The organism is Ruegeria sp. CF1, from assembly GCF_056537445.1.
Window position 1 is genome coordinate 1 of sequence record NZ_JBQFRN010000008.1, and the last position, 111609, is coordinate 111609.

116 protein-coding genes (1 of these 116 only partly in view) are annotated in these 111609 nt (G+C 57.4%); 74 read left to right on the plus strand and 42 right to left on the minus strand.

The features are described from left to right. Positions 1-350 precede the first annotated feature (350 nt). The 3 genes from ACRZ96_RS14305 to ACRZ96_RS14315 all read left to right on the plus strand — a co-directional run bounded on the left by ACRZ96_RS14305 (position 351) and on the right by ACRZ96_RS14315 (position 4012). Complete coding sequence (locus tag ACRZ96_RS14305) at positions 351-1505, plus strand: phosphoserine transaminase (protein WP_480771722.1); 1155 nt, start codon at positions 351-353, stop codon at positions 1503-1505. Between the two features lie 58 nt (positions 1506-1563). Then, a complete protein-coding gene (gene serA, locus ACRZ96_RS14310; protein WP_480814770.1) occupies positions 1564-3159 on the plus strand; it encodes a phosphoglycerate dehydrogenase in 1596 nt (531 codons plus the stop codon). A 124-nt stretch (positions 3160-3283) separates the two neighbouring features. Next, a complete protein-coding gene (locus ACRZ96_RS14315) occupies positions 3284-4012 on the plus strand; it encodes a metallophosphoesterase family protein (RefSeq protein WP_480771721.1) in 729 nt (242 codons plus the stop codon). A 3-nt stretch (positions 4013-4015) separates the two neighbouring features. On the opposite strand, the gene ACRZ96_RS14320 is transcribed toward ACRZ96_RS14315, so the two are convergent. From ACRZ96_RS14320 to ACRZ96_RS14330, 3 genes are all read right to left on the minus strand, one after another. Continuing rightward, a complete protein-coding gene (locus ACRZ96_RS14320) occupies positions 4016-5533 on the minus strand; it encodes a malonate--CoA ligase (RefSeq protein WP_480814771.1) in 1518 nt (505 codons plus the stop codon). 78 nt (positions 5534-5611) lie between these two features. Beyond that, positions 5612-6316 carry a GntR family transcriptional regulator gene (locus tag ACRZ96_RS14325; RefSeq protein ID WP_170399103.1) on the minus strand — a complete coding sequence of 235 codons (705 nt, stop codon included), beginning with the start codon at positions 6314-6316 and terminating at the stop codon, positions 5612-5614. 6 nt (positions 6317-6322) lie between these two features. Continuing rightward, positions 6323-7678, minus strand: coding sequence for a formimidoylglutamate deiminase (locus ACRZ96_RS14330; RefSeq protein ID WP_480814772.1), 1356 nt, complete (start codon positions 7676-7678; stop codon positions 6323-6325). An 81-nt stretch (positions 7679-7759) separates the two neighbouring features. On the opposite strand from ACRZ96_RS14330, the gene hutI reads away from it, so the two are divergent. From hutI to ACRZ96_RS14370, 8 genes are all read left to right on the plus strand, one after another. Next, a complete protein-coding gene (hutI, locus tag ACRZ96_RS14335) occupies positions 7760-8965 on the plus strand; it encodes an imidazolonepropionase (protein ID WP_480762952.1) in 1206 nt (401 codons plus the stop codon). After that, entirely contained in the window at positions 8962-10497 is a 1536-nt protein-coding gene (gene hutH / locus ACRZ96_RS14340) for a histidine ammonia-lyase (RefSeq protein ID WP_480705925.1), read from the plus strand. The genes hutI and hutH overlap by 4 nt, the downstream gene beginning before the upstream one ends. Then, positions 10497-11288 carry an N-formylglutamate deformylase gene (gene hutG, locus ACRZ96_RS14345; RefSeq protein WP_480705923.1) on the plus strand — a complete coding sequence of 264 codons (792 nt, stop codon included), beginning with the start codon at positions 10497-10499 and terminating at the stop codon, positions 11286-11288. Before hutH ends, hutG begins: the two co-directional genes overlap by 1 nt. Position 11289: 1 nt before the next feature. Continuing rightward, a complete protein-coding gene (gene hutU / locus ACRZ96_RS14350) occupies positions 11290-12972 on the plus strand; it encodes a urocanate hydratase (RefSeq protein ID WP_480814773.1) in 1683 nt (560 codons plus the stop codon). Between the two features lie 68 nt (positions 12973-13040). Next, positions 13041-13919: a phosphoserine phosphatase SerB gene (gene serB, locus ACRZ96_RS14355; RefSeq protein ID WP_170399090.1), complete on the plus strand. Its 879-nt coding sequence runs from the start codon at positions 13041-13043 to the stop codon at positions 13917-13919. Between the two features lie 39 nt (positions 13920-13958). Continuing rightward, complete coding sequence (locus ACRZ96_RS14360) at positions 13959-14288, plus strand: metalloregulator ArsR/SmtB family transcription factor (protein ID WP_170399088.1); 330 nt, start codon at positions 13959-13961, stop codon at positions 14286-14288. After that, positions 14276-14704 (plus strand): SRPBCC family protein, encoded by a 429-nt coding sequence (locus tag ACRZ96_RS14365; RefSeq protein ID WP_170399086.1) that lies wholly within the window; start codon positions 14276-14278, stop codon positions 14702-14704. The genes ACRZ96_RS14360 and ACRZ96_RS14365 overlap by 13 nt, the downstream gene beginning before the upstream one ends. A 22-nt stretch (positions 14705-14726) precedes the next feature. Beyond that, positions 14727-15047, plus strand: coding sequence for a YciI family protein (locus tag ACRZ96_RS14370; RefSeq protein WP_170399083.1), 321 nt, complete (start codon positions 14727-14729; stop codon positions 15045-15047). A 3-nt stretch (positions 15048-15050) separates the two neighbouring features. Here the strand turns inward: ACRZ96_RS14370 and ACRZ96_RS14375 are convergent, their stop codons facing one another. After that, complete coding sequence (locus ACRZ96_RS14375) at positions 15051-16049, minus strand: asparaginase (protein WP_480814774.1); 999 nt, start codon at positions 16047-16049, stop codon at positions 15051-15053. A gap of 179 nt (positions 16050-16228) precedes the next feature. On the opposite strand from ACRZ96_RS14375, the gene ACRZ96_RS14380 reads away from it, so the two are divergent. The 5 genes from ACRZ96_RS14380 (at position 16229) to ACRZ96_RS14400 (ending at position 19701) form a co-directional block, all read left to right on the plus strand. Beyond that, positions 16229-16762, plus strand: coding sequence for an invasion associated locus B family protein (locus ACRZ96_RS14380; protein WP_170399079.1), 534 nt, complete (start codon positions 16229-16231; stop codon positions 16760-16762). A gap of 176 nt (positions 16763-16938) precedes the next feature. Continuing rightward, the gene (locus ACRZ96_RS14385) at positions 16939-17109 is read left to right on the plus strand and encodes a hypothetical protein (protein WP_170399076.1); all 171 of its coding nucleotides are present in this window, start codon (positions 16939-16941) and stop codon (positions 17107-17109) included. A 157-nt stretch (positions 17110-17266) separates the two neighbouring features. Continuing rightward, entirely contained in the window at positions 17267-17587 is a 321-nt protein-coding gene (locus tag ACRZ96_RS14390) for a lysozyme inhibitor LprI family protein (RefSeq protein ID WP_170406843.1), read from the plus strand. A 77-nt stretch (positions 17588-17664) separates the two neighbouring features. Further along, positions 17665-18852 (plus strand): dual-specificity RNA methyltransferase RlmN, encoded by a 1188-nt coding sequence (gene rlmN, locus ACRZ96_RS14395; protein WP_480814775.1) that lies wholly within the window; start codon positions 17665-17667, stop codon positions 18850-18852. Positions 18853-19077: 225 nt separating this feature from the next. After that, complete coding sequence (locus ACRZ96_RS14400) at positions 19078-19701, plus strand: cytochrome P460 family protein (protein WP_170425939.1); 624 nt, start codon at positions 19078-19080, stop codon at positions 19699-19701. A gap of 3 nt (positions 19702-19704) precedes the next feature. On the opposite strand, the gene ACRZ96_RS14405 is transcribed toward ACRZ96_RS14400, so the two are convergent. The 3 genes from ACRZ96_RS14405 to ACRZ96_RS14415 form a co-directional block, all read right to left on the minus strand. Further along, the gene (locus tag ACRZ96_RS14405) at positions 19705-21363 is read right to left on the minus strand and encodes a U32 family peptidase (RefSeq protein ID WP_170646781.1); all 1659 of its coding nucleotides are present in this window, start codon (positions 21361-21363) and stop codon (positions 19705-19707) included. A 63-nt stretch (positions 21364-21426) separates the two neighbouring features. Continuing rightward, positions 21427-21771, minus strand: coding sequence for a hypothetical protein (locus ACRZ96_RS14410; RefSeq protein WP_170406831.1), 345 nt, complete (start codon positions 21769-21771; stop codon positions 21427-21429). Then, positions 21768-22685: a J domain-containing protein gene (locus ACRZ96_RS14415; protein WP_170646780.1), complete on the minus strand. Its 918-nt coding sequence runs from the start codon at positions 22683-22685 to the stop codon at positions 21768-21770. Before ACRZ96_RS14415 ends, ACRZ96_RS14410 begins: the two co-directional genes overlap by 4 nt. 157 nt (positions 22686-22842) lie before the next feature. Here ACRZ96_RS14415 and ACRZ96_RS14420 point away from each other — a divergent pair, with 157 nt between their 5' ends. After that, positions 22843-23226 (plus strand): hypothetical protein, encoded by a 384-nt coding sequence (locus ACRZ96_RS14420; RefSeq protein ID WP_170399056.1) that lies wholly within the window; start codon positions 22843-22845, stop codon positions 23224-23226. On the opposite strand, the gene ACRZ96_RS14425 is transcribed toward ACRZ96_RS14420, so the two are convergent. After that, entirely contained in the window at positions 23227-24324 is a 1098-nt protein-coding gene (locus ACRZ96_RS14425; protein ID WP_480814776.1) for a cystathionine gamma-lyase, read from the minus strand. It abuts the gene before it with no gap. Between the two features lie 3 nt (positions 24325-24327). Beyond that, the gene (locus ACRZ96_RS14430; RefSeq protein ID WP_170399048.1) at positions 24328-25170 is read right to left on the minus strand and encodes an LOG family protein; all 843 of its coding nucleotides are present in this window, start codon (positions 25168-25170) and stop codon (positions 24328-24330) included. Positions 25171-25248: 78 nt separating this feature from the next. On the opposite strand from ACRZ96_RS14430, the gene ACRZ96_RS14435 reads away from it, so the two are divergent. From ACRZ96_RS14435 to dapD, 5 genes are all read left to right on the plus strand, one after another. Further along, the gene (locus ACRZ96_RS14435) at positions 25249-26160 is read left to right on the plus strand and encodes a threonine/serine dehydratase (protein ID WP_480705909.1); all 912 of its coding nucleotides are present in this window, start codon (positions 25249-25251) and stop codon (positions 26158-26160) included. 44 nt (positions 26161-26204) lie between these two features. Further along, a complete protein-coding gene (locus tag ACRZ96_RS14440) occupies positions 26205-26804 on the plus strand; it encodes a GntR family transcriptional regulator (RefSeq protein ID WP_480771713.1) in 600 nt (199 codons plus the stop codon). 121 nt (positions 26805-26925) lie between these two features. Next, on the plus strand, positions 26926-27513 hold the full coding sequence (locus ACRZ96_RS14445; protein ID WP_480771712.1) for a biotin transporter BioY: 588 nt from the start codon (positions 26926-26928) through the stop codon (positions 27511-27513). Then, a complete protein-coding gene (bioB, locus tag ACRZ96_RS14450; protein ID WP_480735063.1) occupies positions 27506-28471 on the plus strand; it encodes a biotin synthase BioB in 966 nt (321 codons plus the stop codon). Before ACRZ96_RS14445 ends, bioB begins: the two co-directional genes overlap by 8 nt. Positions 28472-28563: 92 nt before the next feature. Beyond that, on the plus strand, positions 28564-29391 hold the full coding sequence (gene dapD, locus ACRZ96_RS14455) for a 2,3,4,5-tetrahydropyridine-2,6-dicarboxylate N-succinyltransferase (RefSeq protein ID WP_480616185.1): 828 nt from the start codon (positions 28564-28566) through the stop codon (positions 29389-29391). A 52-nt stretch (positions 29392-29443) separates the two neighbouring features. Here the strand turns inward: dapD and ACRZ96_RS14460 are convergent, their stop codons facing one another. After that, a complete protein-coding gene (locus ACRZ96_RS14460) occupies positions 29444-30625 on the minus strand; it encodes an aromatic ring-hydroxylating oxygenase subunit alpha (RefSeq protein WP_170646776.1) in 1182 nt (393 codons plus the stop codon). 142 nt (positions 30626-30767) lie between these two features. On the opposite strand from ACRZ96_RS14460, the gene ACRZ96_RS14465 reads away from it, so the two are divergent. Genes ACRZ96_RS14465 through ACRZ96_RS14475 form a run of 3 tightly spaced genes read left to right on the plus strand, consistent with a single transcriptional unit; the run spans position 30768 to position 31985 of the window. Then, positions 30768-31010 (plus strand): hypothetical protein, encoded by a 243-nt coding sequence (locus ACRZ96_RS14465; protein WP_255611946.1) that lies wholly within the window; start codon positions 30768-30770, stop codon positions 31008-31010. Beyond that, the gene (locus ACRZ96_RS14470; protein WP_170514906.1) at positions 31010-31603 is read left to right on the plus strand and encodes a TetR/AcrR family transcriptional regulator; all 594 of its coding nucleotides are present in this window, start codon (positions 31010-31012) and stop codon (positions 31601-31603) included. The genes ACRZ96_RS14465 and ACRZ96_RS14470 overlap by 1 nt, the downstream gene beginning before the upstream one ends. A gap of 37 nt (positions 31604-31640) precedes the next feature. Next, positions 31641-31985, plus strand: coding sequence for a hypothetical protein (locus ACRZ96_RS14475; RefSeq protein ID WP_170399025.1), 345 nt, complete (start codon positions 31641-31643; stop codon positions 31983-31985). Here ACRZ96_RS14475 and ACRZ96_RS14480 read toward each other — a convergent pair. Further along, positions 31982-33040 carry a transporter substrate-binding domain-containing protein gene (locus ACRZ96_RS14480; RefSeq protein WP_170425922.1) on the minus strand — a complete coding sequence of 353 codons (1059 nt, stop codon included), beginning with the start codon at positions 33038-33040 and terminating at the stop codon, positions 31982-31984. The genes ACRZ96_RS14475 and ACRZ96_RS14480 overlap by 4 nt on opposite strands. 207 nt (positions 33041-33247) lie before the next feature. On the opposite strand from ACRZ96_RS14480, the gene dapE reads away from it, so the two are divergent. The 3 genes from dapE to rnr are packed head-to-tail and all read left to right on the plus strand — an operon-like array spanning position 33248 to position 37282. After that, positions 33248-34387, plus strand: a complete 1140-nt coding sequence (gene dapE / locus ACRZ96_RS14485) for a succinyl-diaminopimelate desuccinylase (RefSeq protein ID WP_480814777.1) — start codon at positions 33248-33250, stop codon at positions 34385-34387. Between the two features lie 3 nt (positions 34388-34390). After that, positions 34391-34966, plus strand: a complete 576-nt coding sequence (locus ACRZ96_RS14490; protein ID WP_170425918.1) for a TIGR04282 family arsenosugar biosynthesis glycosyltransferase — start codon at positions 34391-34393, stop codon at positions 34964-34966. Positions 34967-35023: 57 nt separating this feature from the next. Beyond that, positions 35024-37282: a ribonuclease R gene (rnr, locus tag ACRZ96_RS14495; RefSeq protein ID WP_480814778.1), complete on the plus strand. Its 2259-nt coding sequence runs from the start codon at positions 35024-35026 to the stop codon at positions 37280-37282. On the opposite strand, the gene ACRZ96_RS14500 is transcribed toward rnr, so the two are convergent. Both ACRZ96_RS14500 and ACRZ96_RS14505 read right to left on the minus strand, forming a co-directional pair. Next, complete coding sequence (locus ACRZ96_RS14500) at positions 37273-37659, minus strand: DUF1801 domain-containing protein (protein WP_170508952.1); 387 nt, start codon at positions 37657-37659, stop codon at positions 37273-37275. The two genes, rnr and ACRZ96_RS14500, sit on opposite strands and share 10 nt — an antisense overlap. Then, positions 37656-38354 carry a glutathione S-transferase family protein gene (locus tag ACRZ96_RS14505; protein WP_480562283.1) on the minus strand — a complete coding sequence of 233 codons (699 nt, stop codon included), beginning with the start codon at positions 38352-38354 and terminating at the stop codon, positions 37656-37658. The genes ACRZ96_RS14500 and ACRZ96_RS14505 overlap by 4 nt, the downstream gene beginning before the upstream one ends. Before the next feature lie 82 nt (positions 38355-38436). Here ACRZ96_RS14505 and ACRZ96_RS14510 point away from each other — a divergent pair, with 82 nt between their 5' ends. Together ACRZ96_RS14510 and ACRZ96_RS14515 are read left to right on the plus strand one after the other, a co-directional pair. Beyond that, positions 38437-39144 carry a helix-turn-helix transcriptional regulator gene (locus ACRZ96_RS14510; protein WP_480814779.1) on the plus strand — a complete coding sequence of 236 codons (708 nt, stop codon included), beginning with the start codon at positions 38437-38439 and terminating at the stop codon, positions 39142-39144. Positions 39145-39214: 70 nt separating this feature from the next. Next, positions 39215-40531 carry a lytic murein transglycosylase gene (locus tag ACRZ96_RS14515; RefSeq protein ID WP_480771708.1) on the plus strand — a complete coding sequence of 439 codons (1317 nt, stop codon included), beginning with the start codon at positions 39215-39217 and terminating at the stop codon, positions 40529-40531. Between the two features lie 41 nt (positions 40532-40572). Here ACRZ96_RS14515 and ACRZ96_RS14520 read toward each other — a convergent pair whose 3' ends face one another. Next, entirely contained in the window at positions 40573-41970 is a 1398-nt protein-coding gene (locus tag ACRZ96_RS14520; protein WP_480705896.1) for an aspartate aminotransferase family protein, read from the minus strand. Between the two features lie 75 nt (positions 41971-42045). Further along, entirely contained in the window at positions 42046-42729 is a 684-nt protein-coding gene (locus ACRZ96_RS14525) for a GntR family transcriptional regulator (RefSeq protein ID WP_170406782.1), read from the minus strand. Positions 42730-42869: 140 nt separating this feature from the next. Between ACRZ96_RS14525 and ACRZ96_RS14530 the strand changes: the two genes are divergently transcribed. From ACRZ96_RS14530 to ACRZ96_RS14550, 5 genes are all read left to right on the plus strand, one after another. After that, the gene (locus ACRZ96_RS14530; protein ID WP_170398992.1) at positions 42870-43955 is read left to right on the plus strand and encodes a polyamine ABC transporter substrate-binding protein; all 1086 of its coding nucleotides are present in this window, start codon (positions 42870-42872) and stop codon (positions 43953-43955) included. 70 nt (positions 43956-44025) lie between these two features. After that, positions 44026-45153 (plus strand): ABC transporter ATP-binding protein, encoded by a 1128-nt coding sequence (locus ACRZ96_RS14535; RefSeq protein WP_170425908.1) that lies wholly within the window; start codon positions 44026-44028, stop codon positions 45151-45153. After that, positions 45153-46043 carry an ABC transporter permease subunit gene (locus ACRZ96_RS14540; RefSeq protein WP_170508943.1) on the plus strand — a complete coding sequence of 297 codons (891 nt, stop codon included), beginning with the start codon at positions 45153-45155 and terminating at the stop codon, positions 46041-46043. Before ACRZ96_RS14535 ends, ACRZ96_RS14540 begins: the two co-directional genes overlap by 1 nt. Then, entirely contained in the window at positions 46040-46858 is an 819-nt protein-coding gene (locus ACRZ96_RS14545) for an ABC transporter permease (protein WP_170398984.1), read from the plus strand. Before ACRZ96_RS14540 ends, ACRZ96_RS14545 begins: the two co-directional genes overlap by 4 nt. Continuing rightward, on the plus strand, positions 46855-48156 hold the full coding sequence (locus ACRZ96_RS14550) for an NAD(P)/FAD-dependent oxidoreductase (RefSeq protein WP_480705892.1): 1302 nt from the start codon (positions 46855-46857) through the stop codon (positions 48154-48156). Before ACRZ96_RS14545 ends, ACRZ96_RS14550 begins: the two co-directional genes overlap by 4 nt. On the opposite strand, the gene ACRZ96_RS14555 is transcribed toward ACRZ96_RS14550, so the two are convergent. The 3 genes from ACRZ96_RS14555 to ACRZ96_RS14565 are packed head-to-tail and all read right to left on the minus strand — an operon-like array spanning position 48151 to position 50980. Beyond that, positions 48151-49122 (minus strand): phosphotransferase family protein, encoded by a 972-nt coding sequence (locus ACRZ96_RS14555; protein ID WP_480814780.1) that lies wholly within the window; start codon positions 49120-49122, stop codon positions 48151-48153. The genes ACRZ96_RS14550 and ACRZ96_RS14555 overlap by 6 nt on opposite strands. After that, complete coding sequence (locus ACRZ96_RS14560) at positions 49073-49729, minus strand: flagellar hook capping FlgD N-terminal domain-containing protein (protein WP_480791466.1); 657 nt, start codon at positions 49727-49729, stop codon at positions 49073-49075. The genes ACRZ96_RS14555 and ACRZ96_RS14560 overlap by 50 nt, the downstream gene beginning before the upstream one ends. Before the next feature lie 24 nt (positions 49730-49753). Further along, positions 49754-50980: a flagellar hook-length control protein FliK gene (locus ACRZ96_RS14565; protein WP_480705888.1), complete on the minus strand. Its 1227-nt coding sequence runs from the start codon at positions 50978-50980 to the stop codon at positions 49754-49756. A 115-nt stretch (positions 50981-51095) separates the two neighbouring features. On the opposite strand from ACRZ96_RS14565, the gene ACRZ96_RS14570 reads away from it, so the two are divergent. The 6 genes from ACRZ96_RS14570 (at position 51096) to ACRZ96_RS14595 (ending at position 54783) form a co-directional block, all read left to right on the plus strand. Then, on the plus strand, positions 51096-51368 hold the full coding sequence (locus ACRZ96_RS14570; protein ID WP_170732842.1) for a rod-binding protein: 273 nt from the start codon (positions 51096-51098) through the stop codon (positions 51366-51368). Continuing rightward, the gene (locus tag ACRZ96_RS14575; protein ID WP_480705886.1) at positions 51361-51708 is read left to right on the plus strand and encodes a flagellar biosynthesis protein FlgN; all 348 of its coding nucleotides are present in this window, start codon (positions 51361-51363) and stop codon (positions 51706-51708) included. The genes ACRZ96_RS14570 and ACRZ96_RS14575 overlap by 8 nt, the downstream gene beginning before the upstream one ends. 210 nt (positions 51709-51918) lie before the next feature. Continuing rightward, positions 51919-53136: a flagellin N-terminal helical domain-containing protein gene (locus tag ACRZ96_RS14580; RefSeq protein WP_170406757.1), complete on the plus strand. Its 1218-nt coding sequence runs from the start codon at positions 51919-51921 to the stop codon at positions 53134-53136. A 77-nt stretch (positions 53137-53213) separates the two neighbouring features. Then, on the plus strand, positions 53214-53588 hold the full coding sequence (flaF, locus tag ACRZ96_RS14585) for a flagellar biosynthesis regulator FlaF (protein WP_480705884.1): 375 nt from the start codon (positions 53214-53216) through the stop codon (positions 53586-53588). Beyond that, entirely contained in the window at positions 53588-53989 is a 402-nt protein-coding gene (gene flbT, locus ACRZ96_RS14590; RefSeq protein ID WP_170398959.1) for a flagellar biosynthesis repressor FlbT, read from the plus strand. The genes flaF and flbT overlap by 1 nt, the downstream gene beginning before the upstream one ends. After that, complete coding sequence (locus ACRZ96_RS14595) at positions 53986-54783, plus strand: DUF1217 domain-containing protein (RefSeq protein ID WP_480705882.1); 798 nt, start codon at positions 53986-53988, stop codon at positions 54781-54783. The genes flbT and ACRZ96_RS14595 overlap by 4 nt, the downstream gene beginning before the upstream one ends. A 119-nt stretch (positions 54784-54902) precedes the next feature. Here the strand turns inward: ACRZ96_RS14595 and ACRZ96_RS14600 are convergent, their stop codons facing one another. The 3 genes from ACRZ96_RS14600 to ACRZ96_RS14610 all read right to left on the minus strand — a co-directional run bounded on the left by ACRZ96_RS14600 (position 54903) and on the right by ACRZ96_RS14610 (position 57513). Continuing rightward, on the minus strand, positions 54903-56462 hold the full coding sequence (locus ACRZ96_RS14600; RefSeq protein ID WP_480705880.1) for a DUF427 domain-containing protein: 1560 nt from the start codon (positions 56460-56462) through the stop codon (positions 54903-54905). 90 nt (positions 56463-56552) lie between these two features. After that, positions 56553-57254 carry a winged helix-turn-helix domain-containing protein gene (locus ACRZ96_RS14605; RefSeq protein WP_170398951.1) on the minus strand — a complete coding sequence of 234 codons (702 nt, stop codon included), beginning with the start codon at positions 57252-57254 and terminating at the stop codon, positions 56553-56555. Continuing rightward, positions 57226-57513 (minus strand): hypothetical protein, encoded by a 288-nt coding sequence (locus ACRZ96_RS14610; RefSeq protein WP_170398948.1) that lies wholly within the window; start codon positions 57511-57513, stop codon positions 57226-57228. Before ACRZ96_RS14610 ends, ACRZ96_RS14605 begins: the two co-directional genes overlap by 29 nt. 175 nt (positions 57514-57688) lie before the next feature. Here ACRZ96_RS14610 and ACRZ96_RS14615 point away from each other — a divergent pair, with 175 nt between their 5' ends. The 4 genes from ACRZ96_RS14615 (at position 57689) to ACRZ96_RS14630 (ending at position 61619) form a co-directional block, all read left to right on the plus strand. Further along, positions 57689-58168 (plus strand): hypothetical protein, encoded by a 480-nt coding sequence (locus ACRZ96_RS14615; protein ID WP_480814781.1) that lies wholly within the window; start codon positions 57689-57691, stop codon positions 58166-58168. 109 nt (positions 58169-58277) lie between these two features. Beyond that, positions 58278-58895 carry a ribonuclease HII gene (locus ACRZ96_RS14620; RefSeq protein ID WP_170465546.1) on the plus strand — a complete coding sequence of 206 codons (618 nt, stop codon included), beginning with the start codon at positions 58278-58280 and terminating at the stop codon, positions 58893-58895. Positions 58896-59000: 105 nt separating this feature from the next. Then, positions 59001-60104, plus strand: coding sequence for a site-specific DNA-methyltransferase (locus ACRZ96_RS14625; RefSeq protein ID WP_170398940.1), 1104 nt, complete (start codon positions 59001-59003; stop codon positions 60102-60104). Between the two features lie 132 nt (positions 60105-60236). Further along, positions 60237-61619 carry an adenylate/guanylate cyclase domain-containing protein gene (locus tag ACRZ96_RS14630; protein ID WP_170398937.1) on the plus strand — a complete coding sequence of 461 codons (1383 nt, stop codon included), beginning with the start codon at positions 60237-60239 and terminating at the stop codon, positions 61617-61619. Between the two features lie 84 nt (positions 61620-61703). Here ACRZ96_RS14630 and ACRZ96_RS14635 read toward each other — a convergent pair whose 3' ends face one another. Next, on the minus strand, positions 61704-62840 hold the full coding sequence (locus tag ACRZ96_RS14635; protein ID WP_170646760.1) for an alkane 1-monooxygenase: 1137 nt from the start codon (positions 62838-62840) through the stop codon (positions 61704-61706). Between the two features lie 59 nt (positions 62841-62899). Continuing rightward, positions 62900-63955, minus strand: coding sequence for an A/G-specific adenine glycosylase (gene mutY, locus ACRZ96_RS14640; RefSeq protein ID WP_480438894.1), 1056 nt, complete (start codon positions 63953-63955; stop codon positions 62900-62902). Between the two features lie 81 nt (positions 63956-64036). Here mutY and ACRZ96_RS14645 point away from each other — a divergent pair, with 81 nt between their 5' ends. Both ACRZ96_RS14645 and ACRZ96_RS14650 read left to right on the plus strand, forming a co-directional pair. After that, a complete protein-coding gene (locus tag ACRZ96_RS14645) occupies positions 64037-64543 on the plus strand; it encodes a DUF721 domain-containing protein (protein ID WP_480562296.1) in 507 nt (168 codons plus the stop codon). 14 nt (positions 64544-64557) lie between these two features. Continuing rightward, positions 64558-65223 (plus strand): DsbA family protein, encoded by a 666-nt coding sequence (locus ACRZ96_RS14650; RefSeq protein WP_170398926.1) that lies wholly within the window; start codon positions 64558-64560, stop codon positions 65221-65223. A 38-nt stretch (positions 65224-65261) separates the two neighbouring features. Here the strand turns inward: ACRZ96_RS14650 and lpxK are convergent, their stop codons facing one another. The 5 genes from lpxK to ACRZ96_RS14675 all read right to left on the minus strand — a co-directional run bounded on the left by lpxK (position 65262) and on the right by ACRZ96_RS14675 (position 71261). After that, complete coding sequence (gene lpxK / locus ACRZ96_RS14655) at positions 65262-66260, minus strand: tetraacyldisaccharide 4'-kinase (protein ID WP_480790442.1); 999 nt, start codon at positions 66258-66260, stop codon at positions 65262-65264. Continuing rightward, entirely contained in the window at positions 66247-67482 is a 1236-nt protein-coding gene (locus ACRZ96_RS14660; protein ID WP_480814782.1) for a 3-deoxy-D-manno-octulosonic acid transferase, read from the minus strand. Before ACRZ96_RS14660 ends, lpxK begins: the two co-directional genes overlap by 14 nt. Next, on the minus strand, positions 67479-68279 hold the full coding sequence (locus tag ACRZ96_RS14665; protein WP_480814783.1) for a 3'(2'),5'-bisphosphate nucleotidase CysQ: 801 nt from the start codon (positions 68277-68279) through the stop codon (positions 67479-67481). The genes ACRZ96_RS14660 and ACRZ96_RS14665 overlap by 4 nt, the downstream gene beginning before the upstream one ends. Further along, entirely contained in the window at positions 68266-69612 is a 1347-nt protein-coding gene (locus tag ACRZ96_RS14670) for a TldD/PmbA family protein (protein ID WP_480814784.1), read from the minus strand. Before ACRZ96_RS14670 ends, ACRZ96_RS14665 begins: the two co-directional genes overlap by 14 nt. A gap of 125 nt (positions 69613-69737) precedes the next feature. Further along, entirely contained in the window at positions 69738-71261 is a 1524-nt protein-coding gene (locus ACRZ96_RS14675) for a DUF2125 domain-containing protein (RefSeq protein WP_480705872.1), read from the minus strand. Positions 71262-71393: 132 nt separating this feature from the next. Between ACRZ96_RS14675 and ACRZ96_RS14680 the strand changes: the two genes are divergently transcribed. The 3 genes from ACRZ96_RS14680 to ACRZ96_RS14690 are packed head-to-tail and all read left to right on the plus strand — an operon-like array spanning position 71394 to position 73482. Further along, positions 71394-72143 (plus strand): SDR family oxidoreductase, encoded by a 750-nt coding sequence (locus tag ACRZ96_RS14680; RefSeq protein WP_170611320.1) that lies wholly within the window; start codon positions 71394-71396, stop codon positions 72141-72143. Beyond that, positions 72140-72748 carry an enoyl-CoA hydratase/isomerase family protein gene (locus ACRZ96_RS14685; RefSeq protein WP_480705870.1) on the plus strand — a complete coding sequence of 203 codons (609 nt, stop codon included), beginning with the start codon at positions 72140-72142 and terminating at the stop codon, positions 72746-72748. Before ACRZ96_RS14680 ends, ACRZ96_RS14685 begins: the two co-directional genes overlap by 4 nt. Further along, entirely contained in the window at positions 72745-73482 is a 738-nt protein-coding gene (locus ACRZ96_RS14690; protein WP_480705868.1) for a VOC family protein, read from the plus strand. Before ACRZ96_RS14685 ends, ACRZ96_RS14690 begins: the two co-directional genes overlap by 4 nt. Here ACRZ96_RS14690 and ACRZ96_RS14695 read toward each other — a convergent pair whose 3' ends face one another. Continuing rightward, positions 73483-73779 (minus strand): HNH endonuclease, encoded by a 297-nt coding sequence (locus tag ACRZ96_RS14695; RefSeq protein WP_480705866.1) that lies wholly within the window; start codon positions 73777-73779, stop codon positions 73483-73485. A 44-nt stretch (positions 73780-73823) separates the two neighbouring features. On the opposite strand from ACRZ96_RS14695, the gene ACRZ96_RS14700 reads away from it, so the two are divergent. After that, the gene (locus ACRZ96_RS14700) at positions 73824-75002 is read left to right on the plus strand and encodes a TIGR03862 family flavoprotein (RefSeq protein WP_480814785.1); all 1179 of its coding nucleotides are present in this window, start codon (positions 73824-73826) and stop codon (positions 75000-75002) included. 3 nt (positions 75003-75005) lie between these two features. On the opposite strand, the gene holA is transcribed toward ACRZ96_RS14700, so the two are convergent. From holA to ACRZ96_RS14720, 4 genes are all read right to left on the minus strand, one after another. Continuing rightward, positions 75006-76034 (minus strand): DNA polymerase III subunit delta, encoded by a 1029-nt coding sequence (gene holA, locus ACRZ96_RS14705; RefSeq protein ID WP_480567918.1) that lies wholly within the window; start codon positions 76032-76034, stop codon positions 75006-75008. Beyond that, positions 76031-76522: an LPS assembly lipoprotein LptE gene (gene lptE / locus ACRZ96_RS14710; protein ID WP_170398890.1), complete on the minus strand. Its 492-nt coding sequence runs from the start codon at positions 76520-76522 to the stop codon at positions 76031-76033. The genes holA and lptE overlap by 4 nt, the downstream gene beginning before the upstream one ends. Then, positions 76509-79061, minus strand: a complete 2553-nt coding sequence (leuS, locus tag ACRZ96_RS14715) for a leucine--tRNA ligase (RefSeq protein WP_480562303.1) — start codon at positions 79059-79061, stop codon at positions 76509-76511. The genes lptE and leuS overlap by 14 nt, the downstream gene beginning before the upstream one ends. Before the next feature lie 72 nt (positions 79062-79133). Continuing rightward, positions 79134-79616, minus strand: coding sequence for a DUF3576 domain-containing protein (locus tag ACRZ96_RS14720; protein WP_170398884.1), 483 nt, complete (start codon positions 79614-79616; stop codon positions 79134-79136). A 278-nt stretch (positions 79617-79894) separates the two neighbouring features. Here ACRZ96_RS14720 and ACRZ96_RS14725 point away from each other — a divergent pair, with 278 nt between their 5' ends. Continuing rightward, positions 79895-80902, plus strand: a complete 1008-nt coding sequence (locus tag ACRZ96_RS14725) for a porin (RefSeq protein WP_170398881.1) — start codon at positions 79895-79897, stop codon at positions 80900-80902. Between the two features lie 101 nt (positions 80903-81003). After that, positions 81004-81663 carry a YggS family pyridoxal phosphate-dependent enzyme gene (locus tag ACRZ96_RS14730; protein ID WP_480705857.1) on the plus strand — a complete coding sequence of 220 codons (660 nt, stop codon included), beginning with the start codon at positions 81004-81006 and terminating at the stop codon, positions 81661-81663. Here ACRZ96_RS14730 and ACRZ96_RS14735 read toward each other — a convergent pair. Together ACRZ96_RS14735 and ribA are read right to left on the minus strand one after the other, a co-directional pair. Continuing rightward, positions 81647-82147, minus strand: coding sequence for a L,D-transpeptidase family protein (locus ACRZ96_RS14735; protein WP_480705855.1), 501 nt, complete (start codon positions 82145-82147; stop codon positions 81647-81649). The two genes, ACRZ96_RS14730 and ACRZ96_RS14735, sit on opposite strands and share 17 nt — an antisense overlap. Beyond that, positions 82144-83238: a GTP cyclohydrolase II gene (gene ribA / locus ACRZ96_RS14740; protein WP_480705853.1), complete on the minus strand. Its 1095-nt coding sequence runs from the start codon at positions 83236-83238 to the stop codon at positions 82144-82146. The genes ACRZ96_RS14735 and ribA overlap by 4 nt, the downstream gene beginning before the upstream one ends. 161 nt (positions 83239-83399) lie before the next feature. Between ribA and ACRZ96_RS14745 the strand changes: the two genes are divergently transcribed. The 5 genes from ACRZ96_RS14745 to ACRZ96_RS14765 all read left to right on the plus strand — a co-directional run bounded on the left by ACRZ96_RS14745 (position 83400) and on the right by ACRZ96_RS14765 (position 87049). Beyond that, positions 83400-84086, plus strand: coding sequence for a response regulator transcription factor (locus ACRZ96_RS14745; protein ID WP_170398869.1), 687 nt, complete (start codon positions 83400-83402; stop codon positions 84084-84086). A 318-nt stretch (positions 84087-84404) separates the two neighbouring features. Continuing rightward, entirely contained in the window at positions 84405-85193 is a 789-nt protein-coding gene (locus ACRZ96_RS14750; protein ID WP_480705851.1) for an exodeoxyribonuclease III, read from the plus strand. Positions 85194-85280: 87 nt separating this feature from the next. Further along, on the plus strand, positions 85281-86198 hold the full coding sequence (locus tag ACRZ96_RS14755) for a thioredoxin family protein (protein WP_170398864.1): 918 nt from the start codon (positions 85281-85283) through the stop codon (positions 86196-86198). 27 nt (positions 86199-86225) lie between these two features. Then, on the plus strand, positions 86226-86867 hold the full coding sequence (locus ACRZ96_RS14760; protein WP_170398861.1) for an LON peptidase substrate-binding domain-containing protein: 642 nt from the start codon (positions 86226-86228) through the stop codon (positions 86865-86867). Beyond that, complete coding sequence (locus ACRZ96_RS14765; RefSeq protein WP_170398842.1) at positions 86864-87049, plus strand: Trm112 family protein; 186 nt, start codon at positions 86864-86866, stop codon at positions 87047-87049. The genes ACRZ96_RS14760 and ACRZ96_RS14765 overlap by 4 nt, the downstream gene beginning before the upstream one ends. On the opposite strand, the gene ACRZ96_RS14770 is transcribed toward ACRZ96_RS14765, so the two are convergent. Beyond that, complete coding sequence (locus ACRZ96_RS14770) at positions 87046-88272, minus strand: FAD-dependent monooxygenase (protein WP_480705848.1); 1227 nt, start codon at positions 88270-88272, stop codon at positions 87046-87048. The two genes, ACRZ96_RS14765 and ACRZ96_RS14770, sit on opposite strands and share 4 nt — an antisense overlap. A gap of 88 nt (positions 88273-88360) precedes the next feature. Between ACRZ96_RS14770 and ACRZ96_RS14775 the strand changes: the two genes are divergently transcribed. The 4 genes from ACRZ96_RS14775 (at position 88361) to ACRZ96_RS14790 (ending at position 94548) form a co-directional block, all read left to right on the plus strand. Further along, the gene (locus tag ACRZ96_RS14775; RefSeq protein ID WP_480705846.1) at positions 88361-89689 is read left to right on the plus strand and encodes an amidase; all 1329 of its coding nucleotides are present in this window, start codon (positions 88361-88363) and stop codon (positions 89687-89689) included. Positions 89690-89797: 108 nt separating this feature from the next. Then, positions 89798-90979 (plus strand): aminotransferase class I/II-fold pyridoxal phosphate-dependent enzyme, encoded by a 1182-nt coding sequence (locus ACRZ96_RS14780; protein ID WP_170663235.1) that lies wholly within the window; start codon positions 89798-89800, stop codon positions 90977-90979. 14 nt (positions 90980-90993) lie between these two features. After that, complete coding sequence (locus tag ACRZ96_RS14785) at positions 90994-93912, plus strand: DNA translocase FtsK (RefSeq protein WP_170663233.1); 2919 nt, start codon at positions 90994-90996, stop codon at positions 93910-93912. Between the two features lie 39 nt (positions 93913-93951). Beyond that, complete coding sequence (locus tag ACRZ96_RS14790) at positions 93952-94548, plus strand: LolA family protein (RefSeq protein WP_170398828.1); 597 nt, start codon at positions 93952-93954, stop codon at positions 94546-94548. A 15-nt stretch (positions 94549-94563) separates the two neighbouring features. Here the strand turns inward: ACRZ96_RS14790 and ACRZ96_RS14795 are convergent, their stop codons facing one another. Both ACRZ96_RS14795 and ACRZ96_RS14800 read right to left on the minus strand, forming a co-directional pair. Continuing rightward, a complete protein-coding gene (locus tag ACRZ96_RS14795) occupies positions 94564-95145 on the minus strand; it encodes a transglycosylase SLT domain-containing protein (RefSeq protein ID WP_170425842.1) in 582 nt (193 codons plus the stop codon). 60 nt (positions 95146-95205) lie between these two features. After that, the gene (locus tag ACRZ96_RS14800) at positions 95206-96087 is read right to left on the minus strand and encodes an AEC family transporter (protein WP_170646737.1); all 882 of its coding nucleotides are present in this window, start codon (positions 96085-96087) and stop codon (positions 95206-95208) included. An 80-nt stretch (positions 96088-96167) separates the two neighbouring features. On the opposite strand from ACRZ96_RS14800, the gene hspQ reads away from it, so the two are divergent. Continuing rightward, positions 96168-96494, plus strand: a complete 327-nt coding sequence (hspQ, locus tag ACRZ96_RS14805; protein WP_170398818.1) for a heat shock protein HspQ — start codon at positions 96168-96170, stop codon at positions 96492-96494. Between the two features lie 24 nt (positions 96495-96518). On the opposite strand, the gene ggt is transcribed toward hspQ, so the two are convergent. The 3 genes from ggt to ACRZ96_RS14820 form a co-directional block, all read right to left on the minus strand. Next, entirely contained in the window at positions 96519-98096 is a 1578-nt protein-coding gene (gene ggt, locus ACRZ96_RS14810) for a gamma-glutamyltransferase (RefSeq protein ID WP_480814786.1), read from the minus strand. 212 nt (positions 98097-98308) lie between these two features. Next, positions 98309-98725: an ATP-binding protein gene (locus ACRZ96_RS14815; protein ID WP_480814787.1), complete on the minus strand. Its 417-nt coding sequence runs from the start codon at positions 98723-98725 to the stop codon at positions 98309-98311. 55 nt (positions 98726-98780) lie between these two features. Further along, positions 98781-99119 carry an STAS domain-containing protein gene (locus ACRZ96_RS14820; RefSeq protein ID WP_480590898.1) on the minus strand — a complete coding sequence of 113 codons (339 nt, stop codon included), beginning with the start codon at positions 99117-99119 and terminating at the stop codon, positions 98781-98783. A gap of 101 nt (positions 99120-99220) precedes the next feature. On the opposite strand from ACRZ96_RS14820, the gene ACRZ96_RS14825 reads away from it, so the two are divergent. Continuing rightward, positions 99221-100393 (plus strand): acetyl-CoA C-acyltransferase, encoded by a 1173-nt coding sequence (locus tag ACRZ96_RS14825; RefSeq protein WP_170508881.1) that lies wholly within the window; start codon positions 99221-99223, stop codon positions 100391-100393. Positions 100394-100467: 74 nt separating this feature from the next. Beyond that, complete coding sequence (locus ACRZ96_RS14830; protein ID WP_480567892.1) at positions 100468-100920, plus strand: GAF domain-containing protein; 453 nt, start codon at positions 100468-100470, stop codon at positions 100918-100920. Between the two features lie 11 nt (positions 100921-100931). Here the strand turns inward: ACRZ96_RS14830 and ACRZ96_RS14835 are convergent, their stop codons facing one another. Then, a complete protein-coding gene (locus tag ACRZ96_RS14835) occupies positions 100932-101216 on the minus strand; it encodes a DUF1294 domain-containing protein (RefSeq protein ID WP_480705836.1) in 285 nt (94 codons plus the stop codon). Between the two features lie 117 nt (positions 101217-101333). On the opposite strand from ACRZ96_RS14835, the gene ACRZ96_RS14840 reads away from it, so the two are divergent. The 9 genes from ACRZ96_RS14840 to rarD all read left to right on the plus strand — a co-directional run. Further along, a complete protein-coding gene (locus ACRZ96_RS14840) occupies positions 101334-101903 on the plus strand; it encodes an XRE family transcriptional regulator (protein ID WP_170425828.1) in 570 nt (189 codons plus the stop codon). Further along, positions 101903-102526: a LysE family translocator gene (locus ACRZ96_RS14845; RefSeq protein ID WP_480454449.1), complete on the plus strand. Its 624-nt coding sequence runs from the start codon at positions 101903-101905 to the stop codon at positions 102524-102526. The genes ACRZ96_RS14840 and ACRZ96_RS14845 overlap by 1 nt, the downstream gene beginning before the upstream one ends. 4 nt (positions 102527-102530) lie before the next feature. Then, positions 102531-102911: a GFA family protein gene (locus ACRZ96_RS14850; RefSeq protein WP_170406643.1), complete on the plus strand. Its 381-nt coding sequence runs from the start codon at positions 102531-102533 to the stop codon at positions 102909-102911. Between the two features lie 15 nt (positions 102912-102926). Continuing rightward, positions 102927-105377, plus strand: a complete 2451-nt coding sequence (locus ACRZ96_RS14855; RefSeq protein ID WP_170508875.1) for a GcvT family protein — start codon at positions 102927-102929, stop codon at positions 105375-105377. Between the two features lie 24 nt (positions 105378-105401). After that, complete coding sequence (locus tag ACRZ96_RS14860) at positions 105402-106448, plus strand: alcohol dehydrogenase family protein (RefSeq protein ID WP_480771698.1); 1047 nt, start codon at positions 105402-105404, stop codon at positions 106446-106448. Between the two features lie 11 nt (positions 106449-106459). Next, positions 106460-107353, plus strand: a complete 894-nt coding sequence (locus ACRZ96_RS14865) for a homocysteine S-methyltransferase family protein (RefSeq protein WP_480705831.1) — start codon at positions 106460-106462, stop codon at positions 107351-107353. A 9-nt stretch (positions 107354-107362) separates the two neighbouring features. Beyond that, positions 107363-108343: a GlxA family transcriptional regulator gene (locus ACRZ96_RS14870; RefSeq protein WP_480814788.1), complete on the plus strand. Its 981-nt coding sequence runs from the start codon at positions 107363-107365 to the stop codon at positions 108341-108343. An 89-nt stretch (positions 108344-108432) separates the two neighbouring features. After that, the gene (locus ACRZ96_RS14875; RefSeq protein ID WP_480705828.1) at positions 108433-110886 is read left to right on the plus strand and encodes a GcvT family protein; all 2454 of its coding nucleotides are present in this window, start codon (positions 108433-108435) and stop codon (positions 110884-110886) included. Positions 110887-111144: 258 nt separating this feature from the next. Further along, a protein-coding gene (rarD, locus tag ACRZ96_RS14880; protein WP_170406626.1) for an EamA family transporter RarD crosses the window boundary here: on the plus strand, positions 111145-111609 show its 5' portion. The gene runs 441 nt beyond the window's last position; the window shows 465 of its 906 coding nt (coding positions 1-465); it begins with the start codon at positions 111145-111147; the stop codon falls past the right edge of the window.

Consider the following 111609-nt stretch of genomic DNA (forward strand, 5'->3'; position numbering starts at 1 on the left):
CCTACACCCGTGAACAGGCCTGCTTCCCCCCAGGCTCCATGGGCGTCGACAAATACTGGTCCCCCGTCAACCGCGTCGACAACGCATACGGCGACAGAAACCTCATCTGCACATGCCCGCCAATGACCGAATACATGGACGCAGCTGAATAAACCTCAATCAATAAACCCCCGCCAACTGGCGGGGGTTTTCGCCCATCGGAAACCTGTGTTCCGATCTGAGCCTATTTCCAGTGTCGTTTTCCGCTGATGAAGCGTCTTTTACGCTTGCTGCAGGTGCAAACGACCCATACCTCTGTGCGTGGGACACCCCTCCCCAACGAGGGGCGTGTATCTGGAAGGGTAATACACATGACTATCGAACAACCGGCGACGCGGCCGGCCAACCCGCGTTTTTCCTCGGGCCCCTGTGCCAAGCCCCCCACATTTGATCTGACCAAACTGGCGGATGCCGCCTTGGGCCGCTCGCATCGGGCTGCTGTCGGCAAGGACAAGCTGAAGGCGGCCATTGAAGGCACGCGAGAGATTCTAGGCATACCGGCGGATTATCGCATCGGCATTGTACCAGCCTCGGACACCGGTGCAGTTGAGATGGCGCTTTGGTCTTTGCTGGGTGAGCGTAAAGTTGAAATGCTGGCCTGGGAAAGCTTTGGCGCGGGTTGGGTGACTGATGTGGTCAAGCAACTGAAAATCGACGCTGAAGTGAAAACCGCCGAGTACGGGCAGATCATTGATCTCGCGTCCGTCGATTTCGCCAACGATGTGGTGTTCACATGGAACGGAACGACTTCGGGTGTGCGGGTCCCAGATGGCGACTGGATTGCCGATGATCGTCAGGGTCTGACGATCTGTGACGCGACATCCGCTGCGTTCGCGATGGACTTGCCATGGGACAAGTTGGATGTGACAACGTTCAGCTGGCAGAAGGTACTAGGCGGAGAGGCGGCTCATGGGATGCTTATCCTGTCTCCGCGCGCGGTCGAGCGCTTGGAGAGTTACACCCCGTCATGGCCATTGCCGAAGATCTTCCGCCTGACCAAAGGTGGCAAGCTGATTGATGGGATATTCACCGGCGCGACGATCAACACACCCTCAATGCTTGCGGTTGAGGATTACCTTTTCGCGTTGGATTGGGCGCGTTCAGTCGGAGGCTTGCAGGGGCTGATTGCTCGTGCGAATGCCAATGCTGGCGCGGTTCATGCGTTCTGCGACCAAAATGACTGGATCGCCAATCTGGCCGAAGACTCGACAACTCAATCAAATACGTCGGTCTGTCTGAAGTTCACCGATACGCGCATTCAAGATGGTGCCGTTTTTGCCAAAGCCGTCGCCAGACGGCTTGAGGCCGAAAACATTGCGCTTGATATCGGTGCCTATCGCGACGCCCCTGCGGGTCTGCGCATCTGGTGCGGCGGCACGGTTGAGACATCAGATATCGAGGCGATGCTGCCCTGGCTTGCATGGGCTTTTGAAGCCGAGATTGCAGCGCAAACCGAAGCTGCCTGACCTTTTCTACCGGGCCGCATCCGGCCCGGACCTTCCACAATGTTCAAGGACCAAAAATATGGCTCCCAAAGTACTCGTCTCTGACAAGCTGAGCGAAACCGCCGTACAAATCTTCCGCGACCGTGGCATCGACGTGGATTTCATGCCCGATCTGGGAAAGGACAAAGACAAGCTGGCCGAGGTGATCGGTCAGTATGACGGCCTCGCCATCCGTTCTGCCACCAAAGTCACGCCAACCATTCTGGAGAAAGCAGACAAGTTAAAAGTCATTGGTCGTGCCGGGATCGGCACCGACAATATCGACAAGGATGCGGCCTCGAAAAAAGGCGTGATCGTGATGAACACACCGTTCGGCAACATGATCACCACCGCCGAGCATGCCATCGCGATGATGTTTGCCGTGGCGCGGCAGATCCCCGAAGCCAGCACCTCGACCCATGCGGGTAAGTGGGAAAAGTCCAAGTTCATGGGGATTGAGCTGACCAACAAGACCCTGGGCGTGATCGGCGCGGGCAACATTGGTGGCATCGTATGCGAGCGTGCTTTGGGTCTGAAGATGAAGGTCGTCGCCTATGATCCCTACCTTGGCGAAGAGAAAGCCGCGCAGATGGGTGTGGAAAAGGTCGAACTGGACGAGCTTCTGGCCCGCGCTGACTTTATCACTCTGCACGTGCCGCTGACCGATCAGACGCGCAATATCCTCAGCCGTGAGAATCTGGCCAAGACCAAGAAAGGCGTGCGCATTGTCAACTGCGCCCGTGGCGGTCTGGTCGACGAGGACGCGCTGGCCGAGGCGTTGCAATCGGGTCATGTCGCCGGTGCGGCCTTTGACGTGTTCAGTGAGGAACCGGCCAAGGAGAACGCCCTGTTCAACCTACCCAATGTGGTTTGCACACCGCACTTGGGTGCGGCCACGACTGAGGCGCAGGAGAACGTGGCGCTGCAAGTGGCCGAGCAGATCTCGAATTACCTGCTGACCGGAGCGGTCGAGAACGCACTGAACATGCCCAGTGTGACGGCAGAGGAGGCCAAGGTCATGGGGCCGTGGATCAAGCTGGCCGGGCATCTGGGCAGCTTCATTGGTCAGATGACGGATGAGCCGATCAAGGCAATCAACATCCTCTATGACGGTGTCGCTGCGAACATGAACCTGGCTGCGTTGAATTGTTCGGTCGTTGCCGGAATCATGAAGAAATTCAATCCCGAGGTGAACATGGTCTCGGCCCCGGTTGTCGCGCGAGAGCGTGGCATCCAGATATCGACGACCAATCAGGACAAATCCGGTGCGTTCGAAGGCTATATCAAGGTCACTGTGGTGACGGAAAAGCGTGAACGCTCAATCGGTGGCACGGTGTTCAGTGACGGCAAGCCGCGGTTTATTCAGATCAAGGGCATCAATATCGATGCCGAGATCGGGGCGCATATGCTCTATACGACTAACGAAGACGTGCCGGGCATCATTGGTGCTTTAGGACAGGCCATGGGCGAGAACGATGTGAACATCGCGAACTTTACTCTTGGACGATCCGAAGCCGGCGGTGAGGCGATTGCGTTGCTTTATGTTGATGAACCGGTACCAGCCGAGGCGCGCGCCAAACTCGCCGAGACAGGTCTGTTTACTCAGATCAAACCGTTGGAGTTTGACGTGGCCTGACGGTCGCTGTTGAACTTCTGTGACAGATTGATGCCCGCGCTTGTCCAAAGCGTGGGCATCGCCTTTTCAAAGTGCTGATTTTGCGCCAGAAGTGCGGCAATCACCATTGCCCGAGGGGAAGCTGATGACCAATCCGATCTACGCAATTGGAGATTTGCACGGCCGCGTGGATGAGTTCGAGCGCTCCTTGGCGCTGATCGAACGCGATGGCGGCCCCGATGCCGAGATCGTGTATCTGGGCGATTACGTTGATCGGGGCCCCGACAGCCGGGGCGTTCTGGATCGGCTGATCGCTGGTCGCGATGCGGGCAAGCGCTGGATCACTCTGCTGGGCAACCATGACCGGATGTTTTCATGGTTCCTCGAAGATGTCCCGCGTCACGATCCGCATATGTTGGTCGGATATCATTGGCTGCACGAGCGGTTGGGTGGTGTAGAAACACTACAAAGCTATGGCGTGTTATTCGATCAGCAGACTCGGCTCGAGGATCTGCATGCAACAGCGCGGGGTGCGGTTCCCGATGCGCATCGGATATTTCTACAAGGGCTCATCTCCATGCATCAAACGCGCGAGATTGCTTTTGTCCATGCGGGCATTCGGCCCGGTATTCCGCTGAGCGAACAACGGGAAAATGATCTGGTCTGGATCAGGCAAACCTTTCACAACCACCGAGATCCGCATCCGAAACTGATCGTCCATGGGCATACACCGGTGGATCAATCAACGCATTACGGCAATCGCATCAACCTGGATAGCGGCGCAGGGTATGGCCGCCCGGTTGGCGTTGCGGTGTTCGAAGGACAGGATTGCTGGTTGTTGACGGACAAGGGTCGCGTTGCGCTTTTGCCTTGAATATCAGGTCTTGGTGAAAAGGTCTTTGCAGCGGTCACGCAGGATGTTCTTTTGCACCTTGCCCATTGTGTTGCGGGGGAGCTCGTCCAGCAAGATCAACTGGCGGGGATGTTTGAACCTGGCGAGCGCGTCCCGAACCGCACCCATGATGGCCTCGATATCTGGCGTGTGACAGGGGGCAGGAACCAGAATGCCAACCGGGGTTTCTCCGAAATCCGGATGCGGGACGCCAATTACCGCGCTTTCCAGCACGCCGGGTTGCTCGTCTAGCAGCAGCTCGATCTCTTTGGGGTAGATATTATACCCGCCCGAGATGATCAGGTCTTTCTCGCGCCCGACGATATGGACATAGCCGTCCTCGTCGATCCGACCCAGATCGCCAGTGATGAAGAACCCGTCTTCACGCAGTTCTGCGGCGGTTTTGTCGGGCATTTGCCAGTAGCCCCGAAACACATTGGGACCGCGCACCTCGATGATGCCGATCTCACCATCTGCTAGGGTTTGACCTGTTTTGGGGTCTGTGACCTTCAGTTCAACATCCGGCAGGGGAAATCCGACCGTTCCCGCTCGGCGTTCGCCGTCGTAGGGGTTAGAAGTGTTCATGTTCGTCTCGGTCATGCCATAGCGTTCCAGAATGCGATGACCTGTACGGTCTTCAAATTGAACGTGGGTATCTGCCAGCAAAGGCGCTGAACCTGAGATGAACAGCCGCATATCCTGAGTCAGATCTTGGGCGAAGCGGTCGTCGCTTAGCAGGCGGGTGTAAAACGTCGGCACCCCCATCATCGCCGTTGCCTGTGGCATCAGGCGTAACATATCTTCCAGGTCGAACTTCGGCAGAAATATCATCGACCCGCCCGATGCGAGGACGACATTTGTCGCAACAAACAGTCCATGCGTGTGAAAGATCGGCAGCGCGTGCAACAGCACGTCATCATCTGTGAATCGCCATTCCTGCACAAGGGTCTCCGCGTTCGACAGCAGATTCGCCTGCGTCAGCATTGCCCCTTTCGAACGCCCCGTCGTGCCTGAAGTATATAGAAACGCAGCCAGATCATCTTCGGATCGGTGGGCCGGCTGAAAGGCCGGAAGCATCCCAAGTGCACGCCGCATCAGGCTACCTGAACCGTCGGCGTTCAGTGTTTCAAGCCGGGCATTGTTCTTTTGCGCGATCTCGGCAAGCCCTGCCTCGTTTGCCTCATCGCACACCACTAGTGAGGCTCCGCTGTTTTCGATGAAATAGCTTAGCTCTTGCGTCGTATAGCCCGTATTGAGAGGTAGAAAGATCAGCCCCGATTGGACACAGGCGGCATAAAGCGCCAGTGCCTCAACGGATTTCTCCACCTGCACCGCCACGCGGTCGCCCGGTTCCATTTCCAGTCCTGTCATGGTGTTGGCCAGACGGGCCGCCGTGTCCAGAAACGTGGCATGGGTCAAAGTCTGACCATCCGGAAGGTGCAAAAATGGCGTATCCTTGCCTGCATGGATGCCCAGCAAACGATCATAAAGCGGGTTGCCCATCCCGATATCCTTTCCAGCAGACGCGCACATTCTGCAGCAAATCTGTCGTGGAATTGGGGAAGCGTAAAGCCCGGACAATCAGAACTCGGTTGTCATCCGATATCCGGCTGCAAAATACATCTTGGCAAACGTTACCGGCTGACCCTGCAGCCATGTGATACGCTCGGCAGTAAAAACGGGTTCACCCTCGGGAACGTCCAGAAAACCGGCCAAAGTGGTATCGGCGCGGCTGGCCAGAAAGGTCAACTCGACATTGGTGAACGGGACAGTTTGCACCAGCCAGTCATTGGGTCCGACGCTAGAGAAATCTGCCTGCGTGACCTGAGGTACGCTGTCTATCACGATCCAGCGGTCTTCGAACTGAAAAGGTGAATTGCCGGAGAAATGCATGCATCGCACGTGCATCACACTTTGATCAGCACGTAGGGCCAACCGGGCCGCCAGCCAGTCTGGGGCGATCTGCGTTTCACATGACACAAGAGCGTAGCGATAGGTTCCGCCCGCCGCTTCGATTTCATCTCGGACCAGAGGAATTGTGAAGCGCGCCTGTCGCTGCGGTGCGCTAAGGACCCGGGTGCCTGCCTTTCGGCGCCGTTCAAGAAACCCTTCATCCGCCAGTTCCCGCAGTGCTCTGTTGACTGTGGTGCGGGTGCACGAAAACTCGACCGCTAATTCTTGCTCATTGGGAAGCAGAGCGTCGGGCTGCAATTCGCCCGAGCGGATTCGGCGCAGGACGGTTTGCTTAATGTCTTTGTAGCTGGTTGTGTCGCTGGTTTGGGTCATATCAGTTCAGATGTCTTCCAAAAGGTCATTCATCGCGGCACGATAATTGTTCAGGATCGCACCGCGGGCGATATGCCGCCCGCCGCGCACCTGATGTCGCCCGGCAGACCAAAGGTCGGTCACTGTTCCGTCAGGCGCGGCAAAGCTCAGGCCGTCAATCAATTGATCGTCGCGCAAAGTACACAGGGTGGGGTGACTTCGATCGATCGCAACCAGATCGGCCAGATGACCTATTGCGATCTCTCCGGCGTCGCGCCCCAGCGCCTGTGCGCCACCGCGGGCGGCTCCGGTATACAGCGTTTGACCGACCGAGCCTTCGCCACGTACCAGCACAGTGCGGGCCTTGTCGCGCAGACGTTGAGAATACTCCAGCGTACGCAATTCCTCGGGCAGTGAAATACGCACATTCGAGTCTGAACCGACACCAAAGGCACCGCCCTGCTCGATGTAGACGGCACCATTGAAAATACCATCCCCCAGATTGGCCTCTGTGATCGGGCACAGACCGGCCACAGCCCCGGATCGGGCAAGAGCGCGGGTTTCATCGTCTGTCATATGAGTTGCATGGATCAGGCACCATCGTTCGTTCACATCCACGTTGCTCAGCAGCCAATCTACCGGTCGTTGACCCAGAGCGGCTTCTACATCCGTGACCTCCTTCTCTTGTTCAGAGATGTGGATGTGCACAGGGCCACGCGGGGTAGCGTTCAGCACTTGCCGTAGGTCATCAGGCGAGGTCGCACGCAGAGAGTGCGGTGCGATGCCGATCTGGCTGTCTGCATAAGGCATCAGCGGCTTACAGTCCTCGACAAGCTGCAGGAACCTTTCCACCTCATTGCCGAACCGCAATTGACCGCCGGTTAGAGGCTCTTGCGCGACGCCGCCATAGGTGTAGAGCACCGGTAGATGTGTCAATCCAATCCCGGTTTGGCTGGCCGCCGAGAAGATGCGCTGACTCAGCTCAGACAACTGCGCATAAGGCGTGCCGCCGGGTTGGTGGTGGACGTAGTGGAATTCCCCGACCGCAGCATACCCGGCCTCCTGCATCTCCATATAGACCAATGCGGCAATGGACTCGATCTGTGCAGGAGTGAGGCGGTCCAGAAATCGGTACATCAAGGTACGCCAGGTCCAGAAGCTTTCGCGCCCTGCTACGCGCGTTTCGGTCATGCCCGCCATGGCGCGTTGAAAGGCATGGCTGTGCAGGTTCGCCAAAGCGGGCAGCAACACGTCGACCCGAGTGTCTTCGGGATTTGGCTCGGTCCCTGATTTCAGCGCAGCGATCCGACCGTCTTCGATTTCGACTCGTAGGTTGTGCACCCACTCAGAGCCTAACAGGGCCGTTTTGGCATGAACCGTCATCGTAATTCCATTTTGTGTAGACTTTATATTTTTAGCCGTATACGAAAAAATCAAGCGCAGGGGGAGCCCAAAAGAATCGCCATGACGAAAAAAACTGTTCTTCGTAGCAAACATGTAGCCACCATGGGGGGCGACCAACCTTATGGGATGATCGAGGATGGTGCGATTGCCATCGATGGGTCGGAAATCGTTTGGGTTGGCGCTCGGTCGGCAATGCCGCCGTCATATGCCGAGTGGCCGCAGAACGACTATGGTGACCGCTTGATCACGCCTGCTCTGATTGACGCTCATACTCATGTTGTGTTTGGCGGCAACCGCGCGGTTGAGTTCGAAATGCGCCTGAAGGGCGCGACCTACGAAGAAATTGCCCGCGCGGGTGGAGGCATCCTGTCGACCGTACACGGCACGCGGGCAGCAACAGAAGAAGAGCTGCTTGCAGGCGCGCTTTCGCGCGTGGACGCATTGCTGGCCGAAGGTGTGTCCTGCATCGAGGTGAAGTCGGGTTATGGGCTCGATGCCGAAACCGAACTGCGTATGTTGCGCGCGGCGCGCCGTATTGCGCGGGAGCGCCCTATTCGGGTCAATACCAGTTTTCTTGGCGCACATGCCGTTCCGCCAGAATATGCGGGTCGGGATGACGCCTATATTGACGAGGTCTGCATTCCGACACTGCGCGCGGCCCATGCCGAAGGGCTGGTGGACGCGGTGGATGGGTTCTGCGAAGGCATTGCATTTGATCCCACACAGATCGAACGGGTTTTTGTTGTCGCGCAAGAGCTTGGCCTACCGGTGAAGCTGCATGCTGAGCAACTTTCGAATCTAGGTGGGGCTAAGCTGGCGGCAGCTTACGGAGCGCTATCCGCTGATCATATCGAATATTTGGACGCCGACGGCGTTACCGCCATGGCTGGGGCCGGAACGGTCGCGGTCCTGCTGCCCGGCGCGTTTTATACGCTGCATGAAACGCAAGCTCCGCCGATTGAATTGTTGCGCCAGAAGAATGTTCCCATGGCACTGGCGACCGATTGCAATCCGGGGTCCTCACCCCTGACTTCTCTGCTGCTAACAATGAACATGGGGTGCACTTTGTTTCGCATGACGCCTGAAGAAGCATTGGCAGGTGTTACCCACGTCGCGGCCCGCGCTTTGGGTCTGGATGATACCGGCGTGATCGCGCCCGGATTGCGCGCTGATCTGGCCGTCTGGGATGCTACTCACCCTGCAGAACTGTCCTATCGCATCGGTTTCAACCCTCTGCATAAACGTATTTTTGGAGGTCTGGAATGACACCTCTGTTGCTTGTCCCCGGTCAGGTTTCGCTGGATCAGCTTGCCCAGATCTACTGGACCGAAGCCGCCATTTCGCTTGACGCCACCTGCCAACCCAAGGTTGAGGTCGCTGCTGCCCGCATTGCGCAGGCTGCCGAAGGGACCGAGCCCGTCTATGGCGTCAACACCGGCTTTGGCAAACTGGCGAGTCACAAGATTGCGGCCAAAGATACCTCAACCCTGCAGCGCAACCTGATCCTCAGCCATTGTTGCGGGGTGGGTCCGGCAGTGCCGCGTCGTCTGGCGCGGCTGATGATGTCACTGAAGTTGCTGTCATTCGGCCGAGGTGCTTCGGGTGTCCGCTGGGAACTTGTCGAATTGCTGCAACAGATGCTGGCGTGTGGTGTGACACCTGTGATCCCGGCACAGGGTTCGGTCGGCGCGTCTGGCGATCTTGCGCCACTGGCCCATATGACCGCTGTGGTGATCGGTGAGGGCGAGGCAGAGGTGAACGGTGTTGTTATGCCGGGTGCAGAGGCTCTGAAAACAGCTGGGCTAGAGCCGATTCAACTTGGTCCAAAGGAGGGCCTTGCGTTCATCAACGGGACGCAATTTTCGACTGCCTTTGCTCTGGCCGGATTGTTCGAAGGTTGGCGTTCAGCACAAAATGCGCTGGTGATTTCGGCGGCTTCAACTGATGCGATCATGGGATCCACCGCCCCTCTGCAACCCGAGATTCACACGCTGCGCGGGCATCGTGGGCAGATTGAAGCGGCGGCGGCGATGCGGGCCACTCTGGAGGGCTCTGAGATCCGCGAAAGTCACCGTGATGGGGATACGCGAGTGCAGGATCCATATTGCATCCGCTGCCAACCACAGGTGACCGGCGCAGCGATGGATGTGATCCGGCAGGCGTCCGCAACTCTTGTAACTGAGGCCAACGCGGCCACTGATAATCCGCTGGTTCTGACCGATCCGGATGCAATTGTTTCGGGCGGGAATTTCCACGCCGAGCCGGTAGGCTTTGCCGCCGATATGATTGCTTTGGCCCTGTCAGAGATCGGGGCGATCGCACAGCGTCGGATCGCATTAATGGTCGACCCGGCGCTTAGCTTTGATCTGCCGCCCTTCCTGACGCCCGAGCCGGGGCTGAACTCGGGTCTGATGATCGCCGAGGTCACGACGGCTGCGTTGATGAGCGAGAACAAACATCTGGCCAACCCATGTGTGACCGACAGCACACCTACATCGGCCAATCAGGAAGACCACGTCTCGATGGCGGCGCACGGGGCGCGGCGTTTAGGCCGGATGGTTGATAATTTGAACTATATTCTGGGGATCGAACTGCTCTGCGCCGCGCAAGGCATCGAGTTCCGCGCACCTCTTGCGACCAGCAAAGCGCTGACCAGCGTGGTTGGGCGTTTGCGCGACGATATCCCGTCGCTTGGCGATGATCGCTATCTGGCGCCTGAATTGGAAACCGCGAAGTCCCTAGTCGAAAGCGGAACTATTTTGCAGGCAGCTGCAATGCCCATGCCGGAGCTGTCGTGATGCAGGTTTTCAGTGTTCAGCGTGGCGATGGGCCCATCGTGCTGGGACAGCCGCATGGCGGCACGTATGTGCCCGACGACATTGCTGCGCGACTGAATGCGAATGGGCAGGTTCTGGCGGATACGGATTGGCATATCAATCAGCTCTACGATGGGCTCATTGCCAACGCGACGGTCGTGCAATCCCATATCCACCGCTATGTCATTGACGCTAATCGAGACCCTGCGGGTGTATCATTGTATCCTGGGCAGAACACAACAACTCTGGTGCCGTTGACCGATTTCGACGGTCAGCCGATCTGGGCCGAGGGGCAGGAGCCCTCAATCGATGAGATCGAGGTACGTCGAACCGCCTACCACGCGCCCTACCACAACGCGCTTGAGCAAGAGCTTGAAAGGGTGCGGGCAATACACGGGGTTGCGATCCTGTTTGACTGCCACTCGATCCGCAGCAAGATTCCGTTCCTCTTTGAAGGCACCCTGCCGGATATGAACATCGGCACGGATGGTGGCGCGACCTGTGCCCCCGGCATTGAGGCCGCGGCCTATGAATTTTCGCATTCCTCCCCTTACAGCACCGTCCTGAACGGGCGATTCCGAGGGGGTTGGACGACCCGCCACTATGGCCGTCCTGATGAAGGCCAACACGCGATCCAGATGGAGCTGGCGCAATCTACCTATCTGTCCGCCGAAACCCCTCCGTGGGCGTTTGACGAGGCGAAAGCCAAGCGCCTGCGTCGCTGGTTGGTGGATATTCTCGACGCCATCCAAGACACTGCATTGGAGCTTTGACATGACCGATCCTCGCAAGAATACCCGCGATATCTATCCGCCCACCGGCCCCGAACTGAACGCAAAAAGCTGGGTGACCGAGGCGCCCTTGCGGATGATGATGAACAACCTGCACCCGGACGTGGCCGAAAACCCGCACGAACTGGTGGTTTATGGCGGCATCGGTCGCGCGGCGCGGACATGGAACGATTTCGACCGGATCGTCGCAGGGCTGAAAGATCTGGAAGAGGATGAAACCCTGATCGTCCAGTCGGGCAAACCGGTGGCGATCATCCGCACCCATAAGGATGCGCCTCGAGTTCTGATCGCCAACTCAAACATCGTGCCTCATTGGGCCAATTGGGATCACTTCAACGAGCTCGATAAGAAGGGGCTGATGATGTACGGCCAGATGACGGCCGGTTCGTGGATCTATATCGGTACGCAGGGCATCGTACAGGGCACCTATGAAACCTTTGCCGAGGCTGGCCGTCAGCACTATGGCGGCGACTTGACTGGCAAGTGGATTCTGACTGGCGGTCTGGGCGGCATGGGTGGCGCACAGCCTTTGGCGGCAGTGTTCGCCGGGGCCAGTTGTTTGGCGGTCGAGTGCAATCCGGATTCTATCGATTTCCGCCTGCGCACCAAGTATCTGGACGAAAAAGCCGAGACTCTCGAAGAAGCGCTTGAGATGATCGACCGCTGGACCAAGGCGGGCGAGGCGAAATCTGTGGGTCTGCTAGGCAATGCGGCTGAGGTGTTCCCCGAAATTTATGCGCGGATGCAGGCCGGTGGCATGCGCCCCGATATCGTCACTGACCAAACCAGCGCCCATGACCCGATCAATGGGTATCTGCCGATTGGCTGGAGCATGGCGCAGTGGAAGGACAAGCGCGAAACTGATCCTAAAGCGGTTGAAAAGGCCGCCCGTGCCTCGATGAAACAGCATGTCGCTGCAATGGTCGATTTCTGGAACGCGGGCGTTCCGACGCTGGATTACGGCAACAACATCCGTCAGGTGGCGCAGGATGAAGGCTTGGAGAATGCCTTTGCCTTCCCCGGCTTTGTGCCCGCCTATATCCGGCCGCTGTTCTGCAAGGGCATCGGCCCGTTCCGCTGGTGTGCATTGTCGGGTGACCCCGAGGATATCTACAAGACCGACGCCAAGATGAAGGAGCTGTTCCCCGAGAACGAGCATCTGCATCGTTGGCTGGATATGGCGCAGGAACGCATTGCGTTTCAGGGTCTGCCCGCACGTATATGCTGGATCGGCCTTGGAGATCGCCACCGCGCGGGGTTGGCCTTCAACGAAATGGTTGCCAATGGCGAGTTGAAAGCGCCTGTTGTCATTGGGCGTGATCATTTGGACTCGGGCTCGGTCGCCAGCCCGAACCGCGAGACCGAGGCGATGCTGGACGGCTCGGACGCGGTGTCGGATTGGCCGCTGTTGAACGCTCTGATCAATACGGCCAGCGGTGCGACCTGGGTCTCGCTGCATCACGGCGGCGGCGTTGGTATGGGCTTCAGCCAGCACGCGGGTGTGGTGATCTGTGCAGATGGTACCGAAGATGCCGCACGGCGATTGGAGCGTGTTCTGTGGAACGATCCCGCCTCGGGGGTCTGGCGCCACGCGGATGCGGGGTATGAGATCGCCAAGGACTGCGCCCGCGAACATGGGCTGCGCCTGCCTGGTATTCTCGGTTAGATCAATCTGCCTCTGGTGAAAATGCTGCACCTGCGATATCCCGCAGGTGCGCTAATCGGAGGCCTGATATGTATGTAGCTACTCTGCTGACCAACCCTGCGGCCCCTTCTTTAGAGGCGACGTTGGTTGAGTCGTTGCGGAATGCATGGGGCGGGGGTGATGCGAACTGGCTGAGCCTCGATGAGGCGGCCGAGTTTTCCCTGCCAGAAATTCCCGACAATCGCTGGGACGTTTGGGGCGAGTTGCAAGAGATGGGCGTGGACCTGGTCGTGCAAAAAGCTGACGGTCGCCGGAAAAAGATGCTGCTGGCCGATATGGACAGCACTATGATCCAACAGGAATGCATCGATGAACTGGCGGATGAGGCTGGTGTCGGTGATCGGGTCAAGGACATCACCGCGCGAGCAATGAACGGCGAGCTGGATTTCGAAGGTGCGCTGACTGAGCGTGTGGGCTTATTGAAAGGGCTGGATGAAAGCGTGATCGGCAAGGTTCTGAATGAACGGATCACGCTGATGCCCGGCGGCAAGGCGTTACTTGCCACGATGCGCGCGAATGGGGTCTATGCAGCGCTGGTCTCGGGTGGGTTCACGGCTTTTACGGCTAAGGTCGCCGAAGAGCTTGGGTTTGATGAGAACCGGGCGAATACATTGCTGGCTGAGGATGGCAAGCTTACCGGTGACGTGAAGCGGCCCATTCTTGGGCGACAGGCCAAAATAGAGGCTTTGGAGCAGATCACAACACGCCTAGGTATCTCCGAGGTTGACGTGATTGCCGTTGGCGATGGAGCGAATGATCTGGGAATGTTGGGTCGGGCGGGGACGGGTGTCGCGTTGCACGCCAAGCCTTCGGTCGCTGCCGAATGTGATGTCCGCATAAATCACGGCGATCTGACAGCGTTGTTGTATCTGCAGGGCTATGGCAGGTCAGAATTTCAAGGCCTCTAAGGGGCTTCCTTTAATTTAACTATTGTGTTAAATAAAGCCATGAATACGCTTCTGGTCACATTCTCCGCTTTGTCTGATGCCACTCGGTTCTCGATTGTCGAGCAACTGATGGACGAAGGCGAACTGCCCGTCGGTAATTTGATAGAAGGCAAGGGCATGTCAGGGGCCGCGATCTCGCGCCATTTGAAGGTTTTGCGCGAGGCCGGGTTGGTGCAGCAGCGGGTACACGGCACGCAACGGATGTACTCGGTGCAGCCCGAGGGTCTGCGCGCGATAGCCGAATGGACGATTTCGAAACGACATTTCTGGGAAAGCAGCCTCGACCGTTTGGAAGAGCTTATTGAAAGGGAAAATTCATGGCCGACCTGAAACTGGAACGAGATTTTCCCGTTAGTCCCGAGGTCCTGTTCGCATGGGTCAGCGATGGTGCGAAGCTTCTGCAGTGGTGGGGGCCCGAAGGGTTGCATGTACCGGAACATGATCTCGACTTTTCGCGCATTGGTCCGTGGTATTCGGTTATGCAGAATGGCGAGGGTCAGCAGTTCAAAGTCTCGGGTCACGTTACCCATATCGATCGACCAAAATCTGTTGGATTTACGTGGGCTTGGCATGACGATCAGGACCAGCGCGGTGCGGAAAGCCATGTGACCTTTTCGGTTACCGCGACCAACAGCGGATCACGGCTGGTGGTTGATCACCGTGAACTTGTCGATGCCGAGTCGGCCACGAACCACAACGAAGGCTGGACATCTTCGCTGCGCAAACTCGAAGCACTTTGCAAATAGGTTTTCATCAGGGAGGAGCGATATGCCCCAATATTTGTTTGTTTATCACGGGGGTCACACCCCAACCGATCCCGCCGAGATCGAGGCGACCATGGCCGCTTGGGGCGCTTGGTTTCAGGAAATCGGCGGCTCATTAGAGATTCCGGGAAATCCTGTAGGCCAGTCCTACACGGTCAGCAGTGGTGGGATCGAAGACAATGGTGGTGCAAACCCGGCCTCGGGTTTCACGGTGGTCAAGGCTGATAGCATTGACGCCGCAACCGAGATGGCCAAGGGTTGCCCGATGGTTGTGAACGGCTCGGGTTCGGTCGAGGTGGCCGAGGTCCACGAGATCGAGATGTAATCCTCAGCCGGGGAAGCCCGGTGCAGGTTTGATAGCGCCGCATTCCAGCCCACGACGGCTGTATTGCGTGGCGTTCATGAATTTGCGAGTGGCCGGGTGATCGGCCTCTAGCACATCTAAATGCACTAGAATCGCGGCGATGGCGCATTCGCTGGCGCGGGTAGTGCCGTCAGTGATTTTTAGCGCAACGCCCATGCGCTTTTCAGGGATGATGGCAACAAAGACGGCCTCGGCCCCTGTCTTGATTGCAACGCGCCCGTTCATCGCTCGCATCAACTCGGTACAAGCGCGGGTTTCACCTGCGACAAGTTCGGGATGTTTCACCATCGCTTCTGTGAGCTGCACCGCTGCTTCGCTGGAGCGGTCCGAACGGTCTGCGGCAGAGGCAAACCAGGCCATCGATCGCGCAAGCCCTACCAGTGATGTCGCAAAATTTGGGGCGGAGCAACCATCGATCCCATAGGTTGGGCTGGTCTCGCCAGTGGTTTCCTCGATGGCAGACAGGCAGGCCTGCTGAACTGGATGGTCGATTTCCAAGTATTCCGGCCCGGCCCCCATATGCTGCGTCAAAGTCAGGAAACCGCAATGCTTGCCTGAGCAATTGTTGTGAATCTGGCAGGGTGTATCGTCCGCAAGAATCAACCCGTCGCGGGCCGCCATGTCGGCAGGTTCCTGTGGACCGCAGCGCAGATCGGGCTCGGACAGACCGAGATGATCGAGCCATGCGGACACGCGGTCAGTATGGATATGCGCCCCGTTATGTGAAGCACAGGCCAAGGCCAGATGCTCGCCGTTCAAACCGTATTTTGCAGCCGCACCCGAGGTAATCAGCGGCAGGGCCTGGATCATTTTGGCCGAGGAACGGGGATAGATCACCGCGTTTGGATCACCCCAGCTGCGCACGATCTGACCACTATCGTCACAGACCACTGCATGGCCCATATGCAGGCTTTCCAACAGTGACCCGCGCCAGAGTTCTGTCATTGGTACGGCTTGTGTCATGTCCACCCCATCAATCATGCGCAAAAATCTGCCAATCGCCCTTTCGCCTGTGGCGAAACCTGCGTTAGTGTGTGTATGTCGACAATCATCGGAATACGCAACTGAACAGACGAACCGGCAGAGTTCGCACGTATTTCCGATGGGTATGAGGTAATAGGTCGGGCTAGGAGGCTGAACCGATGGGATTAAAGCTCGTCCGCGTGATCGCGGGCCTGTGCATGGCAGGAATGGCGACAACGGCAATTGCGCAGCAGGCGACTAGTACCAATCGCGTCGCTGCAAAAACGGACTGGAGCGTGTTTGTCGAGGACGACCCAACCGAATGCTGGAGCGTTTCTGCCCCGAAAGAGACCGTGAACACACGCGGTGGCCGGGTCGTTTCCGTTCGGCGCAGCGATATCCTGCTGTTTGTGTTCTATCGCCCGAATGCCGAGGTTAAAGGGCAGGTGACCTTTACCGGCGGCTATCCGTTTGCGTCTGGTTCTACTGTCAATCTGGTTGTCGATGGCAGCGAGTTCGAGCTGTTCACCGATGGTGAGTGGGCATGGCCTGCGACCGCCTCGGACGATGCCAAGATCGTCACAGCGATGAAGCGCGGAAGTGAGGCGGTGCTGACCGCCCGTTCGGAACGTGGTACGCAGACCAAAGACACCTTCTCGTTGCTGGGCTTTACGGCCGCGATTGAAGACGCGGAAACGCGCTGCACGAACTAAGCCACAAGCAGATCAAATTCCGAAACCCCGCTTTCCGGCGGGGTTTTATTTGTTTGGTCCGATCCAGTGTGTTTTCAGAAATTTACGCCACGTAGAGCGGTGTTTCTTGATCCGTGTCAAAGCCTGCTTCCCCGTTTTCTGAACTAATTAGTTCAGAATTTGTTGAGGAGTCGGCAATGAACTTAAGCAAAAACCTGGCAGTGCTCTTGATGGCGTCTGCGGTGATCCTTGCAGGTTGTGAGAAAGGATCGGAAACCTATCCGATAACGGGTGAGCAATGTGGTCCGGAAGATCCCGTAAAGACCCTGGATGCAGAAGATTGCTACATCCCGCCAGCAGTAAACTAACAACAATGGGCCGCTTAAGTTTCTGCTTTAGTGGCCCATCTTGATTGGGCGCGCATCTTGATCTGTGATAGACAGATATCTCTGTCTGGAGGATTGATGGATGCGATGGGCGTTAGTTTTTTTGATGTTTCCGATATCCGCAATTGCGGATCCAACTATGGAGTGTATTGACGCCGGTTCGCAGGTGGAAATTGGATCTTGTGTTTCGAATATGGAATTGCGGGTAAACACAGCGATAGACTCCAGCTATTCGCTGGCGCTCGGCTCCGCACAAGAACTGGACGAGGTCACCGGACGGGTCGTCGCTGTGCCTGCGCTGGAGGCCTCGCAAAACGCGTGGGTGGCCTATCGCGATGCGCAGTGCGAAGCGGTAGGTGCTTCGTTCGGCGGAGGATCGGGTACGGGGATCGCCATCACAGCCTGTCGGGTTGACCTTGGCCGGGCGCGGGTTGACGAATTGTTGCGTTACGCAAATTGAAGCACGAATTCTTTTGATCTTTACGTGTGTTCCTATATAGAGGCGCATCCCAAGCCAGAATCCACCGAGATACGCCAATGTCGCCCAAAGCGCCGATCACTCAAGACGTCATGTCCATCCCCCGCAAACTGCCCGAGGGGAAGATGAACCTTGTCGGTTTGACCCGCGATCGATTGCGTGAGGCGCTAATTGAACACGGCACGCCCGAAAAGCAGGCGAAGATGCGCACGGGGCAGATTTGGCAATGGATCTACCAATGGGGTGTGCGTGATTTTGGTGAGATGACCAATCTGGCCAAGGCCTATCGCACGCAACTGGCCGAGCAGTTCGTAATCGAAATCCCCGAAGTCGTGACCCGCCAGGTTTCAGAGGACGGCACCCGCAAGTATCTGTGCCGCATCGCGGGCGGGCATGAGGTTGAGGTTGTCTATATCCCTGAAGATGATCGCGGAACGCTATGCATCTCATCTCAGGTGGGCTGTACGCTGACTTGTTCCTTCTGCCACACGGGCACGCAGAAATTGGTGCGCAACCTGACAGCGGCCGAAATTGTCGGGCAGGTCATGATGGCGCGTGACGATCTTGAGGAATGGCCAACACCGGGTGCGCCCAAAGATGAAACACGCCTGCTGTCAAATATCGTGCTGATGGGTATGGGCGAGCCGCTTTACAACTTTGAAAACGTCCGTGACGCAATGAAGATCGCGATGGACCCCGAGGGGATTTCTCTGTCCCGTCGCCGCATCACGCTGTCGACCTCGGGTGTGGTACCCGAGATCGCGCGCACGGCTGAAGAAATTGGATGCCTGTTGGCGATCTCGTTCCACGCCACCACTGATGAAACTCGCGACATACTTGTTCCGATCAACAAGCGCTGGAATATCGAGGAACTGCTGCAGGCGTTGGCCAGCTATCCCAACGCGTCGAATTCTGAACGGATCACGTTCGAATACGTGATGCTGGATGGCGTGAACGACAGCGACGAAGACGCGCATCGTCTGATCGCTCATATCAAGCGCCATAACATCCCGGCCAAGATCAACCTGATCCCGTTCAACGAATGGCCGGGCGCGCCCTACAAGCGCAGCTCGAACAATCGCATCCGGGCCTTTGCCAACATCATCTATCAGGCGGGCTATGCCTCACCCATCCGCAAAACGCGGGGTGAGGATATCATGGCGGCCTGCGGCCAGTTAAAATCGGCCACCGAACGGGCCCGGAAATCGCGAAAGCAGATCGAGGCTGAAGCCGGGCTAAACCGCTAAGGGCATGCGCCGTGGCTTCACGCGAAAAACTTAATGAATTGAGTGCTGTTTCCTTGTTCAAAATTTGGTATCTTCGGCGCAGACCCGCTCTGGATGGGGAACTCACCGACAGACACAAGGTGGTGAGATTGCCGGGGCGGTGCTGGTAACACCAATTAAGGCCGCTACCATTATTCTGAAGCAAAGCGGCATTTAGGCGAACTGATCAGTCAGGGAGGCCACAATATGATTGTAAGTCACCGGCAAGTCTTGGGTATCGCGGCTGTTCTGGCGATCTCGGGATTTGTTCTCCACGCGGCATCTGCTCAGACCAAAGATCAGGATGCGCATTTGGCGATTGAAAACCCAGCTGATCTGACCAAGGAGCAAGCGCAGAAACACTATCAGTCATTGATACGACGCATGTCGCGGGGTTATGCGGCGGCACAGATGGACTTGATCCGAAACTATCAGAACTGGCCTTTGTTCAACGATGCGCCCTACATCTCGGCCACGCATGGGCAGCGCTATGTCAACAGCTATGCGAACCGCATGGCCCACAACTACGGCACATTGCAAGAAGGCGAAGAGCTACCTGCAGGCTCGGTCCTGGCCAAAGACAGTATGACTGTCACAGATGAGGGCAATATCCATCCCGGTGCCCTGTTCGTGATGGAGAAACTGCCAGAAGGCACCAACCCGGAAACAGCCGACTGGCGTTATATCATGGTGATGCCGGACGGTTCGCTGTTCGGTGATACGATGGGCTTTCGCGCGTCAGAGGTCGATTATTGCCATGTCTGCCACGAGGCCGTCGCGGACCGGGACTATACGTTTTACGTACCCGAAGAGTATCGTGTCGCAGAGTGATCTTCAGGCCGCAGGATCAGGCAGCTTCAGCTCGGTCGCTTCCTGACGACTGAGTTGCTCACCCTGTTTGCGTTTGGATAGGACCTCGCGGGCGAGCGCGTATTTCTCATCCTGCCAGAAGATCAAACAGCCGTTGCAGCCTTTGCCGCAACAACCCTCGGTTCCGATACGATTGGTTTTGAAGCGGCGCTCATTGCCGTCTTCGCCGATTTTCTCGACCAGCTCGTCACGACGGCGGGTATAGGCCTTAGGGTTGTCGCGACCTGAGGTTTCCAGCCCCTGCACCAGCTTGTCAAACCGAATGCGACTCCAGTGTTCGTCGGTCAGGGCACGTTCTTTGCGCAGGACGGAGTAGACCGGGAAACGGGTGCGCAGATCGTCGATATCCTCGTGATCGAACAGGGTGAAAGGAAGGCGGATGATGGTTTTGGTACTGCCATGCACAACGTCCAGCCGCGCCCCATCATGAGCGCGTTCAAAGTCATAGACCCGCAGCAGAACCGTCTCGCGCGAAATCGGAGAGACGAAATCCAATACATCCCCCGGTTCCAGCTTGTTTTTTACCTCGACCAGAAAGGCATCCTCGGTCACCTCGGTGACGATCCCGGCATATTCCCACTGCGCGATCGAGGCTGTGTGTTCGTAGTCATGTGCATAATTGGTCAGGCGGCCTTCGTGGAAAGCCAGCGTGTAGCCGCGGTTCCCGACTGTTTCGAGTTCACGCATATAGGGCTTCGGGTCCCAGTTCTCGGGGTCGGCGTGATAGTCGTCGATGGCCATACGATAGGCGCGCGCGACGATGGCGGCATAATACTCCGATTTGCCGCGCCCTTCGACTTTCAGACTGTCGACACCGATCTTCAAGTATTCATCCAGCTTGGGCATGATACACAGGTCGCGGGAATTGAGGATGTAGGATCCCCGATCATCCTCTTCGATGGGCATCAAATCACCGGGGCGACAGCCTTCTTCCAGCAGGAATTCGAATAGGTCGGCGTTTTCATCGGTGATGCGCAGCTCCTGATGCGTGCCATCTTTGAGGCGCAGTTTCAGGCCATAGTTCCAGCGGCAGGAATTGGCGCAGTTGCCCTGATTGGCCCCGCGTTCGGCCATGAAGTTCGACAGTAGGCAGCGGCCCGAATAGGTCATGCACATGGCCCCGTGCACAAACGCCTCAAGCTTGATATCGGGGCATTTCTCGCGAATCTCGACCAATTCGGGGTATGAGACTTCGCGGGCCAGAACCACAAGCTCGGCCCCCTGATCCTGCCAGAACTTCACCGACAACCACGAACAGATATTGGCTTGCGTCGAGATATGCAGCGGCAGTTCCGGCGCGCGTTCGCGGACGTATTGGAACACTCCGGGGTCGGCGATGATCAGCCCGTCAGGTTTCACCGTGCGGACAGTGTCGATGTATTCGTCCAGCTTCGGAATGTCCTTATTGTGCGAGAACAGGTTCAGCGTCAGGTACGCGCGCCGGCCATGGTTGTGGCAGAACTCGACTCCCTCTATCACCTCTTCCAGCGAGAACTCGGACTTTGTCCGCAGCGACATATCCGGTGTGCCCAGATAGACCGCATCCGCGCCATAGAGGATGGCGAGTTTCAACTTACGCAGATTGCCCGCAGGCATCAGCAATTCGGATCTGAACTGGGTCATGGGGATACCGGGCTAAGGATCAAGGGCGCCTTCTACGCCAAAATCCCGGCTCCCAAAACCCCGTTAACTGCGACGGAATCGCGCTGTTCCGATCACTTCGATCAGTTGTTGGCGAACCGGTTCCGGTTGCGCCTCGACCGCGTTCAAAACCTCGCGCAGTTCGGCGCGCAGCCCATGCATCTGGTCGATCAGAGAGATCATCATCGATAGTGCATCGGCCTCCATGTCGTACTGGTCATGCAGTTCGCATGCCAGTTCCAGACGAGCAACGTCGATACGCTGATATCGCAGCCCTTGCTCCGATTGCTCGGGGATCACGATCTCAGCGGCCAGATATTCGGTCAGGCGATCCGAAGTCAGGCGGGCGATGGCGTCGATCAGTTCGGCTTCGGTCAATGTGCGGCTCATGACGGCATTCCTTTGCGCGGATCATAGCCGTGGGTTTCGCGCCATGTCTCCATGAAGTGCTTCAATTCATCGTCTACCTTGTCTGGCATTGCGACGGTCAGTTCAATGAACTGATCGCCCCGCTCGGACGAGCCGCGTTTCTTGACCCCTTTGCCACGCAGGCGCAGGGTTTTGCCGCTGCTGGTCCCCGCTGGGACACTGACATTGACGCCACCGTCGATGGTGGGGGCGGGAACCTTGCCACCCAGAACGGCCTCATCAATGGTGATGGGCAGCGTGATGTGGATGTCATCGCCCTGACGGTCGAACACCGGGTGATCCGCAACCGAGATCGTCACAAGCGCATCGCCGGGAGGCCCATCGCCGTACCCCGGGGCCCCTTTGCCACGCAGGCGGATGGTTTGCCCGGTCGTGATACCCGCAGGTATCTTCACTTCAATCCGGTTCCCATCTGGCAGGGTCAATTTCTGACTGGCTCCAAAAACGGCGTCAAGAAAGCTGATCTGCAGCGAGTAGTTCAGGTTGTGGCCCGGTGCATGGAACTCCTGCGCGCGCTGTCCATATCCACCCCGCCCGCGCATGAATTCGGCAAAGATGTCGGACATATCGTCCTGTTCAGCCGCGTGACCGCGATAAGGGTTGCCAGCAGCCTCGGCATATTCGCGATAATACTGCTGCTGCGGACGTTCCTGACCCGACGCATCAATTTCGCCATTGTCGTAGCGTTTGCGCGTCTCGGGGTCTTTCAGCAGGTCATAAGCAGCAGCAGCGGCTTTGAACTTGGCCTCTGCCTCGGCATCGCCCGGCTTGAGGTCCGGGTGGCATTCTTTGGCGATCTTCCGATAGGCTTTCTTGATCTCGGCATCGCTGGCGTCTTTGGCGACGCCAAGTACGGAATAGGGATCGTCGCTCATCTTGCCTCTCGTCGATGTGGGGTTTGGCCTTGATGAAGGTATTTTATCAATTGATTTCAACAGGTCAAAAAGAAGAGGCGGCTAAATTGTCTCGTAAATCTGTCAAGCTCTGCTAATATTAAGATGTTTCAGATTGATCATTGACGGAGATCACCCCATGACGCGCAGGCTCAAATCGGTGCTGGCATTGCTGGCTGGGAACGCCATCGGGCTGTTGTTGGCCAGTTTGCTGCTGTCAGAGTTTGCGATCCGACCGATTTCCTTCATCGTGGTGGTAGTCGTGTTCACCCTGGTCCAGGTGATAGCCGAACCGCTGATCCTGAAGCTGGGGGAAAAGAAGGCACCGGCGCTGAAGGGCGGAATTGCCTTGATCGTGACCTTTGTTGGCCTTCTGGTCACCGATCTGATCACATCCGGTCTGACCATTGGCGGTATCTCAAATCTGTTGGCCGCAACCTTGCTGGTATGGTTGGGCGCTCTGATCGGCAGTATTGTGCTGCCGATCTACGTGTTTCCCGAACTGCGCGACCCTAAGAAATAGTCATATCGCGTCTAAACTGGCCTCGATGGCCTGCCACAACTCGTCCACCGGTTCGCACCCCACGGACAGGCGGATGAAAGCAGGATCGACAGCATCCCCCCAACGGGCGCGCCGCTCGGCCGAACTGTGGACGCCGCCGAAGGATGTAGCCGGACGCAGCAGTGGGCAGCTGTTGATGAACTGTTCGGCTTTGGTCTCGGTCTCAAGCGTGATGCTTAGCAGAAACCCGAAGCGCGTGGTTTGAGCCGTCGCCAATGTGTGCGCCGGATCATCGGTCAGTCCGGGATAGCGGATCTGTTTCACGGCCGGGTGCGCCGCCAGCCGCTCAGCCAGTATTTGTGCTGAGCTACACATCCGATCAAACCGCACATCCAGAGTCTCCAAACCCCGATGTAGCAACCACGCTTCATGTGGCCCCGGGATCGCACCGGAGACGCGGCGCCATTCCTCAACTCGCTCCATGATTTGCGGATTGCGGCTGGCTAAATGACCCATCAACAGGTCCGAATGCCCACCCATCGCTTTGGTATCTGAACTCACAACCACATCAACGCCAAGGTCCAGTGGGCGCTGGCCCAATGGGGTCATCGTTGTGTTGTCGGCGATGGTGATGCCGCCGGCCTCGCGCACGGCCTTGGCGATTACTGGCAGCTCAAGCATGTCCAGACCGGGGTTCGAGGGGCTTTCTAGAAACACCACATCGAATTCATCAAAGCCACCTTCGGCAAAGTCGGTGGTTGGGCGTTCGATAACCGAGACGCCCAGATTTGACAGGAACCGATCAGCCAAAAGGCGCGTCACATAATACCCGTCGGACGGGATCAGCAGCCGCGACCCGGCTTGGACCGTCGCAAACAAGGCCGCCGAAATCGCACCCATACCCGAAGGAAAGCTGAGGCAGGGTGCATCTTCGAGATGCGACAGAACGTGTTCCAGATGCAACCAGGTCGGGTTGTCGACCCGGCCATAGCTGGCATGCCCATCCGGCGCACCGGGCAGATGGTACATGCTGCTTTGGGTCAGCGGCAGGGCCACAGGCTCGCCCTTGTTCAGGGCATTCCCGCGCAAGTGCAACATTTCGCCGGTCTTCGGGCTCATGGCTCAGCGCCCCGGTATTTCATCGCGTGGGGGCGCGGGTTCCCAATTCTCGATGATCTCGACCGCCTCTTGCGCGGTGTCGACAAAGCGGAACAGGTCAAGATCTTCGTCCGAGATGGTGCCCGCATCAGCCAGAGCCTCCCAGTTGATAACCTTTTCCCAGAACTCACGCCCGAACAGCAGGAAAGGGACGCGATCCATGCGGCCGGTCTGGATCAAGGTCAGGGATTCGAACAGCTCATCCATGGTGCCGAAGCCGCCGGGGAAGATGGTGATGGCGCGAGCGCGCATAAGGAAGTGCATCTTGCGGATGGCGAAGTAGTGGAAATTGAAGCTGAGATCAGGCGTCACGTATAGGTTCGGAGCCTGCTCGTGCGGAAGCACGATGTTCAGGCCGATCGAACACCCGCCTGCATCCTGTGCACCACGGTTACCCGCCTCCATCACGCCGGGGCCGCCACCGGTGACGATCACATTTTCGCGGCAGCCCGTCTGATTTGATTTCTCTGTCATCAGACGCGCAAACTCGCGCGCCTCATCGTAGTATTTCGACAGCCCGGCCAAGGTCTCGGTCCGCGCTGTGTGTTTCTGAGCGGGTTCCGGAATGCGCGCGCCACCGAACATGACGATGGTCGAGGTGATCTCACGCTCGGTCATGATCATCTCGGGCTTCAGCAGCTCCAGTTGCAGCCGCACGGGGCGCAGCTCATCCCGGCACAGGAAGTCATCATCAGCGAAGGCAAGGCGATAGGCCGAAGACCGCGTCTGCGGGGTATCCGGTACCTCGCTTGCGGTCGAGCGGTCGGTCTGTGCGTCGCGAAAGGGGCTGAGGCGATCTTCTCTCATAAACGGGGTTCCCTGCTTGCGTGTTTCCAAAACAGCTATAGGGTTCGCGGGCAGAGTGCCAGTCACGGAAAGACAAGAATGGATTGGAAAAGTGAAATATTGGCAGCGCGGGATCGCATTGCCGGACACGCGCAGGTCACGCCAGTGATGGAAAGCCAAATTCCGGGCTATCCGGTTGAAATGAAACTTGAACATATGCAGCACACCGGCAGCTTCAAAGCGCGCGGGGCGTTCAATACCCTGCTCAGCATGGATGTGCCTGCGGCAGGCGTCGTGGCGGCTTCCGGTGGCAACCACGGTGCGGCAGCGGCTTATGCCGCGCAATCACTGAGCTACCCAGCGAAGATTTTTGTGCCCGAACTTGCAGGTCCCTCCAAGATTGCGCTGATCAAGCGGATCGGGGCTGATCTGAGTGTTGTTTCGGGTGAATATGCCAATGCACTGACCATGGCGCAGGCGCATGAGGAAAGCACCGGCGCCATGCAAATCCACGCCTATGATGCGCCAGCGACGGTGGCAGGGCAGGGGACATGTTTTGCTGAATGGGACGCGCAGGGCTTGCAGGCGGACACAGTATTGGTGGCCGTGGGAGGCGGCGGGCTGATTGCCGGAGCTTTGGCATGGTTTCAGGGTGCGCGCAAAGTCGTGGCGGTCGAACCGGAAACCTCTTGCGCGCTGAATGCGGCGTTGGCTGCGGGCGAACCGGTTGATGTTTCCGTTTCGGGCATCGCAGCGAACGCACTGGGCGCACGGAGAATTGGTGAGATTTGCTTTCGGCTGGCCCAAGGTATGAGTTCGGTTCTGGTTTCTGACGATGCGATAGCGCAAGCCCAGAATGCTCTGTGGCAGACGCATCGAATACTGGTTGAACCAGCAGGGGCTGCTGCGCTTGCCGCACTGATTTCGGGCGCTTACCAGCCGGAGCCGGGTGAGCGTGTCGCAGTGCTGATTTGCGGCGGGAACATCGCGCCAGATCCGCTAACAGGTTGAGAATACGGCTTGTAGATGTTGTTCATGGATTTTATCTATAATTCATGACCGCAACCATTGCCGACACAATCTATAATGCCCTGAGCCAGAAAATCATCACCGGCGATCTTCCTGCCGGTGAAAAGCTGCGTCAGGACCATATCGCGCGCGACTTTGAGACCAGCCATGTGCCGGTGCGCGAAGCACTGCTGCGGCTTGAGGCGCATGGATTGGCCAAAAGCGAACCGCGAAAGGGCATGCGCGTCACCGCGTTGGACCCTGCCGAAGTGCGTGAAGTGATCGAAATGCGTGTCGCGCTGGAAACGCTGGCGATGCAGCATTCCGTGCAAAATATGACGCCAGCTGCTCTGAAAGTGGCTGATGATGCGCGAAAGGCATGTGATCAGGCTGAAAACATGCCTCAATGGGAGGCGCGGAACAGGGTCTTTCATCGTGCCATCCTGACACCTTGCGGGTTGCCCCGCCTTTTGCATTCTGTCGATGACCTGCACATCGCCAGTGCCAGGCACCTGTTTGCACATTGGCGGCCCAAATGGGTGCAGCGCGTCGATACGGATCACGCTGCGATCATTCAGGCGCTGAAGAGTAAAGACGTTTCCGCCGCAACCTCGATACTTGTGCGCCATATCCGTCGTGCAAGCTGATACTTTCTGCCTTTGAAACGACAATCTGTGCCTCCTCAGAAGATTTGACTTGATTTTTAATAGATAAAAATGATGATTAATTCCGAATCTATGCAATATTATCTATAAAAAGAGAAAGACAATGAAAGCCACTCTGCAATCCACCCTTCCGGCCGCCGGAGTAATAACCCCTGCGGGTCAGATCCTTCGTGTCGCGTTAGGTATTCTTCTTTTGACCGCCAGTGCAAAAGTCCAGGTGCCATTTTGGCCTGTGCCCATGACCCTTCAAGTCGCCGTTGTCATGGCTATCGCCGCGGCATTTGGGCTGCGTCTCGGTTCTGCAACCGTGATCGGTTACATGGTCGCCGGGGCAGTGGGTTTGCCGGTGTTTGCCGGAACGCCCGAAAAAGGCATCGGGCTGGCCTATATGATGGGCGGAACCGGAGGTTATTTGCTGGGTTTCGTGGTCGCCTCGGTCATGGTTGGATGGGCCGCGGACAATCTGCGCAAGCTGTTTCTGGTTCCGGCGATGCTGGCTGGACTTGCAGCGATCTATGCGCTGGGTCTGGGTTGGTTGGCTCAGTTCGTGCCTGCAGACAAGGTTCTGGTTTACGGTTTCAGCCCTTTCATTCTGGGTGATCTCGTGAAGATTGCATTGGCATCCGTTCTCGTGATTGGCCTGCCGACGGGTCTGATACAGAAAATCCGTGGGCCGCAGCCAGATGCTTGATACCGGGCAAGATATCCGCAGCGATTGGACCGTGGATGAAGTGGAGGCGCTGATGCGCCTCCCACTGTTGGATCTGGTAGGTCGCGCAAATGTAGTTCACCGGACATATCACGATCCAAACGACATCCAAAAAGCCAGCCTGCTGTCGATAAAAACCGGAAGCTGTCCCGAGGATTGCGCCTATTGCCCGCAATCCGCTCATCATCGCGAGGTCGAGCTGACCAAGGAAAAGCTCATGAACCCTGCGCATGTCATCTCGCTTGCCAAACGGGCGCGCGATGCGGGGGCTGAACGGTTTTGCATGGGTGCTGCATGGCGTCAGGTGCGCGACGGCGAAGAATTCGACAATGTGCTGGACATGGTGCGGGGCGTGCGTGATCTGGGCATGGAGGCTTGCGTCACCCTGGGCATGCTCAAGCCACATCAGGCCAAACGATTGGCCGAGGCGGGACTTACCGCGTACAATCATAACCTGGATACTTCGCCGGAATTCTATGGCGAGATTATTGGAACTCGTACCTATCAGGATCGTTTGGAGACCCTCAGCTATTGCCGGGACGAAGGTATTGATCTGTGCTGCGGCGGCATTATCGGTATGGGTGAAAGCCTGCGGGATCGTGCCTCGCTGTTGCAGGTCCTTGCGAATTTTGACCCGCATCCCGAAAGCGTACCGATAAACGCGCTGATCCCGATCAAAGGCACGCCGCTGGCGCATCTAGAAAAAGTAGGCATTTTTGATCTGGTGCGCATGGTTGCGACCGCGCGGATCGCCATGCCGCAAACACGGGTGCGCTTGTCGGCAGGACGGTCGGACTTTTCAACTGCCGAGCAGGCTTTGTGCTTTCTGGCTGGCGCAAATTCGGTTTTCTACGGCGATGTGTTGCTGACCGCACCCAATGCCGGAACCCAAAATGACCGGGATATGTTTGCCGCACTCAGCGCACTTACCGATGATTGACGCAAACCGAGGTATCCGCGTCGCATTGCGCCATGGGTCTCGCTTGCGTATAGGCCACATCAACGTGAACAGATTCTCTAGGGAGACGCCCCATGTCCAATGCGCAACTGGAAGCCGCCATCGAAGCCGCCTGGGAAGTACGTGACACAATAACCCCTGCGACCACTGGCGAGCAACGAGAAGCAATCGAAGACACGCTGAGCGCGCTGGACAGCGGTTCGCTGCGAGTGGCTGAAAAGCTCGACAGTGGTGATTGGCACGTGAACCAGTGGGCGAAAAAAGCAGTTCTGCTGGGGTTCCGCATCAAGGACATGGAAATCCAGACCGGAGGCCCGCAAGACGGCGGCTGGTGGGATAAGGTCGACAGCAAGTTCGCCGGCTGGGGAGAGAACCAGTGGCGCGCGGCAGGGTTCCGCGCCGTGCCAAACTGTGTGGTCCGCAAGTCGGCCTATGTCGCACCGGGTGTGGTGCTGATGCCTTCGTTCGTCAACCTTGGTGCTTATGTAGATGAAGGCACGATGGTTGATACCTGGGCCACCGTTGGTTCCTGCGCGCAGATCGGCAAAAACGTGCACTTGTCGGGCGGCGTTGGTATTGGCGGCGTACTGGAGCCGATGCAGGCCGGTCCGACCATTATCGAAGACAACTGCTTTATCGGTGCGCGTTCGGAAGTGGTCGAAGGCTGCATCGTCCGCGAGGGTTCGGTTCTGGGCATGGGCGTGTTCATCGGTAAATCCACCAAGATCGTGGACCGCGAAACCGGTGATGTCATGTATGGCGAGGTTCCGCCCTATTCGGTGGTTGTTGCGGGTTCGATGCCGTCCAAGAACAATGTAAGCCTGTATTGCGCGGTCATCGTGAAACGCGTCGATGAAAAGACCCGTTCGAAAACCGGGATCAATGAGCTACTGCGCGATTGATCCCGTCGTTTCAGTCTGAATAGGCCGCAGAGTGCATGCTCTGCGGCCTTTCTTATTTTGGCATGAACTCCAGCACTGTCTGCTGAAAGAAATCAATCGCCGCCTCACCTCCGGCCCCTTTGGCCAGAGGGCCGACTTGATATCGGGGCGATTGAAGGGCGCGCTGCATCTTTTCGCACACCCAGACATCCTCGGTCTGAAAATCCCCCGTCTCCAGTGGGTGCTGGGTCCAGTGAGAGGATTTGATCCGACCGGATTCCGGGTCGTATCCGGGTATGTCCGCCGCGCGATGCGTATAGGTGAACCAGCCTTTAGGCGACCAGTTTCTGACCCGCAGAAGTGTTGTGTTGGCGTCGACCGGTTCCATGGTCGATATCGAAAACCCCCAGGGGTTTGGCGTCAGGATCGTGGTCGGAAACAGCATGTAGACCCCGCCATAGCCCGGCGTGTCTGCATTCCGTACCGTTTTCAGGCCGGACCCTTTGGCCGAGTTTTCAACAAACTGCGGGATACGGTGTTTGACTCCTTCGCGCTCGGTCGACCACCAAACCATGTTGTGGCCAAAAACCTCCCAAAGATTCTTGTCATGGGTTGGCCCGCCCAACGTGTCTTTGTGCAGATAGGCCAGATGATAGCCGTCGATTGCATTTTCAAAGAAGACCTTCCAATTGCAGTTGATCTCATAGACCACGTCGTCGGGGTTTTCTTGTAGCTCGCTTGATGCCAGATCATGAGGCCAAGGTATTTGAGCCAGATCGCCAAGCCACGCGTCAAAGCTTTGATCCGGTTCTGGGTGAACAAAAACAAGGTTGCGGAAGACACCGACTGAGGCACCGAACAACGCGGTTGCCTTCTTGTCCAGATCCGGAAAGCACTCGCGCTGGGCTGGTACTCCGCGCAATGCGCCATCCAGATTGTAGACCCAGTTGTGATAAGGGCAGACAATGGTCTTGCCTGCGTTGCCGCAACCTTCCAACAACTCGGTTCCGCGATGGCGGCATTGGTTGTGGAAGGCGCGCAAGTCGCCATTTGCGTCCCTTATGACGATCAGAGCGTAGGCTCCGGCCTGAATCGTCCTGAAATCGCCGGGTTCGGTGAAATCCATAGTCACGCCGGCAAAACTCCAGCACTTGCTGAACAGGGTTTTCTGTTCGGCCTCATACCAACTGTCCGAGACATATGCCTCACGCGGCAGTTGTTGCTTGGGTTGATCCGGAAGTGCGTCAGGCGGCATTGTTGAGTCCGTTTATTGTCAAAAATGATAATCATCAATATTGACAATAAACCTTCGAATGTCCAGATTTCACCTTAAGATTTTTCTGAACCCGCTTGGAGGCAGGATGACTTTTATTCAAACCCTGAGGAATCAAAGGTGGATGACACTGCTAATTCTGGCGGCGCTTCTTGTCTCGACCTTCGCCGGGTATTACGGCCTTTGGGGTCTGTTGTTCATATTTTGGGGGCTCTTGGCGGTGCGCTCGGGGCAGGCCTTCTTGATCGAACCGATAAACCGCGCGACAGATCCGGCACTGTTCTGGTCGCTGACGGGTTTGTGGATCGGTTTGGGCGTTCTCTACGTTCTGGCGGATGTTTTTCCACCAGTTGCGAACGGATTCTGATGCCCCGTCCCAGTATGAAAGACGCCAGATCCGAGCAAATCCTGAACGCATTTATGCGTTGTGTCGCGCGGTACGGGCTGGATGGCTCGACCTTGGCGCGCATATCAGAAGAGGCGGGCGTCGGGCGGCCATTGCTGCGCCACTATCTGGGCAACCGGGATGAGATGGTTCGCAAGCTGCTGGATCACGTCCTGAAAGTCTTCGCGGATCAGGTTGAGGCGCTCTTCGACACTCTGCCGTGCACTGATCGGGTTGCAGCGATGCTGGACGCTTTGTTCGGACGCGGCACCTATTCTTCGGAAAGTGCTGCGGTTTTTGCCGCTTTGGTCGCAGCCTCAGAAAGACACGCGGATTTGCGAGAACCCTTGCTTGGGTTTGTCTATGACTTCGAGGCAAGGATCGCTGCTGAAATCATGAACGAACTGCCTGCTGCCAATGTGCAAGGGGTCCAAGCCGTGGCAGCGGGTATGTCCGCAATTTATTTCAATACGGATGCTGTGATGCCATTGCGACCCCGGGCGGAATGGCGCGACACGCAGCGCGTGGCAGCGCAGATGCTGTTGGACCACCTATACGCCAGCACCTGCGACTGAGTTGACCGTGCCATCGGGCCAGCGTATTGCGGGCACTATGGAAAAGCAGAAAAAACCTTCGCGCCAGCAAGTCTATACGTTGTTGGTTCAGATCGGTCGCAAAGATGGCGACGGCCTGCCCGAAGGCGCGACCGGGGCGGCGTTGATGTGTTTTGCCAGCGGCGTGGACGAGGCCGAAGCCGTGCGCGAGACAGTAGCGATCCTGAAGCAGGCCGATACTGCACCGCTGGATGTCACCGGCTATGGCACCCTGGCCGAGCGTGAGGCGCAAGGACATGATATCGATCCGGATGAGCGGGCATTGATGCAACGGGCGCTGGATGAAAACGCGGTTATCGTGGCACAGATGACGCCATTCTTCGGCGACGAGGAAACTGCTTAGTTTCTTACCCCGAACCACTTGCGATAGATTTCGTCATAGGTGCCGTCTTCGCGCAGGGACAGCAGCGCCTGATTGACGTCTTCGACCAATGGCGATCCGGTTGGAAATGCGATCCCATAGTTTTCACGCAGGAAGATGCCCCCGGTCATTGTCGCCATTCTGCGCCCTTCGTGGCTTGCATAATAGGACAGGATCGGAGCGTCGAAAACGACCGCATCCAAATCCTTATTCTCAAACGCGTTCAACATGTCCTGCAGATCGCCATAGCCGGTATAGTCGATCTCGCGCCGGTTCAGAAAACTGGCGGCGGTTGAATCGGAAATCGTCCCGACCTGTTTGCCGTAAAGGTCGTTGACCGAATTGACGCTGCCGGTGATTGCGTCCACCGTCATCACCGAGGTGATCCGGGCCGTGAAAACGGAGACGATGAATAGGGATGACACCACCAGTACTACACCCAACAGGCGGCCAAACGGGGTGCGCGGCATCCGCTCTTCAAAGCCACCGTTCACCACCAGGTTGAGGGCCCACCAGAACGACGGGAACCACGCCTCATTCAATTTGCGATCAAAGTAGGGCTGCGCGCGTTTTTCAAAACTCCACATCAGCATGCCGCCACCAAGCAGGATCGCAAAGGCCAGCCCGATGGCGATGAACAATTCCCGAGACAGCAAAGCGTGCAACAGCGATGGCTGGCGAGCGGCCTCTGACGGGACCATGATCTGTAATCCGGCCTCAAATATCGGTTGTGTGAAATCCATTCGGGTTTCGCGCAAGGCGGTGATCGATATATTAGCGATCGCCAGATCGGCAGAGCCATCCTGAACCGCGCCCAACATTTCTCCAAATGTCTCGACGCGGTTGATCGAGTATTCCCAGCCGAGCGATTCAGACAGTGCCGCCAGAAGATCCATCGAGAAACCGGTCTGGGCACCGTCCTCGACAAATGAGAACGGAGGACGGGTTACCGTTGTAACCGTAAGAGACTGGGCCTGGCTTTGCTGCGCAAGAGTCGCGAAAGTCAGGCAGATCAATGCGAAGAAGACACGCTTCATGTGGAATCACCTGTTTCGCGGCCCTCTAACTCACTTAAGGGCAGCGCGGCAAGGCAGCCGCTGGGTCAACGCTCATGTTTTGTTGGGGTGCAAAATCAAGCCGCTTGAGCATTCGGTCTCGGAATTCGACTATTCGGGGTTGGCAATCCGGGCAATTCGTTGAATCTGTGCACGAACACAGGCACCCCTAAGGACAAGAGGCCCAATATGACCGATCCAGTTGAGCTGACAGCAAATCTGATCCGTTGCCCATCGGTCACACCCGATGAAGGCGGGGCTTTGGTCTTGCTGCAGCAGGTGCTGGAGGAGGCCGGATTTTATTGCACTCGAGTAGATCGTGGTGGAATCTGCAACCTCTTCGCCCGATGGGGGCAGAAGGGTCATGCATGCAGCTTTGGCTTTAACGGGCATACGGATGTGGTTCCGGTAGGGGATGAGGCGGCCTGGACCATGCCCCCTTTCGGCGCCGAGGTCCGGGACGGGGTGATGTACGGCAGGGGCGCGACGGACATGAAATCTGGGGTGGCGGCCTTTGCGGCGGCGGCTATCGATTTTGTGCGTGACACGCCCCCGGATGGGGCGGTGATCCTGACGATCACAGGTGATGAAGAAGGCGACGCACTGGATGGCACTATTGCTTTACTGGATCACATGGCCGCAACGGATGAGCGGATGTCGGTTTGTCTGGTGGGAGAACCCACTTGCCCGAACACGATGGGCGAAATGATGAAGATCGGCCGGCGCGGTTCGATGACTGCGTGGTTCACTGTGACCGGAGTGCAGGGGCATTCGGCCTATCCGCATCGGGCAAAGAACCCGGTGCCCGCGATGGCGCGGCTGATGGATCGGCTGGCCAGCCAAGAACTGGATCAGGGGACCGACCACTTTGACGCCTCGACCTTGGCGGTTGTCACGATCGACACCGGTAATCCGGCGACAAATGTGATCCCGGCGCAATGTTCTGGGACAGTGAACATCCGGTTCAATGACCTGCATTCCGGGGCCAGTTTGAGCGATTGGTTGCAATCCGAGGCAGACACCGTTGCCGAGGCGTTTGGCGTCGATGTCGAGACCCGGATCAAGATTTCGGGTGAAAGCTTTCTGACCCCTCCGGGGGCATTGTCTGATCTGGTAGCTTGCGCTGTCAAAGCAGAAACAAATATTCGCCCCGAGCTTTCGACCACCGGCGGGACCTCGGATGCCCGCTTCATCAAAGATCATTGCCCGGTGGTCGAGTTTGGTCTGGTCGGGCACACCATGCATCAGGTCGATGAATGTGTCGAAGTGGCGCAAATTCATCAACTCAAGGCGATCTACACCCGTATTCTGACGGATTACTTCGCCTGATCCATGCAGAAAACGCTGGTCATCATGGTGAAAGAGCCACGTCCAGGGCGGGTCAAGACCCGTTTGGGGCGCGATATCGGCATGGTTGGGGCTGCTTGGTGGTTTCGGCATCAAACGCGATCTCTGATCCGGCGTCTGCGTGATCCGCGCTGGCAGATTGTACTGGCGGTCTCTCCGGATAGGGAGGGAATGAACAGTCGGGTCTGGCCTGTTGATTTACCCCGGAAGCCTCAGGGGCGCGGAGATCTGGGCGACCGCATGGGGCGGATGTTGCGCGGTGCTCCCGATGGCCCGGTGTGCCTGATCGGTGCGGATATTCCGGGCATCACACGGGGTCACATTGCGCGGGCCTTTCGCGCGTTGGGCCGGGCTGAGATGGTGTTCGGGCCCGCCCCGGATGGCGGCTATTGGCTGGTCGGTGCGCAGCGCTATGGGGCGCTGCCCTCAGGGTTATTCCGCGATGTGCGCTGGTCAACGGAACACGCGTTGGAAGACACACTGAATTCGGTTCGCGGGTGCCGAGTAGCGTTGCTGGATAATCTGCGCGATGTGGATACCGTGGCCGATCTGCACGGCTGACATGAGGCACCGCTTTTTGACCATGACGCGGTCGCATGCCCGTGCTAGGCCAAACTCATGACACGCATTCCGACCAAGCAAGAGGTCCTCGACTGGATCTCGGCGAACCCTACCCTGACCTCGAAACGTGATATCGCCAAGGCTTTTGGCATCAAAGGCGCGGATCGGATCGATCTGAAGCGTATCCTGAAAGAACTTGAGGCCGACGGCCATCTGGAAAAACGCAACCGCAGCTATCGCGATCCGGATCGTCTGCCGCCGGTCAGCGTGTTGCAGGTGAAGGCCCCGAACGTAGATGGCGACCTGTTTGCGCGCCCGTTGGAATGGCACGGAGAGGGGGTCGAGCCCATCGTTCTGCTCGTAACGCGTGCCAGCGATCCGGCGCTGGGTGAGGGTGACCGCATTCTGGCCCGCCTGACCGTGGTGCATGAGGAAGATCACAATTACGAAGCCCGCTTGATCCGCCGCATCGGCACCAACCCGCGCAAGATCGTCGGCATTTTCCGCAAAGGGGCCGAAGGCGGGCGGATCGTGCCCATCGACAAGGCTGGTCAGACAGAATGGCTGGTCGCGGACGGGGCCGTTCTGGGGGCCAAGGATGGTGAGTTGGTTGAGGCCGAACAGGCCGGACCCAAGAACCGCATGGGTCTGCCGCGTGCGCGTATTGTTGAACGGCTCGGCGATCCGACCGCGCCCAAGGCTGTCTCGTTGATTGCCATTCACCAACACGGTATTCCCGACGATTTCCCGGACAAGGTAATCGAAGAAGCCGACAAGGCCAAACCCGTTGGACTGAAAGGGCGTGAAGACCTGCGGGATATGCCCTTGCTGACCATCGATCCTGCGGATGCACGGGACCACGACGACGCCTGCTATGCCCATGCCGATGACGATCCCAAGAACCCGGGTGGCCATGTGATCTGGGTCGCCATAGCTGACGTCGCCGCCTATGTGAAACCCGGTACGGCGCTAGATCGCGAGGCACGCAAGCGGGGCAACTCCAGTTACTTCCCGGACCGCGTAGTGCCGATGCTGCCGGATCGCCTGTCCGGCGATCTATGCTCCCTGCACGAAGGCGTGCCGCGCGCTTGTATCGCGGTTCGGATGCAGATTGATGCCGAAGGCAACAAGATCGGCCACCGTTTTGTACGGGCTCTGATGCGCTCTGCCGCCTCGCTGAATTATAACGAGGCGCAGGAGGCGATCGACGGCAACCCGAACGACCGCACCGGGCCGCTGTTGGATACGGTGCTGAATCCGCTTTACGCCGCCTATGCTGCGCTGAAAAAGGCGCGTTCCGTGCGGCAGCCGCTGGAGCTGGACCTACCTGAACGCAAAATCGTACTCAGCGATGCGGGTGAGGTGACCAGCGTCGCGTTCCGTGACCGGCTGGATGCGCATAAGCTGATCGAGGAATTCATGATCCTCGCCAATGTCGCCGCTGCCGAGACCCTGATCACCAAACGCCGCCCGCTGCTGTTCCGCGTCCACGAAGAGCCCGCGCCCGAAAAGCTGGAAAGCCTGAGAGAGACGGCGCAGGCGGCGGGATTAAACCTCGCCAAAGGGCAGGTATTGCAGACCCGACATCTGAACGCGCTGCTAAACGCCGCCGCTGGTACCGAGGATGCGGAGCTGATCAACCTGACGACCCTGCGGTCGATGGCGCAGGCCTATTACAACCCCGAAAATTTCGGCCATTTTGGGCTGGCTCTGCGGAACTATGCGCATTTCACTTCTCCCATCCGGCGCTATGCTGATCTGATCGTGCATCGCGCGCTGATCTCAGCCCATGGCTGGGGCAAGGACGGTTTGACCGAGGATGAGATTGCACGGTTGGAAGAAACGGCAACCCATATCTCGGATACCGAGCGCCGCTCGATGATGGCCGAGCGCGATACGACTGATCGCTATCTGGCGGCCTATCTCAGCGAGCGGGTCGGCAATGAGTTTTCTGGCCGGATCAGCGGTATTGCCCGGTTCGGTGCCTTCGTGAAGATGGACGAGACCGGAGCGGACGGTCTGGTTCCAGTGCGTTCGCTGGGGCGAGAGTTTTTCCATTTCGACCGAGAGGCCGGGACGCTGATGGGCTCGGACACCGGGCTGATCATCGCCATTGGCCAGCGTGTCACGGTGCGGTTGACCGAGGCGACGCCGGTGACGGGCGGATTGGAATTGGAGTTGTTGTCCATCGATGATCAGGCGCTGCCGCGCGACCGTGGCCCCGCCAAGCGCGGAACGCGGCGCAAGGCCGCCAGCACCAAGCGCAAGAAGGACAAGATCAAGCGCAAGGTCGAACGCAAACGCCGTCAGAGGTGATAAGTAAGCGCGCGCGCAATCAGCCAGCCATGGCGCGTAGGATCAATCTGATCGGGCCGGTCGAACAGAATCGCGCGATTGCCGTCGATCCGATCCTCTCCAGGAAAGGCGGAGGTAAAATCCCCCATCAGTCGGCTTTGGCAGTGTACGAACAACGCAAAGCAAGCCGCCTTGTGTCCGCCCAAACGAATCGTCGAGCCTTTGGGCGCCAGATAGGCGGGCTGGCCCCACCGCAACGCTTCTTCCAGAGGCTGAGCGCGTGGCAGCGAGGCCGCAGTTTCGAAGATCAACTCGCGCAGCGCTAATGCCCCATTGCGCGTCTCTTCCGGTAGCGCCTCATAGGCTGCAGCGACTTTTTTGTTCTCAAAGGCTGTCATGATAGCGGGATCGCCTGCTCCATTCGGTCGATATAGCTGTTGAGCAGCTTATCTTGTTTAATCCGACGGGTCAGGGGGGTGTCTGATGGTGTCGCGCGCATCGCCGCCAGCATTGGACCGACGCTCATGTCCGCCGAGGTTGGTTTCTCTCCCATCAGATAAGGCGATTGCCAAAGATAGGCCGAGATCGCCTCAAAGTCGCGCTCCAGCCGGTCTTGTCGTTCGACGGGCGAAAAGCGGGATACACCTTGAAACGCGAGCCCCTTGAGAACGGATTTCCGGATCGAATTCGAAACCGGCTTGCGGATCAGTGCGGGAATGACGGTAAAGAAAGTATCGCGCAGAATTGGCCAAACCTCATCATTGGCCCAACGGTCCTGGACTACATGGAAGTACAGATGTTCCTCGGCCATGCGGACCAGTGCGCGGGACTGGGCCTTTTGCAGGTCAGTCAGGCCAGCATCGAAATCGGCCCCCTGAGCCTCAAGCCAGTCGCGGATCAGGTCGCTGTCCGGAATCAGACGTTCAGGCGTGCGCAGAACCGGCAGCTTCTGGTGTGGCATCTTGCGTGGATCCAGCAGATCGGACCGTTGCCAGCGCAGGCCCGCGTTTTGAAGCATCAGGGCCGTTTTCACACAGAATGGGCTGGCGCTGAACAGGCCAAAGGCAGAGGGGAAGGTGAGAAGGGTCAGCATCATCAGCTCCATAGTTGGGACGCCTGATGGATACGCCGGACTGATGACATATTCTGACATTAGGCTTAGAGTAGAATATACTATGTCCCGCACCGCTCGTCTTTTTCAGTTGATGCAGGCCCTACGATCTGGCCCCTCGCCCAGGACGTCGGTTCAATTGGCGCAGGATTTAGGCGTTTCGCCGCGCACAGTGCACCGGGATATCGATGCATTGCGTGGCCTCGGGGCGATAATCGACGGAGAGGCCGGGTTCGGGTTCACCCTAATCCAGGATGCGACCCTACCGCCGCTGGGTTTTACCAATGATGAGCTTGAAGCGTTGGTTCTGGGTTTGCGCGAGGTGCAGCTGATTGGTGACCCGGCGCTGTCGGATGCCGCAAGCGCGGCCCTACGCAAGCTGCAGGGCCGGTTGCCGCAGCGCCAGTCGCACCGATTGAGCCACGCCGTTTTGACCGCCACGCGATTTGACAGGCCGGCCGTGCCAACCATCGATGTCGCCGAACTGCGCCAAGCCGCGTGGGACGAACGCGTGATCGAGTTCGCCTATACCGATGCCAAAGGCGCAGACACCCGTCGTCGGGTCAATCCGCTGAGCATCGTCTATATGGACCGTGCCAGCGTATTGCTGAGTTGGTGCCACCTGCGACAGGATTTCCGAGTGTTTCGGCTGGATCGTATGCAGGGCATGGATGTGACCGAGGATAGCTTCCGACCCAATCGCGTATCGCTGTTGCGTGATGCCATTGCGCGTATTCGCGCGGAACGTGAGGAACAGGATCAGGAAACCTGACGTTCTGCGTTTTGAGAAATCCCGATTGTGCGCTATCATCGGCTCTGAGCAGTAATCAGGATAAAACGGAATGCGTAAGTGTGTAGGTGGCGTTATGACCGCCGCATTATGGGCATCCATCGTGCAGGCGGATACAACAGACAATTCGATACGGCCTCTGGCCCGACCTATGGTCGACAATGTGCAACTGGCCTCGGCGGATGTGACGGTCTCGGTACGGCCCGTGCTGCGGCCTAAGGTCGAGGTGCAACGTGTATCGGCAGACGGGAATGCCCGATTTCAGGCTTGGCTGGGGGCATTTCGCAAGCGGGCGCAAGAGCAGGGCATCTCGGTCAATACGCTGGATCGGGCGTTGGCTGGGGTGACCTATGACAGTGACATCATCAAACGCGATCGCAATCAGGCGGAGTTTTCCAAACCGATCTGGGAATATCTGGACGGAGCGGTTTCAAAAACGCGGATTTCCAACGGTCGCGTTGGACTAGACAAGCACCGAGAGACTTTGACCCGGATCGAAGCCCGGTACGGCGTCGAAAAAGAGGTCGTGACCGCGATCTGGGGTCTTGAGACTTCGTTCGGCACCTACCGAGGAAGCAAGCAAACCATTCGGTCACTGGCGACTTTGGCCTTTGATGCTCGACGAGCAAGCTTTTTTGAGGAACAGCTGATCGCCGCGTTGCAGATACTGCAGGCAGGGGATGTCGACCCTGAGAATATGGTTGGCAGTTGGGCTGGGGCGATGGGGCATACACAGTTCATGCCGACCTCGTTTCTTGATTACGCGGTTGATTTCGATGGAGATGGGCGTCGCGAGATCTGGTCGGATAATCCAACTGATGCCTTAGCATCAGCCGCTTCTTATTTGGCAAAACATGGATGGACCAAAGGCCAACCTTGGGGGGTCGAAGTGCAACTACCATCCGACTTTGACTACGCCAACGCGCGGCGAGATTTCACTCTGATGCCGTCGGAATGGGCGGCCCGTGGGGTTCTTGCTTACTCGGGCAAGGCAGTGCCCGATCACGGGCAAGCAGCAATCTTGTTACCGGCGGGTGGTCGGGGTGTCGCCCTGATGATCTTCAATAATTTCAAAGTGATCGAGGCCTACAACGGCGCCGATGCCTATGTGATCGGCATCGGGCATCTGTCCGACCGGCTTGCAGGAGGCTCTCCGTTTGAGGCCGATTGGCCGCGTGGCGATCGCGTATTGAGCTTTACTGAAAAGAAAGAACTACAGCGTCGGCTGACTCAGGCGGGCTTCGATACACAAGGGATCGATGGGCGCACCGGGCCAAATACGATTAACGCGGTGCGCGCGTTTCAGGTTGCTCAGGGGTTGATCCCGGATGGATACCCGTCGCTCGGCCTGCTGGAAAGGATGCGCTGATAATCATGGGCGACCCAATTGGGTCGCCCATGATCTAGTAATCAGGACGCAGGCTTCATCAGACCTTTTTCGTTGATTTCAACCAACGCATCATCCAACGATTTTTGAATGCGCACGAACATCTCGTCGATTTCGGCCGGGGTAATGACCAGCGGCGGAGAGATGACCAAGCGGTCGTCCACATGACGCATGATCAGATTGTTTTTGAAGCAATGTTCGCGGCAGATATATCCGATCGTGCCGGGATCTGATGCGAACTTGGCTCGGCTTGCCTTTTCAGGCGTCAATGCGATGGACCCCATCAAGCCTGCGATCTTTGCCTCTCCGACCAGCGGATGCTCGACCAATGCGTCCCATTTCTTTTTCATATAGGGCGCGGCCACGTTGCGCACATGATCGACGACGTTTTCTTCTTCGAGGATGCGCAGATTTTCGAGCGCAACTGATGCGGCAACAGGGTGGCCGGAATAGGTGTAGCCATGGTTGAACTCGGTGGCGCTGATGACACGGGCGACTTCGTCGCAGACGATCGATCCGCCAATAGGTGCATAGCCTGAGCTAAGGCCCTTGGCGATTGTCATGATATGCGGTTTGATCCCGACGGTTTGCGAGCCAAACCAGTTGCCGGTTCGGCCAAACCCGCAGATCACCTCATCCGCGATCAGCAGTATATCGTACTTGTCGCAGATGCGCTGAATTTCAGGCCAATATGTGTCGGGTGCGATTATCACGCCGCCTGCGCCCTGCACAGGTTCGGCGATAAAGGCAGCGACGCGATCTTCGCCCAGTTCCTGAATGGCTTCTTCCAGCTCGCGCGCGCGGGCAAGGCCGAATTCCTCCGGGCTCATATCGCCGCCTTCCGCCCACCAATTTGGCTGGTTGATATGGTGGACATTCGGGATTGGAATGCCGCCCTGCGCATGCATTCCTGCCATGCCACCCAACGACGCCGATCCAACAGAGGAACCGTGATAGGCATTCTTGCGACTGATGATGATGTTCTTGTCGGGCTGACCTTTTTCGGCCCAATAGGTGCGCACAAGACGGATGTTGGTGTCGTTGGCCTCGGACCCGCTTCCGGCAAAGAAGACATGGTTCAGATCACCTGGCGCAAGCTCAGCCAGCTTTGCAGCCAGCGCAATGGCGGGCGTATGGGTCGTCTTGAAGAAAGTATTATAATACGGCAGCTCGCGCATTTGACGTGCGGCTGCATCGGCCAGTTCGTTGCGGCCATATCCGATATTTACGCACCACAATCCGGCCATACCATCCAGAATTTCATGACCTTCGCTATCGGTCAGATAAACGCCCTTGGCACGGGTGATGACCCTGACACCTTCGTCTGCCAGCGCCTCATTGGTCGAAAAAGGATGCAAATGGTGTGCTGCGTCCAGCGCCTGCAATTCGGCAGTGGGCATGTGATTGGTGATGGTGGACATCTCGGATTCTCCAGCAAGCGTCGTTGCCAGATAGAATATGATCAAATTTTATGCTGTCAATCGAATCGCTGGTTTCTAGGTGCTTGGCAAAGCATCGCCCATCATTCCCATACCCTGCTCAATGTCCTGCGCTGTTGCTAACGCGGCCTTTTCTGCATCTCGCTCACGTAGCGCGGCAATAATGTCTTTGTGTCTGTCGGGCAGGCTTTGAGTGCCGAAGCGACCGCAAACGATGCGCAACGAAGGGCCGAATCGCAGCCATAGCCGTTCGGCTAGATCAACAAGTATCGGAGCGTCCGCATGGGAATACAAAGATTGGTGAAAGGCGTGGTTCAAACGCAGGTAACCCCCTACGTCCCCATCCGCGATCATATTGTCCAATCGTTGATCCAGCTGCTCAAGATAGTCGATCTCGGTTATAGATATGTTCTTTGTGGATCGCCTGGAAAGCTCTGTTTCTATTGAAATTCTTGCAAAAATCATCTGCTCGATGTCGTTGGCTGAAAGCAGCGGGACGCTCACGCGACGATTGCCCTGAAAAATGAGCGCGCCGTCGGAAATCAGACGGCGTATTGCCTCGCGCACCGGAGTCATGCCGACACCAAGCGAATCAGTCAGGCCCTGGATCGTGACGGGCTGCCCGGGCACGAGATCGCCAAACAGAATCTGGGATTTCAGTGTTCGATAGACCTGTTCGTGCGCTGGGCGTTTTTCTTCATCTACCGGAGGTGTATCTGCTTTATTTTTGATCAAATCCAAAAGGTTTGCCCCAATCCAAGTGTTTCTGTCTTGCCAGAATCTTCACCTATTCCGACCATAGGTGAAACCGTCGTGAAACGCAAAACTTGATCAAATCCAAAAAAAGGTCAAAATGGCCGCACAGTTGCAGGGAGAAAAATATGAAACTGAAAACGCTGGGGATGACAGCGATCGTCGCATTGGGGACTTCGGCCGCGTTTGCTGAAGAAGTGCGCGTCTATAACTGGTCCGACTACATCGACGAAGATCTGCTGAGCAAATTCGAAGAAGAAACAGGGCTAACCCTGATCTACGATGTGTTCGACAGCAACGAGGTTCTGGAAACAAAAATGCTGGCCGGTGGGTCAGGCTATGATGTGGTTGTGCCTTCAGGCACGTTCCTACAACGCCAGATCCAGGCCGGCGCGTTCCAGGAACTGGATGCCGCCAAGCTGTCGAATGCAGGCAACCTATGGGATGTGATCCAGGAACGAACCGCAGGGTATGACCCCAACAACGCCTACTCAATCAACTACATGTGGGGCACGACAGGTATCGGGTTGAATGTCGGCAAGGTCAAAGAAGTGCTGGGCGACGATGTTGCACTTAACAGCATGGATCTGGTGCTCAAGCCCGAGAACATGGAAAAGCTGGCCTCGTGTGGGGTGCATTTCCTCGACGCACCGTCTGAGATCATTCCGATGGTGCTGCAGTATATCGGCGAAGACCCTGACAGCCACGACACAGACGTAATTGGGAAAACCGAAGAGATTCTGACCAGTGTGCGCCCGTATGTTCAGAAATTCCATAGTTCGGAATACATCAATGCGCTCGCCAATGGTGATATCTGCGTTGCTGTCGGCTGGTCGGGCGACATCTTGCAGGCACGCGACCGTGCGGCGGAAGCGGATAACGGCGTGGAAATTGAATACCATCCCTTTGCGGAAGGCTCGCTGATGTGGTTTGACCAGATGGCTATTCCGGTCGACGCACCAAACCCCGAAGGCGCGCACCAGTTCCTGAACTTTATCCTGGATGCCAACAACATGGCTGCGGCGTCGAACTATGTGTACTACGCCAACGGCAACAAGGCCTCGCAGGAGTTTCTTGAAGAGGACGTGATCGGTGATCCGGCGATCTATCCGGATGATGCGACCATGCAGAACCTCTACATCACCACACCTTATCCGGCAAAGACCCAGCGGGTGGTGACACGTCTCTGGACCAAAGTGAAATCAGGCACCTGATCTGATCATAGCGCAAGGCGGGCCCACTGCCTTGCGCCATTTTTATCCTGACCGATAAACGGGGGCCGCCTTGAATTCTGAAGTCTTTGCGCCGTGGGATGACCCGCAGGCGAAACCCTTGATTCAGTTCCAGAACGTCACCAAGCGTTTTGGCGCATTCACCGCAATCGACAATCTTTCACTGGATATCTACGAGCGTGAGTTCTTTGCGCTGCTCGGCCCGTCGGGCTGCGGCAAGACCACGATGATGCGGATGCTGGCCGGATTCGAAACCCCTACCGATGGTCACATCCTTCTGGGTGGACAGGATATCGACCCGATCCCGCCCAACAAACGGGCGGTAAACATGATGTTTCAGTCGTATGCGCTGTTTCCTCATCTCAGCATCTGGGACAACATCGCCTTTGGCCTGCGCCGGGACAACATGCCCAAACGCGATCTGGAAGAGCGGGTCGATGAGATGCTGCGCCTAACTCGGCTGGAACAGTTCGCACGCCGCAAGCCGCACCAGATCTCGGGTGGTCAACGCCAACGCGTTGCGCTGGCCCGGTCATTGGCCAAAGCACCAAAACTGCTATTGCTCGACGAACCTTTGGGCGCTTTGGATAAGAAACTCCGTCAGGATACTCAGTTCGAGTTGATGGACATTCAGGAAAAAACCGGCACGACCTTTGTCATCGTGACGCACGATCAGGAAGAGGCGATGACCGTTGCCAGCCGAGTGGCCGTGATGGATCAGGGCAAACTGATGCAAGTGGCAACCCCAGATCGAATCTATGAGACGCCAAACTCGGTTTATGTTGCTGATTTCATTGGGGATGTGAATATCATTGAGGGACGAGCTACTGCAGCAGGCGACGAAAGCTATCAGATCGAGTGGGCAGAAGGGCAGCCCCCGTTAGCGGCGTCTTCTGCGACCCAACTGTCCAATGGTCAGAGCTGTCATCTGGCGATCCGGCCTGAAAAGGTCGCGATCTCTGCCGAGCGCCCGGTCGATGCAATCAACGCCATTCAAGGCAAGGTGCATGACATCGCCTATCTGGGCAACTTGTCGACCTATCATGTCGAACTGCCAAACGGCACGATCATCAAGGCGCAAACAGCGAATACCCGCCGCATCTCGCGCCGCTCGTTCACCTGGGAAGACCCGGTTTGGCTGTCCTGGACAGCGACTGCCGCAGTTCTGCTGGAAAACTGATGCGCCGCGCTGTTCTTATCGCTGTCCCGTATGTCTGGTTGCTGGCACTGTTCTTGGTGCCGTTCTTTATCGTCCTAAAGATATCGCTTTCAGACACCGCACTTGCCATTCCGCCCTACACTCCGACGCTGGACCTGTCCGCAGGTTGGGCGGGTATCAGGGATTTCTTCAGCCAGCTTGATCTGGAAAACTTTGTCTGGCTGACTGAAGATGATCTTTATTGGAAGGCCTATCTGTCCAGCGTAAAGATCGCGCTGATCTCAACGGTGTTGACGCTGATTGTCGGGTATCCGATCGCATATGCGATGGCGCGCGCACCTGAAGAGTGGCGACCTACATTCATGATGCTGGTCATCCTGCCGTTCTGGACTTCGTTCCTGATCCGGGTCTACGCATGGATGGGTATCCTCAGCAACGAAGGCTATCTGAACCAATTGTTGCTGTGGACGGGCATCATCTCGACCCCGCTGACCATTCTGAACACGAATACCGCAGTTTATATCGGTATCGTTTATACCTACCTACCTTTTATGATCCTGCCGATTTATTCGTCGCTTGAACGGATGGACGGGTCGCTGATCGAAGCCGCTGAAGACCTTGGGTGTTCGCGTCTGCAGGCATTCTGGTTGATCACAATCCCCTTGTCGCGCCCCGGTATTATCGCGGGCTGCTTCCTCGTGATGATTCCGGTGATTGGGGAATTCGTAATCCCCTCGCTACTGGGCGGATCGGGGACCTTGATGATCGGTAAGGTGCTGTGGGAAGAGTTCTTCTCGAACCGCGATTGGCCCGTCGCCAGCGCGGTGGCCGTGGTTCTGTTGCTCATCCTCGTGATCCCGATTGTGCTGTTCCAGCGCAACCAGCAAAAGCAGACGGAGGCAGAACAATGAACAGGCTGAGCTGGTTCAACACTGTCTCACTGACGCTGGGATTTGCCTTTCTGTATATCCCGATGATCATCCTGATCATCTTCAGCTTCAACGAAAGCAAGCTTGTCACCGTTTGGGCCGGGTTCTCGACCAAATGGTACGGCGAGTTGATGCAGAACGAAGCCTTTCTTGATGCAGCCTGGGTCACGCTGCGCGTTGCCGTATTCTCATCAACGCTGGCCACGATTCTGGGCACCGCAGCGGCCTATGTTCTGGTACGCGGTGGGCGGTTCTTTGGGCGAACACTGTTTTCCGGGATGATCTATGCCCCGCTCGTGATGCCCGAAGTGATCACGGGTCTGTCGCTGCTGTTATTGTTCATTGGCATCGGATTGGACCGGGGGATCTTGACCATCGTTCTGGCGCACACGACGTTTTCGATGTGTTTTGTCTCGGTCGTCGTGTCCTCGCGCCTTGTGACCTTTGATCGATCGCTGGAAGAGGCCGCACTGGATCTGGGCTGTTCTCCTGCGCAGGCGTTTCGCTTGGTGACCTTGCCAATCATTGCACCGGCAGTGATTTCGGGATGGCTGCTGGCTTTCACCCTGTCGCTGGATGACCTAGTGATTGCTTCGTTTACATCTGGGCCTTCTGCCACCACCTTGCCGATCAAGATTTTCTCGGCTGTGCGTTTGGGCGTCAGTCCCGAGATCAATGCGCTGTCAACATTAATGATCGCGGTTGTCACGGTGGGCGTTATTACCGCGTCCCTGGTGACCAAGCGGGCGATGGTTAGGCAGAAACAGGATGAGTTGGCCGCGGCAAGCGCTGAATGAGGCGTATATTTCCTGATTATGCCTACGGCCCCGCGCCACGCGCGGGGTGTTGGTGGGATGAGACGATCGCGACCCCTGCTTGGCCAAAGCTCAAAGACGATATCAGCGTTGATGTCGCCGTCATCGGGGGCGGGTTTACCGGCTTGTCCGCCGCATTGCATCTGTCCGAGGCAGGGGTTTCGGTCGCTGTGTTCGAGGCGGAAACACCGGGCTGGGGGGCGTCCGGTCGAAACGGGGGCTTTTGTTGTCTAGGCGGGTCAAAGCTCAGCAAGGCTGGCCTGACCCGTCGCTATGGTCAGGTGGCAACGCAGACCTATTACCAAGCGGAAGAAGACGCCGTTTCACTGGTTGCTGACCTTCTGCGTGATAACCAAATCGACGCCGAAACGCATTCCAAGGGTGAAACTCAACTGGCCCATTCACGGCGCGCGATGGAACGATTGAGCCGGTCGGCCGATCCGGCCGGACAATTACATGAGATTGACGATCTGCAGGGCCTCGGGCTGGGTGGGGCGTTTTTCGGCGGCTATACAACGCCAATTGGCTTTGCCCTGAACCCCCGAAAGTATCTGTTCGGTTTGGCTGGCGCCGCCCAGGCAAAGGGCGCAACTCTGTTCCAGAACAGCCCGATCACGCAGATCAAACAGGCCGCCTCGGGATTCGTGCTGACCTCGCCTGCGGGTCACGTTCGTGCTTCGAACGTTCTGGTGTGCACAAATGGCTACTCAAGCGAGGATCTGCCGCCCTGGTTGGCCGCGCGTTATATGCCTGCACAGTCAACGGTTCTTGTGACGCGGCCTCTGACTGATGTCGAGCTGCAGGCGCAAGGCTGGACGTCGGATCAGATGGCCTATGACACGCGTAATTTGCTGCACTATTTCCGATTGATGCCCAATCGACGATTTCTGTTTGGGACACGAGGGGGGCTGCTTTCATCCCCTGGGGCTGAGGCGCGCATTCGGCAAAAGGCCTTCGGGGATTTCAGGCGGATGTTCCCCGCCTGGGACACGGTCGATGTCACACATAAGTGGTCCGGCATGGTTTGCCTTGCCCGGAACCTTGTGCCCTTTGTGGGCCCGGTTCCTGAGCATCCGGGGATGTATGCAGGGTTTGCTTACCACGGCAATGGCGTGGCGATGGGAACATATAGCGGTCGTGCTTTGGCGCGACTGGTGCTGGGGCAATCCGCAGACATTCCGTCCCCTATTGCGGGTGCGCCGGGGCGGTTTCCCTTTGGCCGTTGGCGTCGCGCTGTCATGCCGCCAGCCTATGCGTATCTGGGTCTGGCGGACCTATAAGGCCTCAACTTCCAACTCATACCCAATGGCATAATCAGCCGCACCGTTTTCGGCCCGCCAAAGACAATAAGCGGCCATGCGCCAGGCAAACCAAGGCCTCAATGACAGATAGCGTTCGGTGATATCGGGTTGGTCGTAGGCCTTAAGAAACAGCGTCTCTTCGGCCTCGGATAAGGGTGCGCCACGATAGAGTTGCTGCATCGCAGGTGAAAGGAATATCGCCAAGTCTTCACATGGGTCACCGAAGGCCGGGCATTGCCAATCGATCAGCGTCAGCCCATTTTTCGATTGCAAGATGTTTCCCGCGACCGGATCGCCATGGATCAAGCACCGCGCGGATAATGGCGGTACTTGGGCCCGAGGTTTTTTTGCAAGCAACGATCGCCGCTCTTCCGCGTGGCAATCAGCCAGAATTTGACACGCGTGCTGTTCCAGATCTTCGCTGCCATTGCAACCGTTAGGGAGGTCCAGATTGACCGGAATTTGGTGCAACCTTCCAAGCAGATGGGCCACGCCCGAAACATCGTCCTGCCAAGGGACGCCCGGTGCGTGGTCATAGTAGACCCAGCTGTCGTCTCCAAAGGAACCCGTGGCACGTAAATTGGGCACGAAGCCAAAGCTGTTGAGCGTGCGCAGACATTCTGACTCAAGCCGGGCATCGTTGCGAAACAAGGGGTTCTGAAACCGCGCACTGTATAGCTTAAGCACGGCATCACTATTGCCGGACAAAACCTTCCAGACATGATTGGTCCGCCCACCGTACAACACCTCGAAGGTCACGTCGTGGCGGATCAAACCTTGGGTGCTGAGCTGGGCAACGAGACCCGGGGGAGGTTGGTGATGATCAGACAGGACAGATACCGGGTTAGGGGGCGAGTCGCGATGCGCCAAGCTTTGGCCCGCCTTGCCTTCCAGATCAAGCGCCCGTGCGGATTTGCGTGACCATTTCGGCGGACACCTCTGCACCGCTCTCCAGTTTCAGGATGATGCCACCTTCGCTGACCTGTGCCTCTACCACCCGACCGAAGGCAGATGCGGGCGTGCTGGTTAGTAACTCACCTCGTTTGAAGCTCTCCAATGTGGCTGAGTAACTGCCAGCGGGAAAGGGATCACCGGCACTGCTGACCCCGGCCCACTCGAATTCGGCCTTATCGAGAGGCACAGGGACGCGGTCGACAACGGTGCCTTGGTCGTTGCGAATGACCAATTCGGCCCGATCTGCGGTTGCTTCGGCCTGCGCAAAGATCGGAACAGGCTGATCTTCAAAGCGAAACGGTGCGTCGGTTTTGACATTCATCCCAACCCAGCCGGTAAGCTGGTTCAGATTGACAGCACCTAGTGTCAGCGCCAGATCAGACAGAAGCTCATTGGCTTTGACCTGTTGTTCAACCATCGAAAACTGCGCCAGCTGAGAGGCATATTCGGAGGAATCCAGTGGCTCAAGCGGATCCTGATTGCGCGCCTGCACGGTCAGCATGAGCAGAAAGGTCTCGAAATCCGAAGTCAGTGCCGAACGTTCCGAATTGTTGTTTGCGCCGGGATTTGCACCCGTTACGGTCACTGAATTGGTCACTGAATTGGTCGCTGAAATCATCGGTTAAAGCCTCATATCAAGGCCCCTGTCAGGGCCGGTCGGGAGAGTAGGTGCCTCATGGTCAGAGTCGCGAGTCATTTCGCCGGTTTCTGAGGAGGGATCAGACTCTGACGGGTCACTATGCTGGGACGTGTCCCCGGACATGTTCAGATCAAGCGACAGATCCCCATATCCCAGCTTTTCGAACTCGGCAGTCAGGATCGCAATGTGGCGGCGCATCAGGTCCAGTGTTTCGGGCCGTTCAGCCGCGATCGTAAGATGAAACCCGTCCTCTCGACCGTTGAGCGTGATTGAGACGCGGCCAAGCTCTTCGGGGTTCAGGGCAATTTCAACGCCGCCGGTGCTTGGGCGGGCCGAAATCGAAGCGGCCAGTTGCCCCGCAATCGCGCGCGCGGTTTCCGCGCGGGCCATGGCGACGGGCATCGTTTGCGTCGTGTCGCGCATCGTGTGGCTTGCCGCTATATCTTTGACCACGGACGGGTCATCAAATTCCGCGCTGATCGCGGTATCAGCGATAGCATCGCCCGGTGCCCACCCGAGGCCCTGGGCCGCTATCTGCGGTTTCAAGGCGGCGGACATAACCGTTTGCCGCGCCATTTGCTCGGCTGCAGGCTCGACTGCTCGGGCAACGAGACGCGTCTCTGGTTCGGAGCTTGGCTGTTCAAGTTTCGAAACCGTATCCCCCACAAGGGATGCATCTAGCGCGCGTGGGGCCGGCATTTGGTATAGATATCCATTTCCGCTAACATCAGGGATCGGAACTTGGGTTGGCGCTCGAAGCACGTTTGCGTCAGGCCTTGGGGCAGCCGCTTCGGTCGAGCCTGCCTTTTGTCTCAGGGCCGAATTGCCAGCGACCAACTGCGAAATTTGCTGTATCGGGCTGGGCGGAGTGACAAAGTCTGTATCACCGACCGTGAAATCCGCTTGGCGGTTGGGCGCAATGGCAACCTCCTGCGCTACCATCTGTGGCTCGGCGGGCTCTGATTCCTTGGCTTTGATCGCCTCAGCTGATTCAGACACGGCAACAGATGCGATATCTGATTGCTCAGCTGGCAGGCTGGATTCAGCCGTCACCAGATCAACATCCTTCAACTCGATCTGATCGGCATCCTCATTCAGCACATCCTCAAAGGCAAACCCGCCATTGACATCCCGCTCCTTACCCTGAGATGCCCCGGGTTTGTCGCCCGTGGCAGGTGCAGCCGTCATGATCGTCAGCGGGTTGGGCATTTTTTGCTCCGGGCTTTCGTTGGTCTGGCCCGCACTGTGCCCAAAGGAAGTTACGTTTATTTTAACCGCTTTCCTCTTTGATCGAGAAAGTTCGAAGCAATTTTTGGAGAATCCGATGACGATTACAGCGACCGGTACGACGGCGTATTCCGCCCAGATTCCACAGAAGCTGAAAGCCGCCTCGGTTGAGCTGGAGGCCGCATTTCTGGCTGAAATGCTCAAGTCTGCAGGCCTCGGCCAAGCGCGAAGTTCCTTTGGCGGTGGCGCGGGTGAAGATCAGTTTTCCTCATTTCTGGTGCAACAGCAGGCGCAGCAAATGGCCAAGGCGGGAGGAATCGGCCTTTCTGAAGTTTTGTTCAATGCAATGATGGAGAAGTCGGATGGATAAAGACCCGGTTCACGCACTGGAAGACCTTTTGGATCTTGAGCGCACGGCCCTGATTCAGGGCGATTTGACCGATCTGGATCGATTGGTGCCTGAAAAAGAGAACCTGATCGGTGCAATAAATGATCTGCAGGTGTTGGACAGCGATGATCTGATCCGGGTTCAGAAGAAGGTCGTGCGCAACCAAGCCCTTTTGAACAGCGCGGCCGAGGGTATTCGGGCCGTAGCGGACCGAATGTCGGAACTGAACCGGGTTCAGCAGGAGTTCAGCACGTATGACGCCTCGGGTCAGCGCAACGGGTTTGTTTTGCGATCGCAGGCAAAGCTGGAAAAACGGGCATAGCATAAGGTTTGATTCAAATCCGAAATTTCGGATTTGCCCGTCTTAGCACTCCGTTAGGAGATCAGGGTCAAATGTGGCGATGCACCTGAAACAACGGGTGGCGCGAAGGCCACAAGGCACGACGCACAGGTCAGAACGACAGAATGCCTGCCGGTTTGGTGGGTCCAACATGGGCGTCAAACGCGCCCGAACGCTAAGAGGATGACAAATATGTCAAGCATTCTGACGAACAATGGCGCAATGGTTGCGCTGCAAACTCTCAAATCGGTCAACAAGAACCTCGCACAGACGCAAAACGCGATCTCGACCGGCAAGGATGTGGCTACAGCCAAGGATAACTCGGCTGTCTGGGCCATCTCAAAGGTGATGGAATCAGACGTCAACGGCTTCAATGCGATCAAGGACAGCCTGGCCTTGGGTGAATCCACTGTCGCAGTTGCTCGAAACGCCTCAGAAACTGTGACGGATCTGCTGAACCAGATGAAAGGCAAGATCGTTGCGGCGCAGGAAGACAACGTTGATCGTGCTAAGATCAACACCGATGTGGCCGCGCTTAGGGATCAGATCGAATCGGTTGTCGGCGCTGCCCAGTTCAATGGCCTCAATCTGGTGAACGGTGGGGCTGGCGCAAGCATTCTGTCCTCTTTGGATCGAGACAATGCAGGCAACGTGACAGCGTCTTCCATTAGTGTATCGGCGCAAAACCTGTCGACAGGTGGTTACACTGCTGCCGACGTGTTCACTGGAACTGACGGGGTCACTGCGGATACGGCCGACGCATTCGGATTTTCGTTGGATGGAAACGGCGGAAGCGATGATGATGGAAGCATCGTGATCGCTGATCCGGGCACATTGTCCGCTGGTGATACTTTCACGGTCCGACTGGGCGACGATGTCGCGTCTTATACAGTCCGGGCTGAGGATATCGCCGCAGGCAACGCGCCCGAAGAGATCATCGCTGCGGGGCTGAAAGCTGCCATCGAAGCTTCGGATGCCAATGTGTCGGTCGTCTATGATCCGGGCACGAACGCTGCACAGCTCGATATCACCAACGAAGGTTCAGATTCGCTGCAGATCAGCGGTCAATATGCCAACGCCAACTCTGGCGGTCTAGGCGCTCTGGCCTCGATTGATGTGTCGACTTCTGCCGGCGCATCCGCAGCGCTTGGCGCGATCGAAGGCCTCATCGATACTGCGATTGATGCCTCGGCGGCTTTTGGTTCGGCGCAGGGTCGGATCGAGACCCAGAAAGAGTTCATCTCGAACCTGTCTGACTCGTTTAAATCCGGTATCGGCTCGTTGGTTGACGCTGACATGGAAGAAACCTCGGCCAGACTGCAAGCGCTGCAGGTCCAGCAACAGCTGGCGACACAATCGCTATCGATCGCGAACCAGGCGCCACAGTCCATCCTGTCACTGTTCCGTTAAACATGAAACTTCTCCGGGGCGCGCGCGCCGTGCCCCGGGCTTAACTGCCCGCTGACGGACAATTGGAAGGATTTCAAGTGACACCCCAAACGCTCGCCCAACGCGCTTATGCGCAATCTGCCGCACCGACGCGAACACCTCGGGATACAGAGTATGAGGCGATTTCCAGGATTACACATCGGTTGAAGGCTGCTTCCACGCGGAAAACGGCTGATTTCCGAGGGTTCGTTCAAGCCTTGCACGAAAATCGCCGCCTGTGGACTGTGCTGGCAACCGATGTGGCGGATGCGGATAACGGGCTGCCGAGCAATCTGCGTGCGCGGATTTTCTATTTGGCTGAGTTTACCGAACAACACAGCAGCCAGGTGCTGGCGAACAAGGCGACCGTTGAGCCGCTGCTTGAGATCAACATGGCCGTGTTGCGCGGGCTACGTCATATGAGGGGCAACTGATGGGGGGTCTGGTCCTGAAACTTGCCCCAAAGGAACGGGTTCTGATCAATGGTGTTGTAATCGAAAACGGGGATCGACGCAGTCGGTTTTCGATCATGACACCTCAGGCAAATGTCCTGCGCCTGCGCGATGCCATTCACCCGGAAGAGGTCAACACGCCGGTACGCCGTGTCTGCTATGCCGCGCAGTTGGTTCTGTCAGGCGATACCGAACCTGAGCAGGCGCGCCAGCAACTTCTGCGGCGCGTGGAAGAGCTGAGCCAGGTTTTCACGGATGCCGACAGTCGCCGGGTCCTGGCCAACGCAACTGAAGCATTGGTGGCAGAGCAATACTATAAGTGTTTAAAGGCCTTGCGTTCACTGTTGCCGCGCGAAGAACGTCTGATGGCGTATCAGCAGTGACCTTCCAGCCGGTCATACCTTCAGGTGGTCTGGTTGGCTGGCGCTTTTTGCAGCGTACCTATGATGCGCAGCTTCAAAGCTATTCTGCCTCGGGGATCAATGAACGGGACGCAAGGTATTTTCTAGACAATATCGGCAAGGTCCAAACGGCCGAGGATCTGGTTTCGGACCGACGGTTGTTGCAGGTGGCTTTGGGTGCGTTTGGCTTGGAAGGTGATCTCGACAATCGGTATTTTGTCCAAAAAATCTTGTCCGATGGAACGCAGGCTGACGATGCGCTTGCGAACAGGCTGGCCGACGGCAGGTACCGTGATTTTGCCAATGCCTTTGGACTTGGTCCCGGCGATGTGCGCAAGACCGGATTGGTGGACGCCATGGAAAAGATCGCCGACGACAACTTGATTGCGCGATTTGAAATCTCGGTTGGTGAAGCAGATGAATCGATGCGTATCGCGTTGTACACCCAGCATGCATTGCGCGATCTGGCTGGCCAGGGTGGCAGTGAGGACAGACGGTGGTTTGATCTGATGGGGCTGCCCCCCTTGCGCAGTATGATGGAAACTGCATTGGGCCTGCCATCAGCATTTGCGCAACTGGATATCGACAAGCAGCTTGAGGTGTTCAAGGATCGGTTGCAGCGCGTTACGGGTTCATCCGATCTGGCGCAGTTCACTGAAAGTGAGGCAATCGAAAAGCTGACCGACACGTATCTGGCCCGCAATCAGATCAATCAAATCCAACAGACGATCTCACCTGCGCAGACGGCTCTGATCCTGCTGGGCGGTGGTTTTTGAACCATTGATGTCAACCAGACACGGTGTGTACGGTATCTCGCGCAAGGCCCTAGGTTGCCCGATCCGAGATAGTGGGTGGCACATTTTGAGGTTCAACTCTTGCGAAGTAAACTGTCAAATCAGGCATCGGCTGAGGTTTGCAGGGCAAATGATTTGATCGGTTGCGAGACGTTGTGCAGCTTGATCGCCCCTAAAGGGATCGCCTGTTTGCAAACAGGTTCGATATCTTGCGAGACAACAATTCTATGTCCGACGGTTTTGCCATATTCGCCCAATCTGGCAGCGACATTGGCGGCCTGACCGATCACGGTAAAGTCCAACCGTTCGCGCGAGCCCACATTGCCATAGGTGACGCGGCCATAGGCGACACCAATCGTGCAGTCGAAATCATGATCACTTCCGTCACTGCGCAATTCACCCAGTTTTTCGACGATCTCAGTTGCCGAAAGCTGCGCGCTGGATCGGGCTTTGGCGGCATCGTCACCCGCCGGGAAGACGGCAAGAACAGCGTCGCCGATGAATTTCAGAACTTCTCCGTCATGGTCGTGCACGATCCCTGAAACTGTCTCAAAAAACGCATTCAGTAGCTCGATATAGTCATCACGCCCCAGTTTTTCTTCCAATGCGGTTGAATTTCGAAGATCGCAAAACATGATCGCCGCATCTATGTCATCGCCATCACCGCGGCGAATCTCGCCCCCCAGAACGCGCGCACCGCTGCGCTTGCCTACATAGGTTTCCAGCAGAACCTGCGCGTTTTCGCGCTGCATGAAGACCTCGTAGAACCGCGCGATGACGGTAGAGCATTCAAAAACCAGACCCAGATTCTCAGTCGTGAACCCATCGGGATGATCGCAAGTCAGGGTCAGGACATTCGTTCGCCCATCCGAGAAAGGCAGTGGCATGGCAACGTAATCGGTGGCCCCTTTTGCGCGCAGGTCTTCGATGATCGGAAAGCTGTTATGCGGATTGTCGTTGTTCAGGCGCTGGCGGACACCACCCAACCCGTTTGAAACGTGACGCAGAGGGCTATTGGTAAAGGCAGGGTGATCATGAATTTCATAGGTCGGAGTGTGGGTCGAAATCTCAGCCGAGTCTTTCTCCCAGATATAGTGTTTGCCTGCGATCAGCGGATGCAGCGACCAGACCAGAATGCTTAGGCGTTGAATAGCGATGCCATGTTCCAGCATTTTCTCGGCCAGCGTTTTTGTAAAGGCATCAGGAGTGTTAATTTCGGACGCACCGCGCATCAGCCAATCGATCAGGGGGCCGCTGATATTGCCATCGTCGGGTTGACGCAGTTGGTTGTCGCCGAGGTCGATCCGCGTCGCGGTATCCGGCATGAATCCAATATGGCCCTGAATGGCCGCGCTTTCAGGGAAGGCGTCTTCATAAGCCCAAATCGAGTTCGTAAGGCGCTCTTCCGGCAGGCTAATGTCGTGATAGGTTGCGGTACCCTTGAAGGGGCAGAACGTCTGCAATTCGGTCTCAGGGCTGAGTTCGACGCACAGGTCTTCGCGCGGAACATAGATCGCGGGAGGTAGCCGCGTTTCGTACATCACTTTGGCGTTGTGGCTTTCGGCCAGCAGTATTTCACCACGGTAGATCGCGATCCGTCCCTGCAGCGGCTCAACTGATATCCCATAGCCTTTGACATTCGGTGTGGCATGGACGTTCATCTGCAACCTCCCTTGGCCAAGCCCTTATATCATGGGTCTTGAGGGCGAGAATTCCAAGATGCGCACGTAGATTTTACCGCAATGGCATCCTCAGACCATTTGAATAACGTCTTTCTCAATCGACAGCATATAGCCCTTCTTGGCGATGTTCTTCACCAGCAGCTCACTGACCATCTGATTTCCCAAGGCGTCGCGCAGGCGTTTGATCCGGGTTGCCCCGGCGGCCTCATCGCAATCTGCAGCGTTTCTGCCCGAGATCATCGCTTCGATCTGGGCACCCGACAGGACCTCGTCATCCAGCCGGGATTCAGCCAGAACCGAAAGCGTTTCCATCGCGGCGGGGGTCAACTTAAAATCCATGTTGTTGAGATAAACGGTATTCTCTTCACGGCTGATCAGCAGGGATGTTACCTGGATCCCCGTCCGTTCAATCTGGGCCATGCGGCGGTTCAGCAGAACCAGCATGACCAGAAAAACAAGCGCGGTGATCAGCATGGCGCTGGCAAAGACCAACAGCACGAAGATGACCATTCGATAGCTGGATAGCGTATCGGCAAAGGCGGTGCCCGATTGCGCCAGAATCTCGAGCAGACGGATTTCCGATTGCGAGGTCAGGTCAGCCTCGACAAACAGCCGTTCAACCCGCGCGTTGAAGGCATTTGCGTCCGGTAGCGTCCAGAACAGGAAAACCGCTGCAGTCACCAGGATCGCGACGATTGCCGCAATCCCCAGACCAACCAGCCGAACCCCCGAACGACGCGCCTCAGTAACGGAGATAGTATTTTCCGGCATTGGCCTTCCTTTGATCCAATCCACCCGCCTCGAAAACGGTCATCACGTTCAGCAGGGTCCAGCCGTTTGATTTCAGCCGCTTGGCGACTTCTTTCCGGGCCGAGCCTTTATCGCAGCTTGAGACCTGCATGACGCCATAGTGCAGGCGTAAGGGATTGTCCTGCTTGGCCTTGTAGTCGGCATAGCAATCTGCCGCGATGGCTTGCGACCCAACCGATATCAGGGCCGTCAGAGCCAGAGAAGAGAGGATCTGTTTCATGGGCTGCATCCTGCGCATGGGTTGGGTGGATATTCAATAACCTCAGGGGGTTTGTGGTGCTGATATTGAATAACAGTATGCCGTTATTGCTTGTCTGAACGGGGTGGTCGCAGTGTCAGGTTATCAAATTCGCGGTCGGTAACCGGCCTGCCCATTATCCGAAAGGACACGCATCATGCACCGGAAATTTATCGCTCTGATCATAGCAACCGCCGTCGCCATTACGGGGATCTCAGCGTCGCAGGCACGGGCGGCAGATACCCGAGATATTCTCGGCGGATTGGCTGCGATCGCGCTCATAGGTGCTGCGGTCAACCACTATCATCAGGAGAAAAAGCGCGACGAAGAGGCAGAGCGCCGCAAGCGTCACAAGCAGGCTGAAACCAAGGCGAAGAAGGCCAAGAAAAAACATGCTGTACGCCCGTTGCCAAAGCGGGTGGCGCGGTATGACCTACCGCAGCGTTGCCTGCGCACGTTCAATGCCTATTCGAACAAGCGTCCGCTGCTTGGGCCAAATTGCCTGAAGAAGTACTATAAACATGCCGATAGCCTGCCACACCAATGCAAGGTTGGTTTCTGGAATGGTAAAAAGGTAAAACGGGCATACGAACCCGCCTGCCTGCGCCAGAAAGGATACCGTGTCGTTTACCAGTAACAGGTTTCGAGCAGGAGTGGCGCCATAGAAGCGCCGCGCGGGAGAGGGTGGCGCAAGCTGCCCTCTCTTTTTACTTGCGAAGCGCTACGAAACGCGATTTGCCAAGGGTATGACGACACCTGATTATGAACTCGAACGGGCTTTGCTGGCACGCGGATATGTCCGAATTGCCGGGGTGGATGAGGTTGGGCGCGGTCCGCTGGCCGGCCCGGTTGTAGCCGCAGCGGTTATTTTGAACCCGGATGACATTCCCGCTGGGTTGAACGATTCAAAAAAACTGACGGCCAAGCGTCGCGGCGGTTTGGATGAGATATTGCGCGACCGGGCAGAGGTCGCGGTGGCCGAAGCCACGGTTGCAGAGATCGATCAGCACAACATCCTGCGCGCCTCGCATCTGGCGATGGTACGCGCGGTAGCTGCGCTGGACCCGGCTCCGGATTTCTTGCTGATTGATGGCAACATGATCCCGCGCGGTATGAAATTGCCTTCGCAGGCGGTGGTGAAGGGCGACGCACGGTCGGTGTCGATTTCGGCAGCGTCGATCATTGCAAAAATCTGGCGTGATCAGCTGATGGTGGATTTGGCGCAACAGCATCCCGGCTATGGGTGGGAGGCGAATGCCGGATATCCGACAAAACAGCACCGCGAGGCGTTGCAAAATCTTGGCGTGACCCCACACCATAGACGTTCGTTCAAACCGGTCCACAATATCTTGTATCAAGAGTAAATCGTAAGTCGCTGATTCAAAAAAGAAATTGACGGCGAATCATCTTTGACTCATCCTTGTCTCAACCAAATGAGCGCAAAAGCGCCGTGGAACTGAGGCAGTGATATGACCACAATCAAGACAAAGGGCGCAGCCGCGCTCCCTTTAAACACGATTCTATCCGGTGACTGCATCGAGGCGATGAACAGTCTGCCCGAGGCGTCGGTTGACCTGATTTTTGCGGACCCCCCGTATAATTTACAGTTGAAAGGTCAATTGCACCGGCCCGATAATTCTCAGGTCGATGCGGTCGATGATCACTGGGATCAGTTCAGCAGCTTTGGGGCTTATGACCAGTTCACGCGGGAATGGTTGAAGGCTGCGCATCGTCTGCTAAAGCCCAATGGTGCGATCTGGGTGATTGGGTCTTATCACAACATTTTCCGCGTGGGTTCCGCCCTGCAGGATGCGGGCTATTGGATCCTGAACGACGTTGTGTGGCGCAAGTCCAACCCGATGCCAAACTTCCGTGGCAAGCGATTTACCAACGCACATGAGACAATGATCTGGGCGTCCAAGCGTGAGGGGGCCAAGTACACTTTCAACTATGAAGCGTTGAAGGCACTGAACGAAGGTGTGCAGATGCGCAGCGATTGGGTACTGCCGATCTGCACCGGGCATGAACGGCTCAAGGACGAAAACGGCGACAAAGCGCATCCGACACAGAAACCGGAATCACTGCTGCATCGTGTCCTGATTGGCTCGACCAATCCCGGTGACGTGGTGCTGGATCCGTTCTTTGGCACGGGCACCACAGGTGCTGTAGCGAAAATGCTGGGGCGTGAGTTCATTGGGATTGAGCGCGAAGAAAGTTATCGCAAGGTGGCTGAAAAGCGTATCTCAAAGGTCCGTAAGTTTGACCGCGAAGCGTTGGAAGTCAGCGCCAGCAAGCGTGCTGAGCCGCGCGTGCCCTTTGGCCAATTGGTCGAACGCGGCATGCTGCGCCCGGGTGAGGAACTGTATTCGATGAACCAACGCCATAAAGCCAAGGTCCGCGCCGACGGGACTCTGGTAGGGCAGAACGTCAAAGGTTCGATCCATCAGGTTGGCGCGCATCTGGAAAATGCTCCGTCTTGTAATGGCTGGACCTATTGGTGCTTCAAACGCGATGGCAAAACCGTGCCCATCGACGTGTTGCGTCAGCAGATCAGGGCCGAATTGCATAACTGAATACCGCCGGTGCCTGTGGCCTGACACAAGGCACTACGCCTTGCCCCGCCGTTACCGGCGGGGTCTTTTGTTTTTGCCTGTGAGATGATTGCATAGGGCAGCCCCTGACAGCCCTTTTGGGAGATAAAGGCAATGACCGAGACCACCGCCAGTCAATCCCGCCTTAGCCGGTTCTTTGTTACGCAACCCGACAACTTCGATCTGGACAACAAATATACCGAGGCAGCACTGGAACGACACAAGCGAGAGGGGCTTGAACTGGCCGTTCGTGCACGTTGGATCGCGATGGCGTTGACCGGGCTTTTGCTGATCTATCTGAATCCCCAGTGGGAGGTCTTATGGTACCATTTCATCCTGCTTCTGATCTGCGCCAATGGTTGGCTGATCCAACGCGCGGGTCGTGTGGGGCAATCCCGGACCGAGTTGCTTTTGATCTTCGTCGATCTGCTGATCATGACGCTGGGGATGATTGTGCCCAACCCGTTCAGCGACGACGTGCGACCACTGGCGATGCAGTATCGGTTCGACAATTTTCAGTATTTCTTCATTATCCTGGCAGCAGGGACGCTTGCCTATTCCTGGCGCACTGTCATTGCGATTGGTTCGTGGACGGCGATGATGTGGACGGCTGGATGGGTGATCGCTTGGTGGGTCGCCACCCCGATCCCTGGGATTAGCGAGCGTGTGGCCGAGGCTTTGTCAGGCTACCCGGATGTGGCCGAGTTCATGGATCCCAACAGTTTCATGCCAACCCTACGCATCCAGCAGGTGATCGTTTTTGTCATGGTCGCAGTGACGCTTGGGGTGTCGATGCGCCGCCTCAATCGCTTGCTGATGTCCAATGCTGGGCTTGAACGTGAACGCGCGAATCTGTCTCGATACTTTTCGCCGAATGTGGTGGATGAGCTGAGCCAGAACGACGAACCTCTGAAGCAGGTCCGCAAAGAGGATATCGCGGTTCTATTTATCGACATCGTTGGCTTCACCAAGTTCTCGGCTGGCCGTGATCCATATGAGGTTATTGAAGTTTTGCGTGGTTTCCACGCCCGAATGGAGACCGAGGTGTTTCGCCATCACGGAACACTCGACAAATACTTGGGCGATGGGCTGATGGCCACGTTTGGAACCCCCGTACCCGGAGAACTGGATGCAAGCAATGCGCTGGCATGCGCGCGGTCCATGGTCGAGATGATCGATCGTTGGAATTTGGAGCGCAAGCGCGCGGGTGAGCCAGAGATTCGTATCGGGGTCGGGGTTCATTATGGCTCGGTCGTACTGGGGGATATCGGTGCAAACCGGCTGGAATTTGCAGTGATCGGCGATGCGGTGAATGTTGCCGCGAAGCTAGAGGCCCTGACGCGCGATTTTCAAGCGCGCATCATTGTCAGTGATGCATTGCGGTCTCAGGCCCTTAGCGAGACGCCAAATGCGCAAGACATGATGACCGGGTTTGCACAGCACTCGGACCAGCCTGTTCGCGGTGTTACAGCCCCGATGGATGTCTGGGTGCTGTAGCAACCAGGGCTCCCGCCTGTCAGCACCGGATCAAAGATGTGATCCTTCCCGTTGGGCCGGGCAGCGCGCTGGTGCGCGCTGCAGTCAGGTGCGAGGGGCAGGGTTGTGCGCTTTGTTGTAAGGCTTCCAGTTGGTGATTTCGGGATAGTATTGACGCCGCCAAGCGCGGACCCTCGGATTCATGATACGCCGCCACAAGGGCGGGATCATCGCGGCAAGGGTCATGACCGGATATCCATGAGGCAGTTGCGGCGCTGCGTCCTGCGTATGGTGTTGCAGCAATGGAAAGCGCCGGTTTGGCTTGTAGTGGTGGTCCGAGTGGCGTTGCAAGTTTATCAACAACCAATTCGAGGCCTTTTGTGACGCGTTCCAGGAATGGCGCGGGTGCACATGCTCATATTTGCCATCGCCCAGATATTTGCGCGTCAGCCCGTAGTGCTCGACATAGTTAACAAGTTCAAGCTGCCAGATCGCGGTGCCGGCCTGTACCAAAAACAGGCCTAGCCCTGCCCATCCGCCGATCAGAAATGCTAGCAGCAGCATGGCTCCTTGCAGGCTCCAATAGCGCCAGAACGGGTTTGCCGGGTCGGTCCACGGGCGGTCTTTGCGGGCCAGTTTTTCCCGCTCAGCCCGGAAAGCTGAAATCAGGCTTTGGCGCAGAACGCGCGGATAGAACCGGTGGAAACCTTCGTTGTAGCGAGCGGTTACCGGATCACGCGGGGTTCCGACGTAGCGGTGGTGAACCAGCAGGTGCTCGGACCGGAAATGGGAATAAAGGACCATCGACAACAGTAAATCGCCAAGCCAGCGTTCCAGTTTGCCTTTCTGATGCATCAGCTCGTGGCTGTAGTTGATCCCGATCGTTCCGGAAAGGACGCCCATGCCGAAGAACACGCCGATTTTTTCGACCGAGCTCATATTTACGGCTCGGGTAGTGTACCAGATCAGCCCATAGAGCGTGAGGAATTGCACCGGCGCCCAGGCTTTGGTCAGCCAGATATACCATTGCAGCCCCGCATCTGGCGTATCCGGGTCGGCGTTTTGAAGGTTTAGGCCGGTCAGCCGGTCTAGCACCGCAAAGACCCACCATGTCGAAAGCGGTACCAGCAGGACCCACCATCCGCCTGCCGTAGTGGTCATCCAGATCAGTGGGATCAGGAGGTATGAGACCCAAAAGGGAAGGGCGGATTGCCATCGGGACAGGGTGTCAGATGCGATCATGTTGAGGCTCCGAAACGTTGGCGGCACCGTAGACCGCGCACTGGGCTTTGCCCAGCGGTCTATTGGCCGCGCCAGAGGTCAAAAGCCTTGCGCATAACCGTGGGCAGATCGCTGGGCCTGAATTGGTGTTTGTCCATGACTGTCAGACCGTTCGGATTGCAACCGTCTGGCAATTCGGTTGTCCAAATACGCAGGATCAGGTGAAAGTGGGTGAAGGTGTGTCTCACTTCACCGGGGATTTCGTGCCATCGCGCCGGGAACGGAGGGCTTTCCAGCGGTGTTTCGGACCAGTCCGAGCCGGGCCAGCCCAACATTCCGCCCAGCAGGCCCTTATCGGGGCGGCGTTCCAACAGCAGGGCACCATCGCCGCGTTGGGCGATGTAGATGTGGCCCAGCCGGGTGGGTTTGGGCTTCCTGGGCGTTTTTTGCGGCAGTTCCACCTGCGTCCTCGCCTTCCGCGCCAGACAGGCCGCATGCAGGGGGCAAATACCGCAAGTCGGAGATTTTGGAGTACAGATCGTTGCACCCAAATCCATGACAGCCTGCGCGTAATCTCCAGGCCGGTGCTGCGGGGTCAATGCCGCGGCTTTTTTCTTTAACAGGGGTTTTGAGGCGGGCAGGGGTTCGTGAATATCATAGAGCCTTGCTATGACCCGTTCGACATTGCCGTCCAGGACAGTTTCGGGCCGATCAAATGCGATGGCTGCGATGGCCGCCGCCGTGTAGGGGCCAACGCCCGGCAGTTTCAGTAACGCGTCGTAGCTGTCCGGGAATTGCCCGTCATGCGCGGACGCAACCACCCGCGCGCATTTCAGAAGATTGCGGGCGCGGGCGTAGTAGCCCAGGCCAGCCCATTCCCCCATGACTTGATCATCTTGCGCATTGGCAAGGGCCTCGACGGTTGGCCAGCGCGTGGTGAAACGAACAAAATAGTCGCGAACGGCGGCAACGGTCGTTTGTTGCAGCATCACTTCGGATAGCCAGACGCGGTAGGGGTCTGGTGCTACGCCTGCGGCACGCGCTGCCGGGCCGATACGCCAAGGCATTTCACGTGCGTGGCGGTCGTACCAATCCAGCAGCGTATTGCTCAGGTCAGATTCGGTGCAGTCACGCAAGTTTTATGTAACTCTCTGTCGGGTTTCGCTGGCGTCCGGGTATCAGCCTATTACAATAGCGACGCAGGAGTTGGAAACCAGATGCAACGCAGACGTTCCTCGACCCGCGGGTTCAAGCGCACCGCCACTTTGCTGAACGACCGGATCAGGCAGGCCGGGGAAAGCCGGGGATTTGCCGTCTCGCGCCTTTTGACCCATTGGGCCGAGATTGTGGGCCAGGACATCGCGTCGATCGCCCGGCCGGTGAATGTGGGATACGCCAAGGGTGGCTTTGGCGCGACACTGACGGTGCTGACAACCGGGCCGCAGGCGCCAATGCTAGAGATGCAGAAAGAACAGCTGCGCGACAAAGTGAATGCGGTCTATGGTTACAACGCGATCAATCGGGTGCGTATCACCCAGACCGCGCCTACCGGATTTGCTGAGGGGCAGGCGAGTTTCGATCACAAACCGAAACAGGCGAAACCGGTTGTTTCACCAGAAATCGCAGCTGAGGCCGACAATGTGTCGCGCGCGGTTGATGATGAAGATTTGCGCGCGGCCCTTGAACGTTTGGGCCGCAACGTTTTATCCAGACAGAAACGCTAAGAAAGGGCTGATGAATGAGCCGGATTGCAACCGTAATATGTGCGGCTGTCGCCGTGGCCGCTGGCGGCTATTGGCTGACAACGTCGAGTAACACGATCCCTTCGAACCCGCTTGTTGGTGCTGCTGAGGCGCAAGAGGCGGATTTGGACACCTCGACCATCGTCGAGATGGTGCAGGGGGCCGAAGACGCGCCAGTCGAGATCATCGAATATGCATCGTACACCTGCCCGCATTGCGCGAATTTCCATCAGGGCGCGTACAAGCAGCTCAAAAAGGACTTCATCGATACCGGCAAGGTAAAGTTCACTTACCGTGAGGTGTATTTCGACCGCTATGGCCTGTGGGCCTCGATGGTCGCGCGCTGTGCAGGACCTGAAAAGTTCTTTGGCATCACCGACTTGCTGTATGAAGGCCAGTCGGAATGGACTCGGGCCGGAGGTCCTGCCGAGATCGTTGATGAACTGCGCAAGATCGGGCGTCTCGCTGGCATAGACAATGATCAGCTTGAGGCTTGCCTGCAGGACGGTACCCGCGCGCAGACACTGGTGGCCTGGTATCAAGAAAATGCCGAACGCGATGGAATTCAGGCGACGCCTACTTTCGTCGTGAATGGGAAGAAGGTTGAAAATCAGCCTTATGACGACTTCAAGACGCTGATCGAAGCCGAGCTTGGCAGCTAAATCCGGAATGGTCAGCCTGTTTTGGGCTGGCCATCTGCCTAAGGTGAAGGCGCAGCCTTCGCCAACAACTCTTTGACTTTGTCATCCTGATTGATTTGCAACCGAACCGGTAGGGTCAGAACTTTGCTGCGGAAAGTGGCGGGCAGGCGCACGGCGTCTTTCTCGGTTGTCACCAGTTGCGCGCCCAGTGCTTTGGCCTCGTTCTCAAGCCGCGTCATCAGCGCTGAAGTCAGTGGTTGGTGATCATCCAGTGCCTCGGCCCGCAGCAGTTTAGCGCCTTGCTGTCGCAGAGTTCCAAAGAACTTGTCCGGATAGCCTATGCCCGCAAAGGCCAGAACGGGTGTATTGTTCCAGTCCATTCCGGTTTGGAGCGGACACACCTCGCCGGTGGCGTGTGGGACCGTCAGGGCAGGTTCCCATCTTTCTGAAAATGTTGACTGCGCTGCGGCGTCCCCAAGCGACAACACGAGATCGGCACGTTTCAATCCAACGGCCACGGGCTCTCGCAGTGGACCGGCAGGCAGGCAAAGGCCATTGCCAAATCCGCGCTGCGCATCCACTACGATGATCGAAAAATCCTTGGCAACTGCGGGGTTCTGAAAACCGTCGTCCAGCACGATCGCGGTCGCCCCTGCCGCTGCGGCTGCCTGCGCGCCCGCTGCACGATCTTTGGCGACCCAGACCTCGGCAAACGCGGCGAGCAACAGGGGTTCGTCCCCGACCTGAGCCGCTGTGTGTTTGCGCGGGTCGACCTGCACCGGGCCTTCCAGCGAGCCACCATGGCCTTTGGTCACGACATGAGGTTGATGCCAGGTATCCCTCAAATATTCTAAAACCCAGATCACCGTCGGTGTCTTCCCTGTGCCACCGGCATTCAGGTTGCCAACGCAGATAACCGGTACGCCCGGCGAGATGCCTTGCCTGCTCGCCACGCGACGGGCGGTTGCAGCGGCATAGAGGCGACCAAGTGGCGCCAACAGCCTGGCGCGCAGATCCAACCGATCAGGGGCTGAGTTCCAGAAGTCAGGTGCCCGCATCGTCACGCCCTCGCCGGTCCAGTGTATCCTGCACCATATCGATCAGTTGGTCCGCCTGTGGAGCCCCTTCGGTGACAATCCGCCATCCGGCCAATGCCATGTCTGCCGTGCGGTCAGGTGCCAACAATTCGACAACGCCATCGCCCAACTCTGTTGCGGTTCGTATCTTCAACGCGGCTTTTGCCTGCCCCAATCTGTCATAGAGACTGCTATGCTTGCTGACATGAGGCCCATGGATTACCGCAGATCCCAAGGCGACTGCGGTCAGAGGGTCGTGCCCCCGCGCCCCGCGTTCCAGTGAACTTCCCATGAAGGTAACTGCGGATACACGATGCCAAAGGCCCAGATCCTCGGGCTCGGCTGTTAGAATCACTTGTGTGGTGTCTTCGATTGGATGGCCTTCATCCCAGTTGGCGCATCGAAGGTCCATCGCTTCGAGGCGTTTAAACAAGGGCGCTGACTCGGACATATCCGCCACATGCAGGACCAAAGCCAGACGTGGCAGCATCCGCAAGGCCTGACGATGGGCCGTCAGAACCGAGATGAATTCCTTGTCCTGAACCCATGCGGCCAGCCAAACCGGGCGTCCGGCCATTGTGTGAGTGGTCTCGATCAATTCATCTTCGGGCCAGGGCTCTGGGTTGGGGCTGATATGAAGTGGTGGCGCGACCGAGATTTTTGCCGAGTTCACTCCCAGGCGTCGGATTTGGCGTGCGCTGTCATCATTGGGCGCAAGTATCGCTGTAAAGCAATCCAGCGTGTATCGCGTGATATCAGGTAGCCAACGTCCACCCCTTGCGGTTTTCACGTCGACCACAGCCTCAAGCAAAATTAGCGGAATGCCCCGCTCCTGTGCGCGTGTTATCACATTGGGCATCAGCCCACCGCCAAACCACAGCCCCATATCAGGGCGCCAGTGATCCAAGAACGTGCGCGCCGCGCCGGTATGTTCGGCGGGCAGCATTGTGATCGGGGTATCGCAATCTTCCCAGTCCTTCAGATCAACATCGGGTGGGGCGGTCAGCAACAGCGAAAGTCCCGGTCGCACAGACAGCAGCCGACGGCAAATATTGTCGACGGCCCGCAACCGATCGGGTGTACTGACATGGACCCACAGAAGTTCACCTTCCGGGCGCGCAATCTCGGGGTGGCCCGTGCTTTGCGGGACGCCCCAGGACAGGACCCGATAGGCCGCAAGGCTCAGAGATCGCGGCTTGCTCATGCCGGAATTCCGGCCCCATTCGGGTCAAGCCGGGCCCGAAGGTCCGAATGCACCGCTGAACCTGCCGCCACCACGCCGTTCAGGCGCGGGTGGGTATTGTTGAAGCGCAGAGGTTGCCCCAAACGATCGGTACAGAGCCCGCCTGCCTCGCGCAGGATCAGATCTCCGGCGGCGATATCCCATTCCCAACTGGGTCGCAGCGTCAGCATCCCGTCGAACCGTCCCTGCGCAACCAGCGCCATCCGATAGGCCAGAGACGGGCGGTATACACGGCGAAAGTCAGGTGCAGCACCGGATTGCCAGTGGCGCGGATCTAGATTGGGTTTTGCCGCCAAAATCTCGGCTTCGGGCAGGTGCGCTTGCCCCGACACTTGGATTGCAGTGCCATTCAACGTTGCACCTTGCCCTTTTGCAGCCGCATACAGCAGATCACGTAAGGGCAGGTAGATGACGGCTGCCGTGACCTCACCGTTCTCGGTTACGGCCAGCGAATGGGCCCATGTGCGCGACCCCTCGGCAAAACTGCGGGTGCCGTCGATGGGATCGATGACGAAGACCCGATCACACGTCAGACGGTCGGGGGAATCCTCGGTCTCTTCACTCAGCCAGCCATAATCCGGTCGGGCCGCCTGCAGATCACGTTCGAGCATCGCGTTGACGGCCAGATCGGCCTCGGTCACCGGGCCTGCGCCTTCGGGTTTATCCCAGCGCTGGGCATCTGGACCCGAATAGCACGTGGCGATCTTTCCGGCCTCAAGCGCAGCGTCGATCAGCAGGGGCAGGTCAGTTGCCGGCAAGTGTCATCCCTTCGATCAACAGCGAGGGTACAACGCGCGATAGGTAAGGCCGCGCATCGTTTGCCGGAATGATTCGCATCAGCATGTCGCGAAGATTGCCAGCGATGGTACACTCGTTGACGGGATGGGTGATCTCGCCGTTCTCAACCCAAAATCCCGAAGCGCCGCGTGAATAGTCGCCGGTATTCGGATTGATGGTCGATCCGATCATCGAAGTGACCAAAAGCCCGGTACCCATGTCGCGCAACAACTCGGCGCGGGTCTTCTCGCCTTGCGTCAGGCTCAGGTTCCAGTTGCTAGGCGACGGCGGCCCGGATACGCCGCGCGCTGCGTTGCCGGTCGAGGTCATTCCCAATTTGCGGGCGCTGGACAGGTCTAACGTCCAACCGGTCAGAACGCCATCTTCAACGATCGCCCTGTGCCGTGTTGCCAGCCCTTCGGCATCGAACGGGCGCGAGCCCGAAATGCGCGGGCGATACGGGTCTTCAATCAAAGACAAATGTGCCGGTAGAACCTGTTGCCCAAGGCTTTCCTTCAGCCATGAGGCCCCGCGGGCTATCGCCGCGCCATTGCTGGCGGCCAGCAGATGGCCGATCAGGGATGACGAAATCCGTTCGTCGAACACCACCGGAAAACTGCCGGTCTGGGGCTTGCGTGCTCCCACGATCTGAACCGCACGTTCACCAGCCGTGCGACCAATCTCGGCGGGGCTGCGCAGGTCAGACTGAAAAGTCCGGCTGTCACCGTCATAGTCACGCTCCATTCCCGTCCCTTCGCCGGAAATGGCGACGCATGAGGTTGAACGGCTGCTGCGCATGTAGCCACCCGAAAAGCCGTTTGTCGCGGCAAGATGGACCCGGTGGGTACCATAGGCGGCCGCAGCGTCTGACACCTGTGAGACTCCCGTAACGTCCAGCGCTGCTGCCTCTGCCGCCAGCGCATCCTGCATCAGAGCTTCAGCGCTGGGTTCAGGGGCTGGGTCAAACAGCTCCAGCGCGTCGATATTACAGTTGGCGACCAATTGGTCAGGCGCGGCCAAGCCGGTGAACGGATCTTCCGGCGCTTCCCGTGCCATGGCCACGGCGCGCTCGGCCATCGCGGTAAGCGTATCGGGGCGACTATCCGAACTGGATACGATTGCCTGCTGTTTGCCAAGGAAGACCCGCAGCCCTAGATCGGTCGCTTCCGAGCGTTCGGCATGTTCCAATGCACCACTACGTACTTCCACAGAAACGGATGAGCCATCAATTACTATGGCATCCGCTGCCTCGGCACCTGCCTTGCGGGCTGCATTCAGCAGCTCTTCACTGATTGTTTGAGGTGTTCGCGTCATGAGGCCTCCGGTCTTGTTGTTCTGGACCTAGCCTCGGATAGTCTGTCCCGCAAGGCCTGCAGCCCACTGGCTTTATGTGCCTCGGGCGGGAAAGGCCAGCGCAGCGGCCTTTCCCAATTTGTTTGTCACTTGATACGCTGACCGTTGGCCAGGATCTGTCCATCCTCGGTAAACTCGATTTTCGAGTTCAACGTGTCCGGTTCTTCACCCGGAACAGCCATCAGACCCATCATCATACGCGCGCCCAGCGCGTCGTTTTCCGACACAAAGCCCATGCCGATCAGCTTGTCCAGCAGAGCGTTGGCCCCAACAAGTTTCAAGTTGGCAACACCTGACGGGGCAGGCAGGCCATCAAACTCTTCCGTGTTGGAGTTGTCGAACGCAAAGTCGCCATCACCGCTCAATTGGGCTCCGACCAATGATACGAGAAGCTTGTTGATCTTCAGCGAATGCAGTTCGCCCGGAACGATATCAGATGTCTCAAGCTCTTCGACGGCTTCCGGGTCCATGAAATCGACCAGAACTTTGGCGGTGCCGGTTGCATCCAACGCGATGGTCGCCGGATCGCGCGGCAGCGCACTAGCAGGGTCGAACATGCTCCACAACACGTCGGACATGGTGAAATCCGTCAGGTTCATGCCAAATCCAAATGGCTGGATTTCTTCCGAGGCCTGCACCGGAAGCTCGAATTTCAGCCCTGCATTTGCCATCGCGATTTCGATTGGAAAAGGCAGATCCGACGTGGTGACGGCTAGTTTGGTGCTGTTCTGCGCAAGATCGTAGACAAGGCGCTGTGCATCGATGCTGCCGGTAAAGCTGCCTCCTTCGGAACTGCTGCTGAGCGAGAATGGCTCACCCTCGGCAGTGCCTGCCATTTCGGTGCTGCCCGAGGCGTATGTGAATGTACCTGAAGCGGCAAATCCGGCCTTGTAGATGTCTTCAATGTTGGCGACATCCATACCGGGTGGGATGATTGTATCGCCATCAAATTTCAAACCATCTAATTTACCGCTGATCCGGCCCGTGTCTTCACTTTCGGGCTCGTTGAAGGCCACATCATAGGACAGGCTGCTGGCCGTGAACTGCTGCGCGATATCGCGCATCTCGCCGATCTGCATCTGCGATGTGCCTGCGATTTCGTTCATCTGAACGTTCAAGGCAAACATGTCGCTGGATACGGTTTCGCCATCAAACTCCATCGAGTCCATCGACAGAGTCAGGCTGTTCGCCGTATAGTCATATGTCATGTTTTCGGGGGTACCCGAAACGACCATTTCCAAGGCGTCGTGAGCGTACATCAGATCAGCCGAAAATGTCTCGCCCTCGGCTTCACCGGAAATTGTCATCGGGAAGCTGGCAGGAAAGCCGATATTGACTGTACCGTCGCCATTTTCGGTCAACGTCATCTCGGGGATGACCATGTCGAAGGTGCCTTCGGTGTCCGGAATGGCCATGGCCATCGTCATGTTCGCGATGGTGGTGACGTTGCCGGAAACGCTCTGATCGCCAGTGACGTCATAGCCCATGCCGCCCAGATAAGCCTGCCAATCGGCCCAGACATCATTGGCGGTAACATCTGCAAACGTGCCGTTGGTTGCAACAGCATAGGCCAAAGCTGCACCGCAGCTACGGCGAAGGAAAACAGTCATAATAGAACCCTTCTTGATCAATTTGCCGGCATGGTCGTGCCTGTAGCGGCCAGCGTCAAGGGGGAAGGGGTGGACCAATTCCCCATTTGCAGGGTACGAGTTAAGACAATTTCAAATGCAGGGATTTAAACGATGCATATGCAAGGGAAAACGGTACTGATCACAGGGGCAAGCCGAGGCATCGGAGCGGAAGCCGGGCGCGTTTTTGCCGCAGCTGGGGCCAATGTGGCCTTGGTCGCCCGCAGCCGCGATCAGATTGACGCTCTGGCTGCGGCATTGGGTGAAAACGCCATGGCGCTGGCCTGCGACGTCAGCGATTTTTCCCAGTTTGAACAGACAGTTGCCGATTGCATCGACCGGTTCGGCAAGCTGGATGTGCTAATCGGGAACGCGGGCGTCATTGATCCGATCTTTCATCTGTCGAATGCCGACACCCGGGCCTGGAGCCAAGCAATCGACATCAACCTGAAAGGTGTCTTTTACGGAATGCGTGCCGTCCTGCCCATCATGCGGGCAGCAGGCGGCGGGACCGTTCTGACAGTCTCGTCCGGTGCCGCGTCGAACCCGGTCGAAGCCTGGAGCCACTATTGCGCATCAAAAGCCGGGGCCAAGATGCTGACCGAATGCCTGCATCTGGAAGAGGCGCATCACGGTATTCGCGCAATGGGCCTGTCCCCGGGAACTGTGGCCACAGATATGCAGCGGGTGATCAAGGCCAGCGGAATCAATCCAGTAAGTCAGCTGGATTGGGACGATCACATCCCCGCAGACTGGCCCGCGCGGGCGTTGATGTGGATGTGCTCGGCAGATGCGGATGAGTTCTTGGGGACCGAGATATCGCTGCGCAACGAAGACATCCGAAAAAGGGTTGGGCTGACGTGATCGAACTGACACAGGATAATGGGCTGTGGACCGTCACGTTGAACAATCCGGATAAGGCCAATGCGCTGACCTCAGCGATGCTTAGCGAATTGGTACGCATCGCAGAGGCGGCAACCGAGGCACGTGCATTGATCCTGACGGGGGCGGGCCGAGTCTTCAGTGCGGGCGCCGATCTTGAAGAAGCGCGGGCGGGCCTTGCGACCTCCGATCTTTGGGAGAGGTTGTCGGGTGCCATTGCCGCCTTGCCCTGCCTGACGGTGGCCGCGCTCAACGGCACTTTGGCCGGTGGAGCCAACGGTATGGTGCTGGCCTGTGACCTGCGTATCGCAGTGCCCTCGGCCAAGTTCTTTTACCCGGTCATGAAGCTGGGATTCTTGCCGCAGCCCTCGGATCCCAAGCGGATGGCAGAGTTGATCGGTCCGGCCAGAACCCGACTCATACTGATGGCGGGACAGACGATTTCTGCAGAAGAAGCTTATAGCTTTGGGCTGGTTGATCGGGTGGTTGAGCCCGAACATTTGATACCAACTGCACAAGAACTTGTAGCCGACAGCCTGTCCGCAGATCCGTCGGTTGCTGCGGGCATAGCCGGATTGTGCCCATGAGGTTGGCCGCGCTCCGATTGCGGGTGGCGGACCCGGATGCGTTGGCGGCGTTTTATCGTGATGCGCTTGGCATGTCTGTCAGGGTTGAAGGCGCCAATCGTCGTCTTGGATATTCCGGTCAGGATGCCGATCTGTTGCTGATGCCGGGCGGCGGGGGCTACCGCCATGATCCGGGGCAGCGGTATTGGAAGATCGGGATCACGTTGCCGGATGTTGATCTTGCCGCAGAACACCTGCGCCAGAAGGGTATCCCGGTCAGCGCGCCGCGGCAGTTTCTGGATATCGGCTATATGTGCCATCTGAATGACCCCGAAGGGTTTGCCATTGAACTGCTGCAGCAGGATTTCGAGGGCAACCGACCGGTTGATGCTACAAGCCCGGACGCCCCCTTCGCGAAGGCCTGTATCGGCCAGATCACTTTGCGAACCGGCGATATTGTCGCCGAAGATGCGTTTTGCCGATCCATGGGACTGTCTTTGCTGTCTCTGCAGGATGTCGAACCTCACGGGTTCGATCTGCATTTCTATGCGTTCACCGCAGAGGAGCCTCCCAACCCCGATCTCTGGGCGGTTGAGAATCGCGAATGGCTGTGGAAGCGCCCATATACCACGTTGGAATACCAACACATCCCAAATGCCCGGTTTGCACCGGTGCCGGACTATCTTGGGATCGAAATTGAAGGGCTGGCTGACCCGAAAAAGGATGCATTCGGTGATCCCTGGCTTCCTGCCTGATCATCGCCCGCGTCGTTTTCCCGGCACTTTTGAGCGAAACCCCGGCGGGCGTTTGCGCACCCACATCAGGAACTTCTCGAGCCTCGGGTGGGCGCGGAGCGCATCGACAGTGTGGAAGTCACGCGCCAATTCGGCCTCGGTCAGTGTCGCGTGGATCTCTTTGTGGCATATCTGATGCAACAAAACGGTGGGCCCGCCCTTGCCTCCCTTAAGCTTTGGGATCAGATGGTGCAGGCTTCCACCACCTTCGGGGATCGGACGGTTGCAGAGCGGGCAGATCGGATCGGAATTTGCCATGACCTAACTTCGCGCTGATGCGTGTGCAGGGCAAGAGGGACACAATGGCGCAAACCATGGTCATCGGGGCAGGTCCAGCGGGGCTAATGGCCGCCGAACAGCTTGCCGCCGCCGGGCACGAGGTTGTAGTGGCCGAAGCCAAGCCGTCTGCCGCGCGTAAATTCTTGATGGCGGGTAAGTCCGGCCTGAACCTGACCAAGGATGAGCCTTTTGACATGTTTATGGGCGCATACGGGGATGCGAAGGATTGGTTGCATCCGATGATACAAGCGTTTGACGCACAGGCGGTGAAGGCTTGGGCCGGTGATCTTGGGCAAGAGATGTTCACGGGCTCCACCGGGCGGGTGTTTCCGAAAGTCATGAAGGCCTCACCCTTGCTGCGGGCCTGGCTGGCCAGATTGGATCAGGCCGGTGTTCAGATCAGGACACGCTGGCGCTGGCAGGGATGGCAAGGTGGCGCGTTGGCTTTTGAGACGCCAGATGGCATGCAGTTTTGCTCGCCCGGCGCGACGGTTTTGGCATTGGGAGGTGCCAGCTGGGCGCGGTTGGGTTCGGATGGGGCTTGGGCCCAATGGCTTGCGGACAGCGGAGTTGATCTAACACCGTTTGCACCGGCAAACGCCGCTCTGTCAGTCGATTGGAGCCCCTATATGCAGCCACATTTTGGCGCGGCGCTCAAATCGGTGCGGTGGATGGCGGGCGATCTGGATAGCCGTGGTGAGGCCACTATTTCCGCAAAAGGCCTGGAAGGTGGCGGTATGTATGCCCTGACCCCTGCGCTGCGGATGGGGGCGCCGCTGTTTGTTGATCTGGTCCCGGATGTGACGGCTGAAGGGATGCGGGCGCGATTGGACGCGAAGAAATCAAAGGCAACGCTTTCGCATTGGTTGAAGAATGGTCTGCGACTGTCTCCGCAAAAGGTCGCTTTGTTCCACGAAATGACTAAGGGCCGCGCATTGAAGCAAACGCAATGGATCGGTGCGCTGAAAAACCTGCCCATCAGGTATGCTGGGCTACGCCCGATGGATGAGGCGATCTCAACCGCTGGCGGGGTAGCATTGGGTGCAGTGGACAGCGGTTTGATGCTGATTGCATGTCCGGGCGTTTTTTGCGCGGGCGAGATGCTGGATTGGGAAGCCCCGACCGGTGGTTATCTTCTGACCGCCTGTCTGGCGACGGGACGTTGGGCCGGTCAGTCGGCGGCAACGTGGTTGGCGCGCTAGGCCTTAACCCGATCGGGCCAGCATCGCCAGACGGATCATGGCACGCTCGACCAGTGCCATCGCAGGTGCGGTTTGACCTGCCGAGCGCAAGGATAGGTCCGTATCTGTAAGGACGGTTAAAGCGGTCTGCAGCTTGGGCGCCCCCCATCCCTGAGCTTGCCTCAGGATCCGGTCACGTCGTTTGCCATAGACCGGAGGGCGCAGCTTGCCGATACCCTGCGCCGCGCCTCCAGGGTCGGATGCGCAGGCATAGAGCGTTCGGAAATGCCGCGTCGCCCCAATACACAAGGTGACCCCGTTGGTGCCCTGCGCCTGCAGGCGTCGGATAAGGGGGCCGATTTCCTGTGCTCGGCCCTCGGCAACGACGTTCAATACATCATCCAGCGCCGCCTCGGTCGACCGCGGCGCACAGGCTTCAATGTCTTCAATCGTCAGTTCACCGGCGTCACCGCGTTTGTAAAGCGACAGTTTCTCAACTGATTGAGTGAAATCACCAGGGCTGAGCGCCATCGCAAGTTCGCTTAGCGCCGACATCGAATCGCGCGGAATATTCTTCAATCCGGCTTGCGCCAGAATGCGCTCCACCTCGGCGCGCGAGGGCGGGTCATCGTAGATACCAACAGCGTATGCGGCAGGGTTCGCTTCGAATGCTTTGCGGATTTTCGAGCTGGGTTTGAGCTGCCCGGCCGTTACGATGATCTGTGCATCACCATGATCCCAGTCTTCAAGGGCTGTGAGAATCGCAGGCGCTGCGACATCGGTGGCGTCTTCAACAAACACCGCGCGGGGACCGGGGAAAAATCCGACAGCCTTGACCGCGTCCAGCAACAGGGCCGGATCGCTGCGTAGATCGCTTCCGGGAATGCGGGTCAGGCGCATTTCCTCTTCAGCGCCGGATCCCAACAAAGCCGCCAGAACTTGCTGACGCTTTAGAGCAACGCGCATCGCGTCCGCCCCGTAGATCAACAGCCCGGCTTTGTCCGCGTCCGGCTTGGCAAAATACCCATCAGCCTCGCGCGGGCTCAGCTTCATGTGGACAGGCCCGGCGTGGCGTAAAGGCGATTTACGATCTGATCGGCCAGAATCACCATCAAGCGCTCGGTCGCGTCGCGTTCATCTGCCAGTGTAGACACGGTCGAGCCTGCAGCAGAATAACCGACAAATTCGGTAACGTTGCCCGAGGCGATGATTTGCCCGGTCGCATTGGATTTCAGCGCGTAAGTCGCATTCCCGTCGATCGTATAGCGATTGGTTTCATTCGCTGTGGTAATCGAGGCCCTGCGGGTGACCGTCGAAACCCCCACATCCAGCTTGTATTCGTTGCCCGAGGTCGCGCTTCGACCTAATTTACGTTCCAGGTTTTGGACCAGCAGAAAGCTTTCGACCGTATTTGGTGCGGACACCTCGACCTTGCCATCCAAGGCCGAGCCTGATCCTCCGGGCGCATAAACCGGCTCGAACCCGCAAGCGGCGAGTGCCAGCGGCATCAATAACAGGGTTCTACGATCAAACGACGACATTAACGATCCGGCCCGGAACAACGATCACTTTCTTCGGTGCAGCGCCATCCAGCGCCTTTTGCACAGCTTCGGTGCTGAGCGCGATTTTTTCAACCTCTGCTTTATCCAGATCTTTGGCTACGCTGATTTCGGCCCGACGCTTGCCGTTGATCTGAATCGGCAGGGTTATGGTGTCATCGATCAGCATGGTCTCATCCGCGATGGGCCAAGGCGCGGTTGCAACCAGGCCTTCGCCGCCCAGCATCTGCCAAAGTTCTTCGGACAGGTGTGGCGTCATCGGCGACATCAGCTGCGCCAATGTCTTGGCTGCCTCGCGCTTGACTGCAGAGCCCGCTTTGGATTTAGCAAGCGTGTTGGTGAATGCATAAAGCTTTGCGATAGATGCGTTAAAGCCAAAGGATTCGACCCCGCCCGATACGTCATGAATGGCTTTGTGCATCTCACGTAGCAGCGTTTCGTCATCTGCTGTGGCCGGCAAGTCCGATTCTGCGATTTCTGCGGCGATGCGGTGCACGCGGCTGAGATGCTTGAACGCGGCTTCGGCGCCCGACGCGGTCCATTCCACGTCGCGCTCAGGTGGGGAGTCGGACAGAACAAACCAGCGCGCAGTATCCGCACCAAAGGCCGAGATGATGCTGACCGGATCGACGACGTTCTTTTTCGACTTGGACATTTTGGCTGAGGGGATGATTTCAACCTCGGTGCCGTCGGTCAGCTTGCCGTCGGTCACGTCTTCGGGCAGGTGATAGACCGGGCGACCGTTGGCGTCGCGTGTTTGATAAATTTCATGAGTCACCATGCCTTGAGTGAACAGCGCGTTGAACGGCTCAATCGCTTTCTTCGGCAAATGACCAGTGATGTTCATCGCCCGCGCGAAGAAGCGCGAATAGAGCAGGTGCAGAATCGCATGCTCAATCCCACCGATGTATTGGTCGACATTCATCCAATACTCGGCTTCGGCAAGATCGGTGGGCGTTTCCGCGCGTGGAGCGGTGAAACGGGCGAAGTACCACGACGAATCGACAAACGTGTCCATCGTGTCAGTTTCCCGCTTGGCTGGAGCGCCGCAGGAAGGGCAAGGGGTGTCGCGCCAGCTGGGGTGGCGGTCCAGCGGGTTGCCGGGGATCGAAAAATCTATGGGTTTGCCGTTGCCATCATCATAAGGCAGCTCGATCGGCAGATTATCTTTCTTCTCGGAGACCGTGCCGCATTGATCACAATGCACAACAGGAATCGGGCAGCCCCAATAGCGTTGGCGGCTGAGCCCCCAATCGCGCAGGCGGTATTTGGTAACACCTTCACCCCAACCGGCCTTTTCGGCGAAATCAACGGTGGCATTGATGGCCTCGTCACCCGTTGCCTCGGTGAGACCCGCAAAATGATTCACCCAGCGGACTTTTTCGGTTTTCGGTGGAACAAACGCGATTTTGTCGACTGGAGTGTCATCATCCAGTGCAAAGAATGTATCGACCACAGGCAGGCCGTATTTGCGACAGAAATCGAGGTCGCGTTGATCATGAGCTGGGCAGGCAAAGATGGCGCCGGTGCCATAGTCCATTAGGATAAAGTTGGCGATCCAGACCGGCAGCTCCCAGCTGGGGTCGAGTGGATGTTTTACACGTATGCCGGTGTCATAACCCAGCTTTTCGGCGGTTTCGATCGCCTCTTCGGTGGTGCCGCCCTTGCGGCATTCAGCAACGAATTCAGCGACTTTCGGGTTTTCTGCCTCAAGCTGCTTGGCAATCGGATGATCGGGCGAGATGCCAACAAACGACGCGCCCATCAGCGTATCGGGCCGTGTCGTGTAGACGGTGATCGGCTCACCTCCATCGGTGCGTTCGAACCCGAATTGCAGGCCACGGGACTTGCCGATCCAGTTCTCTTGCATCAGGCGTACCTTGGCGGGCCAGTTATCCAGCGTATCCAGCGCGTCGAGCAGTTCCTCGGAATAATCGGAAATCTTGAAAAACCACTGAGTCAACTCGCGACGCTCAACCAAGGCGCCTGAACGCCAGCCACGGCCGTTTTCCACCTGTTCATTGGCCAAAACGGTCATATCGACCGGGTCCCAGTTCACAACGGCGTTCTTGCGATAAACCAGACCGGCCTCGAGCATATCCAGGAACAAAGCCTGCTGCTGGCCATAGTATTCCGGATCACAGGTGGCGAATTCACGAGACCAGTCGATCGACAGGCCCAGCGGCTTCATCTGTCCGCGCATGTCGGCGATATTGCCGTAGGTCCAATCTTTGGGGTGGCCACCGCTGGCCATTGCGGCGTTTTCCGCAGGCATCCCGAACGCGTCCCAGCCCATCGGGTGCAGCACGTTATGACCGGTTGCGAGCTTGTGGCGGGCGATCACATCACCCATCGTGTAGTTGCGAACATGCCCCATGTGGATGCGGCCAGACGGGTAGGGGAACATCTCAAGCACATAGTATTTCGGCTTGTCCGCCTTGTGGTTGGCGGTGAAGATTCCGGCCTTGTCCCAGGCCTCCTGCCATTTTGCTTCGATTTCGTTGGCCGAGTAGCGCGACATCATGCGGTCCTTCGTGAATGAAAACGCCGGGTAGGAACCCGGCGTGGTAATAGTGTGATTTTTGTCGGGTTTCTAGAACTTGTTGTCCGCAATGCGTAGCTGACGCGCGCGAGACAGGATCGCATCTTCGACGGCGCGCGACGTTGCAGCGCTGACCGGAGAACCGCCACTGGTCTGAAGAGCCACGGACAAGGAACGCGCTTCCAAAGCAGGATCACTGATGTGAACTGTCGCGCGATAGGAACGCCCGCCGCCGGGCGGTGTGCCATAACCCGTTACGATCACTCCGGTAAACGGATCGACCTCTTGGATCGGTAAGAAATTCAGTACATCTAGCGATGCGGCCCACAGATAGCGATTTACCTGAGTGACCTGCTCTGAGGTGTTCGGGCCAAATACGTCCCAGATCGTCGAACGATTCGGGTCATTCAGTTCGCGTTCCTCTGTCGAGCTGCCATCAGCGGTCAACACACTTGCATCGCCAGGCGGTGGCCCTCCGCAGGCTGATAAGGCAGCCGTTACCATGATCAAACCTGGAATCGTAATACGGCGCATCGTTGGAAGGTCCCGTGTCACTTGTTTTGCTCTGTCGAGTGATACTCCTAGACAAGGACCCGTACAGCAACAACCCTATTCTTTTATGATCGACTCGCGCGAACCGCACGATCCGTTGAATTCGACTGTGGCATCCTTGCACCAATTTGGGCCGAATGACGTCTTTGCGTTTATGCCAAGCTTGCGCAACGGGGGCAAAAAAAGCGAAACGGTGTCCGTGCTGAGACGCGTGCTTTGCATGTGTCGAGTAGAAAATCTTTGAAACCGAGGGAAACAAGATGAAAAAAGTTCTCTTCGCAACGACCGCACTGATTGCAACCGCAAGTGTTGCAGCGGCCGAAGTAAAGTTCAGCGGTTACGGCCGCTTTGGTCTGGGATACCTGGAAGACCGTACAGGTACCGTTGACGCAATTGGTGGTGGTGAAGCGACCGGCGTAGAAACCGACGAAACCATCCTGGTCTCGCGCTTCCGTCTGAACATCGACGGAATCGTTGAAACTGACGGTGGCGTTCGCTTTGAAGGCCGTGTTCGTCTGCAGGCAGACGAAGATGCCGGCAACGGCGAAGCAAACTCCGCTGGCCTGAACGGCGCACGCTTCTCGGTCATCTTCGGTGGTCTGCGTGTTGACGCCGGTAACGTAGCCGGTTCGTTCGACAACTTGGCAAACTACTACGGTAACGAGCCTGGCCTGGAAAGCTTCATTGGTCAGTACTCGGGCGTCGACTATGACTTCCTGGCGTATTCGTCGACCGGTTCGGGCGCAAACGCTGTGTTCTTCCAGTACGCAGTTGGCGACTTCGCCTTCGGCGCGTCGTATGACCAGCGCACATTTGCTGACGAAGCTGTTGCGGGTGCGGACACTGATGATGCAGACCGCTGGGACATCAGCGCGACCTACACCTTCGGTAACGTAACTGCCGCTCTGGCCTACGGTCAGACCAGCGGTCTGGGCGACGCCGACAAGCAGAGCCTGACCGTTCTGACCCTGGGTGCAGAATTCGGTGACTTCTCCGGTACTCTGTTCGTCGCAGACGATGACGTTGCAAACGATGACCGCAACGGCACCGCATACGGTCTGTCGGCAGCCTACAACCTGGGCGCGGCAACCACTCTGACCTTCGCTTACGGTGACGGTTCGGCAGACGACGATCTGCAGCAGTACGGCATCGGTGCCATCTACGACCTGGGTGGCGGTGCATCGCTGCGCGGTGGTATCGGCAACCAGAAGCGTGGCGACGGCGACAGCCAGCTGCGTGCCGACTTTGGTGCTCAGTTCAACTTCTAAGTTGATCTGAACCACAAGGTTCATGGGCAGGTCTTCGGACCTGCCCTTTTCTTTTGCCGCCACATGGTGTTTTGCTGCTGCAAACGCAGAATGAGGGACCCATGTCGCTGCAAGAAATCACCGATCGAATAGCCATAGCTGAATCTGCGGCAGGACGCGCCGAAGGCTCGGTGCAATTAATCGCGGTTTCCAAGGTGCAACCTAATGACCGGGTCGAAGCCGTGTTGAAGCAGGGCCACCGGTGTTTCGGAGAAAACCGTGTGCAGGAAGCCGCTGGCAAATGGCCTGCATTTCGCGAGAGTTTTCCGGACATCGATCTGCATCTGATCGGTCCATTGCAAACAAACAAGGCACGGCAGGCGATTGAGCTTTGCAATGCCATCCATTCAGTTGATCGACCAAAGCTCGCCAAAACATTGGCACGATTGGCGCAAGAGATGGGTAAGTGCCCGGATCTTTTTATACAGATCAACACAGGCGAAGAGGATCAGAAAGCCGGTACTCTTCCACAAGATGCTGATGCGTTCATTGCTGAGTGCCGCAGCCAGGACCTGCCCGTCCGAGGTTTGATGTGCATTCCACCGGTTGAAGAAGAACCCGCGTTGCACTTCGCGTTATTGGCAAAAATCGCAGAGCGGAATGGGCTGGAGGGTTTGTCGATGGGAATGAGCAGTGATTTTGAATCGGCAATCGCCTTGGGTGCCACACACGTCCGTATTGGGTCTGCCATATTCGGGGCGCGGGTTAAGCCTCAGGGATGATCAGCCGTGTGCCCAGCGTGATTTTTTGGGCAATCCAACGTAGGTGGTCGCGCCTGAATGCGATGCAGCCTTCGGTCGGAAACCGTGGGCGTCGCCATTGATGCAGGAAGATGGCCGATCCCCGGCTGGGTTCTGAATTGGGATAGTTCCAATCGGTTATCAAGATCAGGTCATAAAGCGGATCTGGGCGACGCAGTTTCTCGTGACTGAAATCATGAGGCGCCCGCACCAAATGGTTATACGCATCGTCCTCTACGTCGTCTGACCATAAATCGCGCGGTCCGATCGGTCGTGCCCAATGCGCCGGCCGTGGCATTCGGTCTGCGCGATAGAGCATACCCACAATGTGATGCACACCTGTTGGTGTTGTTCCGTCACCTTCCTGCTTGGTTGGGCTCAAGCCCCCTTTGCCTATAGCGCAGGGGAACAGGTGCCCGAGAAACCGAATGCCACGTGGTGTAAGAACCAGATCGCTTGGTGTCACAGCAGGTGGCCTGACTTTGCCGCTTTGGTCGCCAGATACGCGCGGTTGAAATCTGTTTCACCTACTTTCAACGGAACACGTTCGGTGACGGCGATACCTGTGCGTTCCATCATCGCGATTTTTGCAGGGTTGTTGGTCAGTAGACGGACCGAATTGAAGCCTAGCGATTTCAGGATATCCGAGCCGAGCCTGAAATCCCGTTCATCGTCTTCGAATCCAAGCCGGTGATTGGCCTCGACTGTGTCAAATCCCTGATCCTGAAGAAAATAGGCGCGCATCTTGTTGGCAAGCCCGATCCCACGCCCTTCCTGATTCAGATAGAGCAGGACGCCCGCACCCTCGTCCCCCATCTGGGCCAAGGCCCCGCGCAGTTGCGGGCCACAGTCACATTTCAGGCTGCCCATGAGATCGCCCGTGAAACAGGCCGAATGCAGCCGCGCGAGGACGGGCTTGTCGCGGTCAGGGCGACCGATTTCAACCGCATAGTGTTCCTCTCCACCATCTTCGGGGCGGAATACATGCAGGCGCCCGGCCTCCGACACTTCCATCGGCAGGCGTGCGGCGACGACAGGGTGCAGAGCACTGCGATCTGTCAGATGTGGCGCGGCCCGGGCATGGTCAATGCAGGTCAGACCATGATCTGCCGCAAATTCGCGCCCGTCTTGAATAGGGGCGACGACGGCGGCCGGAAGCAAGTGCGCCGACTTGGCCAACGCAATAGCGATCCGGTGCAGATTTGCGCTGCCTTGCCGTTCGGTCATCAGCGGGCCCTTCATCGGGGCGTTCAGATCATCGGACGGGTCGGCCACCGCCTGCACCCAGCTCAGCCCAGCATCCGCCGGGATCATGACGCGAGCAAGATCGCCGTCATATGCACGCGCTTTAAGTGTTTCAGCGCGCCGAACCGTGATGGCGACAACGGGATCCCCGCCCAAGCCGCGCAAATCGGCCAACCTTTGCGGGCTCAGGGACTCGGTGGCGAATGCGAGTACTCCAAATCCCAGTTCGTCGGTCAGAACAACGGGAACACCCATACGCAGGTCAGCCCGCGCCCGTGCCAGCAATTCGGTGATGTCGGGAGTGAGACTCATGCAGTTTACCTTGAAACGATCAGACCCTGTCCTACCCCGATCACTGGAAAATGTGAAACATTTCCTCGGCGTCAGACACGAGGGCGTGAGACGACTGCAGTAAATCTTGCTGATTGCATTCTTCATACGCAAGTGATGGAAAAGACTTAGGAGGACCGTACATGGCTCAGCTCAAGAAAATCCTGCTGGTGGATGACGACGAAGACCTGCGCGAAGCGCTCAGCGAGCAACTTGTCATGACCGAAGACTTTGACGTGTTCGAGGCGTCCGATGGCGCGTCGGCAATGGAACGCGCGCGCGAAGCAATATACGATCTGGTGATTCTGGATGTCGGCCTGCCGGATACCGATGGCCGTGAGCTGTGTCGCCTGATGCGCAAGCAGGGCGTCAAAAGCCCGGTGCTGATGCTGACCGGGCACGATAGCGATGCTGACACGATCCTGGGTCTTGATGCTGGCGCAAATGATTATGTCAGCAAGCCTTTTAAATTTCCGGTTCTTCTGGCCCGGATTCGGGCCCAACTGCGCCAGCATGAACAATCCGAGGATGCGGTCTTTGTTCTGGGGCCCTACACCTTCAAACCGGCCATGAAGATGCTGATGACTGAAGATGATCGCAAGATCCGCCTGACCGAGAAAGAGACTAACATTCTCAAGTTCCTCTATCGATCAACTGACGGCGTCGTTGCACGTGATGTTCTGTTGCACGAAGTCTGGGGTTACAACGCGGGCGTTACAACACACACCCTTGAAACCCATATCTATCGTCTGCGTCAGAAGATTGAACCCGACCCGTCGAATGCACGCCTTTTGGTCACAGAATCGGGCGGATATCGCCTTGTTGCTTGACTAATGGTGGATTGACTTGGATCAAAGTGATACTCTTTAGGTATCTTTAGATTACTCCCAACCCGCGCATGTCCGGGTTATGACATGCACCTCCCTGTTGGACTGCCGGGCCTGATGGCCCGGCTTTTTTCGTAGGGTGCAACTGTATCGTGCAGGGCGATATCGGCACCGGGCATCCGATTTCATTCAATGAAATCGGACCGGAAACTTTGCAAGTTTCCGTAACCGCCGGGTCAGGCAACATTGCTTTGTTTTTCGATGGCACCTCGCTTGGCGCCGCGCTAACCTGCGGCAACTTCGACAAAGGAACCCCCGGATATGCCCTTCACCCTTGCCACATGGAACATCAATTCGGTCCGCCTGCGCGAGCCTATCGTTCTGAAATTGCTGCAGGAAGAGGCGCCGGATGTGCTGTGTCTACAGGAATGCAAATCGCCGGTCGACAAAATCCCGACCGAAGGGTTCGCCGAGCTGGGCTATACGCATATGATTGCGCGGGGCCAGAAGGGGTATAACGGCGTTGCCATCCTGTCGCGCCTTCCGCTTAAGGAAGTAGGGGATAAGGATTTCGCGGCTCTGGGTCATGCGCGACACATTGCGGGGCGGTTGGAGAATGGCGTGACCATTCATAATTTCTATGTCCCCGCCGGGGGCGATGTGCCGGATCGCGAAGTGAACGAAAAGTTTGGCCAAAAGCTGGATTACCTCGCTGACATGCGCGATTGGTTCCGTGCGGAAAAGCCGAAAAAGTCCATTCTGGTAGGCGATCTGAATATTGCGCCCCGCGAAGATGATGTCTGGTCGCACAAGCAGTTGCTGAAGGTGGTCTCACATACGCCGATCGAGGTTGAAACGCTGGCCGAGACTCAGGATGCAGGTGGCTGGGTCGATATCACCCGGCAGGATATTCCCGAGGGCCAGCTATACAGCTGGTGGTCTTATCGGGCACGAGATTGGGATGCCGCCGACAAGGGACGCAGGCTGGATCATGTCTGGGCTACGCCCGATATCTCGAACGCGGGTCATTCCAGCCGCATTCTGCGCGACGCGCGCGGATGGGATAAACCCAGTGATCACGCCCCGGTATTCGCCACGTTTGACGTCTGACCGAAGCAAATTCGCCGAACTCTCCCCTTGGTTTCTGCCGCATTGGACTGCATATAGGGCGCAAGTTCGAACCAGAGAGTATAAGCCATGGACCTTCTGAACGGCGCAGGCAGCCCCCAAGCCACTGATCTGATTAAAGACGGGACCGAGGCCACCTTCATGGCCGATGTGGTCGAAGCCTCACAAGAGACGCCGATCATCGTTGACTTCTGGGCGCCTTGGTGCGGCCCCTGCAAAACGCTGGGCCCGGCGTTGGAAGAGGCCGTGACCGCTGCCAAGGGTGCGGTCAAGATGGTCAAGATCAACGTGGACGAAGCGCAGATGATTGCAGGACAACTGCGCATCCAGTCGATTCCGATGGTCTATGCATTTCACAAAGGCCAACCGATCGACGGGTTTCAGGGCGCTTTGCCAGGGTCCGAGATCAAGGCCTTCATAGATCGTGTGATCGAAGCCGCGGGCGGTGAAAGCCCGGGTGGTCAACTAGATGATGCTGTGCAAGCTGCCGAAGAAATGTTGACCGAGGGGGCCGCTGTAGACGCGGCACAGACTTTTGCCGCCATACTGGGTGAAGACCCCAATCACGCTGCCGCTTATGGCGGGTTGGTGCGCGCGCATATTGCATCGGGGGATCTGGATCAGGCTGAGGCGATCCTCAATGGCGCTCCTGCCGAGATTTCCACTTCACCCGAGGTTGAAGCGGCCCATGCGCAACTGGAATTGGCCAAGCAGGCTGCAGATGCTGGTCCGGTAGGTGAGTTGACTGCAACAGTTGAGGCCGAGCCAGACAACCATCAAGCCCGTTTCGATCTGGCGCAGGCCCTGCATGCCAATGGCGATGTCGAAGAGGCAGTGGCTCAACTGTTGGAATTGTTCCGCCGCGATCGCGAGTGGAATGATGGGGCGGCAAAGGCGCAGCTCTTCACAATTTTCGATGCGCTCAAGCCCAATGACCCGATTGTTCTGAACGGGCGGCGCAAGCTCAGCTCGATGATATTTGCCTAATCCCCGATCAGAACTAAACTCGGGTACATGATGCATCCTGCCGATTTGCCGGAAACGGTATCCGTTTTCCCTTTGCCCGGAGCGCTGCTGCTGCCACGGTCTCGCCTGCCGCTGCATATTTTTGAGCCGCGCTACCTACAGATGCTGGACGACGCGCTGAAAACGCAAGAACGCCTGATCGGGATGGTGCAACCGAATACCTGTCAGGGTGACGAAACCAAGCTGCACCAGATCGGCTGCGCTGGACGGGTCACCCAGTTTTCCGAGACCGAAGATGGCAGGTATCTGATTACGCTGACGGGAATCTCTCGGTTCAGGGTCAAATCAGAGTTGGACAGTTTCACCCCGTATCGCCGGGTTTCGGTGTCCTGGGACGGGTTTGACCGTGATCTGGGCAAGGCCGAGGTGGATGACGGTTTTGATCGGAACAGGTTCCTGCGGCTGTTGGAACGGTTTTTTTCGTCCCGTCAGTTGTCCACCGATTGGGACACAATGAAAGATGCCGATGATGAGCTTTTGGTCAATTCCCTGTCGATGATGCTAGAGTTTGACCCCGAGGAAAAGCAAGCCCTGCTTGAGGCCCCCTGCTTGCGCACCCGGCGCGAGACATTGGTGACATTGATTGAATTCGCCATGCGCGGCGGATCGAATGAGGAAAAACTGCAATGAGCGATACCGAACACGCCTTTGACCGCCATATGCTTGAGGCGTTGATTTGTCCGCAGACCCACACGACGCTGCACTATGATGCCGAACGGCAAGAGCTGGTGTCAAAAGCCGCCGCTCTGGCCTTTCCAATCCGCAACGGTATTCCAGTGATGCTAGTGGATGAGGCCCGAGAGCTGGACTAGATCGGGTGTCCCTGCAGCAGCTTAGGTAGATCGCCGGTCAAACCTGCCGCTTCGCGCACAAAGCCTCGGCGCAGTCCGGGCAGCGACCCGACAATACCCATTCCAATATCCCGACCTATGCGGAGCAGGGGATTGTCGTTCGAAAACAGCTTGTTGAACACATCAGTCGCCATCGCAAGCGAGGCGGTGTCGAACCGGCGCCACTCCTGATAGCGCTCCAGCACAAGCGTTGATCCGATATCCTCGCCACGTCGTCCCGCAAGGGTCAGAACCTCGGCCAATGCACCGACATCACGCAGACCTGCGTTCAGGCCTTGCCCGGCGATGGGGTGCATGCCATGGGCGGCGTCTCCGACCAAAGCCAACCGGTCCGAGATGAAGGAATTGGCGATGGTCAGGTTCAACGGGTATGTGAACCGGTCACCCTGCAGGCGGATATCCCCCAGGAAATCGCCAAAGCGCGGGCGCAGAACTTGTAGGTAATCTGCCTCGGGCAGCGCATTGATCTGCGCGGACGTCTCAGTGCGTTCGCTCCAGACGATGGAACTGCGGTTCCCGGTCAGCGGCAGAATCGCCAACGGGCCGGGGGGCATGAAGAACTGATGGGCGATACCGTGATGCGGTAGCTCGTGTTCAATGGCGCAGACCAGAGCGGTCTGGCCATAGTCCCAGCCGGTTCGTTTGATTCCGGCGCGCATAGCGGTGCCGCTGCGGCGGCCATCGCAACCCACCAGTAGGCTGCCGGACAAGGTGGCCCCGTCATCCAGCGTCAGCGTTGCCCCGTTTGCCGAGATGTCCTGAGACACGACCGTTTTGCCGCTGATTTCGGTAATCCCGTCTTGTTCGGTCATGGCCTCCAGAAAAGCCCGCCGCAGGTGGCGATCTTCGACCATATAGCCCATCGGGCCTTCTTCGATCTCGGCATGGTCGAAATGCATAAAGAACGGGGAAGGTCCGGCACCGGCATGACCATCCGTTACCTTGATCTCCAGCATAGGCTGGGCGTGCTTTTCCACCTTTTTCCAAACGCCTATCGCGTCGAGCAGACGTTGCGACGCCAATGCAAGCGCATAGGCGCGCCCGTCGAAGGCCGCATTCTTGCGCACTTTCTCTGCCAGAGCGTCAACAACCGTGACTGAATGCCCGGTCTGGGCCAGCGCCAGCGCAAGGGCAGGGCCGTTCAGGCCACCACCAACGATCAGGATATCGGATCTGTGTTCCATGTGCTGCAATATGCGCGCCCTTTCGGGATTGTCCATGTGCGGTCCTGTCGCTACCGTCCGATCACGGAATTACTCGGGAGGGGACCGGATGCAAGACTGGCTGACCATGACGGCATGTGATTTGGGCCGTGGTATCGGAATGGGGCAGATCGATCCGGTTGAACTGACAGAAACTTATCTAAGCGCGATTGACGCCCATCCACATCGCGATCGGATCTATGCTTGGGTGACCCACGATCGCGCCCGCGCCGAGGCCCTTGCGGCGCAAGAGCGGGCAAAGCTTGGCCTGCGTCGGTCTTTGTTGGATGGCGTCCCGATCAGCTGGAAAGACCTGTTTGACACGGCAGGCGTAGGGACCGAGGCCGGTTCAGCCCTGTTGGAAGGCCGCGTGCCCGAATCCGATGCGCAGGTGGTGCGGAACGCGACCGCGATGGGTACGGTCTGTCTGGGTAAAACGCATATGAGCGAATTGGCGTTCTCGGGTTTGGGTCTAAACCCTGTGACGGCTACGCCTCCATGCGTGAATGACGAAGACGCAGTGCCGGGCGGCTCATCTTCAGGTGCAGGAGCTTCGGTGGCTTGGGGGCTTGCTGCAGGCGGCGTTGGCTCGGACACGGGTGGATCGGTGCGGATTCCCTCGGCCTGGAACGATCTGGTGGGGCTGAAAACCACGGCGGGGCGCGTTAGCCTTGAGGGCGTCGTGCCGCTGTGTCTGAAATTCGATACCGTTGGGCCGCTGGCGCGATCAGTTGAGGACGCCGCACATATGCTTGCCGCGCTTGAGGGCACCGCCCCGGCTGATCTGCGCGGGGCGTCATTGAGCGGTCGCCGCTTTGCTGATTTACAGAACGTCGCCAAGGACGATCTGCGCGAAGCTCCAGCCAACGCCTATGATGAGGCGCTGGCGCGCCTGAAAGAGGCCGGGGCCGAGATCGTTCCGCTTGACGTGCCTGAGCTGAACGAAGCGATGAGCCTGTCGGGTGTGCTCTATACAACCGAAGCCTACGGCTTGTGGCGAGATGTGATAGAAGCGAACCCCGAGGCGATGTATCCCGAAATCCTTGAACGGTTCCGAATGGGCAAGGCCTATTCCGGCCCCGATTACGTGGCTGCTTGGTCGAAACTAACCGCTTGTCGACAGGCTTGGGATGCGGCCACTGCGGGCTTTGACGCCGTGCTTGCGCCGACGGCCCCGATCCTACCGCCCAATCTCGACCGGTTGATGAATGATCATGACTACTATGTTACCGAAAATCTCTTGGCTCTCCGCAACACCCGGATCGGCAATCTGATGGGGCTTGCGGCACTGACTTTGCCCACGGGAACACCCGGTTGCGGGCTGATGATGTTGGGCTATCCGGGGTCGGAAGAGGCCTTGTTACGGCTCGGCTCAGCAGCCGAAAGGGCTTTGACCTGAATGCCACAATCCCCTGATTCGGCACCTCTTTGTCTGGACGAAGCCCGGGTCGATCTGTAATCTGCCATAAAACGGGGCGCAAAATGACCCCGAAATTGAGGCAGTATCATGAATTTCCCCGAGCGGTTTTCGAACCTACCGGAATACGCATTTCCGCGTCTACGCGCCCTGTTGGATCATCATCAGCCGGGTGGTGAAGTCGTTCACATGACCATTGGCGAGCCCAAGCATGATTTCCCATCTTGGGTGACCGACGTGATCATGGAAAACGCCGCCGGGTTTCAGGGCTATCCCCCGAACGAAGGCTCACCTGAATTGCGCGCAGCGATCACGGGTTGGATCAACCGCCGCTATGGTGTGTCGATGGATGCAGATGCCAATGTGATGGCACTGAACGGTACGCGCGAGGGTCTTTATAACGCTGCAATGGCGCTCTGCCCCGAGCAGAAAAACGGGCAGCAACCGATCATTCTGTGCCCGAACCCCTTCTATCAGGTCTACATGGTTGCCTCGATTTCGGTCGGTGCGCAGCCATATTTCGTGCCGGCAACCGCTGCCACTGGTCATTTGCCAGACTATGCAGGCCTGCCCGAAGAGGTTCTGAACCGTACTGCTGTAGCCTATATCTGCTCGCCCGCGAACCCTCAGGGGGCGGTCGCCTCGCGCGATTACTGGGTTGAGCTGATTCAATTGGCTGAAAAGTACGATTTCCGCATCTTTGCCGATGAATGCTATTCCGAAATCTACCGCGACGCCGCGCCGGTTGGCGCGCTGACCGTTGCGCAGGAACTGGGTGCTGACCCCGAACGTGTCACGCTGTTCAACTCTCTATCCAAGCGGTCGAACTTGGCCGGGCTGCGGTCGGGGCTGATCGCAGGTGGACCTGAAACAATCAGCCGTGTCAAACTGTTACGCAGCTATGCGGGTGCCCCTTTGCCCGCCCCGCTGCAGGCCGCCGCCGTCAAGGTTTGGGCGGATGAAGCGCATGTGCAGGAAAACCGCGCGCTGTATCAGGAGAAATACGCCGTCGCGGATGAGGTTTTTGCAGGCGTACAGGGCTACATGCCGCCCGAGGCCGGGTTCTTCCTGTGGCTACCCGTCGAAAACGGCGAAGAAACCGCATTGAAGCTTTGGCAGGAAACCGGCGTACGGGTTCTGCCGGGTGCATATCTTTCTCAAGGTGATCCGGGGCAAAACCCTGGCGAGCAATTTATCCGGGTCGCGATGGTGGCCCCAAAAACAGAGATGAAGCGCGGGCTGATTACACTCCGCGACTGCATCTATTCGTGAGGTACGAGGGCAAAATGGCATCATATAACGCGCGAAACCGTGACCCGCTGCTGGACAGCAACACGCAAGCCGCCATTGAACGGCGTAGCAAAGAACTGATCGGGATCGCTTTGATCCTGTTGGGGTTGGCCGCTGCAGCGATGATCTGGTCCTATACGCCCGATGATCCAAACTGGATGGTTTCGACCGATGCGCCTGTGCAAAACTGGATGGGGCGCGTCGGGGCCTCAATCGCCGCACCGTTGTTTATGATCGTAGGCTGGGGCAGCCTGGGCGTTGCACTCGTTCTGATCACATGGGGTGTGCGCTTTGCGGGTCATTTAGGTGAAGACCGTGCCATTGCCCGCCTGATTTTTGCGCCGATCTGGATCGCCGTTCTGGCTGTCTATGCAGCGACTCTGGTACCGGGTGCGGAATGGCGGGCGACGCACAGCTATGGCTTGGGCGGTCTATTCGGCGATACAGTGATGGGCGCGATTTTGACGTTGTTGCCGATCTCATCGCATTTCCTGGTCAAGCTGATGTCGCTGGCGATGGCGGTCGGTATGCTGGCTCTGGGTGTATTTGTGTTGGGTTTCGGCAAAGCGGACGTTCGCAATGGCTTCCGGGCGTTTCTGTTGGGACTGGTCATGGCCTATGATCTGTTGATGAACGCGCTGGGACGCGGGGCATCGGCGACAGCGCGGGCAGCACGGGACCGGAAGGCCCAATGGGCCGAGCGCAAGGCCGAACGTGCAGTTCCGGTTCAGGCGGATTTTGACGACGACCTGGCCTACGCTGATCCGGTCTTTGAAGACCCTGAGATTGAAGCGCAGGAACCTGTCGCCAAGACAGGCCTTCTGGCTCGAATGCCTTCCCTGATCCGTCGTCCTGACCCAATGCCCGAGCCTGAGTTGGTCGAAAACGTTGCGGTCGAAGGGTATTACGACATGCCGGGTGAGGATCGCATCAGGTCCAAGATATCCGCCGCTGTGCGCAATCGTAAAGTGGCCGCTGGTGTGCTAACGCCCGAACCCGATCCCAACTTGCCATTGACCAAAGGGCGGGGCAGGGGACCGGACCCGTTGATTTTGAACTCTGGCGCGGCAGACGAGTTGCCGCCCGAACCCCCGATGACCTCTGCAGGTTTGCCACCCGAACCACCGCTGACAGCAGGATCTGATGTTGAGACGCTGGCGGCTGACTCCGAGGCTGATAATTGGATGCAGCAGGACTATGTTTCCGAACCGGACTATGATGATGAGGCCGTGTTTGATGATGCCTCCGAACCCGCGCTCCAAGCGAGACAGGCTGTCAAGATTCCTGTCGCTGAGCCGCGTAAACCTGTAGTAGCTCAACCGGTCCGACGCACTCCTCCACCTTCGCGCAGGGCGCAAGCCGAAGCACAGCCGACACTTTCTTTCGAGGAACGGCATTCTGATTTCGAACTGCCACCGCTGGGCCTTCTGTCCAACCCTGCAAGCATCCAACGCCATCACCTAAGCGATGAGGCGCTCGAGGAAAATGCGCGGATGCTGGAAAACGTGCTGGATGACTACGGCGTCAAGGGTGAGATCGTCAGCGTCCGCCCCGGTCCGGTTGTGACCATGTACGAATTGGAGCCTGCACCGGGTTTAAAAGCCAGCCGTGTGATCGGTTTGGCCGACGATATCGCGCGCTCAATGTCGGCTTTGTCCGCGCGGGTTTCAACTCTACCGGGGCGCTCGGTTATTGGCATTGAACTGCCCAATGAAAACCGTGAGATGGTGGTGCTGCGCGAAATCCTCGCCAGTCGCGATTTCGGCGATGGTAATCATGCGCTGCCCTTGGCGTTGGGCAAGGATATCGGCGGTGAGTCCGTGGTGGCGAACTTGGCAAAAATGCCTCACCTCTTGATCGCTGGTACGACTGGTTCCGGTAAGTCGGTGGCAATCAATACGATGATCCTGTCGCTGCTTTATAAGCTAACGCCGGATGAGTGCCGCCTGATCATGATCGACCCCAAGATGTTGGAACTGTCGGTCTATGACGGTATCCCGCACCTGCTCTCGCCCGTTGTGACCGACCCGAAAAAGGCGGTTGTGGCCCTGAAATGGGTCGTGGGCGAGATGGAGGATCGCTATCGCAAAATGTCCAAAATGGGCGTGCGCAATATCGCGGGCTACAATGGCCGCGTGAAGGATGCGCTGTCCAAGGGCGAGATGTTCAGCCGCACGGTCCAGACCGGCTTTGACGATGAAACCGGCGAGCCAATGTTCGAGACCGAAGAATTCGCGCCCGAAGCAATGCCTTATATCGTTGTGATCGTCGACGAAATGGCCGACCTGATGATGGTCGCGGGCAAGGAGATCGAGGCCTGCATCCAGCGTCTGGCGCAGATGGCGCGGGCTTCGGGCATTCACCTGATCATGGCCACTCAGCGCCCCTCTGTTGATGTGATCACCGGGACGATCAAGGCGAACTTCCCGACCCGGATTTCGTTCCAGGTGACTTCGAAAGTCGACAGTCGCACCATTTTGGGCGAGATGGGTGCCGAACAACTTCTGGGGCAGGGCGACATGCTGTATATGGCGGGCGGGGCGAAGATCACCCGTTGTCACGGTCCGTTTGTCTCGGATGAAGAGGTCGAAGAAATCGTCAACCACCTGAAACAGTTCGGTCCGCCGGCCTACATGAGCGGCGTGGTCGATGGCCCGGCCGAGGAAAAGGCTGACAATATCGACGCTGTTCTGGGCCTGAACACGGGTGGCAACACGAACGGAGAAGACGCCCTTTACGATCAGGCAGTGGCGATTGTGATCAAAGATCGCAAATGCTCGACGTCCTACATTCAGCGAAAACTTGCCATTGGCTACAACAAAGCTGCGCGGCTTGTTGAGCAGATGGAGGACGAAGGCGTTGTTTCCGGGGCAAATCACGTTGGAAAACGCGAAATCCTCGTCCCCGAGCAGTAAGATATTTAATAACAAGGGCAGAACGCCTATCTGGGTCCTATGAAACAGATTGCTTTTGCTCTTGCTCTGACACTGGCTGCGCCCGCCGCGTGGGCGGCTGAAAAGCTGCCACTGTCGCAAATCTCTAACTACCTGAACCAGATGAAGACGGTTCAGACCACATTCACACAGGTGAATGATGACGGATCGCTTAGCACCGGTAAGCTGTGGCTCGAGCGGCCCGGAAAAATGCGGTTCGAATATGATCCGCCCAACAGCGCGGTAGTTTTGGCGCGGTCGGGGACGGTGCAGATCTTTGACCCGAAATCCAATCAGCCGCCCGAACAGTACCCGCTGAAACGCACACCGCTGTCACTGGTGTTGGCGCGGAATGTCAATCTGGGGCAAGCCAATATGGTCGTTGGGCACGATTTTGACGGGACCGCTACGGTTGTGACGGCTCAGGACCCCAAGAACCCGGAAAGCGGGCGGATCGAGTTAATGTTCACATCCAATCCGGTTGAGCTGCGCAAATGGGTGATCCACGATAACGCTGGAAGTCAAACGACCGTACTGCTGGGGCCGTTGACTGAAGGCGGAAATCTCGATTCCAGCGTGTTTTCAAGCAAAACCCGTATCAGGTCAGACGATCGCTGACCTGACAGGGTTTGTTTAGTAACGGCAGTTCGCCAGCTGCGCCTGATACAGTTGCGCTCGGGCGTCTACATCATTCGCAACGTTCAACAGCCAAGATTTGCTGTTGTAGCTGCCGCGCGCGTAGCCGGTTTGCCCTTCGTGATAGGCCAGGTATTGGTTACGCGCGTCGGTGGGATGAATCCCGTTCCGCTCATAGCTTTTGTTCATGTACCAGCCAATGAAATCTGACGCATCACGGATGCGATCCCGCTTGGCGCGGCGTTTGCCGGTTTCGCGCTGATACTGCTCCCACGTGCCATCAAGTGCCTGGCCATAGCCGTAAGCACTGCTTTGGCGACCCATCGGGATGACGCCCAGCACGTATTTGTGCGGTGTGCGCGCATCTGCGCGATAACGGCTTTCTTGGTAAATCGTGGCCATCTGAACGTGAACGGGGACACCCCATTTGCGCTCGGTGCTTTTGAAAGCCTTGATATAATCGGGTTTTTCGCGCGCAATGCTGCACGCGTCATTCAGTCTGCTCGGTGGCTGTTTGGACCCGCCACCACAGGATGCCAAAAGCAGCACCCCGAAGAGTACGAAAAGAATTCTGCTCATGTGCCTCGTGCCTTTTTTCTTTATTCTAGCGCAGATTGAGCTCTGAGGAAATCACAATCGTTACAGAATAATAGCGAGAATTATAGGCAGTGCGGCAACCGATAGCACGGTCGAGACCATGACCATGCCTGCAACCGCATCTGAATCCGCCTCAAACCGCTCTGCCAGCAGGTATGAGGTGACAGCGACTGGGGTACACATCTGCAAAACTAAAACTCCGAAAGCCACAGGGCCCAGTTCAAAACTGATGGCAAGAACCCAGCCCAACCCGAAGCACACCGCGAGTTTCAGCAAGGACAACCATATAGCCTGTTGCAGCTTCTGTGTTGTCAGGCGTGCAATCGCGACCCCAAGGGTGATCAGCATCATAGGCACCGCCATCTGGCCCAACAGTTCCAGCGTGTTGGTTAGAAACAGTGGCGTCTGCCATCCACGCCACAGAAACAATGCCCCCAGCAGCGTGGCCCAGACCATCGGCTCGCGCAGAACCTTGCCAAAGGCGCCGCGCCCCGCGACCAGATAGATACCGTAGGTAAAAGAAAACAGAGCGGTTACGGCCAAAAAGATCACCGCGAAACCCAACCCAGCCTGCCCAAAGGCAAAGATGCACAAAGGCAGGCCCAGATTCCCAGTGTTACCGAAGATAAGAGGTGACAGATAGGTCCGCTGCTCAAGCCCGGAGACACGTACAAAGACCCAGAAAACCACCGCCAAAGCAACATGTGATGCAATCGCAGCGAGCGTGAAAACGGTCAATTCACCGCCAGGAATGTCGGTTTGCATCAAAGCTACGAAGATCAGGCTGGGCACTGCAAGCGTCACCGCAAACCGCGTGACAAATTGTAACCGATACTCGAACCCAAGCTTGACCCATGCAAATCCGATCCCGGCCAGAAGGAACACCGGGGCAACGATTTCGAACACTGTTAGGAGTAGGTTCACAGACTGTTTCCCCGAATTTCAGCTCATTGGTTGGCTTTTCTGCCCGAAAAGATGTACTAAATGCTTTGGGGGCCGAAACAATGCTAAAGACACAAGCCAAGTACCGCCTGGGACAGGTGGTTCGACACCGTAGACACCCTTTTCGAGGGGTTATTTTTGATGTCGATCCGGAATTCTCGAACTCGGAGGAATGGTATCAGGCCATACCCGAAGATAGTCGCCCGCTGAAGGACCAGCCGTTCTATCATTTGCTGGCTGAGAATGATCAATCCTTCTATGTCGCTTATGTTTCAGAACAAAATCTGGTTGAGGACCAATCGGGTGAGCCGGTAGACCATCCCGATATCCCCAACATGTTCGGCCCGTTTCAGGATGGATCTTATCCGCTGCACTTTCAGTTGAACTGAATATGTCCGTCATAATGGCGTGTGTCAGTAGCCTAATGCGCAACCATCTTTACGGGGATCGCTAGCACCTTCCAGAACTCCGTTTGAACAGATTCGAATGGCTTGCGCACCACCCAGAGACGTTTCCGGTATTTGGACAGTGTGCCCCATATCGGATAATTGTTGCAGAACGGCATCGGAATAGCCTCGCTCAATTTTCAGAACGCCCCCATCTGCAAATGCCCGAGGCGCATCGATGGCTTCCTGCAGCTCTATGTCGAAATCCGTGAGATTTGACACTAACCGCGCGTGTCCGGTTGGTTGATAGGCACCTCCCATGACACCAAAGGGCATCGCGATGGGGCCTTGGGCGCGCAACATTCCCGGTATGATTGTGTGCATTGGTCGCTTTCCACCGGCAAGCTCATTTGGATGACCGGGTTCGAGGTTGAAACCCGCCCCCCGATTCTGCAGCAAAATGCCGAACTTTTCCGAAGCGATGCCCGACCCGAACCCGTGGTAGATCGAATAGATCAGTGAAACCGCCATGCGATCCCGGTCAACCACGGTGATATAGACGGTGTCTTTGTGAACAGACTCGGTCAGCGGAGCGGCGGCAGCCATGGCGCGTTTCGGATTGATTAGCGCGGCAAGTTGGGCGGCTGTCTCAGGTGCAAGAAAATGAGCCATCCGCGTGCTGTGGTCGGGATCGGCGATGAAACGATTGCGTGCGTCGTAGGCCAGTTTGCTGGCCTCGGCTTCGATATGTACGCGTTCAGCCCCCCAAGGGTCCATTGCGGCCAGATCGAAGTGCTTCAAGATATTCAGCAACAGGATTGCCGTCGCGCCCTGACCATTCGGTGGGTGCTCGACCAGTTCGACACCGCCATAATCTCCGCTGACGGGCACAGTTTCATCGCTTTGCACGGCCGCGAAATCCTGCGCAGTCTGTACTCCACCCAGATCGGACAGGGCCGCAAGCATGTCATCGACAATCTCACCAGAATAAAATGCCTTTTGACCGTGTTGGGCCACGCGCCGAAGAACTTCTGCCTGACCGGGGGCGCGAAAAACCTGCCCGGTTTGCAGGGGTTTGCCGTCAATCAGGTAATGATCACGGGCCGCGCCTTGCAGGGTGGATGCGCCGTTCTTCCAATCAAAGGCAACGCGTGGAGCCACCGGAACACCTGACTCGGCATAATGGATTGCGGGTTGCAAGATTGCTTCCAGGCCCAGCCGACCTTCGGTTTTTGCTAAACGGCAGAATGCCTCAACCGCTCCGGGAATTGTCACGGCATCCGGGCTGGTCTCGGGAACCGAATTTGAACCGCGATCCCGCAATGCCTGTGCATCCGCTGCTGCCGCGGCCCGACCCGAACCGTTTAGTGCGCGAACAGTCTGCTCGCCTGCGCGATTGTACAGAACAAAGCAATCTCCACCCAAGCCGGTCATTTGCGGCTCGCAAATTCCCAGAAGCACTGCGCCTGCAATGGCTGCGTCCATGGCATTGCCGCCCTGCTGCAGAATATCCAGCGCGATTTTGGCGGCCAACGGATGGGACGTTGCGCACATCCCTTCGGTTGCCAAAACTTCAGAACGGCCTGTCTTGTGAAAATCGCGCATGGGTCTTTCCTTCTGCAAACACGCAGACACTAAGCCGCAGCTGGGAATTGTCCAATGCTATCAGAGGAAGGAGGTCCTCGGCGCCGCTCACTGGGTGGGGGCTGTGACGCTAGGCGCCGAGGGAAGCTATCTGAGCTACCCCTTACCTATGACCTTTGTTTGCGGCGCGACAATGGTTCGATCTAGGCCTTATTGTGGCCATTTGATGCCTGCTAGGGCATCTCGTCAAAGTCGAACCGCAAGCAGAGCAGGTTCCCGCCGCTTTTGCGTTCATATTGTATGTCGCTGGCAAGTTGATGAATCAGGTGCCAGCCAAAGCCGCCCTCGGGCAGGTCCTGCAAAGCAGTGTCGACAGATGGTGGAGTGCCGCTCGGTATCCGCAATTCAGGCATCGGGTCGCCGGTATCGGTGATCTGAATCACCAGCTTCTTTGCACATAATGAGCAATCGATTTGAACGTCAGCGGCGGCCACCCCGGCATAGGCATGTTCGACCACGTTGTTGATCGCTTCGGTCAGCGCGATTCTTACGTCATCTGCTTTGCTTTCCGGCAATCCCTGCGCCGCCAGCCGTGCGCTCAATGCCGCGATCCCTGCGCTGGCCTGCGCTTGTGTCGCGGGAAAGCTCACCTCCAGGCAGTTTTGTTTGCAATTCGAGCACACGCTGTTCCACCTCTGCCGGTCGTCAGTCTGCACCAGCGCCGATCGCCTCATCCAGCGATTTGAAAAGTCTGAACACGGTGTCCATGCGGGTCAGGCGGAACACTTTTTCAACGATCGGGCGCAACCCGGCCAGATCCAATCTGCGCCCTTTCTCCAATTGTTTCATCGAGGCGACAATGGCGCCCAGACCGCTGGAGTCGATGAATTCGACAGAAGACAAATCCAACACCACCCGTTTGGCAGGGGTTTGGGTTTCCGCGCGCATATCTTCCTTGAATTGAATCGCCATCGCGGCATCAATTCGATCACAATGAACGGATATTATCTGTGTCTCGCCGGTGATCTCGCTGCTGAGCCCCATGTTCGTCCGCCTTTGGCAATGCAAAATGATGGTAGAAATACGCTAGACGGTAATTCTTACCATTCGGTATCCATAGGCTGGAAAGTTCAAGGAGATTTCGGATGAACGAGGTTGTGATAGCAGGTGCCGCGCGTACACCAATGGGCGGCTTTCAGGGCATGTTTGACGGCGTCGCCGCTGCTGATCTGGGCGGTGCTGCTATCCGCGCAGCGCTGGAGGGTGCTGGCATTCGGACCGTGGATGAGGTGCTGATGGGCTGCGTCCTGCCTGCCGGCCAGGGACAGGCCCCGGCGCGTCAGGCTGGGTTTGCCGCCGGTCTGGGAGAAGATGTACCTGCCACAACGCTCAACAAAATGTGCGGTTCAGGCATGAAGGCCGCAATGATCGCGTTTGATCAGATCGCTTTGGGCCATACTCAGACCATGGTCGCTGGCGGGATGGAGAGCATGACCAACGCGCCCTATCTGCTGCCCAAGATGCGCGGTGGCGCCCGGATCGGACATGGGCAGGTCGTCGATCACATGTTTCTGGACGGGCTCGAAGACGCCTATGACAAAGGTCGGCTTATGGGCACGTTTGCCGAGGACTGTGCCGAATCCTATCAGTTCACGCGCGAGGCGCAGGACGAATACGCCCTGCGATCGCTTTCGAACGCGCTGTCCGCGCAGGAAAATAATGCGTTCGACCAGGAAATTACACAGGTCAAGATTCAGACTCGTAAAGGCGAGGTTGTGCTGGACGCGGATGAGCAACCAAAATCGGCGCGGCCCGAGAAGATACCCACATTGAAACCAGCCTTTCGCAAGGATGGAACGGTAACGGCGGCCAATTCTTCTTCGATCTCGGATGGCGCAGCCGCCCTTGTGCTTGCCTCGGCAGAGGCGGCAGAACAGCAGGGCCTGACCGTGCGCGCACGAATTCTTGGCCACGCCAGTCACGCGCAGGCACCGGGGCTGTTCACAACTGCTCCGGTTCCGGCAGCGCAGAAATTGTTGGACCGTATCGGTTGGAAAAAAGAGGATGTCGATTTGTGGGAGGTTAACGAAGCCTTCGCCGTGGTACCGATGGCCTTCATGCACGAAATGGGCTTGTCCCGTGAGATCGTGAATGTGAATGGCGGCGCATGTGCGCTTGGCCACCCGATAGGTGCCTCGGGGGCTCGGATTATGGTCACGCTGCTCAATGCGCTGGAAAAGCGAAATCTCAAGCGCGGTGTCGCTGCAATCTGCATTGGCGGCGGAGAAGGGACGGCCATCGCAATAGAACGCGTTTGACGCTTTGTCTTTTTGCAAATACTCGGGGAATTGGCGGCAGCGCCCGCAGTTCCCCGGATGCAAGGTCTACCAACATGAAAGCCGACTACGACACACTCGCCAAAACCATAGCCGCCTTGACCGACGGTGAAACCGACGAGGTTGCATTGATGGCTACGGTGGCATGCGAAGTGCATCACTCGGACGACCGATTCGACTGGACGGGATTTTACCGCGTAACTGAGCCCGAAGTGCTAAAGATCGGGCCTTATCAGGGGGGGCATGGCTGCCTAGTAATCCCTTTTGAACGCGGTGTGTGTGGTGCGGCTGCCCGTTCAGGGCAAGTGCAATTGGTTTCGGATGTAGATGCTTTCCCCGGCCATATCGCTTGTGCGTCATCCACTCGGTCCGAGTTGGTTCTACCGGTGCGGGATGCGAATGGTAACGTGATCGCTGTCTTTGATATCGACAGCGACCAGCCCGACGCGTTTACCAAAGATGATGCGACCGCACTTGGTGCTATTCTAACGGATGTATTTGCGCGTTAGAGGGTTCCGACCTATCGCAAAAATGCGCCAAGATCTCGGGACATAATCAGATAGCAAAGCCCGGCCTGAAACGTTGTGATCGTGTATAGCCAAGCCGAGAAACCGCGCTTGCGGGTCTTGTGCCCGAAGATCCAGCGACCCAGTAGCGCGGCCAAGCTGCCACCTAGTGCCGCCAACCATAACAAGCGCCGCTCGGGGATGCGTCGCCTTCTACGGCGCGCGCGCAGCTTATCCCAGCCAAACGCTATCAAAGTCAGGGCATTAATGGCCCAAAGATAGATTACGGCAATCCACATGGACCGTGCATAGCCAACTAAATTTGCAGACCCAAGTGAAAAAATGCTTGGAAATTTCACCGATTCGAGGCACCGTGAAAAAGTAACAGAAAATTTCACGCAGACTCGGAGCGCAACTTGAATTCGCAAGCCCCTCATAGCGCATCCCTCGGTGCCGATCTGCGCGCACTGCGCAAGGCGCGCGGGCTGACTCTGACCGAGATCGCCAACCGATTGGATCGGTCCGTTGGCTGGCTCAGCCAGGTCGAGCGTGACATGTCCGAGCCGTCGATTTCGGATCTACGCCAGATTGCCGAATGTCTGGGTGTGCCGATGTCGATGCTGTTTGCCCATTCCGCTGCGCCGGTGGATGAGCAAGGGTATATTGTGCGGGCAGGGTCCCGTCGCCCGATGGGCTCTGGCGAAGAAGGGTTGATCGAAGAACTGCTTTCGCCTGACCTGACCGATGATTTCGAGATGGTGCATTCGACCTTTGAGCCGCATTCGCAGATGCAGACCCCGGCAAACCGGCCGACGCAGGAAGTCGGCTATATGGTTTCAGGCCGTCTGGAACTGACGATCGGCTCGCGCAGCTTTCAGGTCGGCCCCGGCGATAGCTTCCGGATCAAGCACGAGCCCTACACTTGGTCCAACCCCTTTGATGAGCCCGCTGTGGCCATCTGGGTTATCGCCCCACCGGTGTACTGATGAGTTTCGAGGCCTGGACCATATTCGCCCTGTTCTGGGTGGTGTTCGTTACCACCCCGGGGCCTAATGCGGTCAATTGCATCTCAAATGGGATGAGCCTGCCGTTCTCCAAGGCTATGTTGGGTGTCTTGGCTATTTTGACTCAGGCGTGTGTGTTCCTGATCCTCTCGGCTGTGGGAATCACAGCGTTGATTGCCGCGTCGCCAACAGGTTTCTTTGTCGCCAAGCTGATCGGGGCCGGGTTTCTGATCTGGATGGGCATTCGCGGTTGGATGAACGCAGCGAAACCCGCTCCGGCGTCAGAGCGTCCGGCGCGACATGTTTACTTTCACGCGTTGGCTGTTGCCACGATCAACCCCAAAAGCGTCGCCGGATACCTTGCGGCGTTTTCGCAATTTGTGCAGCCGAATGTACCCATCTGGCAGCAGATGGCGGTGATCATGCCGACGGCACTGGTCATCACGACGCTCAGCTATACCGGGTTCACTTCGCTGGGGGCGCTGATGGGCAAGGCTGCGTTGGGGGCGGTGTTTAATATCTGGGTACGCCGCGTGATGGCGACCTGTTTCATCATTTATGGCGTTTTGCTGGGTGCCAGTTCGACGCCGACAGCGAGGGGGTAAGGATATGCATACCGGTTCCTGCCTGTGCGGCGCGGTCGCTTTTGTTGTTGACGGAGACCTCACGCCACCAAATGCCTGCCATTGCGGGCAGTGTCGCAAACAGTCGGGTCACCTGTGGGCCTCGACCGTTACGCAACAGGACAATCTCAGCTTTACCACCAGCGAAACGCTGGGCTGGTATCGCGCCTCTGACATTGCCAAGCGCGGATTTTGCCGCGCTTGTGGCTCGTTCCTCTTCTGGCAGCACAATGACGAGGACACGATCGCAATTTCCGTGGGCTCACTGGATGAGCCGACCGGGTTGAAACTCGCCCAGCACATCTTCGTTGCGGACAAGGGCGATTACTATGACATCAAAGACGACCTGCCCCAGCGGGCACACTAATAGGGAACCAAACACATGAGTGATTTTCCAACCAAGGCCCGTGTGGTCATCATCGGCGGCGGCGTTGTGGGCTGTTCATCGCTGTATCATCTGGCCAAGAAGGGCTGGACGGATTGTGTTCTGCTGGAAAAGAACGAACTGACCGCAGGCTCGACATGGCACGCGGCGGGTAACGTTCCGACGTTTTCGACCTCGTGGGCGATCATGAACATGCAGCGCTATTCGACCGAACTGTATTCGCGCCTCGCGGACGAGGTCGACTATCCGATGAACTACCACGTTTCCGGGTCAATTCGTCTGGCGCACAGCAAGGAGCGGATGCAGGAATTCGAACGGGCCATGTCTATGGGCCGCTATCAAGGCATCCCGATGGAGATGTGGACTCCGGAAGAGGCCAAGGAACGCTATCCTTTCCTGGAGACCCATGATCTTGAAGGCGTTCTGTATGACCCGACCGATGGTGACATTGACCCGGCGCAGCTGACTCAGGCTCTGGCCAAGGGAGCGCGGGATATGGGGCAAAAGATTATCCGATTCTGCCCGGCAACCGGTGTGACACAGCAGGACGACGGCACATGGACCGTGCATACCGAAAAGGGTGATATTGCCTGCGATTATGTGGTGAACGCCGCCGGTTACTATGCGCAGCGCGTAGGGGAATGGTTCAAACCCTTTGGCGGCCGAACCGTCCCGGCAATGGTCATGAGCCATCAGTATCTGTTGACCGACGAAGTTCCTGAAATCGAAGCGTGGTCGAAAGAAAACGGTGGCAAGAAGCTACCGCTGCTGCGCGATGTCGATATCTCGTACTATCTGCGGCAAGAGAAGAATGGCTTCAACCTTGGCCCTTATGAGCCCAATTGCAAGGGCCACTGGATGACCAAGGATGACCCGATGCCCGAGGATTTCAGCTTCCAACTGTGGAATGATGATCTGGACCGGATCGAGGATATCGTCACCGATGCAATGGAACGGGTTCCGCTGATGGCAACCTCGGGCGTTGGTCGCGTCATCAATGGCCCGATCCCCTATGCGCCAGATGGTCTGCCGTTGATTGGCCCGATGCCGGGTGTGACAAACGCGTTCGAGGCTCATACCTTCACTTTCGGTATCGCCCAAGGTGGTGGTGCAGGCAAAGTTCTGGCCGAATGGATCGTCGATGGTCACACCGAATGGGATATGTGGGCGGTCGATCCGCGTCGTTACACCGACTACACCGATCAGGATTATTGCAATCAGAAAGGGATGGAGGTCTACGGCAACGAATACGCCATGCATTTCCCACATCACGAATGGCCTGCCGCACGCGACAAGAAGGTCTCGCCTGTGCACGCCAAGGTCAAGGAATTGGGCGGTGTCATGGGCGCGTACAACGGCTGGGAACGCGCAAACTGGTTTGCGCAAACCGGCGATGACACGTCACTGGAAGCCACCCATACCTGGGGACGTTCGGGCCCTTGGGAGCAACGGGTCAAAGAAGAATGCGAAGCCGTGCGCGATCACTGCGGGGTGCTGGATCTGCCGGGCTTCTCGCGGTTCTGGATACAAGGCGAGGGGGCGGATGACTGGCTGCGTGGCTTCTGTACCGGAGGTATCCCTAAAGCAGGGCGCATGAATCTGATCTATGTCTCGGATGAAAGAGGGCGCATTCTGACCGAGCTGTCCTGTATCCGTCTGGCTGAGAACAATTTCGTCCTAATCACTGCTGCCACGGCACAGTGGCACGATGGTGATTTGATCCGCAATTCGGTGCCCGAAGGTGTGACCGTTCGGGAAACCACAACCGAGCGCGACACACTGATCGTGACAGGACCGATGACGCGGAACGTATTGTCCGGCATCACCGATGCAGATTTGCAGCAAGGGTGGCTGACCCACCAATTCGCCAAAGTGGCCGGGCAGGATGCCTTCTTGATCCGCGTATCTTTCGCGGGTGAGTTGGGTTGGGAAATCCATGCTGAAAATGATGCGATGCCCGCCATCTACGAAGCTGTGCTGGCCGCTGGAGCGAAACCCTTTGGCATGTATGCGTTGAATTCGCTGCGGATCGAGAAAGGCTATCGCGCGTGGAAAGGCGACCTAAGCACGGATTACTCTCTGCTGGAAGGTGGTTTGGGGCGCTTTGTCAAGCTCGATAAACCGCAGGATTTTGTTGGCAAAGCAGCCATTCAGAACGAAAAACAGCAAGGCGTTAAAAAGTCCTTTGTCACTCTGATCGTGGACGCAGGTGAGGTCGATGCGCCTTACATGTCCTGCATCTGGAGCGGTGATGAGATCGTGGGTGAAACCACATCGGGTGCGTGGGGGTATCGCATTGGTGCCTCGGTCGCGCTGGGCATGGTGCGCGCAGATCTGGCTGTCCCGGGAACTGAGCTAGAGGTTGAAATCTACGGACAGAAATGTCGTGCTGTTGTTCAGGAGGATCAGCCGCTCTGGGATCCTGCAAATGAACGGTTGAGGGCCTGACCCCTACGACAGAAAGGCGCTGATATGACCCGGCAGATGGAAGGCGTATATCTGACTGGCCATGGAGGTCCTGAGGTGTTGGAATGGCGGGAAGGCGTCCCCGTTCCGACCCCCGGTCCAGGGCAGGTTCTGGTGTGCGTCGCCGCTGCCGGGGTGAACAACACCGACATCAACACGCGGATCGGCTGGTACTCGTCGGATGTTACAGAATCGACGGATGCGGTAGATCAGCAGGTTGAGGCCGGCGGGTGGGGAGGTGCGCTGCACTTTCCCCGCATCCAAGGCGGTGATCTGTGTGGGATTGTTGAAGAGGTTGGACCGGGGGCAGCGTTCAAGCCCGGCCAACGCGTGACCTGTCCTATCAACTTGCCACGCCCGGGGCCGGGTAGACCGCATGGTTTTATCGCGCTTGGTTCAGAAATCGACGGAGCGTTTGCCCAATACTGTCTGGTCGACGCGGGTGATCTCTATGATGTGACCGCCTCGCCCCTATCAGACGTGGAAATCGCCGCTATTCCCTGCGCGTTTGGGACCGCAGAAAACCTGCTGACTCGCGCTGGTGTATCGGCAGGCCACACAGTGCTGATTACAGGGGCTTCAGGCGGTGTGGGCCTCGCCGCGATCCAGCTCGCGGCCCTACGAGGAGCGACGGTCTGGGGGGTGACAAGTGCTGCCAAGGCGGATGTGGTCAAAGCGCAGGGGGCGTCGGCAACCTTTGACCGGGATGCGCAGCTGCCGAAGGATATGTTCGATGTCGTCATCGATGTGGTGGGCGGCTCGGCTTGGCCCGATCTCATACTGGCGCTGAAACCCGGCGGGCACTATGCGGTGTCAGGTGCAATCGCTGGCCCCATCGTCAGCGCCGATTTGCGAGACATCTATCTGCGCGACATCACAATCCATGGCTGCACCCATCAGCCTCCCGAAGTCTTTGGCCGACTTGTTGTGCTGATGAATGCAGGTCGGATCAGGCCTTTGGTCTCAAAAACCTACCCGTTGCGTGACATTGTTCAGGCGCAAGAGGATTTTATGTCCAAGACCTTGCCCGGGAAACTGGTATTAATACCGTGAAAGGGGGGTAGATGGCTGACATTACGCTTTTAGATGGCTCGATCGGGCAGGAGCTGGTGAAACGCAGCGGTGACCAGCCCACGCCTTTGTGGTCAACGCGGGTGATGATCGACAAACCTGACTTGCTGACCGAAGTTCACGCGGCCTATTTCCGCAGTGGCGCGACGATTGCCACCACGAATACCTATGCCATTCACCGCTCGCGGCTGGTGCGTGAGGGGATCGAAGACCAGATGCCACTTCTGATCGAGGCTGCTCTTTCGCGGGCCGAGCAGGCTTGCGCGGGAACTGACGGTCGTATCGCTGGTGCGCTTGGTCCGCTTTTGGCCAGCTACCGGCCCGATCTGAACCCCGACCCAGACGATGCTGCTGAAAAATTTGCCGAGCTGGCTCAACTGATGGCAGACCGGGTTGATCTATTCCTGATCGAAACCGTGTCCTCGGTTCTGGAAGCCGAAGGTGCGCTTCGCGGTACCGAGAATTGCGGCAAACCCGTCTGGCTGGCATTGTCGGTTATGGATGATGACGGCACGCGATTGCGGTCAGGCGAAGCGCTGGAGGACATCGCCCCGCTTGTTGTGCGTTACGCCCCCGAGGCCGTTTTGATCAACTGCGCGCGCCCGGAAGCGATTCCGGCTGCACTGGAGATCATCGCAAAGCTGGGTCGCCCGTTCGGCGCTTATGCCAATGGCTTTACTGGTATCAAAGACGGTTTTTTGAAGGATGCCCCGACGGTTGACTCTCTGGAAAGCCGTCATGACCTAGACCCTGACGCCTATGCGCAGCATGCCATGGGCTGGGTGGCGCAGGGCGCGACGATTGTTGGCGGTTGCTGCGAAGTTGGGCCAGATCATATCGAAACCCTTGCCGACAGTTTACGTGCGGCCGGGCACACAATTGTTTGAGTGTGCCTCATGTCGATCCGCAACAAACCTGAACGGCGAAAAGATCGGGATCAGCAGCATTTCGATATTCTGGTTGCACCCGGTTTCGTGTTGCTTGAATTGGCCTCGTTGGTCGATATGTTGCGCCTGGCCAACCGGGTTTGCGCGCATCCTCCGTTCACATTCACATACCGGTCCCGAAAGGGGGGGCCTGTTGAAAGCAGCAGTTGCGCGACGGTGTCGACCGAAACCATACCTGCGCAGCCCGATGCGGATTATCTGTTTGTGATCGGAAACTCGGATCCGGATCAGCCAGAGCTTTCTTTAGGTCGCGTCGTGCCCGACTATACGTACCGGGGAGCCCAGGTCTTTTTGCTGGCCGAAGCGGCAAGCAGGTACATCGACGAAAACGGCGCTGATCATATGGCAACCCATTGGGAAAACGCTTCTTTCTTGCGCGAACGTGGCGCGCGGTTTGAGGCCAAGCTTTCAATTGCGACCGAACAGGGTTCGGTGGTCACCTGCGCGGGAATGGAGGCAACGACGGATGTGGCACTGGCGGTGATTGGGCGGCACATTTCGGGTGCCGCCAAGATGACAGTTGCGGATATCATGCTGCACGAGAACATTCGCGATTTCTCATCCATGCAGCCGTTTTCTGGCGCTAGGAATACAGCCACGGGTGATGCAAAGCTGGATCAGTGTATCAAGCTGATGCAGGCAAATATTGAAGAACCGCTACCGATCAATCAGATCGTTGACATGTTACACGTGTCGAACAGATCGCTTGAGCGCAAGTTCAAGGCAACTTTCGCAACCACTCCAAACGGATTCTACCGAGAAATGCGCTTGGCCAAAGCCAACAACCTGCTTTTGAACACAACGATGAGCGTGCGGGAAATCGGCTTGGTGTGCGGCTTTCCAAACGGATTCTCATCCGTTTACAAAAGCGTCTTTGGCGTCACTCCGTTTGTTCTGAGACGTCAAAAAAGACGTGCAGAATATAGGTGATTTTCGCGATTGAGATGACGTTTTTGACGCTTTTTTTGTCGATCCTTCATGGCATTTTGCAAAGAACCTGAGACAGCGGAGACATCAGGATGGTTGATCTTCCCACCAAGGCCCGTGTGGTCATCATCGGCGGCGGCGTCATCGGATGCTCGGTCGCGTATCACCTTACCAAGAAAGGGTGGACCGATGTTGTGTTGCTTGAGCGCAAGCAACTGACCAGCGGCACCACATGGCATGCTGCAGGTCTGATTGCGCAGCTGCGCGCGACCGCAAACATGACCAAGCTGGCCAAGTACAGTCAGGAACTCTATGGCGCACTTGAGGAAGAAACTGGCGTTGCCACAGGGTTCAAGCGTTGCGGATCGATCACGGTGGCGCTGACTGAAGAGCGCAAGGAAGAGATCTATCGTCAGGCCGCCATGGCACGTGCTTTCGGGGTTGAGGTCGAAGAGATCGGCAATGATCGTGTGCAAGAGCTGTATCCCCATCTCAACCTCGAAGGGGTCAAGGGGGCGGTTTATTTGCCTTTGGACGGGCAGGGTGATCCAGCGAATATCGCTCTGGCTTTGGCTAAAGGTGCGCGTCAGCGCGGTGGCGTCGTCAAAGAACGTGTGAAAGTCACAGACATCGTCAAGCAGGGTCGTAAAGTCACCGGCGTGGACTGGAGTGCGGACGATGGCAGTTCCTCGGGCCATATCGAATGCGACATGGTGGTGAACTGTGCGGGCATGTGGGGCCACGAGGTTGGTAAGATGGCAGGTGTGAACGTGCCGCTTCACGCCTGCGAACATTTCTATATCGTGACCGAAGGGATCGACGGGCTGACCCAACTGCCGGTGCTGCGCGTACCGGATGAATGTGCCTACTACAAAGAGGATGCCGGCAAAATCCTGCTGGGCGCGTTTGAGCCAAATGCAAAACCCTGGGCGATGAACGGCATCCCCGACAGTTTCGAATTCGACCAGTTGCCAGAGGATTTCGATCACTTTGAACCAATACTCGAAGCGGCCTGCAATCGGATGCCGATGTTGGCCGAGGCGGGGATTCACACCTTCTTTAACGGCCCCGAGTCCTTTACGCCGGATGATGCCTATCACTTGGGACTCGCCCCCGAGATGGATAACGTTTGGGTCGCTGCAGGGTTCAATTCTATTGGTATTCAGTCGGCGGGTGGTGCCGGTATGGCACTGGCCGAGTGGATGGACTCGGGCGAGAAACCGTTCGATCTGGGCGATGTTGACATCAGTCGCATGCAGCCGTTTCAGGGCAACAAGCAGTACCTCTTTGAACGTTCGAAAGAGACGCTCGGCCTGCTTTATGCCGACCACTATCCCTATCGCCAAAAGGCCACCGCGCGCGGTGTGCGCCGGACACCGTTTCACCATCACCTGATCGAACAGGGTGCCGTGATGGGCGAATTGGCTGGGTGGGAGCGCGCCAATTGGTTTGCCAACGAAGGGCAGGAACGAGAATATCAATACAGCTGGAAACGGCAGAACTGGTTCGAGAATTCGGCTGCCGAACACCGAGCCGTGCGCGAAAATGTAGGCATGTATGACATGTCGTCCTTCGGCAAAATCCGCGTCGAAGGGCCGGATGCCGAGAAATTCATGAACTATATCGGCGGCGGCGATTATTCAGTGCCCAATGGCAAGATCGTCTACACCCAATTCCTAAACCGTAGCGGTGGGATCGAAGCAGATGTCACGGTCACACGGTTGACTGAGACCGCCTACCTGGTCGTCACCCCCGCGGCGACCCGATTGGCGGATCAGACCTGGATGATGCGTCATGCAGGCGGCTTCAATGTGGTTATCACCGATGTCACCGCTGGCGAGGGCGTTTTGGCCGTCATGGGGCCGAACGCACGTGCATTGCTTGAAAAGGTTTCGCCCGCTGATTTCTCGAACAGGACTAACCCCTTTGGCACGGCGCAACAGATTGAGATCGGTATGGGTCTCGCTCGCGCCCACAGGGTGACCTATGTGGGTGAGCTAGGGTGGGAGATCTATGTGTCGTCCGACATGGCAGGTCATGTTTTTGAGGCGTTGCACGAAGCCGGACAAGATATGGGCCTGAAACTCTGCGGCATGCACATGATGGACAGTTGCCGGATCGAGAAGGGTTTTCGCCATTTCGGTCATGACATCACCTGCGAGGATCACGTGGTCGACGCGGGATTGGGATTTGCCGTCAAAGTGGACAAAGGCAGCGATTTCATCGGTCGTGAGGCGGTGATGGCCCGCAAGGAAAGCGGGCCCAAGAACCGGCTTGTCCAGTTTAGACTGACTGATCCCGAACCACTGTTGTTCCACAACGAACCAATCGTGCGCGATGGTGAATATGTAGGTTACCTTAGCTCGGGCAATTATGGTCACACGCTGGGTGGTGCCATTGGTCTGGGCTATGTGCCCTGCGAGGGCGAAAAGCCTGCAGACGTGCTGGCCTCGACCTATGAGATCGATGTCTGTGGTGTGAAAGTCCAGGCAGAGGCGTCGTTGAAACCGATGTATGATGCGAAATCCGAGCGGGTCAAAGTCTAGAAAACATCGACAGTGGTAGGCTCTGCCCCACCGTCCGTACCGGGCGACGCTCGCGAGAGTATTTGTGGCCAGATGAATAAGGGATCACCTGCTCATCTGGCCAACAATATCCATGAGCGTGAGACAGCGCTTCGCATATAGGTTGGCTGCAGAACGCGCGACCTATCAGAAACTTTGATGCCCTGCTTCACAGTTTTGATAGTTCCCAAGCCCATCTGATTTGCCGTAGAGAAACACGGTATCAGTCGGAGACTCTCTGTGGCAGACACCCGCGTACCACCAAACAATACCGATACGCCCAAAGGGCTGGCGTTGGCTGTGATGGCCTATGTGCTTTGGGGCTTCCTGCCACTTTACATGAAAGCAATGGAGCATATCGGCCCGATCGAGGTAGTTGCGCATCGGGTGATCTGGTCGGTGCCGGTGGCCGGGCTGCTGCTGATAGCGCTCGGGCGGACCGGCGATCTGAAAACTGCACTTCGCAATCCCAAAATGTTGGGTATGGCGGCAATTACAGCGGCGCTGATCTCGGTGAACTGGGCGATTTATGTCTGGGCGATTTCATCGGGGCATGCGCTGGACGCGGCTTTGGGCTATTACATCAACCCTTTGTTCAGCATTGCGTTGGGTGCGATATTGCTGCGTGAACCTCTGAACCGAACACAGTTGGTTGCGGTCGGGTTGGCCGCTTTGGGGGTGTTGGTACTGGTGTTTCAGGCGGGA

Bases quoted from the DNA above. Each gene is read 5' to 3' on its own strand.
- ACRZ96_RS14305 (WP_480771722.1), top strand. From the start codon at position 351: ATGACTATCGAACAACCGGCGACGCGGCCGGCCAACCCGCGTTTTTCC.
- serA (WP_480814770.1), top strand. From the start codon at position 1,564: ATGGCTCCCAAAGTACTCGTCTCTGACAAGCTGAGCGAAACCGCCGTA.
- ACRZ96_RS14315 (WP_480771721.1), top strand. From the start codon at position 3,284: ATGACCAATCCGATCTACGCAATTGGAGATTTGCACGGCCGCGTGGAT.
- ACRZ96_RS14320 (WP_480814771.1), bottom strand. From the start codon at position 5,533: ATGGGCAACCCGCTTTATGATCGTTTGCTGGGCATCCATGCAGGCAAG.
- ACRZ96_RS14325 (WP_170399103.1), bottom strand. From the start codon at position 6,316: ATGACCCAAACCAGCGACACAACCAGCTACAAAGACATTAAGCAAACC.
- ACRZ96_RS14330 (WP_480814772.1), bottom strand. From the start codon at position 7,678: ATGACGGTTCATGCCAAAACGGCCCTGTTAGGCTCTGAGTGGGTGCAC.
- hutI (WP_480762952.1), top strand. From the start codon at position 7,760: ATGACGAAAAAAACTGTTCTTCGTAGCAAACATGTAGCCACCATGGGG.
- hutH (WP_480705925.1), top strand. From the start codon at position 8,962: ATGACACCTCTGTTGCTTGTCCCCGGTCAGGTTTCGCTGGATCAGCTT.
- hutG (WP_480705923.1), top strand. From the start codon at position 10,497: ATGCAGGTTTTCAGTGTTCAGCGTGGCGATGGGCCCATCGTGCTGGGA.
- hutU (WP_480814773.1), top strand. From the start codon at position 11,290: ATGACCGATCCTCGCAAGAATACCCGCGATATCTATCCGCCCACCGGC.
- serB (WP_170399090.1), top strand. From the start codon at position 13,041: ATGTATGTAGCTACTCTGCTGACCAACCCTGCGGCCCCTTCTTTAGAG.
- ACRZ96_RS14360 (WP_170399088.1), top strand. From the start codon at position 13,959: ATGAATACGCTTCTGGTCACATTCTCCGCTTTGTCTGATGCCACTCGG.
- ACRZ96_RS14365 (WP_170399086.1), top strand. From the start codon at position 14,276: ATGGCCGACCTGAAACTGGAACGAGATTTTCCCGTTAGTCCCGAGGTC.
- ACRZ96_RS14370 (WP_170399083.1), top strand. From the start codon at position 14,727: ATGCCCCAATATTTGTTTGTTTATCACGGGGGTCACACCCCAACCGAT.
- ACRZ96_RS14375 (WP_480814774.1), bottom strand. From the start codon at position 16,049: ATGACACAAGCCGTACCAATGACAGAACTCTGGCGCGGGTCACTGTTG.
- ACRZ96_RS14380 (WP_170399079.1), top strand. From the start codon at position 16,229: ATGGGATTAAAGCTCGTCCGCGTGATCGCGGGCCTGTGCATGGCAGGA.
- ACRZ96_RS14385 (WP_170399076.1), top strand. From the start codon at position 16,939: ATGAACTTAAGCAAAAACCTGGCAGTGCTCTTGATGGCGTCTGCGGTG.
- ACRZ96_RS14390 (WP_170406843.1), top strand. From the start codon at position 17,267: ATGGAGTGTATTGACGCCGGTTCGCAGGTGGAAATTGGATCTTGTGTT.
- rlmN (WP_480814775.1), top strand. From the start codon at position 17,665: ATGTCGCCCAAAGCGCCGATCACTCAAGACGTCATGTCCATCCCCCGC.
- ACRZ96_RS14400 (WP_170425939.1), top strand. From the start codon at position 19,078: ATGATTGTAAGTCACCGGCAAGTCTTGGGTATCGCGGCTGTTCTGGCG.
- ACRZ96_RS14405 (WP_170646781.1), bottom strand. From the start codon at position 21,363: ATGACCCAGTTCAGATCCGAATTGCTGATGCCTGCGGGCAATCTGCGT.
- ACRZ96_RS14410 (WP_170406831.1), bottom strand. From the start codon at position 21,771: ATGAGCCGCACATTGACCGAAGCCGAACTGATCGACGCCATCGCCCGC.
- ACRZ96_RS14415 (WP_170646780.1), bottom strand. From the start codon at position 22,685: ATGAGCGACGATCCCTATTCCGTACTTGGCGTCGCCAAAGACGCCAGC.
- ACRZ96_RS14420 (WP_170399056.1), top strand. From the start codon at position 22,843: ATGACGCGCAGGCTCAAATCGGTGCTGGCATTGCTGGCTGGGAACGCC.
- ACRZ96_RS14425 (WP_480814776.1), bottom strand. From the start codon at position 24,324: ATGAGCCCGAAGACCGGCGAAATGTTGCACTTGCGCGGGAATGCCCTG.
- ACRZ96_RS14430 (WP_170399048.1), bottom strand. From the start codon at position 25,170: ATGAGAGAAGATCGCCTCAGCCCCTTTCGCGACGCACAGACCGACCGC.
- ACRZ96_RS14435 (WP_480705909.1), top strand. From the start codon at position 25,249: ATGGATTGGAAAAGTGAAATATTGGCAGCGCGGGATCGCATTGCCGGA.
- ACRZ96_RS14440 (WP_480771713.1), top strand. From the start codon at position 26,205: ATGACCGCAACCATTGCCGACACAATCTATAATGCCCTGAGCCAGAAA.
- ACRZ96_RS14445 (WP_480771712.1), top strand. From the start codon at position 26,926: ATGAAAGCCACTCTGCAATCCACCCTTCCGGCCGCCGGAGTAATAACC.
- bioB (WP_480735063.1), top strand. From the start codon at position 27,506: ATGCTTGATACCGGGCAAGATATCCGCAGCGATTGGACCGTGGATGAA.
- dapD (WP_480616185.1), top strand. From the start codon at position 28,564: ATGTCCAATGCGCAACTGGAAGCCGCCATCGAAGCCGCCTGGGAAGTA.
- ACRZ96_RS14460 (WP_170646776.1), bottom strand. From the start codon at position 30,625: ATGCCGCCTGACGCACTTCCGGATCAACCCAAGCAACAACTGCCGCGT.
- ACRZ96_RS14465 (WP_255611946.1), top strand. From the start codon at position 30,768: ATGACACTGCTAATTCTGGCGGCGCTTCTTGTCTCGACCTTCGCCGGG.
- ACRZ96_RS14470 (WP_170514906.1), top strand. From the start codon at position 31,010: ATGCCCCGTCCCAGTATGAAAGACGCCAGATCCGAGCAAATCCTGAAC.
- ACRZ96_RS14475 (WP_170399025.1), top strand. From the start codon at position 31,641: ATGGAAAAGCAGAAAAAACCTTCGCGCCAGCAAGTCTATACGTTGTTG.
- ACRZ96_RS14480 (WP_170425922.1), bottom strand. From the start codon at position 33,040: ATGAAGCGTGTCTTCTTCGCATTGATCTGCCTGACTTTCGCGACTCTT.
- dapE (WP_480814777.1), top strand. From the start codon at position 33,248: ATGACCGATCCAGTTGAGCTGACAGCAAATCTGATCCGTTGCCCATCG.
- ACRZ96_RS14490 (WP_170425918.1), top strand. From the start codon at position 34,391: ATGCAGAAAACGCTGGTCATCATGGTGAAAGAGCCACGTCCAGGGCGG.
- rnr (WP_480814778.1), top strand. From the start codon at position 35,024: ATGACACGCATTCCGACCAAGCAAGAGGTCCTCGACTGGATCTCGGCG.
- ACRZ96_RS14500 (WP_170508952.1), bottom strand. From the start codon at position 37,659: ATGACAGCCTTTGAGAACAAAAAAGTCGCTGCAGCCTATGAGGCGCTA.
- ACRZ96_RS14505 (WP_480562283.1), bottom strand. From the start codon at position 38,354: ATGCTGACCCTTCTCACCTTCCCCTCTGCCTTTGGCCTGTTCAGCGCC.
- ACRZ96_RS14510 (WP_480814779.1), top strand. From the start codon at position 38,437: ATGTCCCGCACCGCTCGTCTTTTTCAGTTGATGCAGGCCCTACGATCT.
- ACRZ96_RS14515 (WP_480771708.1), top strand. From the start codon at position 39,215: ATGCGTAAGTGTGTAGGTGGCGTTATGACCGCCGCATTATGGGCATCC.
- ACRZ96_RS14520 (WP_480705896.1), bottom strand. From the start codon at position 41,970: ATGTCCACCATCACCAATCACATGCCCACTGCCGAATTGCAGGCGCTG.
- ACRZ96_RS14530 (WP_170398992.1), top strand. From the start codon at position 42,870: ATGAAACTGAAAACGCTGGGGATGACAGCGATCGTCGCATTGGGGACT.
- ACRZ96_RS14540 (WP_170508943.1), top strand. From the start codon at position 45,153: ATGCGCCGCGCTGTTCTTATCGCTGTCCCGTATGTCTGGTTGCTGGCA.
- ACRZ96_RS14545 (WP_170398984.1), top strand. From the start codon at position 46,040: ATGAACAGGCTGAGCTGGTTCAACACTGTCTCACTGACGCTGGGATTT.
- ACRZ96_RS14550 (WP_480705892.1), top strand. From the start codon at position 46,855: ATGAGGCGTATATTTCCTGATTATGCCTACGGCCCCGCGCCACGCGCG.
- ACRZ96_RS14565 (WP_480705888.1), bottom strand. From the start codon at position 50,980: ATGCCCAACCCGCTGACGATCATGACGGCTGCACCTGCCACGGGCGAC.
- ACRZ96_RS14570 (WP_170732842.1), top strand. From the start codon at position 51,096: ATGACGATTACAGCGACCGGTACGACGGCGTATTCCGCCCAGATTCCA.
- ACRZ96_RS14575 (WP_480705886.1), top strand. From the start codon at position 51,361: ATGGATAAAGACCCGGTTCACGCACTGGAAGACCTTTTGGATCTTGAG.
- ACRZ96_RS14580 (WP_170406757.1), top strand. From the start codon at position 51,919: ATGTCAAGCATTCTGACGAACAATGGCGCAATGGTTGCGCTGCAAACT.
- flbT (WP_170398959.1), top strand. From the start codon at position 53,588: ATGGGGGGTCTGGTCCTGAAACTTGCCCCAAAGGAACGGGTTCTGATC.
- ACRZ96_RS14600 (WP_480705880.1), bottom strand. From the start codon at position 56,462: ATGAACGTCCATGCCACACCGAATGTCAAAGGCTATGGGATATCAGTT.
- ACRZ96_RS14605 (WP_170398951.1), bottom strand. From the start codon at position 57,254: ATGCCGGAAAATACTATCTCCGTTACTGAGGCGCGTCGTTCGGGGGTT.
- ACRZ96_RS14610 (WP_170398948.1), bottom strand. From the start codon at position 57,513: ATGAAACAGATCCTCTCTTCTCTGGCTCTGACGGCCCTGATATCGGTT.
- ACRZ96_RS14615 (WP_480814781.1), top strand. From the start codon at position 57,689: ATGCACCGGAAATTTATCGCTCTGATCATAGCAACCGCCGTCGCCATT.
- ACRZ96_RS14620 (WP_170465546.1), top strand. From the start codon at position 58,278: ATGACGACACCTGATTATGAACTCGAACGGGCTTTGCTGGCACGCGGA.
- ACRZ96_RS14625 (WP_170398940.1), top strand. From the start codon at position 59,001: ATGACCACAATCAAGACAAAGGGCGCAGCCGCGCTCCCTTTAAACACG.
- ACRZ96_RS14630 (WP_170398937.1), top strand. From the start codon at position 60,237: ATGACCGAGACCACCGCCAGTCAATCCCGCCTTAGCCGGTTCTTTGTT.
- ACRZ96_RS14635 (WP_170646760.1), bottom strand. From the start codon at position 62,840: ATGATCGCATCTGACACCCTGTCCCGATGGCAATCCGCCCTTCCCTTT.
- ACRZ96_RS14645 (WP_480562296.1), top strand. From the start codon at position 64,037: ATGCAACGCAGACGTTCCTCGACCCGCGGGTTCAAGCGCACCGCCACT.
- ACRZ96_RS14650 (WP_170398926.1), top strand. From the start codon at position 64,558: ATGAGCCGGATTGCAACCGTAATATGTGCGGCTGTCGCCGTGGCCGCT.
- lpxK (WP_480790442.1), bottom strand. From the start codon at position 66,260: ATGCGGGCACCTGACTTCTGGAACTCAGCCCCTGATCGGTTGGATCTG.
- ACRZ96_RS14660 (WP_480814782.1), bottom strand. From the start codon at position 67,482: ATGAGCAAGCCGCGATCTCTGAGCCTTGCGGCCTATCGGGTCCTGTCC.
- ACRZ96_RS14670 (WP_480814784.1), bottom strand. From the start codon at position 69,612: ATGACGCGAACACCTCAAACAATCAGTGAAGAGCTGCTGAATGCAGCC.
- ACRZ96_RS14675 (WP_480705872.1), bottom strand. From the start codon at position 71,261: ATGACTGTTTTCCTTCGCCGTAGCTGCGGTGCAGCTTTGGCCTATGCT.
- ACRZ96_RS14680 (WP_170611320.1), top strand. From the start codon at position 71,394: ATGCATATGCAAGGGAAAACGGTACTGATCACAGGGGCAAGCCGAGGC.
- ACRZ96_RS14690 (WP_480705868.1), top strand. From the start codon at position 72,745: ATGAGGTTGGCCGCGCTCCGATTGCGGGTGGCGGACCCGGATGCGTTG.
- ACRZ96_RS14695 (WP_480705866.1), bottom strand. From the start codon at position 73,779: ATGGCAAATTCCGATCCGATCTGCCCGCTCTGCAACCGTCCGATCCCC.
- ACRZ96_RS14700 (WP_480814785.1), top strand. From the start codon at position 73,824: ATGGCGCAAACCATGGTCATCGGGGCAGGTCCAGCGGGGCTAATGGCC.
- holA (WP_480567918.1), bottom strand. From the start codon at position 76,034: ATGAAGCTGAGCCCGCGCGAGGCTGATGGGTATTTTGCCAAGCCGGAC.
- lptE (WP_170398890.1), bottom strand. From the start codon at position 76,522: ATGTCGTCGTTTGATCGTAGAACCCTGTTATTGATGCCGCTGGCACTC.
- leuS (WP_480562303.1), bottom strand. From the start codon at position 79,061: ATGTCGCGCTACTCGGCCAACGAAATCGAAGCAAAATGGCAGGAGGCC.
- ACRZ96_RS14720 (WP_170398884.1), bottom strand. From the start codon at position 79,616: ATGCGCCGTATTACGATTCCAGGTTTGATCATGGTAACGGCTGCCTTA.
- ACRZ96_RS14725 (WP_170398881.1), top strand. From the start codon at position 79,895: ATGAAAAAAGTTCTCTTCGCAACGACCGCACTGATTGCAACCGCAAGT.
- ACRZ96_RS14730 (WP_480705857.1), top strand. From the start codon at position 81,004: ATGTCGCTGCAAGAAATCACCGATCGAATAGCCATAGCTGAATCTGCG.
- ribA (WP_480705853.1), bottom strand. From the start codon at position 83,238: ATGAGTCTCACTCCCGACATCACCGAATTGCTGGCACGGGCGCGGGCT.
- ACRZ96_RS14745 (WP_170398869.1), top strand. From the start codon at position 83,400: ATGGCTCAGCTCAAGAAAATCCTGCTGGTGGATGACGACGAAGACCTG.
- ACRZ96_RS14750 (WP_480705851.1), top strand. From the start codon at position 84,405: ATGCCCTTCACCCTTGCCACATGGAACATCAATTCGGTCCGCCTGCGC.
- ACRZ96_RS14755 (WP_170398864.1), top strand. From the start codon at position 85,281: ATGGACCTTCTGAACGGCGCAGGCAGCCCCCAAGCCACTGATCTGATT.
- ACRZ96_RS14760 (WP_170398861.1), top strand. From the start codon at position 86,226: ATGATGCATCCTGCCGATTTGCCGGAAACGGTATCCGTTTTCCCTTTG.
- ACRZ96_RS14765 (WP_170398842.1), top strand. From the start codon at position 86,864: ATGAGCGATACCGAACACGCCTTTGACCGCCATATGCTTGAGGCGTTG.
- ACRZ96_RS14770 (WP_480705848.1), bottom strand. From the start codon at position 88,272: ATGGAACACAGATCCGATATCCTGATCGTTGGTGGTGGCCTGAACGGC.
- ACRZ96_RS14775 (WP_480705846.1), top strand. From the start codon at position 88,361: ATGCAAGACTGGCTGACCATGACGGCATGTGATTTGGGCCGTGGTATC.
- ACRZ96_RS14780 (WP_170663235.1), top strand. From the start codon at position 89,798: ATGAATTTCCCCGAGCGGTTTTCGAACCTACCGGAATACGCATTTCCG.
- ACRZ96_RS14785 (WP_170663233.1), top strand. From the start codon at position 90,994: ATGGCATCATATAACGCGCGAAACCGTGACCCGCTGCTGGACAGCAAC.
- ACRZ96_RS14790 (WP_170398828.1), top strand. From the start codon at position 93,952: ATGAAACAGATTGCTTTTGCTCTTGCTCTGACACTGGCTGCGCCCGCC.
- ACRZ96_RS14795 (WP_170425842.1), bottom strand. From the start codon at position 95,145: ATGAGCAGAATTCTTTTCGTACTCTTCGGGGTGCTGCTTTTGGCATCC.
- hspQ (WP_170398818.1), top strand. From the start codon at position 96,168: ATGCTAAAGACACAAGCCAAGTACCGCCTGGGACAGGTGGTTCGACAC.
- ggt (WP_480814786.1), bottom strand. From the start codon at position 98,096: ATGCGCGATTTTCACAAGACAGGCCGTTCTGAAGTTTTGGCAACCGAA.
- ACRZ96_RS14820 (WP_480590898.1), bottom strand. From the start codon at position 99,119: ATGGGGCTCAGCAGCGAGATCACCGGCGAGACACAGATAATATCCGTT.
- ACRZ96_RS14825 (WP_170508881.1), top strand. From the start codon at position 99,221: ATGAACGAGGTTGTGATAGCAGGTGCCGCGCGTACACCAATGGGCGGC.
- ACRZ96_RS14830 (WP_480567892.1), top strand. From the start codon at position 100,468: ATGAAAGCCGACTACGACACACTCGCCAAAACCATAGCCGCCTTGACC.
- ACRZ96_RS14835 (WP_480705836.1), bottom strand. From the start codon at position 101,216: ATGTGGATTGCCGTAATCTATCTTTGGGCCATTAATGCCCTGACTTTG.
- ACRZ96_RS14845 (WP_480454449.1), top strand. From the start codon at position 101,903: ATGAGTTTCGAGGCCTGGACCATATTCGCCCTGTTCTGGGTGGTGTTC.
- ACRZ96_RS14850 (WP_170406643.1), top strand. From the start codon at position 102,531: ATGCATACCGGTTCCTGCCTGTGCGGCGCGGTCGCTTTTGTTGTTGAC.
- ACRZ96_RS14855 (WP_170508875.1), top strand. From the start codon at position 102,927: ATGAGTGATTTTCCAACCAAGGCCCGTGTGGTCATCATCGGCGGCGGC.
- ACRZ96_RS14860 (WP_480771698.1), top strand. From the start codon at position 105,402: ATGACCCGGCAGATGGAAGGCGTATATCTGACTGGCCATGGAGGTCCT.
- ACRZ96_RS14865 (WP_480705831.1), top strand. From the start codon at position 106,460: ATGGCTGACATTACGCTTTTAGATGGCTCGATCGGGCAGGAGCTGGTG.
- ACRZ96_RS14870 (WP_480814788.1), top strand. From the start codon at position 107,363: ATGTCGATCCGCAACAAACCTGAACGGCGAAAAGATCGGGATCAGCAG.
- ACRZ96_RS14875 (WP_480705828.1), top strand. From the start codon at position 108,433: ATGGTTGATCTTCCCACCAAGGCCCGTGTGGTCATCATCGGCGGCGGC.